The sequence below is a fragment of the Dactylosporangium sp. NPDC051485 genome (assembly GCF_040682015.1).
Lineage (GTDB): Bacteria > Actinomycetota > Actinomycetes > Mycobacteriales > Micromonosporaceae > Dactylosporangium.
This window is the reverse complement of record NZ_JBFAZW010000032.1, coordinates 1-90,988: the sequence shown is the minus strand read 5'-3', so window position 1 is coordinate 90,988 and position 90,988 is coordinate 1. Positions and strand designations below refer to the sequence as shown.

88 protein-coding genes and 1 pseudogene are annotated in these 90,988 nt (G+C 72.3%); 50 read left to right on the top strand and 39 right to left on the bottom strand.

The features are described from left to right. Entirely contained in the window at nt 1-1,296 is a 1,296-nt protein-coding gene (locus tag AB0M46_RS20180) for a hypothetical protein (RefSeq protein ID WP_363338016.1), read from the bottom strand. 91 nt (nt 1,297-1,387) lie between these two features. Then, nucleotides 1,388-3,046, bottom strand: coding sequence for a glycosyl hydrolase family 18 protein (locus tag AB0M46_RS20175; RefSeq protein WP_363338014.1), 1,659 nt, complete (start codon nt 3,044-3,046; stop codon nt 1,388-1,390). A gap of 135 nt (nt 3,047-3,181) precedes the next feature. Here AB0M46_RS20175 and AB0M46_RS20170 point away from each other — a divergent pair, with 135 nt between their 5' ends. Both AB0M46_RS20170 and AB0M46_RS20165 read left to right on the top strand, forming a co-directional pair. Next, on the top strand, nt 3,182-3,820 hold the full coding sequence (locus AB0M46_RS20170; RefSeq protein WP_363338012.1) for an HAD hydrolase-like protein: 639 nt from the start codon (nt 3,182-3,184) through the stop codon (nt 3,818-3,820). Nucleotides 3,821-3,893: 73 nt separating this feature from the next. Next, entirely contained in the window at nt 3,894-4,292 is a 399-nt protein-coding gene (locus AB0M46_RS20165) for a cold-shock protein (protein WP_363338010.1), read from the top strand. 123 nt (nt 4,293-4,415) lie between these two features. On the opposite strand, the gene AB0M46_RS20160 is transcribed toward AB0M46_RS20165, so the two are convergent. The 3 genes from AB0M46_RS20160 to AB0M46_RS20150 all read right to left on the bottom strand — a co-directional run bounded on the left by AB0M46_RS20160 (nt 4,416) and on the right by AB0M46_RS20150 (nt 8,546). Then, nucleotides 4,416-5,234, bottom strand: coding sequence for a 1,4-dihydroxy-6-naphthoate synthase (locus tag AB0M46_RS20160; RefSeq protein WP_363338008.1), 819 nt, complete (start codon nt 5,232-5,234; stop codon nt 4,416-4,418). A gap of 623 nt (nt 5,235-5,857) precedes the next feature. Then, nucleotides 5,858-6,556 (bottom strand): futalosine hydrolase, encoded by a 699-nt coding sequence (locus AB0M46_RS20155; RefSeq protein ID WP_363338006.1) that lies wholly within the window; start codon nt 6,554-6,556, stop codon nt 5,858-5,860. A gap of 205 nt (nt 6,557-6,761) precedes the next feature. Beyond that, nucleotides 6,762-8,546 carry an MFS transporter gene (locus AB0M46_RS20150; protein ID WP_363338004.1) on the bottom strand — a complete coding sequence of 595 codons (1,785 nt, stop codon included), beginning with the start codon at nt 8,544-8,546 and terminating at the stop codon, nt 6,762-6,764. A gap of 72 nt (nt 8,547-8,618) precedes the next feature. Between AB0M46_RS20150 and AB0M46_RS20145 the strand changes: the two genes are divergently transcribed. Then, nucleotides 8,619-9,470 carry a DUF3027 domain-containing protein gene (locus tag AB0M46_RS20145; protein ID WP_363338002.1) on the top strand — a complete coding sequence of 284 codons (852 nt, stop codon included), beginning with the start codon at nt 8,619-8,621 and terminating at the stop codon, nt 9,468-9,470. Beyond that, nucleotides 9,433-10,149: an AraC family transcriptional regulator gene (locus AB0M46_RS20140; protein ID WP_363338000.1), complete on the top strand. Its 717-nt coding sequence runs from the start codon at nt 9,433-9,435 to the stop codon at nt 10,147-10,149. Before AB0M46_RS20145 ends, AB0M46_RS20140 begins: the two co-directional genes overlap by 38 nt. 107 nt (nt 10,150-10,256) lie before the next feature. Here AB0M46_RS20140 and AB0M46_RS20135 read toward each other — a convergent pair whose 3' ends face one another. After that, nucleotides 10,257-10,649 (bottom strand): VOC family protein, encoded by a 393-nt coding sequence (locus tag AB0M46_RS20135; RefSeq protein WP_363337998.1) that lies wholly within the window; start codon nt 10,647-10,649, stop codon nt 10,257-10,259. Between the two features lie 9 nt (nt 10,650-10,658). Continuing rightward, nucleotides 10,659-10,898: a DUF2530 domain-containing protein gene (locus AB0M46_RS20130; protein ID WP_363338021.1), complete on the bottom strand. Its 240-nt coding sequence runs from the start codon at nt 10,896-10,898 to the stop codon at nt 10,659-10,661. Nucleotides 10,899-11,039: 141 nt separating this feature from the next. Here AB0M46_RS20130 and AB0M46_RS20125 point away from each other — a divergent pair, with 141 nt between their 5' ends. From AB0M46_RS20125 to thpR, 5 genes are all read left to right on the top strand, one after another. Then, nucleotides 11,040-11,480 (top strand): MarR family transcriptional regulator, encoded by a 441-nt coding sequence (locus tag AB0M46_RS20125; protein WP_363338020.1) that lies wholly within the window; start codon nt 11,040-11,042, stop codon nt 11,478-11,480. Further along, the gene (locus AB0M46_RS20120) at nt 11,477-12,781 is read left to right on the top strand and encodes an MFS transporter (protein ID WP_363337996.1); all 1,305 of its coding nucleotides are present in this window, start codon (nt 11,477-11,479) and stop codon (nt 12,779-12,781) included. Before AB0M46_RS20125 ends, AB0M46_RS20120 begins: the two co-directional genes overlap by 4 nt. 33 nt (nt 12,782-12,814) lie before the next feature. Further along, entirely contained in the window at nt 12,815-13,849 is a 1,035-nt protein-coding gene (locus AB0M46_RS20115; protein ID WP_363337994.1) for a maleylpyruvate isomerase N-terminal domain-containing protein, read from the top strand. A gap of 639 nt (nt 13,850-14,488) precedes the next feature. Then, the gene (locus AB0M46_RS20110; protein ID WP_363337993.1) at nt 14,489-15,016 is read left to right on the top strand and encodes a hypothetical protein; all 528 of its coding nucleotides are present in this window, start codon (nt 14,489-14,491) and stop codon (nt 15,014-15,016) included. Between the two features lie 28 nt (nt 15,017-15,044). Beyond that, nucleotides 15,045-15,590 (top strand): RNA 2',3'-cyclic phosphodiesterase, encoded by a 546-nt coding sequence (gene thpR / locus AB0M46_RS20105; RefSeq protein WP_363337991.1) that lies wholly within the window; start codon nt 15,045-15,047, stop codon nt 15,588-15,590. A 118-nt stretch (nt 15,591-15,708) separates the two neighbouring features. Here the strand turns inward: thpR and AB0M46_RS20100 are convergent, their stop codons facing one another. The 4 genes from AB0M46_RS20100 to AB0M46_RS20085 all read right to left on the bottom strand — a co-directional run bounded on the left by AB0M46_RS20100 (nt 15,709) and on the right by AB0M46_RS20085 (nt 20,309). Continuing rightward, nucleotides 15,709-16,695 (bottom strand): aldo/keto reductase, encoded by a 987-nt coding sequence (locus tag AB0M46_RS20100; RefSeq protein WP_363337989.1) that lies wholly within the window; start codon nt 16,693-16,695, stop codon nt 15,709-15,711. 24 nt (nt 16,696-16,719) lie between these two features. Next, nucleotides 16,720-17,814, bottom strand: coding sequence for a septation protein SepH (gene sepH / locus AB0M46_RS20095; RefSeq protein ID WP_363337987.1), 1,095 nt, complete (start codon nt 17,812-17,814; stop codon nt 16,720-16,722). 118 nt (nt 17,815-17,932) lie between these two features. Next, on the bottom strand, nt 17,933-19,051 hold the full coding sequence (gene serC, locus AB0M46_RS20090) for a phosphoserine transaminase (RefSeq protein WP_363337985.1): 1,119 nt from the start codon (nt 19,049-19,051) through the stop codon (nt 17,933-17,935). A gap of 151 nt (nt 19,052-19,202) precedes the next feature. After that, on the bottom strand, nt 19,203-20,309 hold the full coding sequence (locus tag AB0M46_RS20085; RefSeq protein WP_363337983.1) for a citrate synthase 2: 1,107 nt from the start codon (nt 20,307-20,309) through the stop codon (nt 19,203-19,205). Nucleotides 20,310-20,490: 181 nt separating this feature from the next. On the opposite strand from AB0M46_RS20085, the gene pdxH reads away from it, so the two are divergent. From pdxH to AB0M46_RS20020, 13 genes are all read left to right on the top strand, one after another. After that, entirely contained in the window at nt 20,491-21,096 is a 606-nt protein-coding gene (gene pdxH / locus AB0M46_RS20080; RefSeq protein ID WP_363337981.1) for a pyridoxamine 5'-phosphate oxidase, read from the top strand. Beyond that, nucleotides 21,093-22,352 (top strand): MFS transporter, encoded by a 1,260-nt coding sequence (locus AB0M46_RS20075; RefSeq protein WP_363337979.1) that lies wholly within the window; start codon nt 21,093-21,095, stop codon nt 22,350-22,352. Before pdxH ends, AB0M46_RS20075 begins: the two co-directional genes overlap by 4 nt. Nucleotides 22,353-22,368: 16 nt before the next feature. Beyond that, a complete protein-coding gene (locus AB0M46_RS20070; protein WP_363337977.1) occupies nt 22,369-23,304 on the top strand; it encodes an aldose 1-epimerase family protein in 936 nt (311 codons plus the stop codon). A 9-nt stretch (nt 23,305-23,313) separates the two neighbouring features. Further along, nucleotides 23,314-23,931 carry a nitroreductase family protein gene (locus tag AB0M46_RS20065; protein ID WP_363337975.1) on the top strand — a complete coding sequence of 206 codons (618 nt, stop codon included), beginning with the start codon at nt 23,314-23,316 and terminating at the stop codon, nt 23,929-23,931. Nucleotides 23,932-23,989: 58 nt separating this feature from the next. Beyond that, nucleotides 23,990-24,280, top strand: coding sequence for a type II toxin-antitoxin system VapB family antitoxin (locus AB0M46_RS20060; RefSeq protein WP_344614023.1), 291 nt, complete (start codon nt 23,990-23,992; stop codon nt 24,278-24,280). Between the two features lie 79 nt (nt 24,281-24,359). After that, complete coding sequence (locus tag AB0M46_RS20055) at nt 24,360-25,532, top strand: acyl-CoA dehydrogenase family protein (protein ID WP_363337973.1); 1,173 nt, start codon at nt 24,360-24,362, stop codon at nt 25,530-25,532. Between the two features lie 72 nt (nt 25,533-25,604). Continuing rightward, on the top strand, nt 25,605-26,414 hold the full coding sequence (locus AB0M46_RS20050; protein WP_363337971.1) for a DUF4230 domain-containing protein: 810 nt from the start codon (nt 25,605-25,607) through the stop codon (nt 26,412-26,414). Between the two features lie 161 nt (nt 26,415-26,575). After that, a complete protein-coding gene (locus tag AB0M46_RS20045; RefSeq protein ID WP_363337969.1) occupies nt 26,576-27,907 on the top strand; it encodes an ABC transporter ATP-binding protein in 1,332 nt (443 codons plus the stop codon). Between the two features lie 27 nt (nt 27,908-27,934). Continuing rightward, complete coding sequence (locus AB0M46_RS20040; protein ID WP_363337967.1) at nt 27,935-28,924, top strand: hypothetical protein; 990 nt, start codon at nt 27,935-27,937, stop codon at nt 28,922-28,924. Between the two features lie 28 nt (nt 28,925-28,952). Then, nucleotides 28,953-29,417 carry a DUF4442 domain-containing protein gene (locus AB0M46_RS20035; protein ID WP_363337965.1) on the top strand — a complete coding sequence of 155 codons (465 nt, stop codon included), beginning with the start codon at nt 28,953-28,955 and terminating at the stop codon, nt 29,415-29,417. A 102-nt stretch (nt 29,418-29,519) separates the two neighbouring features. Then, complete coding sequence (locus tag AB0M46_RS20030; RefSeq protein WP_363337963.1) at nt 29,520-31,004, top strand: glycoside hydrolase family 3 N-terminal domain-containing protein; 1,485 nt, start codon at nt 29,520-29,522, stop codon at nt 31,002-31,004. Between the two features lie 101 nt (nt 31,005-31,105). Beyond that, a complete protein-coding gene (locus tag AB0M46_RS20025) occupies nt 31,106-31,837 on the top strand; it encodes an LppX_LprAFG lipoprotein (protein ID WP_363337961.1) in 732 nt (243 codons plus the stop codon). A gap of 8 nt (nt 31,838-31,845) precedes the next feature. Then, nucleotides 31,846-33,393, top strand: coding sequence for an MFS transporter (locus AB0M46_RS20020; protein ID WP_363337960.1), 1,548 nt, complete (start codon nt 31,846-31,848; stop codon nt 33,391-33,393). Between the two features lie 322 nt (nt 33,394-33,715). Here the strand turns inward: AB0M46_RS20020 and AB0M46_RS20015 are convergent, their stop codons facing one another. Then, nucleotides 33,716-34,102 (bottom strand): DUF6401 family natural product biosynthesis protein, encoded by a 387-nt coding sequence (locus AB0M46_RS20015; RefSeq protein WP_363337958.1) that lies wholly within the window; start codon nt 34,100-34,102, stop codon nt 33,716-33,718. 215 nt (nt 34,103-34,317) lie between these two features. Continuing rightward, a complete protein-coding gene (locus AB0M46_RS20010) occupies nt 34,318-34,518 on the bottom strand; it encodes a PspC domain-containing protein (protein WP_363337957.1) in 201 nt (66 codons plus the stop codon). A gap of 229 nt (nt 34,519-34,747) precedes the next feature. Between AB0M46_RS20010 and AB0M46_RS20005 the strand changes: the two genes are divergently transcribed. Both AB0M46_RS20005 and AB0M46_RS20000 read left to right on the top strand, forming a co-directional pair. Next, on the top strand, nt 34,748-35,467 hold the full coding sequence (locus tag AB0M46_RS20005; RefSeq protein WP_363337956.1) for a CAP domain-containing protein: 720 nt from the start codon (nt 34,748-34,750) through the stop codon (nt 35,465-35,467). A gap of 200 nt (nt 35,468-35,667) precedes the next feature. Continuing rightward, nucleotides 35,668-36,855, top strand: a complete 1,188-nt coding sequence (locus AB0M46_RS20000; protein WP_363337954.1) for an esterase-like activity of phytase family protein — start codon at nt 35,668-35,670, stop codon at nt 36,853-36,855. 52 nt (nt 36,856-36,907) lie between these two features. Here AB0M46_RS20000 and AB0M46_RS19995 read toward each other — a convergent pair whose 3' ends face one another. Beyond that, nucleotides 36,908-37,228: a DUF6401 family natural product biosynthesis protein gene (locus AB0M46_RS19995; RefSeq protein WP_363337952.1), complete on the bottom strand. Its 321-nt coding sequence runs from the start codon at nt 37,226-37,228 to the stop codon at nt 36,908-36,910. Between the two features lie 115 nt (nt 37,229-37,343). On the opposite strand from AB0M46_RS19995, the gene AB0M46_RS19990 reads away from it, so the two are divergent. Continuing rightward, entirely contained in the window at nt 37,344-37,793 is a 450-nt protein-coding gene (locus tag AB0M46_RS19990) for a DUF6328 family protein (RefSeq protein ID WP_363337950.1), read from the top strand. A gap of 68 nt (nt 37,794-37,861) precedes the next feature. On the opposite strand, the gene AB0M46_RS19985 is transcribed toward AB0M46_RS19990, so the two are convergent. Genes AB0M46_RS19985 through AB0M46_RS19955 form a run of 7 tightly spaced genes read right to left on the bottom strand, consistent with a single transcriptional unit; the run spans nt 37,862 to nt 45,254 of the window. After that, nucleotides 37,862-38,527: an SRPBCC family protein gene (locus AB0M46_RS19985; protein ID WP_363337948.1), complete on the bottom strand. Its 666-nt coding sequence runs from the start codon at nt 38,525-38,527 to the stop codon at nt 37,862-37,864. Then, nucleotides 38,484-39,662: a VWA domain-containing protein gene (locus AB0M46_RS19980; protein WP_363337946.1), complete on the bottom strand. Its 1,179-nt coding sequence runs from the start codon at nt 39,660-39,662 to the stop codon at nt 38,484-38,486. Before AB0M46_RS19980 ends, AB0M46_RS19985 begins: the two co-directional genes overlap by 44 nt. Next, complete coding sequence (locus tag AB0M46_RS19975) at nt 39,634-40,494, bottom strand: MoxR family ATPase (protein ID WP_363337944.1); 861 nt, start codon at nt 40,492-40,494, stop codon at nt 39,634-39,636. Before AB0M46_RS19975 ends, AB0M46_RS19980 begins: the two co-directional genes overlap by 29 nt. After that, on the bottom strand, nt 40,491-41,504 hold the full coding sequence (locus AB0M46_RS19970; protein ID WP_363337943.1) for an XdhC family protein: 1,014 nt from the start codon (nt 41,502-41,504) through the stop codon (nt 40,491-40,493). The genes AB0M46_RS19975 and AB0M46_RS19970 overlap by 4 nt, the downstream gene beginning before the upstream one ends. A gap of 13 nt (nt 41,505-41,517) precedes the next feature. Then, a complete protein-coding gene (locus tag AB0M46_RS19965) occupies nt 41,518-43,893 on the bottom strand; it encodes an aerobic carbon-monoxide dehydrogenase large subunit (RefSeq protein WP_363337941.1) in 2,376 nt (791 codons plus the stop codon). Then, entirely contained in the window at nt 43,890-44,375 is a 486-nt protein-coding gene (locus tag AB0M46_RS19960; RefSeq protein ID WP_363337939.1) for a (2Fe-2S)-binding protein, read from the bottom strand. The genes AB0M46_RS19965 and AB0M46_RS19960 overlap by 4 nt, the downstream gene beginning before the upstream one ends. A gap of 3 nt (nt 44,376-44,378) precedes the next feature. Beyond that, nucleotides 44,379-45,254 (bottom strand): xanthine dehydrogenase family protein subunit M, encoded by an 876-nt coding sequence (locus AB0M46_RS19955; protein WP_363337937.1) that lies wholly within the window; start codon nt 45,252-45,254, stop codon nt 44,379-44,381. Nucleotides 45,255-45,421: 167 nt separating this feature from the next. On the opposite strand from AB0M46_RS19955, the gene AB0M46_RS19950 reads away from it, so the two are divergent. Together AB0M46_RS19950 and AB0M46_RS19945 are read left to right on the top strand one after the other, a co-directional pair. Beyond that, nucleotides 45,422-46,273, top strand: a complete 852-nt coding sequence (locus AB0M46_RS19950; protein ID WP_363337935.1) for a fused MFS/spermidine synthase — start codon at nt 45,422-45,424, stop codon at nt 46,271-46,273. A 111-nt stretch (nt 46,274-46,384) separates the two neighbouring features. After that, the gene (locus AB0M46_RS19945; protein WP_363337933.1) at nt 46,385-47,473 is read left to right on the top strand and encodes a branched-chain amino acid aminotransferase; all 1,089 of its coding nucleotides are present in this window, start codon (nt 46,385-46,387) and stop codon (nt 47,471-47,473) included. A gap of 4 nt (nt 47,474-47,477) precedes the next feature. Here the strand turns inward: AB0M46_RS19945 and AB0M46_RS19940 are convergent, their stop codons facing one another. After that, nucleotides 47,478-48,488: a hypothetical protein gene (locus tag AB0M46_RS19940; RefSeq protein WP_363337931.1), complete on the bottom strand. Its 1,011-nt coding sequence runs from the start codon at nt 48,486-48,488 to the stop codon at nt 47,478-47,480. A gap of 170 nt (nt 48,489-48,658) precedes the next feature. Between AB0M46_RS19940 and AB0M46_RS19935 the strand changes: the two genes are divergently transcribed. The 5 genes from AB0M46_RS19935 (at nt 48,659) to AB0M46_RS19915 (ending at nt 53,958) form a co-directional block, all read left to right on the top strand. After that, nucleotides 48,659-48,907, top strand: a complete 249-nt coding sequence (locus tag AB0M46_RS19935) for a hypothetical protein (RefSeq protein ID WP_363337929.1) — start codon at nt 48,659-48,661, stop codon at nt 48,905-48,907. Beyond that, on the top strand, nt 48,904-50,247 hold the full coding sequence (locus tag AB0M46_RS19930) for a hypothetical protein (RefSeq protein ID WP_363337927.1): 1,344 nt from the start codon (nt 48,904-48,906) through the stop codon (nt 50,245-50,247). Before AB0M46_RS19935 ends, AB0M46_RS19930 begins: the two co-directional genes overlap by 4 nt. A gap of 62 nt (nt 50,248-50,309) precedes the next feature. Continuing rightward, nucleotides 50,310-50,672, top strand: coding sequence for a response regulator (locus tag AB0M46_RS19925; RefSeq protein ID WP_363337925.1), 363 nt, complete (start codon nt 50,310-50,312; stop codon nt 50,670-50,672). Then, nucleotides 50,672-52,708: an ATP-binding protein gene (locus AB0M46_RS19920; protein ID WP_363337923.1), complete on the top strand. Its 2,037-nt coding sequence runs from the start codon at nt 50,672-50,674 to the stop codon at nt 52,706-52,708. The genes AB0M46_RS19925 and AB0M46_RS19920 overlap by 1 nt, the downstream gene beginning before the upstream one ends. A 245-nt stretch (nt 52,709-52,953) precedes the next feature. Continuing rightward, entirely contained in the window at nt 52,954-53,958 is a 1,005-nt protein-coding gene (locus AB0M46_RS19915; RefSeq protein WP_363337921.1) for a hypothetical protein, read from the top strand. Nucleotides 53,959-54,010: 52 nt separating this feature from the next. On the opposite strand, the gene AB0M46_RS19910 is transcribed toward AB0M46_RS19915, so the two are convergent. Continuing rightward, complete coding sequence (locus tag AB0M46_RS19910; protein WP_363337919.1) at nt 54,011-54,265, bottom strand: hypothetical protein; 255 nt, start codon at nt 54,263-54,265, stop codon at nt 54,011-54,013. Nucleotides 54,266-54,402: 137 nt separating this feature from the next. Further along, nucleotides 54,403-56,310 (bottom strand): CHASE3 domain-containing protein, encoded by a 1,908-nt coding sequence (locus AB0M46_RS19905; RefSeq protein WP_363337917.1) that lies wholly within the window; start codon nt 56,308-56,310, stop codon nt 54,403-54,405. A gap of 41 nt (nt 56,311-56,351) precedes the next feature. On the opposite strand from AB0M46_RS19905, the gene AB0M46_RS19900 reads away from it, so the two are divergent. After that, on the top strand, nt 56,352-57,032 hold the full coding sequence (locus tag AB0M46_RS19900; protein WP_363337916.1) for a response regulator transcription factor: 681 nt from the start codon (nt 56,352-56,354) through the stop codon (nt 57,030-57,032). A gap of 21 nt (nt 57,033-57,053) precedes the next feature. Here the strand turns inward: AB0M46_RS19900 and AB0M46_RS19895 are convergent, their stop codons facing one another. From AB0M46_RS19895 to AB0M46_RS19880, 4 genes are all read right to left on the bottom strand, one after another. Beyond that, the gene (locus AB0M46_RS19895) at nt 57,054-57,398 is read right to left on the bottom strand and encodes a response regulator transcription factor (protein WP_363337915.1); all 345 of its coding nucleotides are present in this window, start codon (nt 57,396-57,398) and stop codon (nt 57,054-57,056) included. Between the two features lie 155 nt (nt 57,399-57,553). Further along, nucleotides 57,554-59,011, bottom strand: a complete 1,458-nt coding sequence (locus AB0M46_RS19890; protein ID WP_363337913.1) for a DUF1996 domain-containing protein — start codon at nt 59,009-59,011, stop codon at nt 57,554-57,556. Nucleotides 59,012-59,061: 50 nt separating this feature from the next. Next, nucleotides 59,062-59,610, bottom strand: a complete 549-nt coding sequence (locus AB0M46_RS19885) for a hypothetical protein (RefSeq protein ID WP_363337911.1) — start codon at nt 59,608-59,610, stop codon at nt 59,062-59,064. Between the two features lie 376 nt (nt 59,611-59,986). Continuing rightward, nucleotides 59,987-60,622, bottom strand: a complete 636-nt coding sequence (locus AB0M46_RS19880) for a TetR/AcrR family transcriptional regulator (RefSeq protein WP_363337909.1) — start codon at nt 60,620-60,622, stop codon at nt 59,987-59,989. 150 nt (nt 60,623-60,772) lie between these two features. Here AB0M46_RS19880 and AB0M46_RS19875 point away from each other — a divergent pair, with 150 nt between their 5' ends. Then, nucleotides 60,773-61,342: a permease gene (locus AB0M46_RS19875; protein WP_363337907.1), complete on the top strand. Its 570-nt coding sequence runs from the start codon at nt 60,773-60,775 to the stop codon at nt 61,340-61,342. Here AB0M46_RS19875 and AB0M46_RS19870 read toward each other — a convergent pair. The 7 genes from AB0M46_RS19870 to AB0M46_RS19840 all read right to left on the bottom strand — a co-directional run bounded on the left by AB0M46_RS19870 (nt 61,339) and on the right by AB0M46_RS19840 (nt 71,601). Further along, on the bottom strand, nt 61,339-62,679 hold the full coding sequence (locus AB0M46_RS19870; RefSeq protein ID WP_363337906.1) for a diguanylate cyclase: 1,341 nt from the start codon (nt 62,677-62,679) through the stop codon (nt 61,339-61,341). The two genes, AB0M46_RS19875 and AB0M46_RS19870, sit on opposite strands and share 4 nt — an antisense overlap. Before the next feature lie 56 nt (nt 62,680-62,735). Then, nucleotides 62,736-64,085 (bottom strand): FAD-binding oxidoreductase, encoded by a 1,350-nt coding sequence (locus AB0M46_RS19865; RefSeq protein ID WP_363337904.1) that lies wholly within the window; start codon nt 64,083-64,085, stop codon nt 62,736-62,738. A 30-nt stretch (nt 64,086-64,115) separates the two neighbouring features. Beyond that, nucleotides 64,116-67,481 carry a BTAD domain-containing putative transcriptional regulator gene (locus AB0M46_RS19860; protein ID WP_363337902.1) on the bottom strand — a complete coding sequence of 1,122 codons (3,366 nt, stop codon included), beginning with the start codon at nt 67,479-67,481 and terminating at the stop codon, nt 64,116-64,118. Nucleotides 67,482-67,606: 125 nt separating this feature from the next. Then, on the bottom strand, nt 67,607-69,100 hold the full coding sequence (locus AB0M46_RS19855) for a hypothetical protein (protein WP_363337901.1): 1,494 nt from the start codon (nt 69,098-69,100) through the stop codon (nt 67,607-67,609). Next, nucleotides 69,097-69,957 carry an ATP-binding cassette domain-containing protein gene (locus tag AB0M46_RS19850; RefSeq protein ID WP_363337899.1) on the bottom strand — a complete coding sequence of 287 codons (861 nt, stop codon included), beginning with the start codon at nt 69,955-69,957 and terminating at the stop codon, nt 69,097-69,099. Before AB0M46_RS19850 ends, AB0M46_RS19855 begins: the two co-directional genes overlap by 4 nt. A 4-nt stretch (nt 69,958-69,961) precedes the next feature. Then, nucleotides 69,962-70,975 carry a histidine kinase gene (locus tag AB0M46_RS19845; RefSeq protein ID WP_363337897.1) on the bottom strand — a complete coding sequence of 338 codons (1,014 nt, stop codon included), beginning with the start codon at nt 70,973-70,975 and terminating at the stop codon, nt 69,962-69,964. Further along, entirely contained in the window at nt 70,972-71,601 is a 630-nt protein-coding gene (locus AB0M46_RS19840) for a response regulator transcription factor (RefSeq protein WP_363337895.1), read from the bottom strand. Before AB0M46_RS19840 ends, AB0M46_RS19845 begins: the two co-directional genes overlap by 4 nt. Nucleotides 71,602-71,688: 87 nt before the next feature. Here AB0M46_RS19840 and nhaA point away from each other — a divergent pair, with 87 nt between their 5' ends. Next, nucleotides 71,689-73,527 (top strand): Na+/H+ antiporter NhaA, encoded by a 1,839-nt coding sequence (gene nhaA, locus AB0M46_RS19835; RefSeq protein WP_363338018.1) that lies wholly within the window; start codon nt 71,689-71,691, stop codon nt 73,525-73,527. Here the strand turns inward: nhaA and AB0M46_RS19830 are convergent. After that, nucleotides 73,478-74,644 (bottom strand): hypothetical protein, encoded by a 1,167-nt coding sequence (locus tag AB0M46_RS19830; RefSeq protein WP_363337894.1) that lies wholly within the window; start codon nt 74,642-74,644, stop codon nt 73,478-73,480. The two genes, nhaA and AB0M46_RS19830, sit on opposite strands and share 50 nt — an antisense overlap. A gap of 84 nt (nt 74,645-74,728) precedes the next feature. Between AB0M46_RS19830 and AB0M46_RS19825 the strand changes: the two genes are divergently transcribed. Genes AB0M46_RS19825 through AB0M46_RS19815 form a run of 3 tightly spaced genes read left to right on the top strand, consistent with a single transcriptional unit; the run spans nt 74,729 to nt 76,989 of the window. Continuing rightward, nucleotides 74,729-75,103, top strand: a complete 375-nt coding sequence (locus AB0M46_RS19825) for a hypothetical protein (protein ID WP_363337892.1) — start codon at nt 74,729-74,731, stop codon at nt 75,101-75,103. Further along, the gene (locus AB0M46_RS19820; protein WP_363337891.1) at nt 75,100-75,996 is read left to right on the top strand and encodes a DUF2637 domain-containing protein; all 897 of its coding nucleotides are present in this window, start codon (nt 75,100-75,102) and stop codon (nt 75,994-75,996) included. The genes AB0M46_RS19825 and AB0M46_RS19820 overlap by 4 nt, the downstream gene beginning before the upstream one ends. A gap of 33 nt (nt 75,997-76,029) precedes the next feature. Next, a complete protein-coding gene (locus AB0M46_RS19815; protein ID WP_363337889.1) occupies nt 76,030-76,989 on the top strand; it encodes a class I SAM-dependent methyltransferase in 960 nt (319 codons plus the stop codon). An 81-nt stretch (nt 76,990-77,070) separates the two neighbouring features. Here AB0M46_RS19815 and AB0M46_RS19810 read toward each other — a convergent pair whose 3' ends face one another. Beyond that, nucleotides 77,071-78,282 (bottom strand): helix-turn-helix transcriptional regulator, encoded by a 1,212-nt coding sequence (locus tag AB0M46_RS19810; RefSeq protein WP_363337888.1) that lies wholly within the window; start codon nt 78,280-78,282, stop codon nt 77,071-77,073. Between the two features lie 697 nt (nt 78,283-78,979). On the opposite strand from AB0M46_RS19810, the gene AB0M46_RS19805 reads away from it, so the two are divergent. The 9 genes from AB0M46_RS19805 to AB0M46_RS19765 all read left to right on the top strand — a co-directional run bounded on the left by AB0M46_RS19805 (nt 78,980) and on the right by AB0M46_RS19765 (nt 86,823). Then, the gene (locus AB0M46_RS19805) at nt 78,980-79,240 is read left to right on the top strand and encodes a hypothetical protein (RefSeq protein ID WP_363337886.1); all 261 of its coding nucleotides are present in this window, start codon (nt 78,980-78,982) and stop codon (nt 79,238-79,240) included. A 326-nt stretch (nt 79,241-79,566) separates the two neighbouring features. Further along, nucleotides 79,567-80,436: a helix-turn-helix transcriptional regulator gene (locus AB0M46_RS19800; RefSeq protein ID WP_363337885.1), complete on the top strand. Its 870-nt coding sequence runs from the start codon at nt 79,567-79,569 to the stop codon at nt 80,434-80,436. After that, nucleotides 80,436-80,831 carry a helix-turn-helix domain-containing protein gene (locus AB0M46_RS19795; RefSeq protein WP_363337883.1) on the top strand — a complete coding sequence of 132 codons (396 nt, stop codon included), beginning with the start codon at nt 80,436-80,438 and terminating at the stop codon, nt 80,829-80,831. Before AB0M46_RS19800 ends, AB0M46_RS19795 begins: the two co-directional genes overlap by 1 nt. A 62-nt stretch (nt 80,832-80,893) precedes the next feature. Then, entirely contained in the window at nt 80,894-81,325 is a 432-nt protein-coding gene (locus AB0M46_RS19790; protein ID WP_363337882.1) for a helix-turn-helix transcriptional regulator, read from the top strand. Between the two features lie 121 nt (nt 81,326-81,446). Then, nucleotides 81,447-82,178, top strand: a complete 732-nt coding sequence (locus AB0M46_RS19785; protein WP_363337881.1) for a hypothetical protein — start codon at nt 81,447-81,449, stop codon at nt 82,176-82,178. Nucleotides 82,179-82,436: 258 nt separating this feature from the next. Then, nucleotides 82,437-83,249: a phytanoyl-CoA dioxygenase family protein gene (locus tag AB0M46_RS19780; RefSeq protein WP_363337879.1), complete on the top strand. Its 813-nt coding sequence runs from the start codon at nt 82,437-82,439 to the stop codon at nt 83,247-83,249. A 55-nt stretch (nt 83,250-83,304) separates the two neighbouring features. Then, entirely contained in the window at nt 83,305-84,105 is an 801-nt protein-coding gene (locus AB0M46_RS19775) for a methyltransferase domain-containing protein (RefSeq protein ID WP_363337878.1), read from the top strand. Further along, nucleotides 84,102-85,403 carry a UDP-glucose/GDP-mannose dehydrogenase family protein gene (locus tag AB0M46_RS19770; protein WP_363337876.1) on the top strand — a complete coding sequence of 434 codons (1,302 nt, stop codon included), beginning with the start codon at nt 84,102-84,104 and terminating at the stop codon, nt 85,401-85,403. The genes AB0M46_RS19775 and AB0M46_RS19770 overlap by 4 nt, the downstream gene beginning before the upstream one ends. Before the next feature lie 103 nt (nt 85,404-85,506). Then, nucleotides 85,507-86,823 carry a UDP-glucose/GDP-mannose dehydrogenase family protein gene (locus AB0M46_RS19765; protein ID WP_363337874.1) on the top strand — a complete coding sequence of 439 codons (1,317 nt, stop codon included), beginning with the start codon at nt 85,507-85,509 and terminating at the stop codon, nt 86,821-86,823. A 37-nt stretch (nt 86,824-86,860) separates the two neighbouring features. On the opposite strand, the gene AB0M46_RS19760 is transcribed toward AB0M46_RS19765, so the two are convergent. Beyond that, on the bottom strand, nt 86,861-87,580 hold the full coding sequence (locus AB0M46_RS19760; RefSeq protein WP_363337872.1) for a hypothetical protein: 720 nt from the start codon (nt 87,578-87,580) through the stop codon (nt 86,861-86,863). A gap of 284 nt (nt 87,581-87,864) precedes the next feature. On the opposite strand from AB0M46_RS19760, the gene AB0M46_RS19755 reads away from it, so the two are divergent. Together AB0M46_RS19755 and AB0M46_RS19750 are read left to right on the top strand one after the other, a co-directional pair. Further along, complete coding sequence (locus AB0M46_RS19755; protein WP_363337870.1) at nt 87,865-88,224, top strand: hypothetical protein; 360 nt, start codon at nt 87,865-87,867, stop codon at nt 88,222-88,224. 192 nt (nt 88,225-88,416) lie between these two features. Then, the gene (locus tag AB0M46_RS19750; protein ID WP_363337868.1) at nt 88,417-88,902 is read left to right on the top strand and encodes a hypothetical protein; all 486 of its coding nucleotides are present in this window, start codon (nt 88,417-88,419) and stop codon (nt 88,900-88,902) included. A gap of 41 nt (nt 88,903-88,943) precedes the next feature. Here AB0M46_RS19750 and AB0M46_RS19745 read toward each other — a convergent pair whose 3' ends face one another. Then, entirely contained in the window at nt 88,944-89,825 is an 882-nt protein-coding gene (locus AB0M46_RS19745) for a hypothetical protein (RefSeq protein ID WP_363337866.1), read from the bottom strand. 761 nt (nt 89,826-90,586) lie between these two features. Here AB0M46_RS19745 and AB0M46_RS19740 point away from each other — a divergent pair. Further along, nucleotides 90,587-90,988 (top strand): annotated as a pseudogene (locus tag AB0M46_RS19740) (hypothetical protein); the annotation flags it as partial.

The window sequence follows — 90,988 nt, the reverse complement described above, 5'->3', positions numbered from 1 at the left end:
CTATCTCCGCCACCTGCCGGTGGTGCTGACGATGGAGATGGTCCAGCCGAGCCAGGCCAGCGTCTCCACCACCCCGGCCGCAGCCGCCGTGCAGCCCGGCGCCAGGTCGGCGAGCACCTGCAGCGCGGCCCGGCGCTGGGCCGGCGCGCCCGGCCGGGACAGCTCCGGGGCGAGCGCGTTGATCGGCCGGTCGCGGTCGTCGCGCTGGCCGACCAGGGCCGGGGCGCGGGTCATGGTGAGCCAGGCGACCGCGAGCCGGTGCCAGCGGGCCGCGATGCCGCCGGCCCGCCAGACGTCATACGCCACGGTCGGCAGGAACACGCTCTCGACCCGCTTGTTGTCGATGATCTCCTCGCCGATCAGCCCGGCCGCGGTGACCACCTCGGCCAGCAGCGCCGCCTGCTGTTCGTCCACCCCGACGGTCTTGGCGTAGCGGCGCAGCTCGCGCACGCCGAGGCCGCCTGAGCGAAGTACCGACGGCGGCTCCTGGCTGATGGCCTCGATCAGCGTCTCGGCGTTGCGCACCAGCTCCAGGACCTGCCCCGCGCCCGCCCGGTCCAGCTGGGCCGGGTCGCGCTGGGGGGTGTCCATCGGCGGCGGGTCGGGGTGCAGCTGGCCGAGCGGCCCGGCCTCGCGGCGCAGCACCAGCGACACCTCGACCGGCAGCTCCACCGCATCGCGCCCGACGATGACCAGCAGGTGGCGTTCGACCAGCCAGCGCACGGGCGAGTCGGAGCCGGGCAGCAGGCTGGCCACGGCGACCGTGCCCACCGGGGGGCCGGCGGCGAGCCGGTCGAGGACCGCGCGGGCGGCGGGCGGGGCGGCCAGCAGGGTGCGGCGCAGCCCGGCGGCGTCGGCGGCCAGGACGCCGGCCATCGGATCGAGCTCCTCCGCCGGCCTTCCGAGTCCCGCGGGGTACGGCGAGCAGACCTCCTCCACCGCCCCCACGATGCGCAGCGCCTGATCCGGCCCGAAGATCACCGCGAACGTGCGCAGCCGGTCGATCGCGGCGCGCACCCGGGCCGCCTCCACCCCGGACTGCGCGGTGAGCGCGAGGACCGCCTCGACGGACGAGGTGTGACCCACGCGGGTGTACCGCAACGAGTCGAGGATTTCCAGGGTGAACTGGTCGAGGGCGTCCAGCGCGCGGGCCACGGCCACCCGCGACTGCGCCCGGTGGGCCAGGGCGGAGAAGTCCGACGGCGGCGGAATGACCAGGTCGGGGCGCAGCCGGATCAGCGCGGCCAGCTCCTCGTCGGGCAGGGCGCGCAAATGGTCGGCCAGCGTCGTCGTCATCTCGCCTCATACGCTATCCGGCCCGAACGACGAACGAGGGCGGGCCCGGCGGGCCCGCCCTCGTCATGCAGTACTACCGGTTAACTACCGGTTACTTCAGGCCATTGCTCACGGCGGTGACCAGCTCGCCGTTGCTGGTGTCGCCGGAGAGCTCCCAGGCGAACGCGCCGCCCAGGCTCTGCTGCTTGGCCCACGCCATCTTGCTGTTGATCGTCGCAGGCGTGTCGTAGCTCCACCAGTTGTTGCCGCACTTGGCGTAGGCGGTGCCACCGACGGTGCCGGTCGACGGGCAGGTGTTCTTCAGGACCTTGTAGTCCTCGATGCCCGCCTCGTAGGTGCCGGAGGCCGCGCCGGTCGCGGTGCCGCCGGGCGCGTCCTGGGTGACGCCCGTCCAGCCGCGGCCGTAGAAGCCGATGCCGAGCAGGAGCTTGCTGGCCGGGATGCCCTTGGACTTGAGCTTCTGGATCGCCGCGTCGGAGCAGAAGCCGGCCGTCGGGATGCCCGAGTAGCAGGTCAGCGGCGAGTGCGGGGCGGTCGGGCCCTGCGCGGCGAAGGCGCCGAAGTAGTCGTACGTCATCGGGTCGAGGAAGTCGAGGTTCGAGATGGCGCCGGCGTAGTCGGCCAGGTCGATCTTGCCGCCGTTGGAGCCGTCGGCCGTGATGGCCGCGGTGACCAGGGCGCTCGAGCCGAACTTGGCGCGGACCGCCGCGATCAGGCTCTTGAACGAGTTGGGGCCGCTCGCGTCGCACTGCAGGCCACAGGCGTTCGGGTACTCCCAGTCGATGTCGATGCCGTCGAAGACACCGGCCCAGCGCGGGTCGTTGACGAGGTTGTAGCAGGAGTTCGCGAACGCGGTCGGGTTCGCCGCCGCCTGCGTGAAGCCGGCCGACCAGCTCCAGCCGCCGAAGGACCAGAGGACCTTCAGGCCGGGGTGCTTGGCCTTGAGCTTCTTGAGCTGGTTGAAGTTGCCCCGCAGCGGCTGGTCCCAGGTGTCCGCGACGCCATCGACCGACTCGGCCGCGGTGAACGCCTTGTCGTAGTCCGCGTAGCTGTCACCGATCGAGCACTGGCCGCCCGTGGTGTTGCCGAACGCGTACATGATGTGGGTCAGCTTCGAGGCCGAGCCGCTGGTCTCGATGTTCTTCACCTGGTAGTTGCGGCCGTAGATGCCCCACTCGGTGAAGTACGCGACGACCTTCTTGCTGCCCGTGGCCGGCGGGGTGCTGGTGGTCGGCGGCGGCGTGGTGGGCGGCGGCGTGGTCGGCGGCTTGGTGGTCGGCGAGGTCGTCACCGGCGGCGTGGTCGGGGGCTTGGTGGTGGTCGGCGGCGCCGTGGTCGGCGGGGTCCCGCCGCTACAGCTCACGCCGTTGATCGTGCAGTTGAGCGGCGGCTTGGCGCCGGCGCCGTTCATGCCCCAGCTGAAGGTGGCGCCGGCGGCGAGCGACGTGGCCCAGGACTTGTTCTTCGCGACGTAGTGCTGACCCGCCTGGGTCACGTCGGCGTCCCAGAAGCTGGTGATCGAACCGCCCGCGGGCAGGTCGAACTCGAGCGTCCAACCGTTGATCGCGCTCGCGGTACCGTTGGTGATCTTGTAGCTGGCGCCCCAGCCCGAGCCCCAGTCCTGGTCGACCGTGAACGTGGCGCTGAGGGTGCCGGCGGCGTTGGCGTTGGTCGTGACGATAGGCACGACGGCCCCGGCTACCGCCAACGCGGCGGCAACGACGAGGCCGTTGCGGACGGATCGTTTCATCGCGACTCCTGGGTGATCCCTTAGGAAACTTTCCTAAAAGTGATCGTGACGGTAGTGGTACACGTCTCAGTCCGTCAATAGGAGGCGAACCCATTTCTCGATGGCCAACCTACTTTGACCTGGGCATCCTTAAGGGTGTCTCAACAACCGGTTGTCATTGGCTTTGACCTTGACATGACGCTCCTCGACACCCGGCCCGGCATCGCCGCTGCATGGCGGGCGCTTGCCGCGCGCACGGGCGTTCCCATCGATGCCGATCTCGCGGTCAGCCGGCTCGGCCCGCCGCTGCGGCAGGAGATGGCCGAGTGGTTCCCGCCCGAGCGGGTGGAGGAGGCGGTCGGGATCTTCCGGGCGCTCTACGTCGACCACGCCATAACGCCGGCGGTGGCCCTCCCGGGAGCATTGGAATCCCTGGCATCGGTACGGCGGGTGCCTGCGCGGATCGCCGTCATCACCTCGAAGCTGGGCCGCCTGGCCGAGGTGCACCTCGCGCACCTGGGCATCGCGGTCGACCGGGTCTACGGTGACGTCTTCCAAGCGGGAAAGGCCCAGGTGCTACGCGACATCGGCGCCGCTGCCTACGTCGGCGACCACGTGGCCGACATGCAGGCCGCCGCCCTGGCCGGCATCCCGGGCGTGGGCGTGACCACGGGCCCGTGCTCCGCCGAGGAACTCCGAGCGGCCGGCGCCGCGGTCGTCTACCCCGATCTGCACCCGTTCCCGGCGTTTCTCCAAGGCATGATCTCGGTTGGCCGGGCCGTTTCGGGTGACTAGCCTTGGTGTGCAATCCCGTGTGCCGCGCGTGAGGCGTGCCCGGGACGGGTCCGACACTGGGGAGCAGGGCAGCGTGCCGACGGGTCGAGTGAAGTGGTACGACCAGGAGAAGGGTTTCGGGTTCCTCACCAGCGACGACGGGGGAGACGTCTTCGTGCACAAGGCGGCCCTGCCGTCGGGCGTGGGTGAGCTCAAGACCGGTCAGCGGGTCGAGTTCGGGGTGGTCGAGAGCCGCAAGGGCAGTCAGGCCCTGCAGGTCAAGCTGCTCGATGCGCCCCCGTCCATCACCGAGGCCCGGGCGGTGGCCAGCCGCCGCCCGCCGGAGGAACTCCACGGCCTGATCGAGGACATGATCAAGGTGCTGGAGGCAAAGGTCCAGCCCGACCTGCAGCGCGGCCGCTTCCCGGACCGCAAGACGTCCCGCACGGTCGCCGAGGCCGTGCACCTGGTGGCGCGGGAGCTGGAGGTCTAGCCCCGTTCACGCGGGCCCGTGCGCCGTTCGCGCGCGTACGGGCCCTGCGCTGCGGTGTTCGGCGTGCGTCCGATATATCTACATATGCCATTGTCTACCGGTGCGGGCGCCACGCATTGCGGCCTATGCCCGAACCAGCGGAGTGGCCGGCACCAGCCCCTCGGCCGCGGCCCGGCTGAGCAGCGCATCGACGGCGGCGTGCCCGTCGGGCCCGAGCGAAGCGGTGAACTCGTTGACGTACAGCGCGATGTGCTGATCGACGACCGCCTGCTCCATCTCCTGCGCGTGCTCCAGCACGAAGTCCCGGCTCGCGAGCGGGTTCTCCCAGGCCAGCCGCACCGACTCCTTGATCCACGCGGTCGCCTGCTCGGGATCGACCCGGTCCCGGTGCGCGATGATCGCCCCGAGCGGAATCGGCAGCCCGGTGTCGTTCTCCCACCACTCCCCGAGGTCGACCAGCGCCCGCAGCCCGTACCGCTGGAACGTGAACCGCGCCTCGTGAATCACCAGCCCGGCGTCGAACCGCCCCGCCGCCACCGCGGGCATGATCTCCGCGAACGGCACGACCTCGACGGAGGCCGGCGGCTCCGCGGCCGACCAGAGCCGCATGAGCAGATAGGCGGTCGTCCGGTCCCCGGGCACCGCCACGCTCTTGCCCGCCAGCGAGCCGACGCCGGGGTCCTTGACGAGCACGAGGGGCCCGCAGCCGCGCCCGAGGGCCCCGCCGCAGGGCAGCAGCGTGTACTTGTCGAGCAGCCAGGGCAACGCCGCGTAGCTGACCTTGACGAGGTCGAACTCCCCGTCCAACGCCGCCGTGTTCGTAACATCGACGTCGGCGAACGTCACATCGAAGCCGGGCGCCCCGGCCACCAGCCCGTGCGTCAGCGCATGAAACACGAACGTGTCGTTGGGGCACGGCGAGAATGCGAGCGAAAGCGTCACAAAGCCGAATCTAGACCTCGGGACCCAGCCCGCACCCCGAGTAACGAAACCCCCGGTGTGACCCTCACGACTCTCTCGCCCCACCGCCCGGAGGCGAGCCCTGTGGGCCCGCGTCCGGCTCGATCTGCCGCGGTCCGGCCACGGCCGCACCGCCCCCGTGACCGGTGTCGCCGAGCGTCACGCGAACCACCCGGCGCCATCCCGCCGCTCTCTCGCCCCACCGCTCGGAGATGAGCCGTTGGATCCCTGTCCGGCTCGATCCGCTGCGGTCCGGCCACGGCCGCACCGCCCCCGTGACCGGTGTCGCCGAGCGTCACGCGCGAACCACCCACCGCCCGTAGATGAGCCCTTGGGTCCGCGTCCGGCTCGATCTGCCGCGGTCCGGCCAGGGCCGCACCGCCCCCGTGACCGTCGCCGAGCGCCATGCGAACCACCCGGCGCCATCCCGCGCCTCCTGGGCTGCTGACCGACGTGCTGCCGGGGTCCCGGCGCCATCCCGCCGCCCTGTCGGCCTGCCGCGCCTTCGGGGTTGCTCGCCGACGTGCCGCCTGGGCCTTCGCGCTCCCGGTGGCCTGCCCCGGCGGAGCGCCTGTGCCTCGCCAGGCCGGGGGTGATCCTGCGGGTCAGAGGCCGCGGCCGGTCAGGATGGCGAAGGTCTCGCGCAGGGTGGCGAGGGCCTGCGGGATGCGCCAGGCGGCGCGGTCGCGCGGGCCGACGGCGTTGGAGATCGTCCGGATCTCGCCGAAGGCGGCGGCCGGCCACAGGCGCGCGGCGGTGGCGACGCCGAAGCCCTCCATCGCCTCGGCGACGGCGTCGGGGTGGCGCTTCTCGATCAGCTCCTTCGAGTGGGCGGTGCCGGTCACCGTCGACACGGTCAGCACGGGGCCGCCGACGGCCTCGGGCAGGGCCTGGCGCAGCTGTCGCAGCAGCGCCGGGTCGGCGTCGTGCCGGGACGTGCCGAAGCCCAGGTCGTCCACGCTCTGATACCCGTCCGGCCCCTCGGCGCCGAGGTCGGCCGCGATCGACTCGGTTGCCACGACCAGCCCACCGATCTCGACCCGCCCGGCGAACCCGCCCGCGATGCCGGCCGACACCACCACGTCGAACGGCGCCCCCTGCCGCATCGCCATGGTCATGAACTGCGAGGTCACCGCCGCCGCGGCCGCCGGACCAACGCCGCAGGCCACCACGACGACCGGCGCCCCGGCCTCGAGCGCGTCGGGCGCCTGCCCGTCGGCGCCGAGCCCGCCGAGCACCTCGGCCCGCTCCACCTCGACGGCGGTGACGATCAACGCCCGCTCGTACCCGAGGAATCGCCTCATCACCTGTTTCCCTCCAGCCGGGTCCCCGACCCGTTCCCCGTTGACCGCCGCGCGCTTCCAAGCCCCGCGCGCCCGCCGCCGTCAACACCACGGCCGTCCCCGATCGACCAGCCTGTGCCACCCACGGCCGGCCTCCGCAGCGTTGCCATCCGAGCCCGGGAGTACCCACCCGGTGCAGGCGGCAATCCGCCACTCGACCTGCGGCTCATCGGTCGTCGTCCCGGAGGCGGGTGGTCGGGTCGGCGCCCGACGGCCGGTACAACGTGTACCCCGGCGGCGCCAACGGCGACCCGCCGTCCTCGCCGTCCACCGTGGGCATCTTGCGCGTCGCGGTCGGCGCGGCCGCCGGCTCCGGCTGCGTGTGCCCCGCCTCGGCCGCCGTCCCGGCCACCGCTTCGTCCGCCGTCTCGCCCGCCGTGCGCCGCCGCCAGCCGAAGCGCCGCCGCTCCCCGTCGTCGCCGGGCCGGGCCGGCCGGGGCATGGTGATCGTCTCCGCGGGCCGCGGAACCGTGGTCGCCTCACCGGCCGCCATCCGCGCAGTCGGGGGCGCCTGCCCGCCGGAGGGCCCGCCGGGAGCGGTGCTCGAAGACCCGGCCACCGGGGTGGCGACCGTGGTGGCGTCGGAGTCGGCGACGTCCGGTGGGGCCCCGCGCAGCCGCTCCTTGCGCAGCACCACCGCGGAGTACACCGCGCGCACCGCGCCCAGCGCCACGAACGCGGCGGCGAGCAGCAGCCCCCACGAGCCGCCGAACGGAATGAGGCCGACGGCGCCGCCCAGCACCCAGGCGATCATGAGCAGGGTCTCGGAGTGGGCGAACGCGCTCGCCCGGACCTGCTCGTCGACCCGTTCCTGGATCGAGGCGTCGAGGGCGAGCTTGGCCAGGCCGCTGGTGATGGCGGTGAACAGGCACAGCAGCGCGATCGTGCCGAGTGAGTTGCGCTGCGCGGCCAGGATCGCCACCAAGGTGGTGAGCACGATGCCGATCGCCTGCAGCAGCGCGGGGCGGTGAATGCGCAGCCGCGTGCCGATCGCCGTAGCGAGGAAGGACCCGACCCCGAGCGCCGCCGCGACGACCACGATCGCCTGCTGCTGGGAGAGCTGCCAGGCGACGAGCCGGACCGGCACCGTGCCCGCTTTGACGGCAAACACGAGGTACAACGTCAGGAATCCGAAAAGGCCCCTGAGCGTGGCCCCGCCGAGCAGGGCGGCCACCACCACGGGACCGCTGAGGACCTTCACGCCGCGGTGGCCCATCGGCCGCAGGATGCGCGGCATCGTCTCCGGCGGGTCGGAGTCGGCGCGGGGCGGCAGGCGAAGGGCGGTGACCATGCCGTAGAGGAAGACCAGGATCGCCAGCCGGAGCGGCCACTGCGCCCCGAAGTGCCCGAACAGCAGGCCGACGGGGAGCACGATGGCGCCGGCGAACGTGCCGAACACCGAGGCCCGCGCGCCCGCCTCGGACAGGCCGAGGCCCTGCGGCAGCAGGCGCGGCACGGCGGCGCTGCGAGCCACGCCGTAGGCCCGGGACAGCACGAGCATGCCGAACGCGGCCGGATAGAGGGCCCAGCCGGTGAGGTGCTCGGAGAGCATGAACGCCAGGAACGCCCGGCCCAGCATGGTCACGGCCAGCGCATATCGCCGGCCGTGGCGGAACCGGTCGAGGACAGGGCCGATCACCGGTGCGAGCAGCGCGAACGGCAGCATCGTGACGACCAGGTAGAGCGCGACGCGGCCCCGGGCGTCCCCGGCCGGCACCGAGAAGAAGATGGTCCCGGCGAGACCGAGCGCGACCAGGGTGTCCCCCGCGCAGGACGCCGCGTGCAGATCGAGCAGTCGCAGCATGCCCGCCTCGCCGCCGGCCCCGCGCTCGCGGACCCGCAGGAGGTTGCGCCCGAGGAACCGGCCGGCCCTGGTCGTGCCGGCGGTCGCGACCCGTGCCGCACGCACGGTGGTGACCACGGTCTGAGCCACTCCTCGAATCACGGACATGCCACCATCCTGAACCATCGGTACGACAGTTTCGGGGGCGCGCCGGGGCCGCCGTGCCCGCCGGGCGTGGCGATGAGGAAGAATGGTGGAGTGACTGCCTCGACTGCACCCGCGCGCGGAAGCGGCCGCGCCGCCAAGCCCGACCAGGTCCTGACGGACGCCGTCGAGGTCGCGCGCCAGGGACTGGACGTCGTCGACCCGGATCACATCGGCGGGCACCTGGGTGTCGTCGCCGAGGGTGAGCGCCTCGTCACACATTTCTTCGAGTGCGGCCTGCCCGGATATCGTGGCTGGCGCTGGGCCGTCACCGTCACCCGCATCCCGCGTAGCAAGCAGGTCACGATCTGCGAGTCGACGCTGTTGCCCGGCCCCGACGCGCTGCGCGCGCCCGAGTGGGTGCCCTGGCAGGAGCGGCTGCAGCCGGGCGACCTCGGCGTGGGCGACCTGCTGCCGACCCCGTCGGACGACCCGCGCCTCGCGCCCGGCTACCTGCAGTCCGACGACCCCGCCGTCGAAGAGGCCAACTGGGAGACGGGACTCGGCCGCGCCCGCGTGCTGTCCCGCGAGGGGCGCCTCGACGCGGCCCAGCGCTGGTACGACGGCGACCGCGGCCCCAACGCGCCCATCTCCGTCGCCGCCCCGTCCTCGGCCCGCTGCGGCTCGTGCGGCTTCTACCTGCAGCTGGCCGGCTCGATGCGGCAGGCGTTCGGCGTGTGCGGCAACGAGTACGCGCCCGACGACGCGCAGGTCGTCTCGGTCGACCACGGCTGCGGCGCGCACTCCGAGGTCCTCGTCGAGCAGGTCCAGCCGGTCGACGAGCTGCCGACGGTGTTCGACGACAGCGAGGTCGAGGCGGTTTCCGTGAGCCGCGCGCCGGGCTCGGTCGATGCCGACGAACCGGCCGAACCCTATGGGCACGGCTGAGTCGAACTACGCAGAGCGACCGTCCCGGATACCCGGCGCGGTCGTCTGGCGGCTCGTCCCCCATCGGTCCCAGTCGAGCCGTATCCTTCCCGACGGCTGCATGGACGTCATCCACTCCGACGGCGAGCTGTTCGTCGCCGGGCCTGACACGACCGCGCATCTGGCGTGGAGTACCGCTGGCCGGCGCTCCACGGCGGTGCGGTTCGCGCCCGGGACCGGGCCGGCGTTCCTCGGCGTGGCCGCCAGTGAGCTGCGCAACCGGCGGGTTCCGCTGCGGGACCTGTGGCCGTCCGGGCGCGTGCGCCGCCTGACCGAGAGGCTCGACGAGGCCTCCGACCGGGCGTCGCTGCTGGAGGACGCCCTGCTCGCGGTGGAGGCCGACCCCGATCCGCTGGCCACGCGGGTGCTCGCCCACCTGCGCACGGGGCACCCGGTCGCCGGCGTCGCCGCCGAGATCGGCATGAGCGAGCGACAACTGCATAGGCGTGGATTGTTCCTCTACGGGTACGGTCTCAAGACCCTCGACCGCATCCTGCGGCTCAACGGCGCCCTCGATCGGGCGCGCCGTGGGATGGCCTATGCCACCGTCGCCGCGAATTCGGGCTATGCCGATCAGGCCCACCTCTCGCGCGAGGTGAAGGCGCTGACCGGAATAACCCTCAGTGAATTGCTGAGATGATGCTGGACTCCGGTCCGTACCACTGAAGGCTGTTGCTCGTCGGCGCCGGACCGGCGAAGCGATCGGCCCCGCGGGCCTTCCTGCCGGCTCCGCCGTGCCAAGCGCAATTACGGCAGGGGTGCATACAGTTCGATGCCGTTGCCGTCCGGATCGTGCACGACGGCGTACCGCTGGCCCCAGAAGGCATCCCAAGGCGCCTTGTGGCTGTCGTATCCGGCCGCGACCAGTTCGTCGTGGACCTTGTCCACGTCGGCCGGCGAGTCGCACTCGAAGGCGAGCCCCATTCGCCCGCCACCGACCGGCGGCGTCCATTCGGGATCGAACGAACGGATTGTCGCCACGGTGTCCCACGCCAGCTTCACGCTGCCGGACAGCACGTGCTCGACGTGCGGGTTGCCGTCCTCCGACGCGGGCACATCGAGCCCGAGGCGGCGGTAGAACGCGAGCGAGCGGGCCATGTCGGCCACCACGAGGCCGATGACGTTGAGTCGAAGTGCCATAGCCCCAAACTAGGGGGCGGCCGGCGCGTCCGTCTTGAAGGAATCGGACGCCGCCCGAGCCCGGCGCCGCCGCCGATTGCGGTCGTGCACGACCATCGTGAGCAGCCCCGGGATGCCCCACAGCGCGCCCGCGATGGCGATGCGCAGCCAGTCGCCGTGCCCCGAGCCGGCCAGCCGGTCGCGGAACGGCAGCATGATCAGCGCGGCGATGATCCATAGCGCGATCCCCGCGATGGCGAAGGGAACCATCGGCGGGTCGAGCGGCTTGGGTGGCTGGGACGGCCTCGTCACGCTGATCACGGTACTCGCCCGGTGGTGTCACCCCGCAGGTGGACGGTGACCGACGGCACAGGTCGTTAGCCATGCTCATTAGGTAAGCTAACTATCGTGATGGTCCGGACCCCCAAGCTCGCGGCCGCCCAGCTCGCGGCGGCCCTGCGCGACAGCATTACCCGGCTGAACCGGCGCCTGCGCCAGGCGCGGCCGATGGGTGATCTCACGATGACCCAGCTGTCCGCCCTGACGAGCCTCGAGCTGGGCGGCGCGCTCACACCGCGCGAGCTCGCCGAGGTCGAGCGGGTCCAGCCGCCGACCCTCACCAAGATCGTCGCGAAGCTGGAGGAGCGCGGCCTGGTCCAGCGCTCGCCGCATCCGACCGACGGCCGGCAGGTCATCCTGTCCGCCAGCGAGTCGGGTCGCGCCGTTGTGGCCGAGCACCGCCGCACCCGCGACGAGTGGCTCGCCAAGCAGCTCATGGCCCTCACGCCGGAGGAGCGCGAGGTGCTGACCAGGGCTGCCGAAATTCTGGGGAGGATCGGGCGCAGCGCATGACAGGTAGCACGTTCGGCTCGTTGCAGGTTCGCAACTATCGACTGTTCACGATCGGTCAGCTCGTCAAGCTCCTCGGCACCTGGATGCTCTTCACCGCGCAGGACTGGCTCGTCCTGCAGCTCTCGAACAATTCCGCCTCCGCGCTGGGTGTCGTCACGGCGCTGCAGTTCATGCCGATCCTGCTCCTCACGTTGTACGGCGGGCAGCTGGCCGACCGGTTCGACAAGCGACGCCTGCTGCTCCTGGCCAACGCGGCCTCGGCGGTGGTCGCCACCCTGCTCGGCGTGCTCGTGGTCGCCGGCCTGGTCAACCTGTGGTGGGTCTTCGTGACGGCCGCCCTCTTCGGCGTCATCAGCGCCATCGAGACCCCGGTGCGCCAGGCGTTCATCTCCGAGCTGGTCGGCAAGGAGCTGCTGCCCAACGCGCTGTCGCTGTCGTCGGCCACCTTCAACACGGCCCGCATCGTCGGACCGGCGATCGCCGGCCTGATCATCGCCGTGCTGCACGACCGCACCGGCCCGATCTTCCTGTTCACCGCGGTCCTGTGCACGGCCCCGCTGCTCTGCCTGTCGTGGATGCGCACCGCGGAGCTGTTCCGCGTCGAGGGGGCGGCGGTGTCCGCGAGCGAGGCGCGCACGGTCGACGGGCTGAAGTACGTTTGGCGACGCTCTGACCTGAGACTCTCCATCCTGCTCCTGCTGATCGTCGGCCTGTTCGGGTTCAACTTCCAGCTGACCCTGGCGGTGCTGGCCAAGGTCGAGTTCCGGGTCGACGCGAAGTACTTCGGCCTGCTCACCACCGCCATCGCCATCGGCGCCCTGGCCGGCGCGCTGGCCAGCTCCCGGCGCCGCAACCGCCCGTCGGTGTACCTCATCCTTGCCGCGGCCATCCTCTTCGCCGGCTTCGAGATGCTCGTCGGGTTCGCCCCGAACTTCGTGACCGCGGTGATCCTGCTCCTCCCGACCGGCTTCTTCATGATCTACTTTGCTCAGGCCGCCAACCAGCGCGTGCAGCTCGGCACGGACGCCGCCTTCCGTGGCCGCGTGATGGCCCTCTACGTGCTGGTGTTCCTCGGCAGCACCCCCATCGGCTCGCTGATCATCGGCTGGTGCGCCGGGCACTTCGGCCCGCGCTCCGGCCTGTGGACCGGTGGCCTGGTCTCCTTGGTCGCCGCGCTGGCCCTGGCCGTCGTCCAGCTGCGCCGCGTGGGCGGCCGCATCCACGTCGGCCTGCGCCCCCGCCTGCACGTGCGGGTGCACGAGACGGCTGGAGTTGCGGCGGTACGGCCAGCCGTGCGCTGACTTTTTGTCGTACCCATGTGGTTGAGTCGGGGCATGGAACGTTCGCGTTTGCTCCAGTGCCTCGCCGCCGACTACATGCGCCTCCGCGATGTCGCCGGCACGGGTCTGACCGCCACGGTCCCCAGCTGCCCCGGCTGGACCGTCGCCGACGTGGTCCGCCACGTCGGCCAGGTCTACCTGCACAAGGCCGAGGTGATGCACGCCGGCACCTGGCCCGACCCGTGGCCACCCGCCGAGATCGAGACGGAGGAGCCGCTCGCCCTGCTCGACCGCGGCTACGGCGCCCTGACCCACGAGTTCTCCCGCCGCGGCGACACCGACCCCTGCCAGACGTGGCACGGCCCCGACCAGACGGTGAAGTTCTGGATCCGCCGCATGGCCCAGGAGTCGGTCATCCACCGCCTCGACGCCGAGCTCGCCCACCACGCCGAGCCCGCGCCCATCCCCGCGGACCTGGCGCTGGACGGCATCGACGAGATCCTGCAACTGTTCGTCGCCTACGCCGCGAAGACCTGGCCGGATGACTTCATCGCCGCCCTGTCCGGCACCGCGGGCCACTCGATCCGCATCGAGGCCACCGCCCCCGTTTCCCCCGCCGCCCCACCCTCGGCCCCGGTGACCGACTACGGGACCGCGGCGACCGCCTCCGCGGCAACGGCCGGCCCGCCACCCGCCGCGCCTCTGGCCGGCTCCTCGGCGGGCTCTGAGATCGGCTCCTCGGCCGACCCCGATTCGCCTTCGTCCGGCTCCGGCTCGTCCTCGCCCGCTGCGGGCTCGTCTTCGTCCGATGCGGCGCCGGCTTCCGCGGATACGTCCCCTACGGCACCGGTGATCGCGGCCTGGCTGATGCGCACCAGCCCTGACGGCGTGGTGGTCACCGCCCTCACGCCCCCGGCCGCAAGCACCGCGGCCGACGCGGTGGTAACGGGCTCTCCGGACCATCTGCTCCGGTGGCTCTGGGCACGCGAATCGACCCCAACGACCGATGTGCGTTCGCCGATCCAGGTGAAGGGTGACGAGGAAGCCATCAAGGAACTTCGAACCCTCCTGACGGTGGGCACGCAGTAACCCCGGACCGGCCGCTCCCCGCGCGGGGCCAAGCCCGGACCGGGCGGCGGCGGTGAGGCCGGGCAGGCGGCGACGAGGGGGCGCCGCCCGCCCGACCCCCATCACCAGCCCGTGCGACCCGATTGCTGGCTCCCCGCCGGCCTTCGCCGAGCGCGCCGCACCCCGCGCTCTGCGTCCTCACGTTCTGCATCTCCGTGTTCTGCGTCCACGTGCTCTGCGCCTCCGCGCTCTGCGTTCTCGCGCCCCGCGCCCCGCGCCCCGCGCCCCGCGCGAGCCTCCGTCGGCCCGGTCATCTCTGCCGTCACGACCGGCTGAGGCCTCACCCGGACGCGGGCATGCCGCTCCGGCCTCCGCAGCCGCTCCCCGCCTCGCGACCGGGCAGGTTTGCGTTCCCCTACTGCCTCGCGGCCGAGGTTGGGCCTCGCGGCCGGGTCGGGCTCGGTGGCTCGGTCGGAATGCACCGCCCGGGTCAGGGCATGAGCTGGGTCAACCGCGACGCGGGGGCGGGAGACGTCCTGGCCAGGTCGCGGCCTTTGCCTCCGCCGTCGAGCGGAGGGGCCTTCGGGATGGCGCGAGGTTGGCGTAAAGCGAAGTAGCGAATCGGTAGCGGTCGGTTTCTTGTGAGCCTAATCTCATTTCGTGGGCGTGTTGCACGGCCTGCTGGTGGCCGGCGTCATCGGGCTGATCGCCGTGGCGCCGTGTCTCATCTGTGCCCTGCTGCTGTCGGCCGACGAGATCGTCTCCCGTGGGGTCGAGAGGACGCGCCGGTGGCTGCCGCGGCGGCGGCGGAGGTCGGTGCTCGGCGGGCGGTGGAGCGCGACGAGGCTGGGGCGCAGGTGGCAGCTCAGCCGGTTCGGGCGCGGGATCGACGGGGTCACGAACGCCCGGCCGCCGCGGGCGGTCGGGCCGTCGATCGAGCAGGTGGCGGGCGACCTGCGTCGGCTCAACCGGCTGCGGCAGAGCGTGGCCAAGCGGTCGCGGGTGTGGTTCGTGGCGGTGCAGGAGGCGTACGACGAGGGGCTGCGCATCGCGTGCGCCCAGCTCGACGTGGAGGAGCATTTGCAGGAACTCGCCGGCGTGGACCTCGAGCTCGAACGCCTGCGGGTCGAGGGGGAGCTGCAGCGGGCCGGTCTCGTCCTGCGCAACTTGGGCGCCCAGCAGCGCTGATGCCGACTCGAGGCGCGAGGATGGGGCGGTGAGGGTCTTCATGGCGGCGTACCCACCGGCGGACGTGCGCGAGCACTTCAAGCAGATGGTGGACGGCCTGGCGATCGCGCGGCCGCGGGAGCGCTCCGTCCGCCTGGCCACCCCCGACCGGTGGCACATGACCGTGGCGTTCATCGGCGACGTGACGGATGAAGGGCCGTCGGTCGAGGCGCTGCAGGAGCTCGCCGGGGTCACGGCGCCGACGGTGCGCATCGCGGGTGGCGAGACGATCGGCCGCGGCCGGTTCAGGCATCTCGTCGCGGGGCTCGAGAGCGACGACCTGCGGCCCCTCGGCGCGGCCACGCGCAAGGCGCTCAAGCGGCGCCGGCTGCCGTACGACAGGCGGGACTGGCAGCCGCACGTCACGATCGCGCGGCCGGGGGACGTGCTCAGCCCGGAGGAGCTGGGCGGGGACCTGGCGATCCTGGCCGCGTATCAGGGTCCGCTGTGGCGCGTGGACGAGGTGCGACTCATGCGCAGCCACCTCGGCCCCAAGCCGGAGTACGAGATCCTGGCGGCCGTGACACTGGGCTGACCAGCGCCACGACCGAGAACCGGAGGACAAGATCGCGGCCGGGGACCGTGGCCGAGAGCTGGAGAACTGGATCGCGGCCGTGGCGCCGGGCTGACCAGCGCCACGGCCGAAAAGGGTCCTACCAGGCCCAGGCCTCCGGGCCCGCGCCGCCGTTGCCGACGGGCGGGAACAGCTCGTCCAGGCGGTCCAGCGTCTCCTGCGACAGCTCCAGCTCAAGCGTCCCCAGCGTGCTGTCCAGCTGCTCCAGCGTGCGGGGGCCGATGATCGGGGCGGTCACGGTCGGCTGGGCCAGCAGCCACGACAGGGCCAGGTTGGACGGGGTGGCGCCCAGGTCGGCGGCCAGCTTCTCGAAGGCCTCCAGGGCGGTGCGGTGCTTCTCCAGGTCGTCCGCGGCGCGGCCCTCACCCGTGCGGGCCGCGGAGCCGGCGGCCAGCTTGGCCAGGGCGCCGCTCAGCAGGCCGCCGTGCAGCGGGGACCAGGGGATGACGCCCAGGCCGTAGTGGCGGGCGGCCGGCAGGACCTCCAGCTCGACCGTGCGGGCCATGAGGTTGTAGATGCACTGCTCGGCGACGAGGCCCAGGAAGTGCCGCGAGCGGGCCGACTCCTGGGCGGCGGCGATGTGCCAGCCGGCGAAGTTGGAGGAACCGACGTACAACACCTTGCCCTGGGCGACGAGGACCTCCATCGCCTGCCAGATCTCCTCCCAGGGAGTGGTTCGGGAGATGTGGTGCATCTGGTAGAGATCGATGTAGTCGGTCTGGAGACGCTTCAGGGATGCGTTGGCCTCGGCGATGATGTGGCGCGCGGAAAGGCCCTGGCCGTTGGGCCATTCCTGCATCTTGCCGTAGACCTTGGTGGCCAGCACGACCTTCTCGCGGCGGCCGTTGCCCTGGGCGAACCAGCGGCCCAGGATGTTCTCGGTGATGCCCTCGCCCAGCTTCCAGCCGTAGACGTTGGCGGTGTCGAAGAAGTTGATGCCGTGCTCCAGTGCACGGTCCATGATCGCGAAGCTGTCGGGCTCGGTGGTCTTGGGGCCGAAGTTCATGGTGCCCAGGCACAGCCGGCTGACGGAGAGGCCGGTCCGGCCGAGGTTGGTGTACTCCATGTACACCAACCTACGACCTGTGGATCAGCTCGTCTCGCGCGCGGCCGGTGCGCCGCCGAAGAGGACGTCGTCCCAGCTCGGCAGGCGCTTGCGCGGCTTCTCGGTGGTTGCCGAGGGCTGCTCGACCGCGGATGCGGCCGAGGTGGTGTTGCGCCGCGGGCGGAGCACGGCCAGCGACGGCACGGCCGGGATCTCCTTCGCCGGGTCGGAGCCGTCGTCGTCGAACGGGGAGCGGCCGATGAGCGCGGCCGCGCCGCGTGCGCGGTTGTCGTGCTTCACCGGCGGCGGGGTCACCACCGGGTCCTCGGCGGCCGCCGCCGGGGCGTTGCCGAGGGGGCGGTCCAGCGACGCCAGCAGCGCGTCCCGGCCGGCGCGGATCGGGTCGTTGCCCAGCGTGCGGCCGCCCGGGCGACGCTCCGGCGCGGCCGGGCGCATCGGCTCGTGGCCGCCGCTGCGCACGGCGTCGGGGCGCAGGCCGAGGTCGCCGCGGCTGGTCTCGCCGCGGGCCGGCGCGGCGCGCTCGGCCGCCGGGGGCTCCTGGCCGAGGATGCCGGGGCCGCGCTCGGTGCACAGATACTGCGCCATGTCGTCGTGCGGCGCCACCAGCTGCCGGGCCTTGTCCAGCTCCCAGACGGCCTGGGCGGTCGCCTTGCCGCTGGGCCAGGTCGCGGTGATCCGCCAGGTGCCGTCCTCGCGCCGGTAGGCGTCCCAGGAGATCTTCTCGGTGTCGATGCCGTGCTGACCCAGCCGGGTGTCAACGACCTCGGCCAGTGAGGAGCCCTTCTCCGAGGTCTTCAGCCGGGTGCGGCGGGCGTGCTGGGCGAGCATCGCGCGCTCCTGCAGCACCGGGCCGGCGTAACGCAGGACGCGGTCGATGGGCACGCCGGCCACCCGTGCGACCTCTTCGGCCGACTCGCCGGAGCGGATGCGGGCCTGGATGTCGCGCGGGGAGAGCTGCGAGGAGCCGGGCTCGACAGTGCCGGTCGGGTGGCTGTGATCGGGGCGCAGCGCACTCTGCACACGTTCGTCGATGGGCAGCGCCAGCAGCCGCCCAACCTCGTCGGCCAGGACGAATGCCTGCCCGTCCTCCGAGAGGGCGACGAATCGCACAGGCCGCATAGCGTGCCTCCGTCCCACCCGCTTCAGGCGCCTGTCGGCCGGCGCCTTCCGGTTACAGTACGGCAACCCTAGCTGGACGGACGCGCGCCGCGCCGACGAAAAAGCGAAACCCCGCTGATCAGAGCCGTTCGATCACATAGTCGATACAAACCGTCAGCGCATTGACGTCCGCCGGGTCGACGCCCGGGAACATCGCGATTCGCAGTTGGTTGCGGCCGAGCTTGCGGTACGGCTCGGTGTCCACGATCCCGTTCGCGCGCAGCGCCTTGGAGATCGCGGCCGCGTCGATCGAGGCGTCGAAGTCGACCGTCCCGACGACATTGGAGCGCACCGCCGGGTCGGCGACGAACGGGGTCGCGACGGAGGAGCGCTCGGCCCAGCCGTAGAGGATCGAGGCCGACTCCTCGCTGCGCTTGGCCGCGAACGACAGCCCGCCGCCGGCGAGCATCCAGTCGATCTGTTCGGCCATCAGGAAGATGGTGGCCAGCGCCGGGGTGTTGTAGGTCTGCTCGAGCCGCGAGTTGTCGATGGCCGTCTGCAGGTCGAAGAAGTCCGGGATGTACCGCCCGGAGTCCTTGATCTCCGCGACGCGCGCGATGGCGGCGGGTGACATGAGCGCGATCCACAGCCCGCCGTCGGAGCCGAAGCCCTTCTGCGGGGCGAAGTAGTAGACATCGGTCTGGCTGATGTCCACATCGAGGCCGCCGGCGCCCGACGTCGCGTCCGTCAGGTGCAAGGCGCCTTCATCGGTACCGCCGAGCCGCTGGACCGGCACCGCAACGCCGGTCGAGGTCTCGTTCTGCGGCGAGCAGTAGGCGTCGATGCCCTCCTCGGCCCGCAGGAACGCGCCGGTGCCGGGCTCGGCCTTGATCACGGTCGGCTCGCCGAGGAACGGCGCCTTCTTGGTGGCCGAGGCGAACTTGGCGCCGAACTCGCCGAAGCTGGCGAACTGCGCGCGGTCGCGGATCAGGCCGAAGACCGCGATCTCCCAGAAGGCGGTGCTGCCGCCGTTGCCGAGCACGACCTCGTAGCCGTCCGGCAGGCTGAACAGGTCGGCGAGGCCGTTGCGCAGCCGGGCGACCTGGTCGCGGACCGGCTTCTGCCGGTGGCTGGTGCCCATCCAGGTGGCGGCCACGTCGGCGAGCGCCCGCACCCCCTCGGGCCGCACCTTGCTCGGGCCGGACCCGAAGCGCCCGTCGGCGGGCTTGATCTCATCGGGGATGCGGATTTCAGCCATGGAGTACTCCGGGGTGCGGCGGGCGTGACGGGTACCTCGCGGATCCTGCCACTTTCCACGCCGCAACCCCGAAGAAATTAACCAGCGTCACACGAGGCGCCCGGCGGCTGTGCTTATGGTGTAGCGGCCCCTCCGACTCGCTCCGGTCCCGCTACACGCCGTGCGGGATCCGGTCCCAGCCCTCGACGTCCTGCGGCTTGCGCGGGGCGGGCCCGACGTACGTCGCAGACGGCCGGACCAGGCGGCCCAGCTCCTTCTGCTCCAGGATGTGGGCGCTCCAGCCGGCCACCCGGGCACAGGTGAACATCGACGTGAACATGTGCGCCGGCACCTCGGCGAAGTCGAGCACCACGGCCGACCAGAACTCGACGTTGGTGGCCAGCACCCGGTCGGGCCGGCGGGAGTGCAGCTCCTCGAGCGCCGCCTTCTCCAGGGCCTCGGCGACCTCGAAGCGCGGCGCGCCGAGCTCCTTGGCCGTGCGCCGCAGCACGCGGGCGCGGGGGTCCTCGGCGCGGTACACCCGGTGGCCGAAGCCCATGAGGCGCTCGCCGCGGTCGAGGACGTTCTTGACGTACCCCTCGGCGTCCCCGCTGCGCTCGACGGACTCGATCATGCCGAGGACCCGCGACGGCGCGCCGCCGTGCAGCGGGCCGGACAGGGCGCCGATGCCGGAGGAGATGCACGCGGCCGCGTCGGCGCCCGTGGAGGCGACCACGCGGGTGGTGAACGTGGAGGCGTTCATGCCGTGCTCGGCGGCGGAGATGAAGTAGGCGTCGACCGCCTTGATGTGGCGCGGGTCCGGGTCGCCCCGCCACCGGCGCATGAAGCGCTCGACGATGGTCTCGGCCTTGTCGATTTCCTTCTGCGGTACCGCGGGCAGCCCCAGCCCCCGCGCCGCCTGCGCGACGAACGACAGTGCCGTGACACTCACCCGCGCGAGGTCCTCGCGCGCCTGCGGCGTCTCGATGTCCAGCAGCTGGCCCAGGCCCCAGTAGGGCGCGAGCATCGCCACCGCGGACTGCACGTCCACCCGGATGTCACCCGAGTGCACGGGCACCGGGAACGGCTCGGCCGGCGGCAGGCCGGGGCCGAACTTCCCGTCGACCAGCAACGCCCAAACGTTGCCGAAGGACACCTGGCCGATGAGATCCTCGATGTCGACGCCGCGATAGCGCAGCGCGCCGCCTTCCTTGTCGGGCTCCGCAATTTCGGATTCGAAGGCGATGACGCCCTCGAGTCCCGGCTTGAAATCGGACATCACGCACTCCTGCTGTATCGGGGTGTCAACTCCCTTTGGCCATCCTTGCCCCGGGCGCTGGCGGTTGCCGACTGAACGGTGGCTCAGATGTGTCCTGCATGACACATCTTCACGCAAATTCGATCGTCGGAGGAAGGATGTGAGCGTGAGACCCAGCACATCACCGCAAAATTTGTCGCGCATGCGCACCGAGTACGAGGGCGAGTTCGACGAAGAATCGATCGCCGGTAACTGGCTCGACCAGTTCGCCACCTGGTTCGCCGACGCCATCGAGGCCGGCCTTCCGGAGCCCAACGCGATGATGCTGGCCACCGCCGACGCGGACGGGCGCCCGTCGGCCCGGACCGTGCTGCTCAAGGGTTACGACCAGCGGGGCTTCACCTTCTTCACCAACTACGAGTCGCGCAAGGGTCGCGACCTCGCCGGGAACCCCAGGGCGACGCTGGTCTTCCCGTGGTACCACCTCCATCGCCAGGTCATCGTGAGCGGCGCGGTGCGGAAGGTCTCGCGGGAGGAGACCGAGGAATACTTCGCGGTTCGCCCGCGTGGCGCCCAGCTCGGCGCGTGGGCCAGTCCCCAGTCCAGCGTAATCGGCTCGCGGGCCGACCTGGAGCGATGGTGGGAGGAGACCGGCGAGCGCTTCGGGGACGGGCCGATCGACCCGCCGCCGCACTGGGGCGGCTATCTCGTGGCGCCGGACGAGGTCGAGTTCTGGCAGGGGCGGGCCAGCCGCCTGCACGACCGGCTGCGCTTCCGCGACGGCAAGCTCGAGCGGCTCGCGCCGTGACCGCGGTCGAGGAGGACAGCGAGCGGGAGGCCGGGAGCTGGCTGCGCCGGCACGCCATCGACATCCGGCCGCTGAAGCATCCGGCGTACCGCCGCATCTTCGTCGGCAACGCGGTGTCCTTCTTCGGCGTGCAGTTCACGGCCGTGGCGGTACCGGTGCAGGTCTACGCCATCACGAAGTCCGCGCTGTGGGTCGGCGTGTCCAGCTTCGTCGGCCTGGTGCCGCTCATCGTGTTCTCCATCTGGGGCGGCGCGATCGCCGACGCCTACGACCGGCGCAAGGTCCTGGTCGTCAGCTCCACCCTGATGTGGCTGACCACGGTCGGCCTGCTGGCCCAGGCGGTGCTGCACCTCGACAACGCCTGGTTGATGCTGGTGCTGATCGCCGCCCAGTCCGCGGCCTTCGGCATCAACAGCCCCGTCCGCCAGGCGATCATCCCGGCCCTCGTCGGCAGCGAGGAGGTGGCGGCGGCCAACACACTGGGCTTCACGGTGTCCAACGTGGCGGCGATCGGCGGCCCGGTCGGCGCCGGCGTGGTGATCGCCGCGTTCGACTTCTCCGCCGCGTACGCGGTCGACGCCCTGCTCTTCACCGTGGTGCTCTGGGCCGCGCTGCGCCTGCCCGCGCTGCCGCCCACCGGTTCGAGCAACCGCGCGGGGCTGCGCGACGTGCGCGACGGGCTGCGCTTCCTGGCCGGGCACAAGCTCATCCTGCTCACCTTCGCCATCGACATCGCGGCGATGGTCCTGGCGATGCCCAAGGCGCTGTTCCCGGTCGTCGCCGACCAGCACTTCGGGGCGTCGTCGCTGGGGTGGCTGTACTCCTCCATCGCGATCGGCGCCGTGCTGGCCGGCGTGTCGTCGGGCTGGATCGGGCGCGTGCGCCGGCAGGGGATCGCGCTCGTGCTCGCCGTCGTCGGCTGGGGCCTCGCCGTCGCCGCGGCGGGCGCGGTCCCGTGGCTGTGGGCGTGTGTGGCGTTCATGGCGGTGGCCGGCGCGGCCGACATGATCAGCGGCGTGTACCGCCAGACGGTGTTGCTCAGCGCCCCCAACGAGATGCGCGGCCGGCTGCAGGGCGTGTTCTTCGCCGTGGTGGCCGGAGGTCCACGTCTGGGTGACCTTCGGGCCGGATCGGTGGCCGACCTGACCAGCGCGAGCTTCTCATGGGTCAGCGGCGGGATCGCGGCCGCCGTGGTGGCGGTCATCCTCGGGCTGACTTTTCCCGTCCTCCTCCGCTACACCGACACGTCACACTGAGGATATTGTCGCGCCCATGGAAACCGCCGCCGCCGCGCAGCTCTCGCACGCGCCCTCGGGTACACAGTGGACGATCCGCTCGGGCGGCCATGAGGCCGTCATCGTCGAGGTGGGCGGGGGCGTGCGCACCTTCACCGCCGACGGGCGGGACGTCGTCGCCGGTTTCGACGAGCACGAGCGTGCGGTCGGCTGCGCCGGCCAGGTCCTGGCGCCGTGGCCGAACCGGATCCGCGACGGGCAGTACGCCTTCGGCGGCGAGCACCTGCAGCTGCCGCTGACCGAGCCGGAGCGCCACAACGCCATCCACGGCCTGGTCAACTGGACCCGCTGGGCGGCCGTCGAGGTGGCCGAGGACCGCATCACGGTCGCGCACGACCTGGTGCCGCAGCCGGGGTACCACTGGCCGCTGCGCCTGCAGACCACCTGGTCGGTGAGCGAGGCCGGGCTGAAGGCGGAGCACCTGGTGACCAACGTCGGCGACACGGCGGCCCCCTTCGGCCTCGCCGCCCACCCGTACGTCCTCGTGCCCGGCGTGCCCGTGGACGACCTCACCCTGCGCGTGCCGGCCCGCAACCGTCTGCTCGTCGACTCCCGCCTCCTGCCGATCGGCGCGGCCCGGGTGGCCGGCAGCGAATACGACTTCACGGATGGCCGCCGGCTCGGCGCCACCGTGCTCGACACGGCCTTCGGCGAGGTGGAGGCCGACGCCGACGGCGGCTCGCGGGTCGAGATCACCGCCCCCGACGGCCGGGGCGTCACCGTCTGGGCCGACGCCGCCTTTTCCTGGTGGCAGGTGTACTCCTCCGACACCCTCCCCGCCGACCGGCGGCGCAAGGCGCTAGGGATCGAGCCGATGACCTGCCCACCCGACGCATTCCGGTCGGGTCGTGACGTGGTGACCTTGGACCCGGGTTCGAGCTGGCGTGGCACCTGGGGGATCCGCGCGATCTAGGCTGCTGGCGTGGAGCTTTCCGAGGTGATCCGCCGGCGGCGGATGGTGCGCAACTACGACCCCGGCCGTCCGGTGCCGGCGGAGATCGTCGAGCGGCTGCTGGGGTACGCCACCCATGCCCCGTCGGCGGGCTTCTCGCAGGGCTGGGAGTTCCTGCTGCTCGACACCCCCGAGGACGTGGCCCGCTTCTGGGCCGCGACCTCGCCGGAGGAGCAGCTGCCGACGGGGTGGCTGGAGGGGATGAGCCGGGCGCCGGTCGTCGTCGTCCCGCTCAGCCACCGCGACGCCTACCTGGACCGCTACGCCCAGCCGGACAAGGGCTGGACCGACCGCGACGAGGCCCGCTGGCCCGTGCCCTACTGGCACATCGACACCGGGATGGCCAGCCTGCTGGTGCTGCTCGGCGCGGTCGACGAGGGCCTCGGCGCGTGCTTCTTCGGCATCACCCCGGACCGGATCGCGCAGTTCCGGGCCGAGTTCGGGGTGCCCGAGGCATACTTCCCGATCGGCGCGATGACCATCGGCTACCGGGCCCAGGACAAGCGCTCGCCCTCGCTCAAACGGGGGCGCCGGGAGTCGCCGAGCGTTACGCACCGAGGCAACTGGGGTAACCGAGACGCCTCGTGATCCGCTTTTTGTCGTACCCGGTCGGTACCCTGGCACGGGTCAGGGGGGTGAAACGTTCATGATCTTCAAGGCGGTCCGCGACGGTCGGCCGTATCCGGAGCATGGGCTGACACTGAAACAATGGTCCGAGATCCCGCCCCGGCCGGTGCGGCTCGACCAGCTCATCACCACCAAGCGTGAGCTCGCCCTGGACAAGCTGCTGGCGGAGGACTCGACCTTCTACGGCGACCTGTTCCCGCACGTCGTGCAGTGGGAGGGCGCCCTCTACCTGGAGGACGGCCTGCACCGCGCGCTGCGGGCCGCGCTGCAGCAGCGCACGTCCATCCACGCCCGGGTCCTGCAGGCCTGAACGCTGAGGCCCTGTCCTGCCGATGATGCCGGCCTGCGACGCTCGGCCTGATCGACAGGATGGGGCCTACGCTGGGGGCGTGACGACGACGCCGCGCCCCCTCGACCTGCTCGATCTCGACGGCCTGCACTCCGAGGAGGAGCTGGCCATCCGGGGCGTGGTCCGCCGCGTGGTCGACGATCACGTCCGGCCCAACGTGGCCGAGTGGTACGAGCGCGGCCAGGTGCCGGTCCGCGACCTCGCCAAGGAGCTGGCCAAGGTCGGGCTGCTCGGCATGCACCTGGAGGGCTACGGCTGCGCCGGGGCGAGCGCGGTCGCCTACGGGCTGGCCTGCCTCGAGCTTGAGGCCGGCGACTCCGGGGTGCGAAGCCTGGTCTCGGTGCAGGGGTCGCTGGCGATGTTCGCGATCGCGAAGTTCGGCTCGGATGAGCAGAAGGACGAGTGGCTGCCGCGCATGGCGGCCGGCGACGCCATCGGCTGCTTCGGGCTGACCGAGCCCGACCACGGCTCCGACCCCGCCTCGATGAGCACGCGGGCGCGCCGCGACGGCGACGACTGGGTGCTCAGCGGCGGCAAGATGTGGATCACCAATGCGCCGGTGGCCGACGTGGCCGTGGTGTGGGCGCGCGCCGACGAAGGCGTGGTGGGTTTCGCGGTACCGCTGAACACCCCCGGCGTCAGCACCCGCGAGGTGCACCACAAGCTCTCCCTGCGGGCCTCCTGCACCGGGCAGATCTTCCTCGACGACGTGCGCCTGCCGGACTCGGCGCGGCTGCCGCTGGCCCGTGGGCTGAAGGCGCCGCTGTCCTGCCTCACCGAGGCGCGCTACGGCATCGTGTGGGGCGCGATCGGCGCCGGCCGCGACAGCCTGCACACCGCGCTGGACTACGCCGGCGCCCGCGAGCAGTTCGGCCGGCCCATCGCCGGCTTCCAGCTCACCCAGGCCAAGCTGGCCGACGCCGCGGTCGAGCTGCAGAAGGGCTACCTGCTGGCGCTGCACCTGGGCCGGCTGGCCGACGCCGGCAAGCTGCGACCGGAGCAGGTCAGCGTGGGCAAGCTCAACAACGTGCGGGAGGCCCTCGCCATCGCCCGGTCGTGCCGCACGATCCTCGGCGCCAACGGCATCAGCGCCGAGTATCCGGTCATGCGCCACGCCGCCAACCTGGAGACGGTGCTCACGTACGAGGGAACCTCGGAGATCCATCAGCTGGTCATCGGCCAGGCGCTCACGGGGGTGTCCGCGTTCGCCTGAGATCGACTCGCGACGGTTTGCGCCGCCCCTTACCTTGATGGAGAGCAATTCCTCCCATCAACGGAGTCGAGCATGGCCGACAAGGACGAGTCGAAGACTTCGGAGTACCCCGAGGTCACTTCCGGCGCCGGCTGGAACCCGCAGATAGGGGATCCGGTCGATCCGCGACCGAGTGATGAGCGACGCCCGATCGAGGGCCAGATCGTCGACCAGCGCGAACCGATCGTCATCAAGCAGGGCGGCGGCGCGATGCGCGGGCTGTTCTGGCTGGTCGCCTCGATCGGCCTGGTCGTCGCGCTGGTGCTCGGGGCCAAGACCATCGGGCTGTTCCCCGGACTGAAGAACCCCTTCGCCCAGGAGCAGACCGACCGGAGCGGCCCGGCGCTGCTCAAGTCCGTGCAGGACCTCAGCCAGTTCGTCGCCGCCGAGGGCAACTTCCAGGTCATCGTCGACGTGCAGAAGGACCGCAAGTACGTCCCGGACTTCCTGCTCAACGAGCGCATCCTGTTCGTGGCGGCGGGTTCGGTCGAGGTGTACGTCGACTTCGCCAGCATCGGCCAGGGCGCGGTGAAGGAGTCGGAGGACCGCCGCACGGCCGAGATCAACCTGCCGGCGCCCCAGCTGCGGCCGGTCCGGATCGACAACGACCACAGCTACGTCTACCAAGAGGACCGCGGCATCTTCAACCGCATCGGCGACGCCTTCAGTTCGGACCCGAACCGCCTGCAGGAGGTCTACAAACTCGCCGAGCAGAAGATCGGCGACGCGGCCAAGGACGCCGGGCTGCAGAAGCGCGCAGAGGATAACACCCGCAAGATGCTCCAGCAGTTCCTGGCCGCACTGGGGTACACATCGGTGACCGTGAACTTCGCGGCGGCCTGAGCGTCGGGCCGAACTGCAGAAGTTCCCTGGCAGTAGTTGCGCGGTAACACGGCGAACACTGGTCATTCACCCGATGGACCAACTTGCGTGCGCCTCATCACAGTATTTGACTCGGGGTACCTGGCCGATCCGCGAATTGCTGACCTGGGGCGGAGGTGACGGTGGCTACCGTCGCGCTCAAAGATGTGATGAAGGTGTTCGCCGACGGCACTATTGCCGTCGACCGCGTGAACCTGGACGTGGGCCAAGGCGAGTTCATGGTGTTGCTCGGTCCGAGCGGCTGCGGCAAGTCGACGCTGCTGCGCATGGTGGCCGGCCTGGAGGACCCGACCTCCGGCGCGATCATCATGGACGGCGAGCTGGCCAACGACCTGCCCCCGCGGGAGCGCGGGGTCGCCATGGTCTTCCAGGACTTCGCCCTGTATCCGCACATGACGGTCGGCGAGAACATCGGCTTCCCGCTTCGGCTGTCCGGCATCGAGCCCGAGCCGCGGGCCGAGCAGGTCGCCGAGGTGGCCAGCGCGCTGGGCATCGGTGACGTGCTGGCCCGCAAGCCGGGCCAGCTCTCCGGTGGCCAGCGCCAGCGTGTTGCGATGGGCCGCGCCATCGTGCGCCGGCCGAAGCTCTTCCTCATGGACGAGCCCCTGTCGAACCTGGACAGCGGCCTGCGCGCCGAGCTGCGGGCCGAGATCTCCGGGCTGGTCCGCGAGCTCGGCGTGACCACGATCTACGTCACCCACGACCAGGCCGAGGCGCTGACCATGGCCGACCGGGTGGCGATCCTGCGCAAGGGCGTGCTGCAGGACGTCGGGACGCCGACGCAGGTGTACGGCCGCCCGGCGACGCTCTACGTCGCCGCCTTCCTCGGCAGCCCGCGGATGAACCTGCTCGAGGCCGAGGTGTACGTGCACCTCGACCGGCACATCGCGCTGCACATGGGCGACCAGGTGCTGCACCTGCCCTGGAACGACCTGCGTTCGCGGCAGGTGGCCCACTTCCACGGCGAGCGCATCGTCATCGGGGTCCGGGCGGAGGCGTTGACCCCGGTGCCGGACTCGACCACCGGCGACGTGTTGAGGGGCCGGATCCGGTACCTCGAGCACCACGGCCACGAGTCGCTGGCGTTCCTCGACATCGGGGCGACCGCCGTGATCGTCGACGAGATCGGCAAGCCCCCGACCGACGTGCCGATCAACGGCGGCGGTCTGCGCCGGTTCGTCAGCAAGCTCACCGGCCGCGGCGGCGTGGGCATGGACGACGAGCTCGTCGGCGCCGGCGTGAACGGGCGCGTCCCGCAGCAGCGCCGCCCGGCCAACCGCGAGAGCGTGCTGTCCGACCCGGGCCGGCACCACCGCCGCCCCGCGGAGCTGGCGGTGCGCCTCGCGCCGTACCCGAATGTCACGCACGGTCACCCGTTGACCGTCGCTGTGCGCATGGAAGCACTGCACTTTTTCGACGAAAGAGGACAACGCATCGACGTGGGGTGGCGCTGAGTGACAGGTCTCACATAGCCTTCGCCGATGGCAGCCTATGGCGAATCCGGATCCGGACTGCTCATCATCGAGCGCATCCTGCGCGATCGTGATGGCATCTGGCGGCAGATCGGCGAAGAGCGAGACCTCGGCAAGCTGACGAAGCAGATGCTGTACAGCTCCGTGGTGGCCCTGGCCTGCTACGGAGCTGTGCTCGGCGCCTCCAGCAGCGTCCTTCAGGCCGTGTTGTCGGCCGCGAAGCTGCCGCTGCTGTTCCTCATGACGCTGGCCATCTGCCTTCCCACGCTGTACCTGTTCAACCTGGTCTTCGGGGCCCGGCTGCAGGTCAAGCAGGCGCTGGCGCTGGTCATGGTCACGATCACGGTGACCTCGGTGCTGTCCCTGGCGTTCGCTCCCATCAGCCTGTTCTTTCTCATCACCGCGTTCAGCTACGAGTTCTACAAGATCCTCAACGTGGCCATCCTGACGCTGACCGCGTTCGTCGGCCTGCGGTTCCTGACCAGCGGCATGCGGGCCCTCAACGAGCACACGGCCAGGCTGACCGCCGCCCGGCGGGCCGAGAAGGAGCGGCTGGAGCGCGAGGAGGCCGCCGCCCTGGAGGCGCTGGCCACCCCGGACGATGCCGCGCCGGTCTCCCCGGCGCCGGCCCTCGTTCCCGTTCCTGTTGCCCCGGTTGCCGGTACCTCGGCTGCCGTTGCCCCGGCGTCCGGTGGGCCGGAGCAGCCGCTCGTCATGCCCGACGGCCGGACCGTCTATCCGGTGGCCTTCCCGCAGCCGCTGGCGCCCGTGCTGCACCAGCCCCAGCCCCTGCCGCAGCAACTGGCGCCGGGGGAGCGACCGGCCAGCATGACCCTGCTCAACGTGTGGATCCTGCTGTTCGGCTTCGTCGGCACGCAGCTGGCCTGGACGCTGCGGCCCTTCGTCGGCTCCCCGGGCGAGCCGTTCGAGATCTTCCGCACGATCGAGGGCAACTTCTACGTCGACATCGTCCGGGCGATCGGCGAGCTGTTCTCCTAGATGTTTACCGGTCGGTAACATCGCCGGCATGAGCATTGACTCGAAGGCGCTGGCCGAGGGCCTCATCTCGGCCGTACCGTTCGCGCGCACCGTCGGCATCGAGATCGCCGACGTGACGGTGGACGGGGACGACGTGCGGGCCGTCGCGACGCTCCCGGACGAGCCGCGGCTGCACAATCACGTGGCCGGCCCGCACGCCGGCGCCCTGTTCGCGCTGGGCGAGACCGCCTCCGGCGCGGTGGTGATGGCCGCCTTCGGCCCGCACCTCGCGGTCGGCACGCCGCTGGCGGTGCGCGCCGACATCGCCTACGCGAAGCTGGCCCGGGGCCCCGTCCGGGCCACCGCCACCCTCGGCCGGCCGGTCCAGGACGTGATCGACGAGCTGGCCGCGGGCGGTCGGCCGGAGTTCCCGGTGGCCGTCGAGATCACCCGCGAGGACGGCGCGGTCACCACCGCGATGACCGTTGTGTGGACACTGCGTCCCAGCAGCTGAGTGCCCGGCTCTGGTACAAGCCGGTTAACTACTGGAAGGTTTCTTGACTATTACTGAGATGTGATGTGACCATCATCGCCAGGCTCGAAGGGGTGGTCACGCATGGATGTAAACACGGGGGTCGACCTGGGCCGCATGGCTGATGCCGTGCTGCAGCCGGGGTTCGTTGGCAAGGAACCACCGACCTGGTTACGCCGCCGCCTCGCCGACGGGCTGGGCGGCGTCGTGCTGTTCGCGCGCAATGTCGTCGACCGCGACCAGGTGGCCGAGCTGACCGCCGCCCTGCGGGCCGAGAAGCCCGACGTCATCGTGGCCATCGATGAGGAGGCCGGAGACGTCACCCGGATCGACGCGCACACCGGCAGCCCCTGGCCGGGCAACCTTGCCCTGGGCGCCATCGACGATCCGGCGCTGACCCGCGAGATCGCCGGGCACATCGGGCGGGACCTGGCCGCGGTCGGCATCACCTTCGACTACGCGCCCGACGCCGACGTGAACAACGACCCCAACAACCCGGTGATCGGCTCGCGAGCCTTCGGGGCCGAGCCCGAGCGGGTCGCCCGGCACGCCGCGGCCTGGATCGCCGGGCTGCAGGGGGCCGGCGTGGCGGCCTGCGCCAAGCACTTCCCCGGGCACGGGAACACCAGCGTCGACTCGCATCTCGACGTACCGCTGATCAAGGCCGGCCGGGCCGACCTCGACGCTGTCGAGCTGGTCCCCTTCCGGGCCGCCATCGCCGCCGGCGTCCAGGCCGTGATGAGCGCCCATATGCGGGTCCCGGCGCTGGACCCCGATTTCCCGGCCACCCTCAGCCGCAAGATCATGACCGAGCTGCTGCGCGGCGAGCTCGGCTTCGACGGCCTGATCGTCACCGACGGCATCGAGATGCGCGCCATCTCCGACCGCTACGGCCTGGCCCACGCCACCGTGCTGGCCCTGGCGGCCGGCGCGGACGCGATCTGCGTCGGCGGCGACCACGCCGACGAGGAGACCGCCGTCATGCTGCGCGACGCCATCGTCGCCGCGGTGCGCTCGGGCGAGCTGCCCGAGGAGCGCCTCGCCGACGCCGCGGCCCGGGTCGCCCGGCTGGCCGCCTGGTCGGTGGCCGCGCCGAAGGCCACCCCGGACCCGCGGGCGAACGAGATCGGGCTGTCGGCGGCCCGGCGGGCGCTGCGGATCACCGCGCCGGACGCGACCTTCCCGCTGGCGGGCGCGCCGTATGTGATCGAGTTCCAGCCGCAGCTCAACATGGCGATCGCGCCCGAGACGCCGTGGGGGCTTCTGGCGCCGCTGTCCGAGCTGGCCCCGGCCACCACCGGCGCGACGCTGACCTCGGAGGAGGGGCTGCCGGCCGCGCTGCGGGCGTCGGCGGGCTACCCACTGGTCCTGGTCGTGCGCGACCCGCACCGCTACCCGTGGATGGCGGATGCCTTGAGTGCCTCCTTGGCGGTACGTCCCGAGGCCACCGTGGTCGAGATGGGCGTGCCGGCCGATCCGCGCGGCGACGTGCACATCGCGACGTTCGGCGCCACGGCCGCGGCCGGTCGCGCGGTCGCCGAGCTGCTCGTCGGTCACCGCGGCGCGTGACCAGCTCTGGGCTCATGGCGTTGCGCGACGGCCGGGTAACCCTGAGACGCCGCTCAGCGACGGCACCAGCGTTGTTTCCCCGCCCGGTCTAGCATGCCGGTATGTCCCCCACCCAGTCCCGCCGCGGTCTGCTCGTAGCCGGCGTCGCCGCCCTCACGGCCCTGCTCGTCCTCACGGGCTGCTCGGACAAGTCCGACAAGAAGGGCGGCGCGCCGGCCGCCGACCCCAACCTGCCGGCCGCTGACGGGCTGCTCAAGGACTCCTCGGCGGCGATGGCGGGCATCAAGAGCGCCAAGTTCCTCATCGCCGCGGACGGCACGATCGCCGGCGTCGCCATCAAGCGCGCCGACGGCGTGCTGACCAAGGAGGGCAACGCCCAGGGCACCGCGCAGGTCGAGCAGATGGGCACCACGGCCGACCTGGCGTTCACGGTCGTCGGCCAGACGATGTGGCTCAAGGGCCCGACCGGCGACTACCAGCAGATCCCGCTGGCGCTGGCCGCGTCCGTCTACGACCCGTCGGCCATCCTCGACCCCGACCGCGGCATCGCGAAGGTCATCGGCACGGCCACCGAGGCCAAGACCGAGGCCTCCGAGCCCGTTGACGGCAAGGACACCTACCGCGTGAGCGCGAAGTTCCCGGCCGAGCACCTCTCCAAGGTCGTCCCCGGCGTCACCGGCAGCGTCCCCGGCCGCCTATGGGTCGCCAAGGACAGCAAGCGGCTGCTCAAGGCCGCGTTCGACCTGCCGGCCGTCGGCGACGCCAGGGGCGGCACGGTCACCGTGACCTTCACGGAGTTCGACGCCCCCGTCACCATCACCGCGCCGAAGTAGCCGCCGCGATGACCCTGCGGGCCGAGGCGAGCACCGAAGCGGCCGCGCCGGCCGATGGTTCGCGCCGCCGCCTGGCCATCGGCGTCGGCGGCGCGACGGTGCTGCTGGCGGCGCTGGACGCGTACGTCGTCGTGGGCGTGCTGACCGACATCCTCGACGCGCTGCACATCGCGACCAACCGGCTGGAGCGGGTCACGCCGGTCGTCACCGGCTTCCTGCTCGGCTACATCGCCGGCATGCCGCTGCTCGGCTCCCTCTCCGACCGCCTGGGCCGCCGCGCGGTGCTGATCGGCTGCCTGGTGGGCTTCGCGGCCGGCTCGGCCCTGACCGCCGCCTCGTCCGACTCGGTCTGGCTGCTGACCGCCGGCCGGACCGTGCAGGGCCTGGCCGGCGGCGCCCTGCTCCCGGTCACCCTGGCCCTGGCCGGCGACCTGTGGTCCGAGCGGCGCCGCGCCACCGTCCTCGGCGCCGTCGGCGCGGCCCAGGAGCTGGGCAGCGTCCTCGGCCCGCTCTACGGCGTGGCCATCGCCGCCCTGCTCGGCTCCTGGCGCGGCATCTTCTGGCTCAACCTGCCGCTGGCCGCCGTGGCGATCGCGCTGGTGTGGTTCGCTCTGCCCGGCCACCCGCGCCCGGAGGCCCGCCGCACGGACGTCGTCGGTGGTCTGCTGCTGGCCGTGGCGCTGGGCGCGGCCGTCGTCGCCCTCTACAACCCCGACCCGGAGAAGGCGGTCCTGCCCCCGTGGGGCCCGTGGACCCTGGCCGGTGCCGCGGTCGCCGGCGCCCTCTTCGTCGCCTGGGAGCTGCGCGCCCGCACCCGCCTGGTCGACCTGCGCGACGCCCGCCCCCGCCCGTTCTTCGCCGCCCTGGCCGCCAGCTTCTGCGCCGGCGCCGCGCTGATGGTCACCCTGGTCGACGTCGAGCTCGTCGCCCAGACCCTGCTCGGCCGCGGCGGCGTGCACTCCACGCTGGTGCTGACCCGCTTCCTGATCGCCCTGCCCATCGGCGCCGTGCTCGGCGGCTGGCTGGTCGCCCGCCTGGGCGAGCGCTGGACCGCCGCGGCCGGCCTGCTCCTGGCCACCGGCGGCTACCTGCTCATCGCGGCCTGGCCGGCCGACGTGCTCCAGCGGCACTACCTGACCGTCCTGCCGCGCCTGGACACCGACCTGGCCCTCGCCGGCCTGGGCCTGGGCCTGGCCATCGCCCCGCTGTCCAGCGCGGTCCTGCGCGCCACCCCGCCAGCGCAGCACGGCGTGTCGTCCTCGGCCGTCGTGGTCGCCCGCATGATGGGCATGCTGATCGGCGTGGCCGCCCTCACTGCCTGGGGCCTGCACCGCTTCCACGAGCTGACCGCCCGCCTGAACTTCCCGCTGGTCTTCGGCAAGCCGGCGGACGAGCAGAAACGCCTGCTGGACACCTACAAGGCGGCCCTGCAGTCGGCGCTGCGCACCGAGTACCGCGAGATCTTCCTGGCCACCGCCGCCATCTGCCTGCTGGGCGCCGCCTGTGCCCTGCTCCTGCAGTCCCGCTCCCCGCGCTCGGACACCGCCACGCCCTGACCGCCCCTGTGATCTGCGAGAGCGATGCGCTCCTGCTCAAGCGCGTGGCGGCCCGTGGGGCGAGGCGCTCCTGCCTACGCGTGGCCGGCTGTGGGGCGAGGCGCTTCTGCGTGAGTGTGGCGCCTGCGGGGGAGCGCTCGTGTGTGAGTGCGGTGACCTGGGGCGGGGCTACTCGCAAAAGCGATAAGTCGGGCGCTGGCGCGCCACGACTTATCGGATTTATACCCCGACAGGCGGAAAGTTCGAAAAATCCCCAATGCCACCTGGTATCGGGGATTTCAGGACGAATTGGGGACTTCTCGGTATCCGTTGCGTCAGCGGCTCAGATGTGGCCGCCGGCCCGGGCGAGCGCGCAGATGGCGATGAGCCGCAGCGCGGGCCACTCGAGGTGGGCCCAGTCGACCTCGTTGGTCGGCGGGAGCTGCCACTGCGCCTCGATGAGGGCGTCGCGGACCCCGGCCGCGTACCCGGCCAGCGGCACCGCCGCGGGCCCGTGCTCCGGATCCCCGAGCGCATCACGTACCGCCGCCGCGTGCTGGTCGATCATCGCCTGCAGTCCGGCCGACTCGCGAGCCGCGGCCAGCCCGGGCTCGCCGAGCCAGGTCATGAGGCCGTTGAGCGTGGAGCGTGCGACGCTGCGCCGGTTGGCCTCGGAGAAGTCCCCGAACGCCCCGGGCCCGGCGGTGGTGAAGCTGGTGTCGTTGGACATGCCACCGACTTCGGCCGGCTCGCCCGTCGCCTGATGGGTGAACCCGGGCCGCACCCCGTTCCACCCACCCCGCTCCCGAACCACCGCTCACGCCCCCGCCGCCGTCGTCCGCCGCCCCGCGCCGGCAAAGACCGGCGCGGGTGGGTGGGAGTGGCCCGGGCCGCACCCCGGGCCACTCCCCGTCCCGCGCTGAGCCTCGCTGTGGAGGTGCGGGCTCAGGTGTAGTTGCGGGCCTTGGACTCGTCCGGCATGAGGACCCACAGGATCAGGTAGATCACGAACTGCGGGCCCGGGAGCAGGCACGAGATGAGGAAGATCAGGCGCATCAGGTTGGGGGGCATGCCGAAGCGGCGGGCCAGGCCCGAGCAGACGCCGGCGATCCAGCGGTTGTCACGAGGGCGGACGAGACTGGGCATCACTGGCTCCTCTGAACGATGTGTACCTCTCAACCGTAGAAATGCCCGCGGCGGCCGCCCTCCAACCTTTGGCGGAAATCCGGGCGGCGGACCACTAGGGATTGCTCCGCACGGGTAGCCGGTCGGTTGCCGCGCGTTGCGGGGTGGTTCGGGGGCTCAGTGAGCGTGTGACGGGTCCGATACCAGGTGCGTCCAACGACACTTGCTCCCGAACGGAAGGCTTCGCACAGTGACCCGGTTTGCCCGCCGTGCCACCACCATCGCCGCCGCCGGTCTGGCGGCCGCCCTCGGCCTCGCGATCGTCACGACCACCGGACCACAGGCCCTCGCGGCCGGCGCGCCCGTCGCGGCCGGCGTCGCGCACGTCGTCGAGGCCGTGGGGGCCAACGCGGCGAGCGCCGCCACCGGCGAGGACGCCGCCGCCAAGCTCAGCAAGAAGAAGAAAAAGAAGAAGTCCACCGCCAAGAAGACGCCGGTCAAGCCCGAGGTGCGGCCGACCAAGCCGGCCACGACGCCCGCCGCGCCGGCCCCGCCGGTCACGACGCCGACCGGCGACGGGACGTACGCCGCGATCGAGAACGACGTGGTCACCCTGACCAACAACTTCCGGCAGGCCAACGGGTGCGGCGCGCTGCGCGTCGACGGCCGTCTCGTCGCCGCCGCGCGGGCGCACAGCACCGACATGGTGACGCACAACTTCTTCGACCACACCGGCTCGAACGGCAGCAACTTCGTGCAGCGGGAGGCGGCCGCCGGGTACACCACCGGGGCCTCCGCCGAGAACATTGCCTGGGGGTACCGCACCGCCCAGGACGTGGTCAACGGCTGGATCAACAGCCCGGGGCACCGCGCCAACCTGCTGAACTGCTCGAGCGTCGCGGTGGGCGTCGGGCTGGTCTACAAGACCGACGGCACCCCGTACTGGACCCAGGACTTCGGCCGGGTCTGAGCCGAGCCAGCGACCGACCACGCAACGGGCCGAGACAACGACAGGCCACGCAACGGGCCGAGACAACGACCGACCACGCAATGAGCCGGGCAACGACCGACCACGCAATGGGGCGTGGTCGGACGGCTACATTCGCTGCTCGGGGAGATGACACAGAAAGTCTAGGAGGGGTTCACGGGCTCTGCTTAACGTCGGGCCGCATGAGGAATCTTCGACGTGTTGGGCTCGGCGTTGGCGTCGGCGTGCTGTCGCTGGCCGTCGCGGCCCCGAGCGCCTCGGCGCACGACTCGTTCGGGCAGGCCACGCTCACCGGCTGGGCCAGCCTGCCGGCGGCGACGTTCGTGTCGGCGAGCGACCCGTCCGGCGCGCTGCTGGGCGGCACCCCGTCCAACGGCGTCACCCCGCCCTTCGACGACCAGCCGATCCAGGGCTTCAGCGGCTTCATCAAGAACGGCGACGGCACCTTCGACGTCATCTCCGACAACGGCTACGGCAACAAGGCCAACAGCGGCGACTTCGTGCTGCGCATCCACCGCCTCGCCCCCGACTACGCCAAGAAGACCGTGGACGTCCTTGGCGGCATCAACCTGACCGACCCCAACGGCCACGTGCCGTTCGCCCTTACCCGCAAGGACCGCGTGCTCACCGGCGCCGACTTCGACATCGAGTCGATCCAGCGGGGCACGGACGGCTCGTACTGGATCGGCGACGAGTTCGGCCCGTACCTGCTGCACTTCGACCGGGCCGGCCGCCTGCTGCAGGCGCCGATCTCGCTGCCCGGCGTGCGCGCCCCGGAGAACCCGGCGGGCAACCCGAACCTGGGCAGCAGCAAGGGCTTCGAGGGCCTGGCCCAGTCGCCCGACGGTCGTAGGCTCTACGGCCTGCTCGAGGGCACCGTGGCCGGCGACCCGGCCGGCGCCCTGCGCTTCAACGAGTTCGACGTGGCCAAGCAGCAGTACACCGGCAAGATCTACACCTATCAGCTGGAGGACCCGGCCAACGCGATCGGCGACGCCATCGCCGTCGACGATGACCGTTTCCTCATCATCGAGCGCGACAACGGCCAGGGCGCCACCGCCAAGTTCAAGCGGATCTACCTGGCCGACAAGCGCGACCGCAACCGCGACGGCAAGATGGACAAGACCCTGGTCGCGGACCTCATGAACATCGCCGACCCGCGCCACCTGGGCGGCACCGCGGACGTGTTCACCTTCCCGTTCCAGACCATCGAGGGCATCGTGATCCTCGACGACCGGACCCTGGGCGTGGTGAACGACAACAACTTCCCGTTCTCCAGCGGCCGCACGCCGGGCCAGCCGGACAACGACGAGTTCATCACGATCCGCCTGACCGACAGCCTGCACGCCGACAAGCGCTTCCTGCGTTAAGCACGAAGGCGGTGTGCAGCCTCGATCCACAAGAGCCCGCAGCCTCAAGAGGTTAGGGAACCAGGCTGCACACCGCCAGCAGGCGCAGCATCGCCCAGGACGGGCGCGACCAGTCCTCGAGGGGGTCGCCGGCGTCGCGGGCCGCGTCGCGGATCGCCGCCGAGTAGCCGGCTAGGGCCACCGGGTCGAGCAGCGCCCCGCCGAGCGACTCGCGGATCGCGGCCGCGTGCTGGTCGACCCGGGCCAGCAGATCGGGGCGGCCGGCCACGGCGGCCCGGCCCGGGCGCCCGATGGTGGCCGCGAGCTCGGACAACCCGGCCCGCGCGATCCACGTCCGGCGCCCGGCGGTCAGTTCATCGAAGGGTGCGCTCACGCCGCGACGATAAGCCCGGCGGGCGGGCCGACGCACCCCCTACTTGCGCGCCGCGCCCGGGGTTGGGCCGAACCGCCAGGTTCGCCCGGTTGTTCCGGTGGGTAATTGGACCCGCATGGCGGATCGCGACGAGACCCCTGTTGAGCGATACGACCGCAATTGGGCGGAACTGCTCCAAGAACTGCGCGTGGCCCAGACCGGCGTGCAGTTTCTCTTCGCGTTTCTGCTGACGCTGCCGTTTAACAACCGATTCGGCCAGGTGTCCTCTGGACAGAAGGCCACCTATGTGGCCACGATCGTGTGCACCGCGATCGCGACGGTCTGCCTCATCGCCCCGGTGAGCCACCATCGCATTCTGTTCCGCCGCGGCCGAAAGGCACAACTGGTCGCGGTGAGCAGCAATCTCGCCGGCGTCGGCCTGTTCTTCCTGTGGCTGTCGATCGTGGGCGCCATTTTCCTGATTTTCGAAGTGGTCGTGGGAACGTCCTGGGCGATCGCGGTCGGCGCGGCGTTCTCCGCGGCGTTCATCGGCATCTGGTACGTCGTTCCGCTCCTCAAGCGCTGACCGCACCTGACACCGACGATGGGGTCCGGCGCCGCGAAGGCGTCGCGAAGGCGCCGGACCCCTCGTGGTCACACCAGCCAGACCACCAGCGCGACGATCGCGGCGATCACCACGACGACGGGCAGCGCCAGCTTGAGCAGCGTGCCCGTGCCGGCCACGTCGGTGAGGTTGACCGCCTCGACCTCGGGCTTCGCCTCCAGGGCCGCCACGGGCGCCTCCTGCGGGGCTGCCGAGGGCGCCTCCTGCGGGGCCGCGACGGGCGCCTCCGCCACGGCGTCCACGGTGGACTGCTCGGCGGCGAGCCGCTCCTCGAGGTTGTTGACGAACTGGGTCAGCAGGCGGGTGCTGATGTCCGCGATCGTGCTGCGACCCATCTGCGCCAGCGGCCCGGCGATGTTCAGGTCCGTCTCCACCTGGACCTTCGTCGACGTACCTTCCGGCACGAGGACCGCCGTGACGAGCGCCGAGGCGCGGCCCTTGCCGCTCGCGTCGCGGCCCTTGGCCTCGATGACGGCCCGGTGCGCGGTCTCGTCCTGCTCCTTGAACACCGCGGTCCCGGAGAACTGCGCGGTCATGGGGCCGACCTTGACCTTGACCTTGCCCTGGTACTCGTCGCCGGAGACCCCCGTCAGCTGGGCGCCGGGCATGCAGGGGGCGATCCGCTCGATGTCGGTCAGGACTTTCCAGGTCTCATCGAGCGGCCGCGCGACGACGAACTCGTTGGTGAGCAGCATGGGAAGGGGAACCTCCGGTGAGGGCGTCGAGGAGTGGTGCGACGGCGGTCAGCGAGTGCCCGCTGACCACGGCGTCGCAGTGGGGCCACGCGGCCGCCATGCCGCCGACCAGCGGCTGGTAGCGCGGGCTCTGGGTCCGGGGATTGACCCAGACGATGCGGTGGGCGAGGCGACGCAGGCGGGCCATCTCGGCGCCCACCTGCGCGGGGTCGCCGGTCTCCCAGCCGTCGGAGACGATGAGCACGACGGCGCCGCGGGCCAGGCCCCGCCGCCCGTGCTCGTCGTTGAAGCGCTTGAGCGCCGCGCCGATGCGGGTGCCGCCCGACCAGTCCGGGGCGGCCTGCCCGGCCCGGTGCAGGGCGAGCGCCGGGCGGGTGCGGCGGGCCAGTAGCCGGGTCAGCCGGGTCAGCCGGGTGGCGAACGTGAAGACCTCGGCCCGGGAGGCACCGGCCGCGCAGTACAGCAGCTGGATCATCGCCCGCGCGTAGGGCTCCATCGAGCCGGAGATGTCGCACAGCACCACCAGGCGGCGGGGCTTCTCGCGGTGGGCCCGGCGGGGCAGCCGCAGCGGCTCGCCGCCGGTGCGCCGGGCGCGGCGCAGTGCGGCCCGCAGGTCGACCAGCCGGCCGTCGGCGGCGGGGCGGAAGCGGCGGCTGCGCCGGGGCGGCGTGGCGAAGCGCAGGTGCCGCATCAGCTCGGCCAGCCGGGCCAGCTCCTCCTCGGAGAGGGTGGCGAAGTCCCGGCCGGCGAGTCGCTCGGCCGCGCTCCCGGCCATCCCGACGGGCACCTCCACCACCTGCGAGGACCCGCCGGAGCCGTCCGAAAGCGACGGACTCGAGGCCTTCGAGTGGGTGGTCGCCCCGGCCGCGTTGAGGTCGCCCCGGAATTCGGCGATGTCCTCGTACCCCCGGAAGACCGCGTCGAAGACGGCGTCCAGGATCTCGAAGTGGGCCGGATCGGAGACGAGCGTCGCGCGGGCGCACCGGTGCAGCTCGTCGACGGTCCGCGGCTCGAGCAGCGTGATGGACTGCGCGAACCGCGCGGCCCGGTCGGGGCCGACGGGCAGGCCCGCCCGGTGCAGCGCCGCGCCGAACCGGCCGACGAGGTCAGCCAGCGATGTCGGCGAGAATGGCACGGGCCGCCTCCTCGTCCTCGCGGTACTTGAGCACCGCGCCGAGCGTGGCCTCCGCCGACGCCACGTTGAGCGGCAGGCCGAGCAGCTGCAGGGCGTTGGCCCACGAGATCGCCTCGGCCACGCCGGGCGGCTTGACCAGGTCGGTGGCGCGCAGCTTGGACACCGCGCCGGCCACCCGGCCGGCGAGCGGCTCGCCGGCCGCGGGCACCCGGCGGCGGATGATGGCGGCCACGCGGTCCGCGTGCGGGTAGGCGATCCAGTGGTACAGGCAGCGGCGCAGCAGCGCGTCGTGCAGGTCCCGGGTCCGGTTCGAGGTGAGCAGCACGATCGGCGGCACGACCGCCTTGCGGGTGCCCAGCTCCGGGATGGTGACCGAGCCCTCGGCCAGCAGCTCGAAGAGGAACGCCTCGAACTCGTCGTCGGCCCGGTCGACCTCGTCGATGAGCAGCACGGCCGGGCGCGGGCCCGGGTGCTCGATCGCGGCCAGCAGCGGCCGGCGCAGCAGGTACTCGGGGGCGAAGAGGTCGGCCTCGCGCGGCATCTCGCCGCGCGCCTCGGCCAACCGGATGCCGAGCAGCTGGCGCGGGTAGTTCCACTCGTACAGGGCCTCGGCGGCGCTGAGCCCCTCGTAGCACTGCAGCCGGATGAGCGGCGTGTCCAGGGCGGCGGCCAGCGCGGCGGCGGCGGCCGTCTTGCCCACGCCGGGCTCGCCCTCGAGCAGGACCGGCTGGCGCATGTGCAGGGCGAGGTACAGCGCGGTGGCCAGGCCGGCATCCGCGAGGTAACCCTGCCGGTCGAGGCCCTCGACCAGCGCGTCGACGCTGTCGATCACAGCTGACCGCTTTGGTCCGGCGTCCAGCGCAGCTGGTATCGGCCCGGGGCGTCGGCGAAGGCGCGGCGGCAGCCGGTGCCGCAGAAGTAGTAGACCGTGCCCTCGTGCTGGTAGTGCAGCGCGTCCGGGACCACGGCGACGTCCATGTTGCAGACGGGATCCTTCGCGATCTGCACCGCGGAAGCGACCTGTACCGCGGAAGCGATCTGCACCGGGGACGCGATCTGTACCGCGGAAGGCTTCTCCAGCAACGGCAGCATGGTGCGGACCGGCTCGCCGGGCGGCGGGGCGGTCTGGCGGGGACGGGACGAGATGACCTCGGCCAGGACCGACAGCGCGATCTCGGGCGCGGTCCGCGCGCCGATGTCGAGGCCGGCCGGCGCGTGGATGGTGGCCTTCTCGGCGTCGCTCAGGTCCAGCTCGGCCAGCACCGCCGTCGCGCGCTTGCGGCTGGCGACGAGGGCGACGTACGGAATCCGCGCCTTGACCGCCGCGGTGAGGATCTCGGCCTCGTCCCGCCCGTGCGAGGCGACCACGACGGCGCTCGCGTCGAGGGGGATCGGGGTCTGCGCGGTCTCGGCGCGGGACCCCTCCCAGCCCACGGCGCGGGCCACGTCGGCGAGGGCCCGCGCGACGGGCGCCTCGCCGTAGACGAAGACCAGCGGCGCCGGGATCATCGCCTCGAGGAAGATTTCGAGGGTACCGCCGGAAAGACACGGATTCGCGACCGTGAGCAGCCCTTCGGCGCCGGGACGGTCCTCGGGCCCCTCGGCGTCCGGGGTGATGCGCAGCAGCGTCGACTCGCCCGTCTCCAGCAGCTTGAGCCCCTGGAGACGGACGGTCGACTCGGCGCAGGTGCCGCCGACGAACCCCTCGAGCGTGCCGTCGGGCAGCACCAGGGCACGGTCGCCGGCCTTGGCGCTGGTCGGACGCTCGGCCCGGACCACGGTCGCGAGCACGAACGGGGTCCGGCCCACGCGGAGCTGGTCGGCACGAACGAGGAGGTTCATCGGTTTCCCTTACTTAGCTGATCGCGAGGTCGGTGCGGATCGGGTTGCCCTGCACGGCCCGCCAGACGTTCGACGGGGTGAGGGGCATGTCCGCGTGCCGGACCCCGAAGGGCTTGATCGCGTCGAGGACGGCGTTGACCACCGCGGCCGGGGAGCCGACGGTGGCGGACTCGCCGACGCCCTTGGCGCCGATCGGGTGGTGCGGCGACGGGGTGACGGTCTCGCCGAGCTCCCACGAGGGGCACTCCAGCGCCGTCGGCAGCAGGTAGTCCATGAGCGAGGCGCCGAGGTGGTTGCCGTCCTCGTCGAACGCCATGAGCTGCATGAGCGCCATGCCGATGCCGTCGGCGAGGCCGCCGTGCACCTGGCCCTCGACGATCATCGGGTTGATCCGCACGCCGCAGTCGTCGACCGCGATGAACCGGCGCACCTTGACCTGGCCGGTGGCCGGGTCGACGTCGACGACGCAGATGTACGCGCCGAACGGGTAGGTGAGGTTCGGCGGGTTGTAGACGGTGGTCGCGTCCAGGTGGCCCTCGACGCCCTCGGGCAGCTCGAGGCTGGAGTGCGCGGCCATCGCGATCTCCTGGATGGTCTTGCCCTGGTCCGGGTCGCCCTTGACGAAGAAGCGGCCCTTCTCCCAGTCCAGGTCGTCCGGGGAGACCTCGAGCATCGCCGAGGCCACGATCCGGGCCCGGTCGCGCACCTTGCGGGCCACGATCGCGGTGGCCGCCCCGGAGACCGGGGTGGAGCGCGAGCCGTAGGTGCCCAGGCCGAACGGCGTCTGGTCGGTGTCGCCGTGCACGACCTCGATGTCGTCCGGGGAGATGCCGAGCTCCTCGGCGACGATCTGGGCGAACGTCGTCTCGTGGCCCTGGCCCTGGGTCTGCACCGACAGCCGCAGCACGGCCTTGCCGGTCGGGTGCACGCGCAGCTCGGCACCGTCGGCCATGCCCAGCCCGAGGATGTCCATGTGCTTGCGCGGGCCCGCGCCGACGCCCTCGGTGAAGAAGCTGATGCCGATGCCCATGTACTCGCCGCGCTCGCGCTTCTCGGCCTGCTCCTGGCGCAGCTTGTCGTACCCGACCATGTCCATGGCCAGGCGCAGCGCCTTCGGGTAGTCGCCCGAGTCGTACTCCCAGCCGGTGGGCGTGGTGTAGGGGAACTGCTCCGGCTTGAGCAGGTTCTTCATCCGCAGCTCGGCCGGGTCCATCTTCAGCTCGTAGGCCAGCACGTCGATCATCCGCTCGACGAGGTACACGGCCTCGGTGATGCGGAACGAGCAGGCGTACGCCACGCCGCCCGGCGCCTTGTTGGTGTAGACGCCGGTGACGTCGCAGGAGGCCGCCTCCAGGTCGTAGGAGCCGGTGAAGATGTGGAAGAAGCCCGCCGGGAACTTGGTGGGCTGGGCAGTACCGTTGAAGGCACCGTGATCGGCGAGGACCTTGACCCGCAGGGCCTTGATCTTGCCGTCCTTCGTCGCCGCGATCTCGCCGCGCATGTGGTAGTCGCGGGCGAACGCGGTCGCGGTCAGGTGCTCGTTGCGGTCCTCCATCCACTTGACCGGCTTGCCCGTGACGATCGAGCCGACGATCGCCAGCACGTAGCCGGGGTAGATGCCGACCTTGCCGCCGAAGCCGCCGCCGATGTCGGGGGAGACGACCCGGATCTTGTGCTCGGGCAGCCCGGCCACCAGCGCGTACACCGTGCGGTGGGCGTGCGGCGCCTGGGTCGTCGAGTAGATGGTGAGCTTCCCGCTGACCTTGTCGAAGTCGGCGACCGCGCCGCACGTCTCCAGCGGGGACGGGTGCACCCGGGGGTACAGGATGTCCTCGGCGACCACGACCTCGGACTCGGCGAAGACCCGGTCGGTCTGCTCCTTGTCCCCGGCCGACCAGTCGAAGATGTGGTTGTCGGTCTTGCCCTCCTTGTCGTCCCGGATGACCGGGGCGCCTTCGGCGAGGGCCTGCTTGGCGTCGGCGACGACCGGCAGCGGCTCGTAGTCGACCTCGATGAGCTCCAGGGCGTCGCGCGCGATGTAGTGGTTCTCGGCCACCACGAACGCGACTTCCTGGTTCTGGAAGCGCACCTTGTCGGTCGCGAGCACCGCCTGGGTGTCGTACGACAGGGTCGGCATCCAGGCCAGCTTCAGCGACTCGAGCGTCGCGCCGGTGATGACCGCCTTGACGCCGGGCAGTGCCTCGGCGGCGCTGGTGTCGATCGAGACGATCTTCGCGTGCGCGTAGGGGCTGCGCAGGAAGGAGCCGTGCAGCATGCCGGGCAGCTGGATGTCGTCGACGTAGTTGCCCTTGCCCCGGACGAACCGCGCGTCCTCCTTGCGGTGCATCCGCCCGAAGCCCATGGGCGTGGGGTTCTCGGTGACGGTCACGCGTCCGCACCTTCCTTTGCCGGTGCCTGGTGCTCGGCCGCCCAGCGAACGGACCGGATGATGTTCTCGTATCCGGTGCAGCGGCAGAGCTGGCCGGAGATGGCCTCGCGGATCTGCTGCTCGGACGGGTCGGGGTTCTCGTTCAGCAGCGCGCGGGCGGTGATCATCATGCCCGGCGTGCAGAAGCCGCACTGCAGGCCGTGGCACTGCACGAAGCCCTGCTGGACCGGGTCGAGGCCGTCCGGGCCCTCGAGGCCCTCGACGGTGCCGACCGTCTTGCCGTCGGCCATGACCGCCAGCACGGTGCAGGACTTCACGGGGACCCCGTCGAGCGAGACGGTACACACGCCGCAGTTGGACGTGTCGCAGCCCCAGTGCGTACCGGTGAGGCCAAGCTCGTTGCGCAGGAAGTGCACCAGCAACAGCCGGGGCTCCACGTCGCGGGTGTACTGCTCGCCGTTCACCGTCACGGTGATCTGCATGGTCTACGCCTCCTGCCCTCGCGCGCGGGCGGCCGCGGTGCGCAGCGCACGCACGGTCAGCTCGCCGGCGAGGTGCCGCTTGTAGTCGACCGGCCCGCGCTGGTCCGCGACCGGGTTGGTGTGCTCGGCGGCGATCCGCCCCGCCTCGGCGAACGTCTCCTGCGTGGCCGGCTTGCCCACGAGGAACGCCTCCGCCTCGGCCGCCCGGAAGTGCTCGGCCCCGACCGCGGCCAGGCCGATGCCGGCCGCCTTCACGGCGTCGCCGTCCAGCCAGACGGCGGCCCCGGCGGCCGCGACCGCCCAGTCGCCGACGCGGCGCTCGACCTTGTGGTACGCCGAGCCGCCGCCCGGCCGGATCGGCACCCGGATCTCGGTGAGCAGCTCGCCGGGCTCGACGACAGTCTCGTACGGCCCGACGTGGAACTCGGTCAGCGGCACGGTGCGCGACCCCCGCGCACCCTGGATCACCGCCGAGGCGCCCACCGCGGCGAACGCGGCGGAGAGGTCCTCGGCCGGATCCGCCTGGCACAACGAGCCGCCGACGGTACCGCGGTTGCGCACCAGCGGGTCGGCGATGACGCGTTCGGCGTCGGCGAAGATCCGGTAGTGCTCCTCGACGAGCGGCGAGGCGAGCAGCTCGGCGTGCCGGGTGAGCGCGCCGATGCGCAGCTGGTCGCCCTCGACCCGGATATAGGCCAACTCGGCAACGTCGTTGATGTCGATGAGCGCCGTCGGGCGGGCCAGGCGCAGCTTCATCATCGGAATGAGGCTGTGGCCGCCGGCGATCACGCGGGCGTCCTCACCCCACTGCTCGAGCAGCTGCAGGGTCTGGCCGACGCTCGTGGCTTTCGCGTATTCGAATGCGGCGGGTACTTGCATCGCGCCTCCGGTCTTTCGGGTCCGGACAATGAGCAGAAAGTTCGACAGAATCGTCGTCCTAAAGGCGAGAACGGACAACTCCACCTGGGTAGTTGATCTGTATACGCATCGTAGTTTCGATTGCCCGGCGCCGGGTCCGGGTGGGCAGGACGGGCAAGATTGCGGGCGTGGGTGGGCGCAAACGGGTAAGCGGCACGGTCGCGCAGGTCGACGGCGGGGTGGCCGAGCTGCGCCCGGACGACGGGCGGCCCGGCCGCTGGACCCTCCTGCTGGACGGCTACCCGCAGTCCGCGCTGGACGTCGAGGACCCGCGGCGGCTCGACTTCGAGTACATGCGACGCATCGCCTCGGTGCTCGACGCCATGGCGCCGCCCGGGGCCCCGCTGTCGGTGCTGCACCTCGGCGGGGGCGCGCTCACCATGCCGCGGTACGTGGCGGCCACCCGGACCGGCTCGTCCCAGCGGGTGGTCGAGCGCGACGCGGCCCTCATCGACTTCGTGCGCCGGGAGCTGCCCCTGCCCCGCGGGGCCGACATCCGGGTGCGGGCGGCCGACGCCCGCGAGGCCGTGGAGTCCCTCGCCCCGGGCCGCTTCGACCTGGTCGTCGCGGACGTCTACGCCGGCGCCCGGGTGCCGGCCCACCTGACGTCGCTGGAGTTCCTGACCGCGGCGGCCCGGCTGCTGCGCCCGGGCGGGCTCTACGTGGCCAACCTGGCCGACGGCTCGGGGCTGGCCTTCGCCCGCGGCCAGGCGGCCACCCTGCGCCGGATCTACGGCGACCTGGTGCTGCTGGCCGAGCCCTCGGTGCTGCGCGGGCGGCGGTTCGGCAATGTGATCCTGGTGGCGTCCCAGGCGGCCGGGCGCATCCCGCAGGCGCCGCTGGCCCGGGCGGGCGCAGCGGATCCGTTCCCGGCCCGGCTGGTCTCCGGCGAGGACCTGACCAGGCTGATCGCCGGCGCCGCGGTCGTCACGGACGCGACCGCGGTGGCCTCGCCCACCCCGCCGGCCGGGCTGTTCTGACCCGAGGCGCGAGTGTTCCGGCATTTCGGGCAAATAGCAGTCACGCCTTGTTACCGCCCAGTCGGCGGGAAGGTGCTTAGGGATCGTTCAGGCTCCGCTTACAGTTCCTGAATGCTCGAATTCGACACCGTTCCCGCCGAACGCCGCCCGGCCGAGGAGCGCGCCGCGCTGCTCGCCGACCCCGGGTTCGGCCGCGTCTTTACCGACCACATGGTCACCATCCGTTACGCCGAGGGCAAGGGGTGGTACGACGCCCGCCTGGAGCCCTTCGGGCCGCTCTCGCTGTCGCCGGCCACGGCCGCGCTGCACTACAGCCAGGAGATCTTCGAGGGGCTGAAGGCGTACGCGCTGCCCGACGGCGGCATCGGGCTCTTCCGCCCCGAGGCCAACGCCCGCCGGCTGAACACGACCGCCGAGCGGCTGGCCATGCCCCAGCTGCCCGAGGAGCTGTTCCTGCGCGCGGTGTGGACCCTGGTCGAGGCCGACCGGGAGTGGGTGCCGGCGGGCGAGGGGCAGAGCCTGTACCTGCGGCCGTTCATGATCGCCACGGATCCGTTCCTGGGGGTCCGGCCTTCCTTGGAGTACCTCTTCGCGGTCATCGCCTCGCCCTCGGGCTCCTACTTCGCCGGCGGCGCCAAGCCGGTCACGGTGTGGGTGTCGCAGGACTACTCGCGCGCGGCCCCGGGCGGCACCGGCGCGGTGAAGGCGGCCGCCAACTACGCGGTCAGCCTGCGCGCGCAGGCCCAGGCCCAGGAGGCCGGCTGCGACCAGGTGGTCTTCCTCGACGCGGTGGAGCACCGCTGGATCGAGGAGTCGGGCAGCATGAACCTGTTCTTCGTGTACGAGCGCGACGGCGCCCCGCTGCTGCTCACCCCGCCGCTCAACGGCTCGATCCTGCCGGGCGTGACCCGCGACTCGGTGCTGACGCTCGCCCGCCACCGGGGCTGGGGCGTCGAGGAGCGGCCGTACTCGCTGGAGGAGTGGCGCGCGGACGCCACCAGCGGCACGCTGCGCGAGACCTTCGCCTGCGGCACCGGCGTGGTCATCACCTCGATCGGCACCGCCCGCACCCGCGACGGCGAGTTCCTCATCGGGGGCGCGGCCGAGGGCCCGGTGACGTCGTCGATCCGCGACGCGATCGTGGGCATCCAGCGTGGGCTGGCCGAGGACCCGTTCGGCTGGTCGCTGCGGCGGGCGTGAGGCCCTAGATCACCGACAGGTGCACGTGGTTGGTGTGGTCGCTGGACGGGTCGCCGTTGCCGCCGCTATAGGCGTGCCAGCCGGCCGCCGGGGTCCACACCTGGCGGAACCAGATCACGTACAGCACGCCGAGCGACGACGCGTTCTTGACGAAGAACGCGGCCAGGTTGGCGCCGTACGTCTTGTCGTTGCCGGTCGCGACGCCCCCGAACCCGTCTGAGGCGGCCGCGAAGTCGCACGCCCGCCCCTTGGGATGCTCATAAGGCCCCGAGGGGCGGAAGCACGAGTAGAAGTGGGTGAACCCGTTCTTGCGGGCCTCCTGGGCCGCGTGCAGCAGCCGCGGGGTGATGCAGCCCTTCGTGGTCGGGTCATCGATGATGCAGTTTTCCGCCGGCCAGCTGCCATCGGCGTTGCGCGGGGCCGGCGTGGCCAGCGGTGAGTTGACGCTCACGTAACCGTCGGCCCTGCCGCGCATCTTGGCCAGGGCGGCCTCCGCGTCGGCCTTCTTCTTGGCCTGGATGTTGGCCTGGGCCTGCTGCTGGGCGACCTCCTCGTCGATCGCCTTCTTGGCGCCCGCGAGGTCCGCCTCGAGCTTGGTCAGCCGGCCGATGACCCGGTCGTTGTACAGCGCGATCTCGTTGACCAGCACCACGCGGTCCATGAACGCGTCCGGCGAGTCGGTGTCGACCAGCGCGGCGCTGAGCCGGATCTTGCCGCCGGTGCGGTAGGCCGCCGCCGCGATCACGTTCACGCTGGCCCGCACCGGCTCCAGCTCGGCCTGGAGGTTCGCCATCTGGTTGACCAGGTCGGCCTGGCGCTGCTTGGACGCATCCAGCGCCGCCTGCGCGTTGAGCCAGCCGGTGTTGGCCGCGTCGAGCTTGTCGCCCAGCGTGAGGTTGGCCGCGCCCTCGTCCGGCGGGGTGGTCGGGTCGCCCGGCGCGGCGGCCGCGGGGCCGGCCCAGGCGCCGATCAGGACGAGCAAGGCAATCACGAACGTGCGTGCCCGGCTTCGCATGCGGTGAGTGTATTGGCTCGTCGGGTCCGGGCACAGGGCGAAGAACGCTCATGGGTGACTACCGACCGTCGCCTTCGTTCGGATTCGAACACGTGTCCGGCGTGTCGGATTCGGCCATCGACGCTGACTTTGCTAGCGTGCGCGCTAGCAAACGGCTAGCGGGAGTGGCGTTGGAATCGACAGACAAGACGGTGGCGATGCCGCCGCAGCGGCCGCGGTTCGAGCGGGTACAGCTCAACACCCGGGTCCGGGTGGAGATCGAGCAGACCCTGCAGCGGTTCGTCGTCGACCACAACACCACGGTGCAGAGCTCCGTGGACCTGGCGCTGGCCGAGTTCCTCGCGGCCCGGGGCTATCCGTTGCCCCAGGTGGCGCCGCAGCCGGTGCCTGCGCCGCACGACGACGGGAGAAACCGGTGACCACACCGGGCATCAACGAGTTCGACGCGGATCTGCAGAAGACGATCCGGCGCACCTCCCACATGCGACAGCTCTTCTACGTCGTCGTGCTGCTCACCGCGATGGCCGGCCAGGTCTCCGGCGCGGTCGAGGCGCTCGGCATCCCGCTGATCTGGGCCATCCCGGCCGTCGGCGCGCTGGAGGTCGGCGGCATTGTCGTGCTGGCCAACGCCGACGTGCGGCGCCGGCTCGGCGAGCGCGCGGTCGCCTCCCGGGTGCTGTCCGCCGCCATCGCGGGGTTCGCCGTCGCCTTCAACTGGATGGCGCACGACAACAAGCTGCTCGCGGGCTTCTTCGCCGGGATGTCGGCGCTGGGGTACCTGGTCTGGCTGATGCACACCGAGAACCAGCGGCGCGACCGGCTGCGGGCCAAGGGCGACCTGCCCCCCACCACGCCGGCCTACGAGGTGGTCGGCCACTGGCTGCGCCACCCGTGGATGACCCTGCGGGCCAAGAACCTCGCCAAGGCCGACCAGAAGCTCGGCCTCTACAGCTCGATCGCGGCGGCCAAGGCGGAGAAGCGCAAGGAGCAGCGGACCAGGGCGATCGCCAAGGTGCTGCACCGCAAGATCCGCGCCGCCGTCGACCCGACCACGGCCGACATCGCCGTGGCCGTCTACGACCTCGACGAGATCGCGCTGCGGCTGGCCGACGGGGCCGACTACGACGTGGTTACCGCGCACTACCCCGCCGGCCTGGCCCGGCCCCGGGGGCCCGCGACGGGCGGCCAGCCGGGCCCCGTCGCCGCCGTGGAACCCGAGCCCTTGGTCATCGACACCGAGGAGCAGCGCGCGCTGCCGACCGTCGAAGAGGCGAAGGCCGTGCACGAGGAGCGCGAGGAGGAGGAGCGGCGCGCCGCCCGCGAGGCCGTCGTCCGGGCCACGGCCGAGCCCACCGCCGAGGCACCCTCGCCGCTGGGCGGGCTGCGCGGCGAGCTCGAGGGCATCCTGCCGGCCACGCAGCCGCCGCGGCGCGCGCGCGGCCGCAGCGCGCCGGTGATCCACGAGGCCAGCCAGGTCGTCGACATCGCCGAGGAGCCGACCCTCACCCCGTCCCAGATGGCCCGGGACGGGTCGCTGCGCAACCAGGTGCATCAAATCCTGTCCGACACCGTCCCGGTGAACGACCGCCGCGATGTCGTCGAGCTGACCAACATGGTCGGCGACCTGCTCGACCTCGACGACGTGGAGCGGCTGACCGCCTCCAACTACGTGCGCAGCTGGAAGACGGAGGCCGACGCCGGCCGCCGCTCCGCCGTCAACGGCCGCCACCTGCAGGGCATCATCCCCGGCAAGGGCTGACCGGGGGCCGAAACCCGTCAGTCGCACCGCCCGCCTGCCGATGGGAGGGCGGGAGGTGCCGCATGGCCCGGTTGCTGGTGGTGGACGACGAGCAGGACGTGCGTGACCTGATCGTCAAGCGCCTGCGCACCGACGGGCACGACGTGCTCGCCGCCGAGCACGGCGCCGCCGCCCTGGCCGCGGTGGCCCGGCACGGCCTGCCCGAGGCGGCCATCCTCGACGTGGACCTGCCCGGCATGGACGGCATCGAGCTGCTCGAGCGGCTGCGCCGGCACCGGGCCGACCTGCCGGCCGTGTTCCTCACCGTGCTGTGGGACGGCGAGGTGCTGGCCCGGGCCCGCGCGACCGGCGCGCTCTACGTGCGCAAGCCGTTCACCGCCGAGACCCTGCGGGCCGGGCTGGCGAAGGCGCTGCAGGCGGCCTGATGTCGGCGTCGCTGCTGCGGACCGGCGTCTGGGCGCTGCTGTACGTCCTGGCGACCATCGCCGGTCGCCGGACCATCATGGACGGCAGCAACCTGAGCCTGGTCTGGCCGGCCGCCGGGGTCGCCGCCATCTGGTTCGCCACCCAGCGCCGCTCCCCGCTGCGCTGGCTCGACCCGCTCGCGCTGGCCGCCGCCACCGTCGCCGTCGACCTGGCCACCGGCGCCTCCGCGATGCTGACCGCCTGGTTCACGGTGGCCAACCTGGTCCAGGTCGCCGTGTTCATGCGGGCGCTGACCCGGCTCGGCCCGCACCTGTGGGGCGCGGGTGGCGCCGAGCCGCTGTCCCGCTCGGCCGACCTGTGGCGGCTCATGGCCGCGACCGTGGCCGGGTCGGCGGCCGGCGCCCTGGTCGGCCCGACCGCGATCTGGGCCACCACCGGCCAGTTCGAGTGGTCCGACGGGCTGGTGTGGTTCCTGCGCAACGCCGTCAGCATCCTGATCATCTCGGCGGTGGGGTTCCGGCTGGGGTACCACCGTTCGTCCGGCCTTTCGCCGCGGCGCGCGAGCGCGGCCCGCCTGGCCGAGTACGCGGCGCTCATCGCGTGCTCGGCGGCGGCGTACTGGATCGCCTTCGGCGGCACCCGCCTCCCCCTGGTCTTTCCGCTCCTCGCGCTCACCGTCTGGGCCGCGCTGCGGCTGCACACCACGTTCGTCGTCCTGCACGACCTGGCCTTCGGCGTCGCCGCGGTGCTCTTCACGCTGCATGGCACCGGCCCCTTCGCCGTCGTGCCCTCCTACCCGGTGCGCGCCCTGCTGGCCCAGGGCTTCCTCGGCATGCTCGCGATCGTCGGCCTGTCCATCGCGCTGGGCCGCGACGAGCGCGCCGACCTGATGACCCGCCTGGCCGCGGCCGGCCGCGAGGCCGCCACCCAGGCCCGCCTGCTCACCACGATCGTCAACGCCATGAGCGACGGCGTGTCGGTGATCCGCCCCGACGGCCGCTGGATCATGCGGAACCCGGCCGCCGCCTCCCTCCTCGGCGGCGTCACCAGCCGCACGCAGGCCATCGCGCACCCCGGCTACTACGGCCTCTTCCACCCCGACGGCACCCCGCTGCGGGAGGAGGAGATGGCCCACACCCGCGCGCTGCAGGGCGAGGACGTGCACAACCTGGAGCTGCTGGTGCGCAACGCCGGCGTGCCCGACGGCCGCTTCATCAGCGTGAGCGCCACCCGGCTGCCGGCCGACGGCGCCGACGAGGGCGGCGCCGTGGTGGTCTTCCACGACGTCACCGCCGAGCGCCGGCATCGCGACGAGCTCTCCTCCTTCGCCGGCGTGGTCGCCCACGACCTGCTCAACCCGCTGACCACGATCGACGGCTGGGCCGAGAACCTGGCCGACACGCTGGCCACCATGCCGCCGGACGACGCCGCGGCCCGCGACGCCGGCGACAGCCTGGTCCGCATCACCCGCGCCTCGGCCCGCATGCGGCACCTCATCAACGACCTGCTGGCCTACACGACGGCCCGCAACGCCGCCATCGCCCCGGTCGACCTGCTCCTGCGCGACCTCGTCGTCGACGTGACCACGGCCCGCGCCGACCTGGCCGCCGCGGCCGGCGCGCCGTCCCCGCAGTTCCTCCTGGGCCGCCTCGACGAGGTGCGCGCCGACCCGGTCCTCCTGCGCCAGCTGCTGGACAACCTGGTGGGCAACGCGGTGAAGTACACGGCGCCGGGCACGGTGCCGCGCATCGCCATCGCGTCCAGCGTGGACGACTCCGGGCTGGTGCGCGTCGAGATCTCCGACAACGGCATCGGCATCCCGCCCGGGCAGCACGACGCCATCTTCACCAACTTCCACCGGGCGCACCGGTCGAGTGGGTACGCGGGGACCGGCCTCGGGCTCGCCATCTGCAAGCGGATCGTGGAGCGGCACGGGGGGACGATCGCGGCGGCGGACAACCCGGGCGGGGGCTCGCGCTTCACCTTCACCCTGCCGGCCGCGACCTCGCCGGCCCCGGTGCCCGCCCACTCGTAGGCCTCTCGGCCAGGGCTGGGGCCCGGCGGCGTCGAGTTGTCGTTCGCGGACCCCGGGCCGTCCGCCGAAATCGTGCCAGCCCCGGCGCCGCCCTGATCCTGCGATTCATGGCGGCCGGCGGCATGTCGGACGGCCCGCCTCGGCGTGAGCGGGGTCGCATCCGAAAGCGAACGCTCGTTCTTGACGGGTGGCATCCGCCGTACCATTCTCAGAAGAACGAACGAACGTTCTTTTTAGGGGGCGAGATGGCCGCGCAGGTGACGCAGGGTCGTTCTGGGTGGGGGCGGGTCGGTGCGATCGTGCTCCTGCTGACCGCGCTGCTCAGCCTCATCATGGTGGCGTTCGCGTGGCCGGCCACGCGGTCCGGCGTGCACGACATCCCGCTCGCGGTGGCCGGGCCGCCGCAGGCCACCTCGCAGGTCGTCCGGCAGCTCGAGGCCAAGCGGCCGGGCGCGTTCGACGTCAGGGTCGTCGGCGACACGGCGGCGGCCGAGCGGCTCATCAAGGACCGCGAGGTGTACGGCGCCATCGACCTCACCTCCGGCAAGCCGCAGCTCATCGTGGCGTCGGCGGCCAGCCCGGTGGTGGCCCAGGCGCTGCAGCAGGTGGCGCTCGCGCTGGCCCCGTCGCAGGGGGACGCCGCGGTCGTGCGGGACCTGGTGCCGCTGCCGTCCGACGACCCGCGCGGCGCGGGCCTGTCCGCGGGCTCGCTGCCGCTGGTGCTCGGCGGGATCATGGCGGCGGGGCTGCTCACCAACCTCGTCGCGGGCATCTGGCGGCGGGTCGCCGGGGCGCTGGCCTTCGCGGTGACGGGCGGGCTGGCGCTCGTGGGGATCCTGCAGTACTGGCTGGGCTCCCTCGCCGGCGACTACTGGGCCAACAGCGGCGTCGTCGCGCTGTCCATCGCCGCGACCGCGCTCACACTCCTGGGGCTGGAGTCGCTGCTGGGGTTGCGCGGGCTCGGGCTCGGCGCGGCGGTCATGATGCTGCTGGGCAACCCGCTGTCGGGACTGACCAGCGCGCCGGAGATGCTGCCGTCGGGGTGGGGCGCGCTCGGGCAGTACCTGCCGCCGGGGGCGGCGGGGGCGCTGCTTCGCAGTACCGCCTTCTTCGACGGCGCGGCGGCGGCGCCGCACGTGCTGGTGCTCGCCGTTTGGGCGCTCTTCGGGCTGGCGCTCGTCGTCGCCGCGGCGGTGCGCCCCCGCGCCCGCCGGGCCGAGGCGCCCGCGAGTGAGCTCGCCGCGGCCTGATCGTCGTCGGCGTGGTGGCGGCGAAGCGCTGGATGCATCGGACGCCGGGAGCTCAGCGAGCGACGGGCGTGGCCGAGGTCAGGGCCCGCTCGCACACGCTGCGAGCCCACTGGATGCGGTCGAGCGCCACGTCGGGCCGGTCGCCGAAGACTTCGGCGGCCCGGGCGTAGCACTCCTCGGCGCCGAGACGCTCGAGGGTCTCGTCGACCGCGGCGCGGACGGTGGCGGCGTCTGGATCGGAGTAGCACGGGGTGTCGGAGACGAACAGCGCCATGCACTTCACTGGATCAACCAGGCAGGTCGTCATGGGAGTCACCTGTTCATGGGGGTGTGGATGACTGTTCCACCGTGCTCCCGATGCATGGTGCGCGGCGTCGGCGCCAGCATGCCTCTGTGGCTGCGGGTTTCCGCACCCGCCAGTTCCGGCTGACCTCCATCGCAAACTCAACTGGGCTCACCCTCCAGGGGGGTCACGAGCGGGATACTGATGCCCAGGCGGGTGCCCGCGCCCGGGCGGCTGGCGATCTGCATGCTGCCGCCCAGCGCGGCGACCCGGTCGCCGAGGCCGGTCAGGCCGGTGCCGGTGCCCGGGTCGGCGCCGCCGATGCCGTCGTCCTCGACGACCAGGTCGAGGCGGCCGTCGCGCACGGAGGCGCGCACGTAGATCAGGTTGGCGTGCGCGTGGCGGAAGGCGTTGGTCAGGGCCTCGGCGACGACGTAGTACACCCCGATCTCGACCTGGGCGCTGAGCCGCTCGGGCAGGTCGAGGGACAGCTCCACCGGCACCGGGGAACGGCGGGCCAGGGACCTGAGCGCCGGGGTGAGCCCGCCCTCGGACAGGATCGACGGGTGGATGCCGCGGGCCAGCTCGCGCAGCTCGTCGATGGCCTCCGACATGTCGTCGCCGATGGCGTGCAGGCGGCCCTGGACGGGGCCCTCGGCCTCGGTCTCGGTCGCCCGCAGGGCCAGCAGCAGGGCGATGAGCCGCTGCTGGGTGCCGTCGTGCAGGTCGCGCTCGATGCGCCGGCGGCTCTCGTCGGTGGCGGCGACCACGCGGGCCCGCGAGGCGGTGAGGTCGGCCCGGGCCTGGGAGTTGGCGATGGCGCTGGCCACCAGCTCGGTGAACTCGGCCGCCCGCTCGGCATCGTGCTCCTCCAGCGGCTCGGCGCAGGTGGACAGCGCCTTGAGGGCGCCCCAGGTGCGGCCGGCGACGAGCACCGGGGCGCCGATGGCCGAGCAGATCGAGGCGTCGCCGAACTCCTGCTGCAGGAAGTCGGCGCTGCGCGGGCCGGCCAGGCGGATCGGGCGCCCGGAGCGCAGCACCGACTCGGCGATGCCCTCCTCCGTCAGTTCCACCTTGCCCAGTCCGATCCGGTGCCGCGGGTCCTGGCTCCAGCTGGCCACCACGGTGGCGTTGCCGTCGGGCTCGAAGCGCAGCAGCACGGCGGCGTCGGCGGCGAAGAGCTTGCCCGCCTCCTCGGTCACCGCGGCGAAGACGTCGTCGGCCGGCCGGCCCTGGGCCGCGACCGTGGCCACCCGGCGCAGCGCCGCCTGCTCGGCCGCCACCTTGCCGAGCATGACCCGTCCCTTGTCGAGCGCCTCGACCATCGAGTTGAACGTGCGCTGCAGCACGCCTACCTCGACCGGGCCGTCGGTGGCCACGCGCGCGGTGAGGTCGCCGCCGGTCACCTGGTCGGCCGCCATCACCATGCGCCGCAGCGGGCGGACCACCATGACGGCGAGGGAGCGGGTGAGCAGGCCGACGGCGACGAGGGCGACCACGAAACCGGCGACGCCGGCCGTGACGGCCCGCAGCCCCGCCCGGTACGCGTCGGCGTGCGCGTCGTCGACAGCCACCCGCTGACTGGTCATGAAGTCGTCGAACTCGTTGCGCAGCGCGGCGATGTGCTCCTGCCCGTCCCTGATCGACTGCGCGTCGATGTTCTGCGGCTCGCCGGCCTGATTGTCGGCGATCGCCGGGTCGGCGTAGTTGTCCAGGTAGACGGTGACGTCGCCGTTGAGCCGGGTGACCCGGGCCGCCTGCACCTTGCTGCTGGAGACCGAGGCGGCGAGTTCCTGCTGGCCCAGCGGGATCTGTTGCTGGGCCTGGATCCACGGCTGCAGCAGCGCCCGGTCGTGGGTCAGCGCGTAGCCGCGCCGGCCGGCCTCGACGTCCAGCACCAGCCGCTCCAGGTGGTTGGCCGCGGACACGGCCTGCTCCGCCTGGGTGACCACCATGACCGAGGAGCGCAGCTGGTACACCGAGAGGAGGATTACCGCGAACGCTGCGCTGATCATCAGGGTGAACAGCGCGCTGGTCGCCGCCAGGCGGACGGTCAACCCCCCGTACATGGGGGGTGTCTACCCCGACCAGCGGGGATATGTTGGATTTGATGGCATTCGAGGCGAGCGCGGCACTCCGTCGGACGGTAGTGATCGCGGATGACGATGTATTGCTGCGCGAGGGACTAGCGAGCCTCCTCGACCGGCACGGGTTCGACGTGACCGGTCTCGCCGATGACGGCGTCCATCTGCTGGACCTGGTGGAGAAGAAGGCGCCGGACATCGCGGTGGTCGACATCCGCATGCCCCCGACGCACACCACCGAGGGCCTGGCCGCGGCCCGGGAGATCCGGCTGCGCTTCCCGAAGGTGGCCATTCTCGTGCTGTCCGCGTTCGTGGAGGTCGAGCACGCCATCGAGCTGCTGGCCAGCGGGGAGCGGATCGGGTACCTGCTCAAGACCCGGGTGACCGACGTCGAGGAGTTCATCGAGACCCTGCACCGGGTGCACGACGGCGGGACGGTGGTCGACCCGGCCGTGGTCCAGGAGCTCGTCGCCGCGCACCGGCGCAAGGACCCGCTCGACGTGCTCAGCCCGCGCGAGCGCGAGGTGCTGGCGCTGATGGCCGAGGGCCGCTCCAACGCCGGCGTGGCCAAGGCGCTGTGGGTGACGGAGGGGACGATCGAGAAGCACGTCCGCTCGATCCTGACCAAGCTCGACCTGCCCGAGACCGACGAGACGCACCGCCGGGTCCTGGCCGTCCTGACATTCCTGGAAGCCGCGAGCTCCTAGCTTCTTCGAGCGACTTGGCTGTCAGGACTCCAGCAGATGGCAGATGGCGTTGCCCGAGAGCTGCTCCTTCGGGAGGAAGCCGATCGCCGGGCTGTCCGCCAACAGGTCGATCACGTCCTCCGGGTCCAGGCTGGAGACCATGATGACGGGGCTGCGCCGGATCCGGGCGGCGAGGTCGAAGCCGTTCTCCGCGCCGAGGCCGATGTCTACCAGTACGACGTCTGGGTGCTCCTCCTCGACCGCGCGCAGCGCCTGCCGGCTGTCCGACGCCGTCGCGACCACCACGATGCCCTGGTTGGTCAGCAGACGCTGGGCACTGGTCCGGAAGCGCTCCGAGTCGTCGACGATGACGCAGCGGATCGTCATGCTACAAACCTGCCACCGCGGCGGGTGGTCCGTCCTTGCGGCTAGCGGGAAACGCGGGAAATGAGAGAGCGGTAACCGGGAAACGGCAGCGGTAAACGGGAAAGGCCACCCGTGGCGGCGGGTGGCCTTCCCGGTCCGGAGGGGAACGTCCGGCGTCAGAACGTTCCCTGGGCGTTGCACTTGTAGCCCTGGTCGAGGCAGTCGCGGACCCGCTGCGCGAGGGCGCCTGGCTCCCAGGCGTTGAAGAAGTCCGCGTGCATCGAGAAGCCGTTGCCCGACGAGAGCGTGATCCCGTTGGTGTCGGTGTTCAGCGGGTACCCGATGACGAACGACACCGACGGGATCGGCACCGGGTGGCTGGCCGGGCAGGCTCCCGTGTGGTCGCCGTTGGCCATGTGGGCCTTGTGGTCCGGGCTGTCCAGATGCACGCCGTCCCAGCAGTCCGGGAAGGTGATCTGCCGGACCAGCCCGGCCGTCTTGGCGCAGATCGGGTACTGCCCGTCGGCCGTCCGCCCGACCTCGCCGCCGATGCCCGCGCACCAGAAGTGGTTGCCCTGGCGGTCCGGGGTGTCGCTCTGGTTCTTGGCGTCGCCGGTGATCATGCGCAGGCCGAACGGGAAGGGCTGGGTCTTGCTCGGGTCCTTGAGGCGCGAGCCGTAGTACACGGTCACCTCCTTCGGGTCGACGACCTTGCCGTTCTGGTACAGCGTCGGGATCCAGTACGCCGAGTGGTCCTGCGACGGCGTGCAGGTCGTCCCGGCGGCGAAGAGCGACTCGGCGGTCGAGGCCGCGCTCGTCGACTTGTTGCCCAGGAACGTGTGGTCGTGCGAGGCGCCGGGCAGCCCGGGGAACACGATCGGGTCGTCCGGGGCGTGGTGGCTCACCGTGCAGGTGGCGTGGAACTCGGGCACCTTCACCGGGTTGTTGGTGACCGGCGCCGGCTTGCGCGCGAAGAACGCGGCGGTGTCGGCGGCCTGCTTCGCCGGGTCGACCGCGGGCCACCCGGTCTTGACCGGAGGGGCGGCTGAGGTGGGAGCGGCGGCAGACGGGGAAGCGCTGGGCGAGCCCGGCAGCGTCGCCGTCGGCGTGCGCCGGAACTGCAGCCAGTTGACATTCGTGAAGTCGCCGCTCTGGGCGCTCTTGAGCAGCAGGAACACGGTCTGCTTGCCGGTCAGGCCGGTGGTGCTCACCGCGGTCTTGGTGATCCAGCTCTGCCACCCGCCGGTGTACCCGACCGGGTAGCTGGCCAGCAGCTCGCCGTCCCGGGTGCCGGCCCGCAGCTCGATCGTGCCGCCCGCGCGGCTGGCCGCGGCGACCCGCACGCTCGCGCTCAGGGTGCCCTGGCCGCCGAGGTCGACGTTGTCGTACCGCATCCAGTCCCCGTCGGCGAGCCAGCCCACGTTGCGCCCGCCGCCCGCGTCCGTGGTGTTCTCGGTGCGCGCACCCTGCTGGGCGCTCCACGCCTCGGCGCGCACCATGCCGGCGGTGTCCGTCTGCTCGGCCCCGGCCGTCGTGGTGACGATGACGCTCGTGGCCACGGCCCCGGCGATCGGCACCGCGAGCAGGGCCAGCAGCGTGCGGCGGCGCTTCGGCGGCCGTTGATCCATCGGCATGCCGAGACCGTAGGCCCGGGAGAGCGCTCTCTCAAGGGCTCCGGCAAGATCTAAGTTGAACGTAAAACTGGTCTAAGGGACAGCAGGACAACGGCCGCCACGCAGGCCGGCACGATCGCGTCGAGCGAGATCGCCCGGCCGGCCCCGGCCAGCAGCACGAAGGCGAGCCCCGTGGCGGCCAGCGCGAACCGGGCCGGGCCCCGCCGGATCGCGTGCCCGAGGAGCCCCAGCACGGCCCCGCCGGCGACCGAGGCGACCAGCCAGAACGCCGCGGCCAGGGCGAGGTTGCGCATGGCGTCGGGCGCGGCCGAGGTGCCGTCCTCGTGGTACATCCGGTACCACCGCACGCCGGTGACGGCGTACGTCGTGTAGTACGCCACCGTCGCCGCGACCAGCAGCGCGACCGCACCGGCCGCCGAGGCCCGGCGCGGGCGCAGCAGGTAGCCGGCGAGCAGCCCGGCGCAGCCCCACGCGAAGCCGCTCCCGGCCGCGAAGTGCAAGATGGTGCCGGCGAGCCCGTCGAGCTCGTCACCGGCGTAGGCGGTCAGGCCGAGGACGAGCCCGGCCGCGGCGCACCAGACGACGACCCGTGTGATCACGGACAAAGCATGCCGGAAGCGGTCAAGCGTCCCGACGGCGGAGGGCCAGGTAGCCTGCGACCAGGGCGGCGGCCGCCCACAGCGCCAGAATGCCGATCCCGGTCCAGGGTCCGAAGTCGCGGTTGTACTCCGGGCTGCCCGGCGCCCCCCCAGAAGTGCAGGATGGCAACGCCGGCCTGGTCGGGCAGGAACTGCAGGTACCGCTTGGCCCCCGGGATGTTGGCCAGCCCCTGCGAGCCGAGGAAGAACAGCGGCAGCAGCACGCCCAGCGCGACCGCCGAGCTGCGCAGCAGCTGGGCCAGGCCGGTGGCGAAGAGCGCGATCAGCAGCAGGTACAGGAACGCCCCGACGACGGCCTGGGGTATCCCGGGGGCGGTCAGCGAGGTGTGCCGCGGCCCGAGACCAGCAGGCCCTGGCGGGCGGCCAGGGCGATGACCGCGGCGGTGCGGTCGGCCAGGGCCGGGTCCAGGGGCTCGCCGGTGATGTAGGCGCGGGCGTAGTACGGCGCGCCGACCATGCGGATCACCTCCGCCGGATCGGTGCCCTCGGCCGCCTCGCCGCGGGCGACCGCGCGCTCCACGATGGCCGCGCCGTTCGCGATCCGCGCGGCGAAGAACTCGGTCAGGGCCGAGCGGGCGGCCGGGTCGTGGATGGCCTCGCGCACCACCACGTCGAAGACCGTGCGCAGCTGCGGCATCCGCAGCATGGCGATGCTGGCCCGGCCCAGCTCGCGCAGGTCGCCCTCCAGGCTGCCGGTGTCGGGCAGCGGCACCTGGGCGCCCGCGGTGTCGGCGAAGGCGTCGACGACCAGCTGCGCGAGGCTGCCCCAGCGGCGGTACACCGTGGTCTTCGCCACCCCCGCCCGCTGGGCGATGCGCTCGATCGTGGTGCCCGCGTAGCCGACGTCCAGCAGCTCGGCGACCAGCGCCTCGGTCACCGCGGCCTTCGTGCGGGCGGTGCGCCCGCCCGGCCGCACCGAGCCGGTGGGTTGCGATGAAACTCCGGGTTTCAATGAAACTCCAGTTGCGTTTAGCGCCACGGACTGCCATGCTCCTCGTGACAGATTAACGCAACTTCAGTTCACTTAGCAGTAGGGGTCAATCATGGCGTTCGTTGTGGACGCGAAGCTGCCGGGGCCGAAGGCGGGCAAGGGGGAGCGGCGATGATCACGGGGCACTTCGGACTCGCCGCGGCGGTCAGGTCGGTCGAGCGGCCGGTGCCGCTGTGGGGGCTCATGATCGGGACGGTCTGGCTCGACGTCGTGTTCGCGCCGCTGTGGCTCTCCGAGGTCGAGCACATCGACCCGGTGCCGGGCACCGACGGCGGCTACGGCGACGGCATCATCTACGCCGACTACACCCACTCGCTGCTCGGCGCGCTGGTCATCGCGGCCCTGACCGGACTGCTGATGAGTCGCTGGTGGGGGCGGCGCGGCGGCGTGGTCATCGGGGCGATGGTCTTCTCGCACTGGCTGCTCGACCTGCTCGTGCACCGCGCCGACCTGCCGCTGCTGCCGGGCAACCTCGGCGACCTGCCGCGGCTGGGGCTCGGGCTGTGGCGGTACCACTGGCTGGCGGCCACCATCGAGGCGCTGCTCGTGCTCGTCGGGTCCGCGCTCTACTGGCGGGCCGAACGCCGGGCCGGTGGGTCGCCCCGGCGCGTCAACCTCGTCACCGGGCTGATCGTGGTGGGCAGCGCGGCCATGCTGACGCTGGATCTCGCGGGGGGTTAGGACGCGATGCGGCGGGGCTTGGCGCGGTACCTGGCGGCGTCCGCGTCGGCCAGGACCTCGTCCGGGTGCTGGCCGGGCGCGGCCACGGCCACGGCCACGCAGCCGTGCGCGGTCAGCCGGCCGGCGCTGGTCGGGAACGGCTGGAGGAAGCCGGCGCGCAGGGCCGCGGCCAGCCGCTCGGCCGGCTGGGTGCCGGCGCCCGGCAGCAGCACCGCGAACTCGTCGCCGCCGAGGCGGGCCGCCAGCGCGCGCCGGTCGAGGGCGAGCGCGGCGTCGCGCAGGCGGTGGGCGACCGCCGTGAGCAGGTCGTCGCCGGCCTGGTGGCCGTGGGTGTCGTTGACCGCCTTGAAGTCGTTGAGGTCGATCAGCAGCACGGCGTAGGGGCGGGGCTCGGCCGCGGCGGCGCTGAGGTGCTGCCAGAGCATCGCGCGGTTGGGCAGGCCGGTGAGGGCGTCGTGGTACGCGGCGTGGTGCAGCGACTCCTCGTGGACCCGCTGGGCGCTGACGTCGAGCAGGGCGAAGACCGTCCCGGCGCCCTCCTCGATCGGCACCGCCTCGACGAGCACGTCGCTGGTCGTGCCGTCCGATCGGGTGAGGCGCACCTCCTGGGCGACGGCGACGGCGGCGGCGCCGGCCCGGCCGAGGGCGCGCAGGTCGACCGGAGTCCCGCCGGGGCCGGTGAGGTCCAGCGACTCGCACGCGGCCGGCCCCTCCGGCGGCCAGCCGAGCAGGTCGCGGGCGGCCGGATTGGCCAGCCGCACGCCGCCGTCCGGGCCGGTGACCAGCACCGGGAAGGGGAACCGGCGCAGCACGGCCTGCAGGAGAGCGCTCTGCGAGCGGTGCTGGTCCTGCAGGCGCAGCAGGAGGACCCTCATGGCGTACACCAGCAAGCCGATCACGCAGAGCGAGACGACCGCACCCGGGTACACCTCGACGCGGGGCTCCAGCAGGGCCGCGCCCATCCAGACGGCGACGTAACCGGCGGCCAGCGGCAGCATGCGCCCGAGGCCGGCGACCGACGAGCGGAACAGCAGGTGGAAGAAGAGCAGCCCGAGCAGCGCGTCGATGTCGGCGACCAGGACCGCGACCGGCAGGAACGCGGCCAGCTCGAGCGCGTCGACCCAGATCGGCACCGGCCGGACCCGCGCGAACTCGGCCGCCCGGAGGGCGAGCATGCCGAGCACCACGGCGACGCTGGTGAGCCGCGCCGGCGGGGACAGGTCCAGCAGGCCGATCTGGATCAACGATGCGGCGGTGACCGCCGACAGGGCGAGCACGAACACGATGCGCATCGCCCGCAGCGGGTCACGCCGCAGGTATGCGATCGCCCAGCCCATGCCGCTCACATCGGCTGGCAACCGGGCCGCAACAGTGCGGCCCGGTTGCAAACCTGTTAGCCGACCAGCGCCTGGCCGCCGGAGAACACGTTGGTCGGGTCGTAGGCGCGCTTGATCCGCAGCAGCCGGTCGCGGTCGGCCGGCGCCCAGTTGGCCAGGAGCGCCTCCGGGCCGGCGTGGCCGGAGAAGTTGATCAGGCCGCCGGGCACCGTGTCGACGGCGAGGACCCGGTCGGTCACCGCGTCCACGACCGGCACCAGCTCGGGCACGCCGACGCCGATGACGAACAGGGAGTACCCGGCACCCCGGCCGCTCACCGCGTTGGGCACCGCCGGCGGCCGGGCCAGCGCGCCGCCCAGCTGCCGCAGCTCGATCATGACGATCGGCACGTCGACCTGCGGCCCGGCCGCGGCCAGCACCCGCTCGACCGTCTCGGCGGTGACCTCGCCGAGCAGGACCCCGCGCTCGCGGCTCGGGACCGGGTCGACCGGGTCGCGGTGCACGGCGTCGATCGCCGCGTACGGCAGCATCTGCACATCGTCGATCAGCGCCGGCGCGGCGGCCCGCATCGGGGCGAGCAGCCGGTCGCCGTCCTCGGCCGCGCCCAGGTAGGCCACCCGCAGGTGCGCCACGAACGCACCGCGCAGCGGCTCGGGCAGGACCGGCAGGTCGGGCAGGCGCAGCAGCGCGACCGACGCGGTCATCTCCTCCGGCAGGCCGGTCGACCACTCGCGGTACGCGTGCAGCACCTCGGCGGCGTGGGCGCCCGGGAAGTAGATGCCGCCGCCGAAGAACCCGGCCACCTCGAACAGGCCGAACTCGATCGCGGTCACGATGCCGAAGTTGCCCTTGCCGCCCCGGACCGCCCAGAACAGGTCGGCCTCGTGACCGGCGTCGATCGTGCGCAGCGCGCCGTCGGCGGTCACGATCTCGATCGAGCGGACGTGGTCGGCGGCGAAGCCGTAGCGACGACCGAGCGGGCCGGCGCCGCCACCCAGGGTGTACCCCACCACGCCCACGTGCGACGAGGAGCCGTTGAGCGGGGCCAGCCCGTGCGGGGCGGCCGCCTCGATCACCTGGGCCCAGCGGGCGCCGGCCGCGGCCCGGGCGGTGCGCGCCGCCGGGTCGACGGAGACCTGGCTCATCCGCCCGGTGGTGATCAGCAGGCCGCCGGTGACCGGGCGGACCGCACCGTGGCCGGTCGCCTGGACCGCGACCGGCAGGCCCTGGGCGCCGGCCCAGCGCACCGCCGCGGCGACGTCCTCGGCGCTGGTGGCACCGACGACGACCAGCGGCTCATGGATGGTGGCGGCATTCCAGGACGCGACCTCGGTCGCGTAGCCCTCGTCGCCGGGAACGAATACAGGCCCGGTCACAACCGGGAGATCAGTCAGTGCGGTGGTCATGGGAGCACGATGGCGTACCCCGGTTGGCGATTACTTGCGATCCACTAGGCGAGCGACTTGCGCTTCGCTGGCAGCGACGAGATGGGCCCCGCCGAAGCGCTCGTGCGCGGCCCGGGCCGCCCGTGCGTGCTCCAGCGCCGCCGACCGGTCGCCCAGCCGCTCGGCCAGGGCCGCCTGCGCGAACCGCAGCGAGCCCCAGGTGGCGCAGCTCGAGCCGACCGTCGTGAAGCGGTCGGCGAAGGGGGCGATCTCGGCGTACAGCTCCCGTGGATCGGGCGTGCCGAGCCGGGCGGCGACGAGCGCCCACTGGAAGACCACGAACTCCCAGCCCCAGAGCTGCTCGCGGGACGCGCCCCAGCGCGCGACCAGGGCCCGGGCCAGGTCCTCCTCGCCCGACTCGACGGCGGCCAGCACCGCGGTCGGGCGCAGCAGCTCCATCTGCGGCTCGTCGGCAGAGCGCACCAGCTCGTCGCGCAGCTCGCCGGGGCGGCCCTGGAAGTGCCGGCTGGTGTACAGCAACGCCAGCCGGATCCAGTGCCTGCCCCACAGGCTGGTGTGCTCCTGCAGCGCGAACGCCTCCCCGACGAGCCGTTCGGCGGCGGCCCAGTCGCCGGCCCGCACCGCCTGTCCGGCCTGCGCGTAGCGCACCTGGGCGGGCAGCACCGGGGTGCGGATCCCCTCGACCAGCCGCACGCAGCGGGCCAGGTCGGCGTCGAGCCCGGCCGCGTCGCCAGCGCTGCACTCGGTGAGCATCCGGTGCAGCCGCGCGGTCACCTCCACCGTGCGCGGCAGGTCCATGCCGAGCAGCTCGTCGACCGTCGCCCGGCGCACGGCCTCCCGCTGCGGCACCCAGGCCGCGTTCCAGTAGTTGTTCAGCGTCCGGACCAGCAGCTCGCGGTCGCCGAGCCGGCGGGCCAGCCGCACCGCCTCGGCGGCGAGCTCCTCGCCCTCCGCGCGGTCGGGGTGGTGGTATAGCTCGACGGCCAGCGTGCCGAGCAGCACCGCGCGCCGGTACTGGTCGGCGGGGTCGAGCCGGTGCAGCTGCTCGCGCAGGATGCCGATCATCCGTTCGTCGACGGTGAGGTACGGCCGCCACGTCCACAGCGTCACCCCGCCGAAGAGCGTCGCCGCGTCCATCGCCAGCCCGTCGTCGCCGAGCTGCCGGGCCAGCGTCAGGGCCTCGTCGAGCACGGCCCGGGTGCCGGCCACGTCGCCGGCCGCCCGCCGGGCCACCCCGAGCTGCACCAGCAGGCGGCAGCGCTGCTGGGCCGCGCCGGCCAGGGTCGGGTCCAGCGCGCCGAGCGCCGCCTCCAGGTAGCGGGCGGCCTCGTCGTAGGCGAGCTGGGCCATGGCGAGCTCGGCGGCCCGGGTCGCGTGCCGCACGGCCCGCTCCGCGACGCCCAGCCGCGCGGCCATCGTGAAGTGGTGCACCAGGCGCCCGAGCAGGTTGGGGTCGTCGGGCCGGTCGAAGGCCTCGAGCGCCTCCCCGACCCGCTTGTGCAGCCGCGCCCGCTCCAGGCGACTCAGCCCGCCGTAGACGGCGTCCCGGACGAGGGCGTGCGAAAAGCGATAATCCCAGCCGTCCGGTACCTCCAGCAGCACCCCGGCCGCGACGGCCGGCTCGAGCGCGGCCATCACCCGCTCGTGCCCGCCGCTCTCCCGGTTCTCGGTGGCCGCCTCCAGCAGGAGCAGGTCGACGTCCCGGCCGAGCACCGCCGCCGTGGCCAGCAGGTCGCGGGTCCGCCCGGGCAGCCGGGACAGCCGCCGCTCGATGACGTCGCGGACGCTCTCCGGCACGCCGGTGCCCGCCACCGCGTCGGCGTCGGCCCACCCGCCGGGGTGCTCGCTGTCCAGCAGCCGCAGCAGCTCGTTGAGGTAGAACGGGTTGCCGCCGGTGCGCTCCTGCAGGGCCCGGGCGACCGCGGCCGGCCGCCCGGTGTACTCGGCGATGTCCCCGGCGGTCAGCGCGGCCAGCCGCAGCCGCTCGGCCCCGCGCTCGTTGGCCAGCAGCGCGAGCGTCTCGCGCAGCGCCGGGTCGGTGTCGGCCGCCTCCGGCCGCAGCGTGCCCAGCACGAGCAGCGCCGAGCGGGCCAGCCCGGCCGCGAGGTGCGCCAGCAGCTGCAGCGAGGCCGCGTCGGCGGCGTGCAGGTCGTCCACGACCACGAGCAGCGGCCGCGCGGCCGCGTGCCCCCGCAGCTCCTCCGCCACCGCCTCGTGCAGGTGGAACAGCGCGGCGTCGGGGTCCTCGCGGTGCCGGTCGACCCCGCGACCGGCGAGCGCGTCAAGCAGCCGCCGGGCCTCGGGGGTCCCCGGCAGCGCCCGCAGCACCTGGGTCCAGGGCCAGAAGGCCGGGGTCGCGCTCGCCTCGACGCAGCGGCTCCAGGCCACCGCCAGGCCGCGCCCGGCGGCGAGCTGCGCCGCGCGCTCGGCCAGGCGGCTCTTGCCCAGGCCCGCCTCGCCGGCGATCAGCAACACCCCGCCGGCCCCGGCGGCGGCCCGCTCGATCCGCTCCGCGATGCGCCCCTCCTCGGCCGTCCGCCCGACCAGCCGCGGCCCTTCCGGCTCGGACGCCGGCGCGGCGGGACCCGGCCCAGCCGGCGCGGGTTCCGGCGCCGGCGACAGGGACAGCCCCGGGTCGTGGCGCAGGATCGCGGACTCCAGCTCGCGCAGCCGGGGGCCCGGGGGCACGCCCAGCTCCTCGTCCAGCACCGCCCGGGCCCGGCGGAAGGCGGCCAGGGCGTCGGCCTGGCGGCCCTCGCGGTACAGGCCGAGCATGAGCTGGCCCCACGAGCGCTCCCGAAACGGCCGGCGCTCCAGCAGGGCCTGCGCGCTCGCGATCGCCGCCGCGGCCCGCCCGGTGCCCAGCTGGACCTCGGCCAGGTCCTCCAGCGCGGCGTCGCGCAGCTCGTTCAGCCGGCCTGCGGCGGCCGCGGCGAAGGCCTCGTCGGCCAGGTCGGCGAGCGGCTCGCCGCGCCACTCCTGCAGCGCCGCGCGCAGGTCCCGCTCGGCCGCGGCCAGATCGCCGCGGGCCAGCGCGGACCGGCCGGCCTCGGCCCCGACGGTGAAGCGGACCGCGTCGACCTGCTCGCCGTCCACCGCCAGCAGGTAGCCCGGGTCCCGGGTCAGCAGCACCGCGGGCGGCGTGCGGGGCGCCCGGTCCGGCTCCAGCACCCGGCGCAGCTGCGACACGTAGGCCTGCAGCGTCCCGGTCGCGCTCGCCGGCGCGTCCCCGCCCCACAGCCCCTCGGCGATCCCGTCGACCGACACCACCCGCCCCGGCTCCAGCAGCAGCATCGCGAGCACCGCCCGTTGCTTCCGGGCGCCCAGGTCGATCGGCGTGCCGCCGGGCATGCTGGCCTCGAGCGGCCCGAGGATCCGGAACTCGAGGCGGGTCACGCAGCCACGATAACCGCAAAGACCCACCCGGAAGATCGTCTTAATGTGCGAGAGGATCGGTCGTGGGTGCCGTGTGGCGGCCCCGTCCGCCGGGCCTCCCACAGCGCCGATCGAGGCCCGCGACGTCAGCGGCGGGCCTGGCGCCACGCGGTGCGGATCAGGGCCGCGAACAGCCCCGCGCCCGCGAGGGCAGCCCACAGCAAGGGGCTGGGACCGGTGAGGCGGCCGTGGTCGCGCAGCGCGCCCATGAAGTCCACCGTGCTGGCGTCGTTGATCAGGAGGTACCAGATGACGGTGTAGACCGCCTGGAAGACCCTCGGCGCCCCGGTCAGCGTGCCCAGGGCCAGCGCCAGCGCCGAGACGAACGCCGCGCCGGCCGCCCACGCGCCCAGCCCCGGCAGGTCGCCGGTGACCGCCATGCGGATCGCCGAGCCGGCCCCGGTCGCCGCGGCCAGCAGCGCGCCCGCGCCCCACTCGGCCAGCACGCGGCGGCGCGGGGCCGGGTACGCGCCGAGGATGGCGGCCGCGCCCGACGTCGCCGGCTGGGTGCCCAGCCGCGACCAGAGCAGCACCGGCCAGATCCAGGCGACGGCCAGCACCGGGCCGGGCGGGGCGGCCAGGCCGGCCAGCGCCAGGGCGCCCGCGCCCAGCCACCACCACAGCGGCGCGCCCTGCACCAGGATCCGCAGCTCCCCGGCGAGCAGGCGAAGGACCGTGCCGCCGTGGGCGGGGGCGGTGCGGGGGAGCCCCTGGTACACGGTTCGCGGCTCGGGGCCGACGCCCGCGCGGGCGGCCCGGGCCGGGCGGTCGAAGCGGTGGAACCACAGCGCCGGCAGCAGCGCGATCGCCACCGCGACGGCGACGAGGGCCAGCCGGCCGCCGAGGAAGCCGGGGTCGAGGCGCAGGCCGGGGAAGTCGAACGTGCGCAGGGGCTCGTCGACGTACATCAGGCCGAGCCCCACGTCCTGCCCCGCCCCGTCCGGCAGCTGCACGGGCGGCAGGCCCAGGCCGCCGAAGGGGGCCTTCGGCGACTGGCCGCCGATCGCGCCGAGCATCCACACGAAGAACCACAGGACGTTGCCGAGGCCCCCGCGCAGTACCGGCGTCGTCTCGAAGAACACCGCCAGGGCCGCGGTCACGAGCACCATCGGCCACGCCAGCAGGACGAAGGGCAGGGCCAGCGCGACCGGGTCGACGGCCCGCGACTCGCCCCGCAGCAGCTGCAGGGCCAGCGCGGTGACCCCCAGCACGGCGACCATCGAGCCGAGCACCATGGCGTTGCTGAGCAGCTTGCCGGCCAGGTACACGGGCGTGCGCAGCGGCGTGGCGGCCAGCAGCTGCCCGACCCCGGTCCGCTCGTCGCGGGCGACCGCGTCGCGCACCAGGTAGAACCCGACCAGCGTCAGCCACAGCGCGCTGGTGAGGGCGGTGACGAGGCCGACGTAGCCGCTGGTGTAGCGGCCGCGGAAGCCGCCCAGCACCAGCACCGACCAGTGCGCGCCGACCGGCGGGACGGCCAGCAGGCCGAGGCCGATCGCCGAGATCAGCATCAGGAGGTACGCCGGGCGCCGCACCCGCTCCCGGAAGTCCGCCAGCGCCAGGGCGGCCAGCGCGTTCACCGGTGCACCGCGCCCACGTAGGCGTCCTCCAGGTCCGGCGCGACCGGCGCCGCGTCGGCCAGCGGCCGGCCGGCGGCCAGCACGCGCAGCCGCACGCCGGCCGGTGTGCGCACGGCCCGGGTGGTGAGCAGCCGCTGCTGCAGCCCGGCGGCGGCCTCGGGCGGCACGGTGACCTCCCAGACGTGCCCGGCCACCCCGCGCAGCAGCTCGTCGGCCGGCCCGTCGAGGCGGACCCGTCCGCCCTTGACCACCACGATCCGGCCGGCCACCGACTCCACGTCGCCGACGATGTGCGTGGACAGCAGCACGAGCCGGTCGGCGGCGAGGTCGCTGAGCAGGTTGCGGAACCGCACCCGCTCCTCCGGGTCGAGCCCGGCGGTCGGTTCGTCGACGATGACCACCCGCGGGTCGGCCAGCAGCGTCTGGGCGATGCCGACCCGGCGCAGCATGCCGCCGGAGTAGCCGCCGAGCGGGCGGCGGGCGGCGTGGGTGAGGTTGACCAGCTCCAGCAGCTCGTCGATGCGCGCCTTGGCGGAGCGGGCGGACAGGCCCTTGACCGCGGCCAGGTACGCCAGGAACTCCACCGCCGACAGGTTGGGGTACACCCCGAAGTCCTGCGGCAGGTAGCCCAGCGCCCGGCGCAGCCCGTCGGGCCGGGCGACCGCGTCCACCCCCTCGTAGCGCACCTGGCCCGACGTCGGGCGGGTGACCGTGGCCGCGATGCGCAGCAGCGAGGACTTGCCGGCGCCGTTGGGCCCGAGCAGGCCGACCAGGCCGGGGCCGAGCCGGAGCGTCAGGCCGTCGACGGCCCGTTTCTGTCCCTTGTAGACCTTCGTGATGGCGAGCAGTTCGAGCATGCCCTCAAGGCTGTTCGACCCCGCCGCGGCGCACATCTGCCGAATGGGAGAGATCGGCGGTCACCTTCCACCGCCCGTTGGCGGGCCCGGCGCGCAACGTGCCCCCGACGGCCTGCACCCGCTCGGCCAGCGAGACCAGGCCGGTCCCGCCGGGTCGCTGCTGCGGGGTGACGTCGGACATGTCGCTCTCGACCGTCAAGACGCCGCGCGCAGTCAGGCGAACGACAACCTCCGCGGAAGGAGCCGCGTGCCGCCGCACGTTCGTCAGAGCCTCGATCACCACGGAGTAGGCGACGGATCCGGCCGCGGGGGACAGGTCGGAGCCGGGGTCGATGGACAGCGAAGCCTTGGGGCCGTAGCGGGCGACGGCCAGGGGAATGTCCGCCAGGCCGTAGGCCCGAGCGTCCGGGGAGCGCAGCGCCGCGACCATGTCGTCCATGGCCGCGAGCGCCCGCTGCCCCGCCGCCTCGATCCGCTCGTACGAGCGAGGGTCGGGGGCGATCTGCGCCGCCTGCGCCTCCACCACGATCCCGGTCACCTCGTGTGCCACCAGGTCGTGCAGGTCCCGCGCCAGCTCCAGCCGCTGCGAACGGCGCGCCGCCTCCAGCGCCCGCGCCCGCCGCGCATCGGCCGCCCGGATGAGCAACCCCGTCCCGGCCGCCGCGACCGCACCGCAGAAGGCCACCGCGACGAGCAGGATCGAGGCGTTGAGCCGGTTGTGGGGGACGTGCAGGGTGATCCGCAGCGGCAGGGCGCTGGTGGCCAGCCCGACCAGCGCGCCGGCGACGGCGGCCGTCCGGGCGGGGGCGCGGCGCAGCAGGCGGACCTGCAGTACCAGCAAGGGAAAGAACTCGAACGGGAACCACAGCCCCGGCGGCTGCGGCGCCCCGCGGTAGGCGGCGGTGACGGCCAGCGAGCCGAGCGCCGCGGCGAGGGGCAGGGCGGCCGGGCGGGGCCTGATCGCGGCGGCCACGGAAAGCGCCGCCGCCAGGGCGAGCAGCGACCACCACGGGATCACGGCGCCGCGACCCCGTGGTTCCAGGCCCAGACCGCGATGCCGACCCGGTTGCGCACGCCGAGCTTGCGCTGCACGGCGGCCATGTGGGTCTTCACCGTGCCGGCCGAGATGAACAGCTCCGCGCCGATCTCGGCGTTGGTGCGGCCGGCCGCCACGTGCCCGGCGATCTCCAGCTCGCGCTCGGTGAGCGGCTCGGGGGACTCCGGGCGGGGGCTGGAGAGGTGGCGCAGCAGCTTGACGGTGATCGCCGGGCTGATCAGGCTCTCGCCTGACACGGCGGCCCGCACCGCCTCGGTCAGCAGGGCCGGGCCGGAGCGCTTGAGCAGGAAGCCGGCCGCGCCGTTGCGCAGCGCCGTGTAGACGTACTCGTCCAGGTCGAACGTCGTCACGACCACCACCCGGGTGGGGCCGCCGGCCAGCTCGCGGGTGAGGGTGAGCCCGTCCATGCGCGGCATCCGGATGTCGACGAGGGCCACGTCGGGCCGCAGCGCGCGGATCCGCTCCAGCGCCTCGACCCCGTCGGCGGCCTCCCCGACCACCTCGATGTCCGGCGCCGCACCGAGGATCCGGCGCAGCCCGTCGCGGACCATGTCCTGGTCGTCGGCGATGAGTACGGTGATCCCCACCGGCCGAGCGTAATAGGCTTGCCCCCTGTGATCGAACCGCGGACGACCGCCTGGCGGGGGGACGTCACCGCGCCCCTGCGGGCGTTCATGCGCACCGAGTCCGGGAGCGCCGGTGTCCTGGTCGCCGCGATCGCGGCGGCGCTGGTCTGGGCCAACGTGGACGAGGCCGGCTACGAGCGGCTGTGGGCGACCGAGTTCGGCCTGCACGTCGGCGGCTGGTCGCTGGCGACCGACCTGCGCACCTGGGTCAACAGCGGCCTCATGACGCTGTTCTTCCTGGTCGTCGGCCTGGAGGCGCGCCGCGAGCTCGATCTGGGCGACCTGCGCGACCGGCGCCGGTTCGTGCTGCCGATGGCCGCCGGGGTGGCCGGCATGCTCGTGCCGGTGGCGATCTATCTCGCGGTCAACCGGGGCGGCGCGGGCGCGCACGGCTGGGGCGTGGCCATGTCCACCGACACCGCGCTGGCGCTGGGCCTGCTCGCGCTCGTCGGGCGTGACGTGCCTGAGCAGGTGCGGGCCTTCCTGCTGACCGTGTTCGTGGTCGACGACCTGGTGGCGCTGGTCGTCATCGCCGCGGTCTACTCCGAGCGCGTCGAGGTCATGCCGCTGCTCGCGGCGATCGTGGTGTTCGGCCTGCTGCTCGGCCTGCGCGCGCTCGGGGTGCGAAGCGGCGCGCTCTACGCCCCGGTGTGCGTCCTGCTGTGGTACTGCATGCTGCGAAGCGGCGTCGATCCGGTCGTGTCCGGCCTCGCCATCGGGTTAACCGCGACCGCGTACACCCCCGCCCGCACCGCGCTGGAGGCGGCGAGCGGCCTGTTCAAGCTCTTCCGCGAGCAGCCCACCGCGGAGCTGGCCCGCTCGGCGTCGCTGGGCCTCACCCGCACGCTGTCCCCCAACGACCGTCTCCAGCGGATGTACCACCCCTGGAGCAGCTACGTCATCGTCCCGCTCTTCGGCCTGGCCAACGCCGGCATCCCGATCGACGGCGCGTTCCTGGCCCGGGCGTTCACGTCCCCGGTCACCCTCGGCGTGCTGGCCGGCTACGTGCTCGGCAAGCCGGTCGCCGTGGCCGGCACCTCCTGGCTGGTCACCCGGCTCTCCGGCAGCCGGGTCCGCCCCGGCGTCGGGTGGGCCGCGGTGCTGGGCTCCGGCACCATCGCCGGCATCGGCTTCACGGTCTCGCTGCTGATCGCCAGCCTCGCCTTCACCGGCGACGCGCTGGCCGAGGCCAAGGTGGGCGTGCTCGCCGCCGCGGTGCTCGCCTCGGCGCTGACCTGGGTGGTCTTCCGGGTGACCGCCATGCTGCCCAAGCACCGCCGGCTGCGGGCCCTGCTGGGCGAGGCCGAGGCCCTCGTGGACCTCATCCCCGCCGTGGACGTGAGCGTGGACCACGTGCGCGGGGCGGCGGAGGCTTCCGTGACCATCGTGGAGTACGGCGACTTCCAGTGCCCCTACTGCGGCCAGGCCGAGCCCGCCGTGCGCGAGCTGCTGGCCGACGCCGACCTGCGCTACGTGTGGCGCCACCTGCCCCTCACCGACGTCCACCCGCAGGCCCAGCTGGCCGCGGAGGCGGCCGAGGCGGCGGCCGCCCAGGGCGCCTTCTGGCCGATGCACGACCTGCTGCTGGACCACCAGGACGAGCTCAAGCCGGCGGACCTGGTCGGCTACGCCGAGCGGCTCGGCCTGGACCGCGAGCGGTTCCACAAGGACCTCATCCGGCACGCGCACGCCGGGCGCATCGCCCAGGACGTGGAGTCCGCCGACCTCAGTGGCGTCGGCGGTACCCCCACGTTCTTCATCAACGGCGTCCGGCACTACGGGGCGTACGACATCGAGACCCTCAAGGCGGCCGTGAAGGTGGCCCGCGCCCGGGCGGTCATCGGCAGACCCATCGCACCGGCGCCCGGCGACCGTTCTGCTCCGTGATCGCCGTGCCGACGGCGACGTGCCCGTCGTCGCTGAGCGCGACCGGCTGGATCGCGAACGGGGCCTTCCCGCCCACGGCCGGCAGGGCGACCCGCCCGGCCCCGGTGTCGATGGAGGCTTCGGTGTCGGTGGGCGATTCCAGCGTCCAGCCGGCGCCGTTCACCATGGCGAGCATCCCGCCGGTGACGACCCGCACCTCGCCCGTCACCAGGTTCCACACCGCCCACGCCTGGCCGACCCGCCCGGACGCCCAGCCGTTGCGCACCTGGTCGGCCCCGTAGTTCGTGGCCGGCCGGCCGTCGAGGACCGGTGCCGGCAGCATCTTCGGCGTCCCGTCGGGCGACCACGCGTAGGCCGCCGACCGATCGCCGTTGAGCAGCTCGCCCACCACCGTGCCGTCCTCGTCGATCCCGCGGGCGACGCCGCTGTACCCCGGCCCGGGCAGCCGCAGCGGCACCGGTGCGGCGTCGGGGCCGGGCCAGAGCACCGGCTGGTTGTGGATCGACCCGGCGATCTGCCCCTTGCCGTTGATGGCGTATGGCCGGGCGTCGACGCCGTCCGGGTGGGCCAGCAGGCGGGCGACGCCGTCCTGCACCACCCAGGGCACATGCTTCTTGACGTCGGTGGCGCCCACCGCCACGCCGTGCGCGTTGACCCCCTCCAGGACCAGCCCGTTGGGCCCGTCCACGACGCGGGACTTCGTGTCGTCCCACAGCAGCGTCTGCCCCGCGCCGAGGCCGGTCCCCTCGCCGATGCTGTACCGCCCGGAGGGATCGGCCCCGGTCACCATGCCTTCGCCCATGGCATTCGCCGGCATCTCCAGCGCGGATGCGGTGCACTGCAACCCCGTCGCGGGCGATGACGGCCCGTTGCCCGACGGCCGGCTGCCCGACGCCGCCGGCCGTGGCGCGGGCTTCGGCCCCGCCTCGGGCGCCGCGACCGCCCACCCGCCCACCAGCACGGCCAGCACGACCACCGCCGCGGAGGCGACCCGGAGCGTCACCCGCCGCCGCTCCCCGCGCACCACCGCCCGCCGCACGTCGACGGTGGAGGGCCGCCGTGGCTCCTGCCGCAGCGGCGTCAGCAGGCGGACCGCCCGCTCGTCGTCGAAGTCCATCTCAGACCGTCCTCTGCAGGTCGTCGCCCACGAGCTGGCGAAGCGTGGCCAGCCCCCGGGCACACTGGCTCTTCACGGTAGTCAGTGAACGTAAAAAGCCAAGGAACTTTCACAACCACCGAAACCACCCCTGACCAGGCACATCCCGCGTGGTGCGACCACACCCGCTGCACCGCCGACCCCGCCACGCAGGCCAGCGGCTACCGCTCCGGCATCGGTGGCGAGCACCGGTCGGCCGACCTGCCGCTGAACCTGCGGGCGGGCATGTGGCCGATCCCGCCGCGCGCCGTGGCGTTCCTGACCGAAGCTGTCGCGCCGTGGCGGTGTTCAACCTACCTGCGGATCACCGTCGAGGGCGACACCGAACTGTCCATGCCGGTCGACAACGCCGCCCCGCTGCTCGCCGCGCTGTCCGCCCTCGTCGGCTCGGCGATGACCGACACGGAGGTGACCCGATGAGCACCCGAACCGACAAGACCCTGGTGTTCCTCACCGCGTTGTTCGTCGCCGCTCTGGCCATCGTCGCGGGCGCGATCTCGTTCTCCCACATGCGGGACCTGGCCACCCACCACGATCAGATCGGGTGGAAGTCGTACGCGTTCCCGATCAGCGTGGACGGCCTGGAAATCGTGGCCAGCCTGTACCTCGTCGCGCAGCGCCGCGCTGGACGGGCGACCGGTTGGGTGCCGTGGGTCGCGCTCGTCGTCGGCACCGCCGCGAGCCTCATCGCGAACGTGGCGGTTGGCGGCGCGGACCCGATCGGCAAGGCCCTGGCGGGGTGGCCGGCGCTGTCCATGCTCGTCTCGGTGAAACTGTTGTTCGCCATGTTCGATCATGAGAAAGATGATCAGCGGGCGGCGGTCCGGGACGATCAGCGGACGGCCGCGATGGTCCCGGACGTCCGAGGGACGGTCCGGCAGACCGGACGGGACGACAGCGCGCCGTCCGGGACCGTCCCCGGCGAGCGGACGAACACGCCCGCACCGTCCGCGAACGGCCACGCCGACCGGCCCGCCGACGCGCCAGCGGGCGCGGGGGCCGGTGCGGGCCAGCCAGCGGCGAGCGGCACCGGCAACCTCGGCGGCGCGGCAGCGGCGCGCGACCTCCGCACGGTGGCTCACCTCGTGCCGGCGGCACGGGCGGCGCGCGTCAACCTTGCCGCTGCGGGCCGATCGCTGTCGCGCGACAACCTCGCCGATGCCATGCGCGACGACGGGCACGGCGTGTCCAACGCACGAGCGTCCCTCCTCGTCAAGATCCTCAAGGCGGAGGAAGGCGTGACGACCATCGGTCCCGCGTCCGTCCAGGACCGTCCGCAGGAGCCCGTTCCACTATCCGAGGTCGTGGCGTAGCGCCGACAGCGGATTCCGGCCACGCGTCGAGCAGTGACGTCAACGATCAAATCGGCGACACTTAATGATCAACAATCGGGAGCGGAACCGCCGTCACCCGCGCTGCTTCAGCGCGAGTGGCGATGGGAGACTGATCGGGTGGTGGATGATGGCGGGCCGGGCTCTGACCGTCCATGGTGTGCGGTTCCTGCGCCCGCCGACCCGGCGACGGTGACATGGCGCGCGGCCGACGCGGAGGAGACTGCTCGGGCGAATCGCCGCTGGTGGGACACCGATGCTGATGACTACCAGGAACGACACCGAGACTTCTTGGGCGACGTCAGTTTCTTGTGGGGGCCAGAGGGTCTACGTGAGGAGGACGCTCGGCTATTGGGTGACGTCGCCGGTAAACAAATAGTTGAAATCGGCTGTGGCGGTGGGCAATGTGGCCGGTGGCTTGTATCACGCGGCGCGAACGCGGTTGGGATGGATCTTTCATGGAGGCAGCTCCAGAATTCGCAGCGGCTCGACCGCCAGTCCGGCAACTCCCTGCCGGTTGTTCAGGGTGATGCACAGCGCCTGCCATTTTCCTCCGGCGCCTTCGACATTGCCTTCTCTGCCGGCGGGGCGATGGCGTTCGTGGCCGATGCTCCCGCTTTCCTTAGTGAGGTAGGCCGAGTGCTCCGGCCCGGCGGCCGTTTCGTTTTCGCCGTTACCCATCCCGCCCGTTGGTCATTTCTTGACCAGCCGGACCACAACGGCCTGGTGGCTGTTCATTCGTATTTTGACCGGCGGGCCTACGTCGAGCAGGACGACCGCGGCGAGGCGTCCTACGTCGAACATCATCGAACGATAGGTGATCTCGTGCGGCTCATAGCCGCATCAAATTTCCAGATCCTCGATCTGGTTGAGCCGGAATGGCCCGACGGGTTCGACCGATCATGGGGCGGATGGAGTCCTCTACGCGGTCGCATCATTCCCGGAACTGCGATTTTCGCCTGCAGGAAATCGTAGCTTTATCGCACCCCGAACCTTGAGGTCACACAATCCGCGAGACACGAAGCGGACGAGGGCGATTCGCGGTCTCCATCCGAATCAGTGCAACGTTTCCCATGGTCCGGGCTTCGGGTCGGCAAAGGCGCGCAGGTGGTCCAACTCGCTCGACTGATAACCTTCGGGTACGACCGACACCACGTCGCGGACCGCTACGCCAATTACCCGAACGTCGTGCCTCATTGTTTGCATGGTCTTGAGTGCGTATGAAATGCCTGGACCGACATTTCCGGCTGCAACCATTGCGCGGCCGAGATAGACCCGCGTCTCCGCGAGCCAGAGCGGCCATTCGGCGAGTTCTGGAAACGCCGCCTCGCACGCTGCCTCTGCGTCCGCCAGCGACCCGACTCGGCACTCCAGGAAGGCGTTAAGGAACGTCGTTCGGGCGTGGGGTGCGGCGAGCGTTTGCAGTTCCTCGTCCGGCAACTCGTCAACCACCGTACGCATATCGACGATGGCTTTGCGCCCTTCGCGGACATCCCCGGTCAACGCGTACACGTGGACACGAGCTGCGTGCGCTTCCATCGCGCCCGTCGTTGGCGTACTGGTGAGGCTCAGCACCTCGTCAACGCCTGAAAGCGTCTGCTTAACGCTGTATCCCTCGTATATTCCCCGAGCGAGACTGCGGCCACGCACGAAGCTCCGGAGTGAAAGATCGCCGGCCCTGTCAGCCAATACGGCGGCGGTGCGGTACCAGTTGTGCGCCGTGTGAAGTTTGCCTTGGTTGCCAAGCCATAGACCATAGAACTGCCCGAGTCCAGCGGCTGCACGATGAAGATCGCGATCCTGCGGGCTGTCGGCGATTTTTTGGCGGAGAATCAACAATTGCGCCAGCAGCGAAGCACCGAAGTCGGGCGACGGATCAGCGACGAACCGGCGGCCGACATCATCAACTACCGCGTCCCAGTCTTCGCCTCCGGTCACGGCATCTAGAAAGCCGTGCCTCACCAGGTCGGCGAGTGCTGACGGCCCGATCACCGCGCTTGCGCCGGTCACCATGCCAATGCTGCCCAACAGGGCTCTGCGTTTCACGTCGTTGCCTCCTGGCTGTTCGAGCAACATCGACAGCAGCGGGGCCGTTCCAAGCGCGCGGTCGCACGCTTCGGCGAGATCGGCGGTGGGCTGCCTTTCTCCGGTCTCGATGTTGCCTAGGTACCCCTTCGAGTAGTTCACCTTGACAGCAAAGGCAGCGAGGCTTCGGAATCCTGCTGCGATGCGAAGTCCCCTCAGGGCCTCTCCGAACGTATCTACCATCGCGGCGGCTCCGAAAAGATCGTTTGTCTCCAGTTGGAGGCGGTTGGCGACGCAATTGTCTCGCATGCGGACGTGCAGCGGGCTATCGGTCCGATGTCAACCCTTGGCGTCGTTCATTCAACCCCGACACCGTGATGGTCATCATAGCGCTGAGCGGCCATAACTCGAAGAACGGCAAGATCGAACGCCGCCTTTGGAGGCGTTTGGAGTCGTCTGGTCGTTCACATCACCCCGGGTGATTGTCAGGCTACCAACCACGGGGAGCGTTCCGGTGAGCATCGTGGCCATCGATGTCTCGGTGCTTCGGAACGGCCTTTGACCCCCCGCTGCTTCGTGACGTACGGGCCGTGGCTGCGGGTGAACAGGCTGGGTGCGCCGCCTTGTGGGCGGGCGGCGCTGTTGAGGCGGTGCACCCAGCTGCCTGAAGATCGAGAGGGAGCGATGAGCACCTATCGGGGCGTGGGTTCGATCGAACTCGCACAGGCGGAGCTTGACCGTCATGTGGTGTCGTGCGCGGACGGGGTGTGCCTGGCGTGTGGTGTGCCGGGGCCGTGTGAGGCGCACGAACGGGCGGCGCGGTTGTTCCGTTCGTCGTTGCGGTTGCCTCGGCGGAAGCCTGGGGCGTCGCGGCCGGAGCTGGTCGGCGCGCGGCAAGTCGGTACGGCCGGTCTGCTGCGGGCGAGCTGAGGCGGTCGCGATGGCGCGGCGGCGGGTTGAGTCGACGGTTCGGCCGGGTGACGTGGTGTACGTCGGGCCGGCTGCCAGTCCGCAGTTTTCCGCAGGTCGCGGGTTCTGTTTCCGGGTGATCCGGACGCACGACTGGACCACCACGTGGGAGGGCTGGGCGTGGCTGGACGGCTACCAACTCAACGCGGCCGGTGATGCGGTCGAGCGTCGGTCGATCTATGTCGACCTGATGGGGCTGCCTCCGGCGGTGCTGCCGCCGAAGCGGCGGTGAACGGGTGTGGTGTCGGCGCGCCGCTGCGGAGCGCGCCGACACCACACCAGGGGCGGGAACGTGACCGATGGACATGAGAGGCGTTCAGGACTGTGAACCGATCAACGACGGCGCCGGGGCTGGCCGCGTCGTCTGCTGCGGCGAGCGTGCCGGTACGGCTGTGCCGGTGCGGGACGCGGCTTGCCCGGGACCGGACTGGCCCGCTGTGTGGCCGGTGTGAGGCGGCGCAGTGGCAGCGGTGCGCCGCGCCGCCGCAGGTGCCGCCAGAGTTCTGGTCGCATCCACCCCTAGCCGAAGCACTACAGGCGCGGCACATGGGGCGGGCGATGCGGGCCTTCCGCCAGCACCCATGGCATGGGGTGCCGTTGCCGCAATCGGTGCTGGGCGAATGGCTCCAGGTCACGCAGGCGCAGATCAGCCGGATCGAGAACGGCGGCACGGAACGGCGTCTGGACTGGTTGATGTTCGTCGCCCGGCGACTGCACATCCCGGCCGACTTGCTGTGGTTCGAGCTGATCGGCGAGAAGCCGGACCCGGCCGCTGACCCGACCAACTCGGAACCCGGCCCGCTCGCTCCGGCGACCTCCGCCGCGCTGGTGGGCGAGGAGCCGCCGGTGGTGTGGGACGACGTGATCGAAGCGCGCCGGGCGGCGGGCCGGGCGCTGGCTGCCTGGCGGGGCCGGGCGAAGTTGACGCAGCACGAGTTGGCCGCGCGGGCGCGGTGGGCGCGCGGGACGGTGGCGAACGTGGAGTGCGGTCAGCACGCGCGTCGAGCGTTCTGGCAGGCGTGCGACGAGACGACCGGCGCGGGCGGGGCACTGTTGGCCGCTGCCGACGCGGCGCGGGACATCGCGGACCGCTACGAGGAGCAGGAACAGCAGCACACCGGCATCCTCGGCGATCGCTCAGCCGCTGCGCCGGCCGATGGCGGGCACGCCAGCGATGCGGCAGAGAGCCCGGATGCCGGTCCGGACGTCGGCGCCGCGCAGGGCCGTGACGGCTGGCCGGCGGTACAGGTGGTGGTGTCGGCGGGCGCCACGGTGACGATCGAGGTCGGCGGCGACACGGGCGCCGGTGGGCGGCCGTTGCGGCTGGTGGTGGCGGCTGGTCCCGCGGTCCCGGAGACGGCGGCGGGCACTGAGTCGGCGGCGGATGCGCGGGTGTACTCGCTGGCGGAACGTCGGGGGCGGCGCTGATGCCGACCGACGCACGCGATCCCATCCACCTGCCGGCGGAGTTCTGGGACCGCGACGACGTGTGCGCCGCGCTCGCAGCCCGCGACATGGGGACGCTGTTCCGGCTGGTGCGCCAGTACAGCGGCGCCAGTCAGACCCGGATCGGCATCGTGGCGGGCATGGCGCAGAGTTACGTCAGCGACATCGTTCGCGGTCGCACGCAAGTCATGGCGCACGACGTGTTCGTCCGCATCGCAGGTGGCCTGCACATGCCGGATGCGGCACGGGCACGCCTCGGGCTCGCCCCGATCCCTGGTCGTGGCTCCGGTGCAGGTGGGCTGTCGCTGACCACGGCTGGTGACTCGTGGGCGGGCGATCGGCTCGGGTCGTGGCGCTCCGCTCCGGGGTGGTCGTAGTGCCGCCGCGACCGGCTCCGTTGAGCCCGCACGCGTCGCCCCGGCACTTTCTCGGGGCGGAGTTGCGTTCCTGGCGCGAGCGGCGGGGGCTGTCGCTGGCGGAGTTGGCAGGTCGGGTCTTCATCGGCGCGGATCTGCTCCGCAAGGTGGAGCGGGCGCAGCGCACGGCGACAGCGGAGCTGATCAGCGCGTGTGATGCTGCGCTGGATGCGGGCGGCGTGTTGGTGCGGTTGCTGGCCTACGCCGAACACCTGGCTGCCGGACCGGACGTCGCGCTGTCGACGTCTCCGCTGCCGGTTCCTCGGCTCGGCCCGGTGCCGGAACCGCCGGTGCCCGAACTTCGGCCGGTGTCGGTGCGGCTGACGATCGCCGCCGAGATTGACGGCGTGCCGGTCGTCGGCGGCGCGGCGGACGGCGGGGGCGGGGCGGACGGCGGGGGCGGGGCGCGAGTCTACTCCTTGGCGGGGCGGCGGCGACGTCGTGATGAGCGGTGAGCACGGTGGGCGAGCGTCGCGGCGATGCTGCGCGGCGACTGGCCGCGCAGGCTGGGACGGCCAGCCTCGTCCTGGCGCTGAGGCTGCCGCGCCGATCGGACGGCCGGGCGGGGGCGGTCGCATGCTGAGGCTGACCGACACGCAGGTGCACCTGTTGTTGGCGATGAGCGAGCCGCACAACGTGCACGTGAAGCAGAACTACGCGTGGATCGCGCGGCGTCCATACCCGGTGGCCGACTTGTACGCGTTGCGCGCGGCAAGGCTGGTCCAGGGTGTGAAGGCGATCCAGGGGGCGCGCGGCCTTCGGCGTTTGGAACTGACCGAGCGGGGCGCGGCTGAAGCGCTGCGGCTCACCGCTGAACGCGCCGCCCGGTCGGCAGACGCCGCCGCGACGACGCCGCTGGAGGTCACCTCAGCGGTTGGTGCTGATGTGGCGGCAGCGGACGACGGTGCTGACGCTGTGCGTGACGATGGCTCGCCCGCCACTACCCCAAACGACCTGTTGCGGCTCGCTCGGCTGGCGACGTCGTCCCAATCGCGTCCGGGTCAGCCGATGTCGCGGCAGGAACTGGCCGACGCGGTGAACGCGGCAGTACAGGCAAGCACCGGCCGCGCGTCCACGTTGGACAGGAACGCCATATGGAAGCTGGAGGCTGGCCGCCATCGATGGCCGGCGGCAGCGACTCGGGCCGGGTTCCGGGCGGTCCTCGGCGCCGAGCGAGACACCGACCTCGGTTTCTACATCATCCGCGGCACGCAGGCTTCCGCCTCCTGCGGCGAGCCGCTCACCTCGGCCGCTGGTGCTGCCCCTACGGCGATGAGCCGCGACTGCGAACGGAGTGAGGCGACATGACACCTGCGACGAACCTGCGCGGCATCGGCGTTGCGGGGCGGCGGTGATGACGGTGGCGCTGCCGGCGGCGTGGATGTGGTCGAACGCGAGCGCCGCCGTGATCGGCGGGGAGCTGCTGTGTTTGCCGGTCGTCGGAGCGGTGGGCTCGTTCAGCGTGCACAGACCGGAGGGAGCGTCTTAAGGAGCTGGGGCGCAGGCGGACGGTTGGGCGTCCAGCGCGTCATCGCACGAGTGAAAGCGACGTGACAGGAGGACAAGGTGGGACCAGACGGGTTCGGTGATCTTCTGGCTGCTCGGGCCGCGTACACGCGGGCCGGCTGGTATGCGCTGCCGCAGCCGTTGCCGGAAGCGGTCGTGGATCGGTTGTGCGGCAGCGTGACGCACATCAGCGGGCAGGATCGGCCGGAGGTGGTGTTCGAGGACGGTAGCCGGGTGGTGCGGGCGCTGCACGGCTGTCACCGGTTCGACGCGGCGTGCGCGGCGTTGACGCGGCTGCCGCCGTTCGTGGCGCTGGCCGAGACCCTCGTCGGTGAGCCGGTGTACGTGTACCAGTTCAAGGTGAACCTGAAGCAGCCGTTCGAGGGTCGGGCGTGGCCGTGGCACCAGGACTTCGCGTTCTGGCTGCGCGAGGACGGCATGCCGACGCCGAACGCAGTCAACATCGCGGTGTTCCTCGACGACGTCCACACCGGCAACGGCCCGCTGACGGTGATCCCGGGCAGTCACCGCCTAGGTCTGCTCGACATCGACACTGCGCCACGGTCGGCGGGCGGGCGGGACTGGCGGCGGCACGTGTCGGCGGACCTGGAGTACATGGTCGCTGAGGAGCGGGTGGCGGTGCTCGCTGAAGATCTGGGCCGATATGTCGCGGTCGGTGGGCGCGGGACGTGTTTCGCGTTCCACCCGAGCATCGTGCACGCCTCGTCGAACAACGAGTCCGCGGACCGGCGCGCCATGCTGCTGATCACCTACAACGCGGTCGGCAACGCGCCACCGTCGCCCAGCCGCCCACCGTTCCTGGTCGACCGGGACACGACGCCGCTCACGGCGGATGGCGGCTTCTCGTGGTGAGCCAGTGCTCGCGGCTGCGTCGTGACCAGTCGCCCGTCATGGCTTGGAGGTGCTGATGTCGTACGTGAATCCGGCGGCCTTGTTCGCCGGTACCGAAGCGCAGTATCTGCGGTTCCGCGCCGCCCACCCGGACGTGTTCCTGGACCTGATCGCCGCGCAGCGTCCGGCGGGGACGGTGCTGGATCTGGGCTGCGGGCCGGGCAGCATCGCGCTGCCCCTCGCGGATCGGGGTCGTGACGTGATCGCGGTTGATGTCAACCCGAGGATGATCGAGGCGGCCCGCGCGGCTGCCGCCCGCCGGATGACGCGGGGCAAGGTGCGGTGGCAGGTCGGCGATGCGCACGAGCTGAGCGGCGTCGGCCCGGTGGCGGGCGTGACGATCGGGGACGCGTTCCACTGGTTCGACCGGGCGCGGGTGCTGGCTGACCTGGATCGGCTTGTCGTGCCTGGCGGGTTCGTCGCGTTGGTGATGTCGTTCGCGGCCAGCACCGCGAAGCCGTGGTGGTACACCGTGGCCGATCAGGTGCTGCGCCGCCACCTAGGCGCGGTTCGCCATGCCGGGCCGGAGGCGATGTACGACCCGCCGCAGGGCGGCGACCACGAAACCATCCTGCGGGCCTCGCCGTTCAACCAGCTCACCGTCATGCGCACCGATCAGCTGTTGCGGCTGGATCTGGCGCAGGTGCTGGGCAACCAGTACACGCAGGCGTACTCCTCGCCGCCGCTGTTCGGCGAGCACTTCGACGACTTCGACCAGGACCTACGCGCCGCGCTGTGCGCGGCCGAGCCGTCCGGCGTCTTCGTCGCCACCGTACAACCAGCTCTGATCATCGCTCGACGTGGGGAGGACACGTGAAGATCACCATCATCGGGTGCGGCCGGCTCGGCGTCCCGTACGCGGCTGGCATGGCCAGCCTCGGCCATCACGTCCTGGGTCTGGACACCGACCCGGACACGATCGCGGCCCTGCGAGCCGGGAAAGCGCCGTTCGCGGAGCCGGGCCTGCCAGAGGCGATCACCGACGGTGCGGACTCGGGCCGGTTGACGTTCACCGACTCCTACGCCGACGCCGCCGACCACGCCGACGTGCATTTCCTGGCCGTGCCCACCCCGCAGGCGGCCGACAGCGACCACCACGACCTGAGCATCCTGTTCGCCGCCGCCGAGTCCCTCGCCCGGCACCTGCACCGGGACAGCCTGGTCGTGGTCAAGTCGTCGGTGCCCGCGGGCACCAGCGCCCGCGTCGCCGCCCGGATGGCCGAGATCGCCGGACCGGGCGTCACGATCGAGGTCGCCGCCTCGCCGGACTTCATGCGGGAAGGCTGCTCGATCGCCGACGTGCGCCGCCCGACCCGGATCGTGCTGGGTGTGCAGGCCGGCGGCTCGGCGGAGACGACGCTGCGGGAGCTGTGGGCGCCGTGCCTGGCGGCCGGGGTGCCGCTCGTGGTCACCGACTGGCCGACCGCGGAGCTGTGCAAGCTGGCCGCGAACGGGTTCCTGGCCACCCGCATCTCCTACGTCAACGCCCTCGCCGCGTTCTGCGGCGCGGCCGGCGCCAACATCGCCGACCTCGCCGCCGCAGTCGGGCACGACCCGCGCATCGGCGCCGACTACCTCACCCCCGGCCTCGGCTTCGGCGGCTCATGCCTGAGCAAAGATCTGCGCGGCTTCGTCGCCCTGGCCCAGTCCCTCGGCGTCGGCGACTCGTTCCGGCTCCTCACCGCGGTCGACGAGATCAACCAGCAGCGCCGCCAGCGCGCCGTGACCGCAACGCTGGACGCGCTCGTCGCCGCCGCCGGTCAGCCGGTCACCGTGTGGGGCGCGGCGTTCAAACCCGGCATCGACGACGTGCGCGACTCCCCAGCCCTCGACGTCGCCAATCGCCTGCACCAGGCCGGCGCCACGGTGACCGTCTACGACCCGCAGGCCATGGACCTGGCCCGCGCCGAATGCCCGCACCTGACCTACGCCACCGACCCGGTGACCGCCGTGGAGCAGGCCCGGGTGCTGCTGCACCTCACCGGGTGGCCGCAGTTCGCCGAGATCGACCCGGCGGACCTGCGACCCGCGCCACAGCCGGTGCTCATCGACGCGCGAGGCGGCCTGAGCCGGACCCGCTGGACCGGCGCGGGCTGGACCGTCTACCCCCTCTGACCGCTGCACGACCCATCGCCGACGCGCCCGGAGGTGCACCAGGTATCCCACATCGCACCACGAACCGAGTCTGCATTCAGCACCCGACAGCGAGGACTTTCCGTTGCGTATCACTGTTATCGGCGCCGGTCACCTGGGCGCGACCCACGCGGCCGGCATGGCCGAGATCGGCCACGACGTCATCGGCGTGGACATCGACCCGGCCAAGGTCGACACCCTCAACGAGGGCCGGAGCTGGTTCCACGAACCGGAACTCGACGAACTGCTCACCCGCAACCTGCAGACCGGCCGGCTGCGGTTCACCACCGACTTCAAACACGCCGCTGCCCACGGCCAGGTCCACTTCCTCGCCGTGGGCACGCCCTCCGGCTCGGACGGCGCCTACGACCTCGACCAGCTCCACAGCGCGGTCAACCAACTCGCCCCCTACCTGGAACAGCAGTGCCTGATCGTCGGCAAGTCGACCGTCACCCCCGGCACCGCCGAAAGCCTGGAACGCCTCGCCCGCGCCATCGCCCCCGCCGGTGACGGCATCGACGTGGCGTGGAACCCCGAGTTTCTCCGTGAGGGGACCGCGGTCGCCGACACCCTCACCCCGGACCGGATCGTCATCGGCACCACCACGACCGATGCCGAACGGCTGCTGCGCGAGGTGTACGCGCCGATCGTGCGCAGCCACGGCTGCCCCCTCGTGGTCACCGACCGGATCACCGCCGAGATGGTCAAGGCCACCGCCAACGCCTACCTCGCCACCCGCATCTCCTTCGTCAACGCCGTCGCCGAGATGTGCACCGCTGCGGGCGCCAACGTCACCGACCTCGCCGCCGCGATCGGTCACGACGTCCGCATCGGCCCGCACTACCTCGCTCCGGGACTGGGGTTCGGCGGCGGCTGTCTGCCCAAGGATCTGCACGCCTTCACCCGCCAGGCCGACACCGGCGGCATCACCCCGGCCGCGACACTTTTCCGCGCGGTCGACGCAATCAACCAGCACATGCGCCGCCGCGCCGTCGAACTGGCCCGCGAGGCGGTCGGGGGCACGCTGACCGGACGGGCCATCGCTGTGTGGGGCGCGGCGTTCAAAGCCGGGATCGACGACGTCCGCGACTCCCCAGCCCTCGACGTCGCCGAACAGCTCCACCGCGCCGGAGCGCAGGTCACCGTCTACGACCCGCAGGCCCTCACCGAGGCATACCGGGCCGCACCACACCTGGCCTACGCGTCGTCAGCCGTCGCCGCCGCCAACCGGGCACACCTCATCGTCGTCGCGACCGGCTGGCCGGAGTTCGCCGCGATCGACCCCGAGGCGCTCAGCGCCACCGTCGCCACACCGGCGATCCTCGACGCCCGCGGCGTCATCGACGGTGCCCACTGGACCGCCGCCGGATGGACCGTTCACGGGCTCGGCAGCCGCCCGTAGCGGGACCCCGGCATCGGGTGAGGCTGGGCCGCCGGCCTCACCCGATGCCGGCGCCAGACCCGCCAACCTGCCGACCATGTCCGCCGGTGACCGTCACCGGCATCGCGACGCCACCGAACGGTGCCTGCGCCAACGCGGACCGAACCGGCTGCCGGCCGTTGAACCGGAACGTCACCAACTCCGCCCCGTCCAGCTCGACCACTCCGAGGTCCATCGAACGCCGCTGCGCGACCCACGCCACCAGGCCCGCCGGGTCCGGCACCCCGGCCGCGAAGTGCAACAGCGTCGCGTACCAGATGTCGCGCCGGTACGACCTCTCAAACCAGCCGTCCGCGCCGAGCTCCACGCCGAGCCGGTCCGCGAAGTCGTCCGCAGCCGCCCCGACCGGATAGGCGCACACCATCACCCCAGACGGCGTCAACGTCAGCCCATCCAGCTGCAACCGCACCACAGCGGACTGCGCTGCCGCCCGAGCAAGCGCGCCCGCGCAGCGGGCCACCAACGGATCGGTCCCGGACAATCCCGGCCGATGCACCTCGATCGCCCGGACCGTCAGATGCACGGCATCACGGACACCGGTCGGCCAATGCCCGGAACCGCTCACCGCTACCAGCTCGGCGGTCACCTCGGCCAGTCGATCAGCAACCGGCCCGTCCGGCACCAGCACGGCCGACATTCCCCACCGCCCACCCGGCACCGGGGGCACATCGACAAAGTGGGAGCCCCGCAGCACGGCATCCTGGCCCTGCTCGAACAACCGGTCAAACCTCACCCGGAGCTGCGAAACGCTCGACCGCCGTCCCGCGGAGACGTCACCCTGAGTCGCCATCCGGGCAGCCTACGCGGATCGATCACCGTCCGACGCCCGGACCCGCTCACCCGACGCCCGTTCGGGTGGGGCCGTACACGGTCGACACCCGCGCGCCCCAGCAGAGCCACACCAGGTCCATCACCGCCTCGGGCTGCCCGCCGCGCTCTACCGTCAACCCTGCGGCAACCGCTGGCCGCCGCCACCGAGATCGTCACCAGGAGACAACACCGATGCACCCCACGCCCGCTCAGCCATCCCGGTCCGCAGACACGTTCACCCAGCTCGCCGAACTGGTCGCTGCCCTCGATCGGCGGTTCCCGGCCCATAACGGCCCGTTCGAACGGGTCTCGCGCCTGGCCGAGGAGGCCGGGGAACTCGCCGCCGCCGTGAACCACGCCGAGGGGATGGGCGTCAAACACGATAAGCACGGACCGCCCGATCTGGCCAACCTGGTCAAGGAGGTGGAAGACGTAATGCGCGCTGCGGTCAGCATCGCGCACCATTACGGCGTGCTCGAACAGGTCCGCGCCTCGATCGGCCACCACCATGCGCAGTACCGCGCACACGGATTCACTCCGGAACCGGCGTGACCGGAACGGCGCACCGCCAGCAGCACGCGCCGGGCGGCCGGCACGGTGGCGTCGGCGCCGCCCGTCACCGCTGCTGCGTGATCGTGCCCCGATGCCCGCGCGCGTGGCTCGCGCAGGCCGGGGTATGGGTGTCAAGCTGTGAGGGTGACGCGCGGTGTTGCCGGACGGCCGGCATCCGGAGCGGGGCCGGCAGTGCCTGACCCCGACCGCTGGCATGCGATGGAGCAGCGGCGCCGCAAGCTGGCCGAACGCCTCGGCCGGGTCCTGGCCCACCCGAACCCGGACGACCGGCCCGGCACGCTGGGTGATGTCGTGGCCGGGGCGGCGGTCCGGGTCCGGTGGCCCTCGGCGATTGACGCGCATATCGCGTTTGACCAGGCGCCATCGCTGATCGGGATGGGCGCGCAGTACCAGCGGTTCGCCGGGCGGGGCGGCGTGGTGCTGGTGATCCACTGCATCGCGGACAGCATGGACGACTGGAGCTTGGTCGTGCCGTTCGAGCCGTTCACCGCGCCGGTGCTGGTCTGCCTGGACGACATGGACGGGCAGTGCCTGGCCGTGTACGACGACAGCCCCGAGGCCCGCGACGCGCTGTCCACGCTGCACGTGCGGCTCCTCAGAGCGTTCGGCGACCGGCAGGCCGCCATCGATGCGGGCACCCTGCCGCCGGACGCCTAAACCGGCACCGCCGGACTCGCCGAACGCCGAACGCCCGGCGTTCAACTACGTGCGTTGCGGGCCTGCTCGGCCAGGTCGGGGCGGCCCATCAACCGGGCGATCGTGCTGGCCGCGCGGCGGCGCTGTTTGGAGGCGCTGGGCTCGCTCAGCCCGTACGCCGCCGCGACGTCGCGCAGCCGCTCACCGTCGAGGTAGGTGCGGATGAGCAGCGCGGCCTGCACGTCGGTGATCCGCTGTCGTCCCGGCGCCGCGTTGACCTTCGTGATCAGCTCCTCCAGCAGTTCGCGGGGCGTGACCAGGGTGTTCAGGACGCTGTCGGCCAGGTCTCCGGCGGCGGCTGGGGCGTGACCGTTGACGGCGGTGTCCAGGTCGATCCACGTCCGCGGCCGGCGTTTGCGTCCGGACGCGTGGGTGTAGGCGGCGTCAACGAGGCGGTTGAACACGTACGCGCCGGACAGGTCCAGGCGGTGCAGGGCGAACAGGAACTCCCGGGCGATGGCCAGGTGCCGTTCCCGCTTGTCCGCGCCGCTGAGCGGGTCCCGCAGTTTGTTGGCCTGGCTGCGCAGCAACGGGTGCGCGGTGCCCAGCGCGTACAGGTTCCATTCGCCGCGCTCGGTGCGGGCCAGGCCGGCGAGGTGCCGCCACGCGGCGTCCTTGCGTTCCTGCGGCAGTTTGCCGCGCACCAGCGGCTCGCGGAAGTCGAGCATGACGAGGGGCGTCATCGGCCGGTGCGGGTAGAGCACGGTGGACGGGATGGTGACGGTCAACAGGGTGATCGCGGCGTGTTCGATCTGGCCGAGCATCGACAGGTCGGGCTTCGACGCGATCGGCTCGGTCGGGGTGTCGGGCAGGGTGGTGTTCCGCGCGGGCACGCCGGGGTTGGGCGTGTCCGGCGGTGACGACGGCGGGCGCGGGGTACGCACGGGCTCGTGTCCTCCCAACGGCACAGGTTGGCTGTTGCGGGACACGCCGGGACCGCCTTGCGGCGGATGGTGACACCGGTCCGCGTCGACCGGTGCGCGGGTCTCCCGGCGTGCTGCGGACACCGCCGGGACATCGAACAAGCGTACGGAACATGTGGGCGGGGAGCCACGCTATTGCGCGCGAACGGCCCCCCGCGCCCCCGCGCGCTCCGCTCCACCCAACCGCAGGCGGCCCGGACACCTCCCGGCGTCGAGCCGACCCTGACCACGAGCCTACGCGGCGCCGCCCAAGATCCTTTGCCCTGAGACGGCAACTCCAGTCCGGCCGCCTTCCCATGGAGTAGGTGAACACTCCGCCCTCCCGGGCGACCGGCGAGCGAGTCGGCCCTGTTCAAGATTTTCTGCGGCGAGACGGCAAGTTCTGTCGGGGCCGCTTCCCATGCAGGAGGTAGGCGCGAATCGGCGCCGTTCGCGGGGCTAGGCGTTCACTCGGAGGTATCGCCCGAAACCGGCTTTTGCCCCGAATCGGGCACACGCGCAGGCGCTCTGACCTGCGGTTCTCCAATTCGCAAGATCAATCTGTATTCCCTATGTAGGGGCGAAACGCGCCGGGTGCGGCGTCGCCCCCTCGGGCACAGCCGGCAGAGCTGCCGGTGTGCCCGCTCTCCGGGGGCCCCGGCACCGCCAAGCGCGGCGCGGGCTTCTCATCCGAATGCCGATCCCCGCCCGCTGTGGGCGGATCGGTGGTGTCAAGGAGGCACATGCACGTCATGGAGACGATCGCAGGAACGATCATCACCGATGGTCCGCCATTGTGGGCGGGCTCCCCCCTCGATTGGCCGGACAGTCTCGGCCAGTGGCTCACGAACGTGCCGACCCACCTGGCGGCGTGGTGGCACGCCGCCGGAGCGCTGTGGTTGCCGTGGGCGCCGCTGCTCGTCCTCGCCGTGGTCCTCGCCGTGTTCGGCGTGCGGCTGACGCTGCGGGCGTTGTGGCGGCGGGCGGCGGGCGGCGGGTACTGGGTGGCGATCACGCCGCCCCGGTCGGTCGACGCGGCTCGCTGGCCCCTGGTGTGGCGGCGCCTGGCCGGTCTCGCGCTGCGGGCGCGGGGCGGCCGGTGGTCCCTCGCGCGTCCGCCGCTCGCGTTCGAGGTGTACGCGGAC

Coding starts and splice junctions, on each gene's coding strand:
- AB0M46_RS19890 (WP_363337913.1), bottom strand. CDS start 59,011: ATGCCGATGGATCAACGGCCGCCGAAGCGCCGCCGCACGCTGCTGGCC.
- AB0M46_RS20035 (WP_363337965.1), top strand. CDS start 28,953: ATGAGCATTGACTCGAAGGCGCTGGCCGAGGGCCTCATCTCGGCCGTA.
- AB0M46_RS19915 (WP_363337921.1), top strand. CDS start 52,954: ATGGCCGCGCAGGTGACGCAGGGTCGTTCTGGGTGGGGGCGGGTCGGT.
- AB0M46_RS19820 (WP_363337891.1), top strand. CDS start 75,100: ATGAGCACCCGAACCGACAAGACCCTGGTGTTCCTCACCGCGTTGTTC.
- AB0M46_RS19795 (WP_363337883.1), top strand. CDS start 80,436: ATGCCGACCGACGCACGCGATCCCATCCACCTGCCGGCGGAGTTCTGG.
- AB0M46_RS20040 (WP_363337967.1), top strand. CDS start 27,935: ATGGCAGCCTATGGCGAATCCGGATCCGGACTGCTCATCATCGAGCGC.
- AB0M46_RS19805 (WP_363337886.1), top strand. CDS start 78,980: ATGGCGCGGCGGCGGGTTGAGTCGACGGTTCGGCCGGGTGACGTGGTG.
- AB0M46_RS20025 (WP_363337961.1), top strand. CDS start 31,106: ATGTCCCCCACCCAGTCCCGCCGCGGTCTGCTCGTAGCCGGCGTCGCC.
- AB0M46_RS20085 (WP_363337983.1), bottom strand. CDS start 20,309: ATGTCCGATTTCAAGCCGGGACTCGAGGGCGTCATCGCCTTCGAATCC.
- AB0M46_RS19785 (WP_363337881.1), top strand. CDS start 81,447: ATGCTGAGGCTGACCGACACGCAGGTGCACCTGTTGTTGGCGATGAGC.
- AB0M46_RS20130 (WP_363338021.1), bottom strand. CDS start 10,898: ATGGTTCCCTTCGCCATCGCGGGGATCGCGCTATGGATCATCGCCGCG.
- AB0M46_RS20015 (WP_363337958.1), bottom strand. CDS start 34,102: ATGTCCAACGACACCAGCTTCACCACCGCCGGGCCCGGGGCGTTCGGG.
- nhaA (WP_363338018.1), top strand. CDS start 71,689: ATGCGCACCGAGTCCGGGAGCGCCGGTGTCCTGGTCGCCGCGATCGCG.
- AB0M46_RS19810 (WP_363337888.1), bottom strand. CDS start 78,282: ATGGTAGATACGTTCGGAGAGGCCCTGAGGGGACTTCGCATCGCAGCA.
- AB0M46_RS19970 (WP_363337943.1), bottom strand. CDS start 41,504: ATGAACCTCCTCGTTCGTGCCGACCAGCTCCGCGTGGGCCGGACCCCG.
- AB0M46_RS19865 (WP_363337904.1), bottom strand. CDS start 64,085: ATGACCACCGCACTGACTGATCTCCCGGTTGTGACCGGGCCTGTATTC.
- AB0M46_RS20175 (WP_363338014.1), bottom strand. CDS start 3,046: ATGAAACGATCCGTCCGCAACGGCCTCGTCGTTGCCGCCGCGTTGGCG.
- AB0M46_RS20020 (WP_363337960.1), top strand. CDS start 31,846: ATGACCCTGCGGGCCGAGGCGAGCACCGAAGCGGCCGCGCCGGCCGAT.
- AB0M46_RS20000 (WP_363337954.1), top strand. CDS start 35,668: ATGAGGAATCTTCGACGTGTTGGGCTCGGCGTTGGCGTCGGCGTGCTG.
- AB0M46_RS19900 (WP_363337916.1), top strand. CDS start 56,352: ATGGCATTCGAGGCGAGCGCGGCACTCCGTCGGACGGTAGTGATCGCG.
- AB0M46_RS19775 (WP_363337878.1), top strand. CDS start 83,305: ATGTCGTACGTGAATCCGGCGGCCTTGTTCGCCGGTACCGAAGCGCAG.
- pdxH (WP_363337981.1), top strand. CDS start 20,491: ATGCGCACCGAGTACGAGGGCGAGTTCGACGAAGAATCGATCGCCGGT.
- AB0M46_RS19985 (WP_363337948.1), bottom strand. CDS start 38,527: ATGCTGCTCACCAACGAGTTCGTCGTCGCGCGGCCGCTCGATGAGACC.
- AB0M46_RS20155 (WP_363338006.1), bottom strand. CDS start 6,556: ATGAGGCGATTCCTCGGGTACGAGCGGGCGTTGATCGTCACCGCCGTC.
- AB0M46_RS20150 (WP_363338004.1), bottom strand. CDS start 8,546: ATGTCCGTGATTCGAGGAGTGGCTCAGACCGTGGTCACCACCGTGCGT.
- AB0M46_RS19945 (WP_363337933.1), top strand. CDS start 46,385: ATGCTCGAATTCGACACCGTTCCCGCCGAACGCCGCCCGGCCGAGGAG.
- AB0M46_RS19910 (WP_363337919.1), bottom strand. CDS start 54,265: ATGACGACCTGCCTGGTTGATCCAGTGAAGTGCATGGCGCTGTTCGTC.
- AB0M46_RS19990 (WP_363337950.1), top strand. CDS start 37,344: ATGGCGGATCGCGACGAGACCCCTGTTGAGCGATACGACCGCAATTGG.
- AB0M46_RS19755 (WP_363337870.1), top strand. CDS start 87,865: ATGCACCCCACGCCCGCTCAGCCATCCCGGTCCGCAGACACGTTCACC.
- AB0M46_RS20145 (WP_363338002.1), top strand. CDS start 8,619: ATGAGGAAGAATGGTGGAGTGACTGCCTCGACTGCACCCGCGCGCGGA.
- AB0M46_RS19895 (WP_363337915.1), bottom strand. CDS start 57,398: ATGACGATCCGCTGCGTCATCGTCGACGACTCGGAGCGCTTCCGGACC.
- AB0M46_RS20115 (WP_363337994.1), top strand. CDS start 12,815: ATGGAACGTTCGCGTTTGCTCCAGTGCCTCGCCGCCGACTACATGCGC.
- AB0M46_RS19920 (WP_363337923.1), top strand. CDS start 50,672: ATGTCGGCGTCGCTGCTGCGGACCGGCGTCTGGGCGCTGCTGTACGTC.
- AB0M46_RS20125 (WP_363338020.1), top strand. CDS start 11,040: ATGGTCCGGACCCCCAAGCTCGCGGCCGCCCAGCTCGCGGCGGCCCTG.
- AB0M46_RS19940 (WP_363337931.1), bottom strand. CDS start 48,488: ATGCGAAGCCGGGCACGCACGTTCGTGATTGCCTTGCTCGTCCTGATC.
- AB0M46_RS19800 (WP_363337885.1), top strand. CDS start 79,567: ATGCGGGCCTTCCGCCAGCACCCATGGCATGGGGTGCCGTTGCCGCAA.
- AB0M46_RS20120 (WP_363337996.1), top strand. CDS start 11,477: ATGACAGGTAGCACGTTCGGCTCGTTGCAGGTTCGCAACTATCGACTG.
- AB0M46_RS20030 (WP_363337963.1), top strand. CDS start 29,520: ATGGATGTAAACACGGGGGTCGACCTGGGCCGCATGGCTGATGCCGTG.
- AB0M46_RS19870 (WP_363337906.1), bottom strand. CDS start 62,679: ATGGGCTGGGCGATCGCATACCTGCGGCGTGACCCGCTGCGGGCGATG.
- AB0M46_RS20100 (WP_363337989.1), bottom strand. CDS start 16,695: ATGGAGTACACCAACCTCGGCCGGACCGGCCTCTCCGTCAGCCGGCTG.
- AB0M46_RS20140 (WP_363338000.1), top strand. CDS start 9,433: ATGCCGACGAACCGGCCGAACCCTATGGGCACGGCTGAGTCGAACTAC.
- AB0M46_RS19830 (WP_363337894.1), bottom strand. CDS start 74,644: ATGGACTTCGACGACGAGCGGGCGGTCCGCCTGCTGACGCCGCTGCGG.
- AB0M46_RS20180 (WP_363338016.1), bottom strand. CDS start 1,296: ATGACGACGACGCTGGCCGACCATTTGCGCGCCCTGCCCGACGAGGAG.
- AB0M46_RS20070 (WP_363337977.1), top strand. CDS start 22,369: ATGGAAACCGCCGCCGCCGCGCAGCTCTCGCACGCGCCCTCGGGTACA.
- AB0M46_RS20135 (WP_363337998.1), bottom strand. CDS start 10,649: ATGGCACTTCGACTCAACGTCATCGGCCTCGTGGTGGCCGACATGGCC.
- AB0M46_RS19960 (WP_363337939.1), bottom strand. CDS start 44,375: ATGCAGATCACCGTGACGGTGAACGGCGAGCAGTACACCCGCGACGTG.
- AB0M46_RS19925 (WP_363337925.1), top strand. CDS start 50,310: ATGGCCCGGTTGCTGGTGGTGGACGACGAGCAGGACGTGCGTGACCTG.
- serC (WP_363337985.1), bottom strand. CDS start 19,051: ATGGCTGAAATCCGCATCCCCGATGAGATCAAGCCCGCCGACGGGCGC.
- AB0M46_RS20050 (WP_363337971.1), top strand. CDS start 25,605: ATGGCCGACAAGGACGAGTCGAAGACTTCGGAGTACCCCGAGGTCACT.
- AB0M46_RS19905 (WP_363337917.1), bottom strand. CDS start 56,310: ATGTACGGGGGGTTGACCGTCCGCCTGGCGGCGACCAGCGCGCTGTTC.
- AB0M46_RS19875 (WP_363337907.1), top strand. CDS start 60,773: ATGATCACGGGGCACTTCGGACTCGCCGCGGCGGTCAGGTCGGTCGAG.
- AB0M46_RS19850 (WP_363337899.1), bottom strand. CDS start 69,957: ATGCTCGAACTGCTCGCCATCACGAAGGTCTACAAGGGACAGAAACGG.
- sepH (WP_363337987.1), bottom strand. CDS start 17,814: ATGCGGCCTGTGCGATTCGTCGCCCTCTCGGAGGACGGGCAGGCATTC.
- AB0M46_RS20060 (WP_344614023.1), top strand. CDS start 23,990: ATGATCTTCAAGGCGGTCCGCGACGGTCGGCCGTATCCGGAGCATGGG.
- AB0M46_RS20010 (WP_363337957.1), bottom strand. CDS start 34,518: ATGCCCAGTCTCGTCCGCCCTCGTGACAACCGCTGGATCGCCGGCGTC.
- AB0M46_RS19955 (WP_363337937.1), bottom strand. CDS start 45,254: ATGCAAGTACCCGCCGCATTCGAATACGCGAAAGCCACGAGCGTCGGC.